The organism is Sanguibacter biliveldensis, from assembly GCF_033798665.1.
Classification (GTDB): domain Bacteria; phylum Actinomycetota; class Actinomycetes; order Actinomycetales; family Cellulomonadaceae; genus Sanguibacter; species Sanguibacter inulinus.
Genome location: NZ_CP138359.1, coordinates 2349969 through 2464268, shown reverse-complemented (window position 1 = coordinate 2464268; position 114300 = coordinate 2349969). Strand labels below are relative to the sequence as shown.

The window sequence follows — 114300 nt, the reverse complement described above, 5'->3', positions numbered from 1 at the left end:
TGTCTCGCGCACGCCGGCCCCGAGGGCGCTCGCGAGCGAGAGCGTCTCGAGCCCGGCCGTCGTGGCGAAGGTGAGACCGCCGCCGGACCCGGTGACGAGCTCGGCAGGGGCGCCCTCGGCGATCACCTGCCCGTGGTCCACGATCACGACACGGTCGGCGAGCTCTTCGGCCTCGTCCATGAGGTGCGTGGTGAGGACGATGCTCACGCCCTGGTCACGCAGCGCGCGGACGAGCTCCCAGACGGCGTGCCGGCTCTGCGGGTCCATGCCGGCGCTCGGCTCGTCGAGGAACACGAGCTCGGGTCGGCCGACGAGCGCAGCCGCGAGGGCCAGCCGCTGGCGCTGACCGCCCGAGAGGCGTCGCACGGTGGTCGTGGCGAAGCTGGCCAGCCCGAGGCGTTCGACGAGGTCGTCGACGTCCCAGGGCTCGGCGTACATCGCGGAGACGTGCCGGAGCATCTCGAGGGCACGGACCGAGGTCGGCAGACCGCCGTCCTGGAGCATGACGCCCACCCTGGGCCGGAGCTCGTGGCTGTCGGCGACAGGGTCGAGGCCGAGGACGCGCACGGTGCCCGCGTCGGGCAGGCGCAGCCCTTCGCAGCACTCGATCGTCGTCGTCTTGCCGGCGCCGTTGGGACCGAGCACGGCGGTCACCTGGCCGTGGTGGGCGGTGAGGTCGAGGCTGCGGACGATCTCTCGGCCGTCGTACCTCTTGACGAGGCCGGTGATCTCGACTGCGGGGTTGGAGGGCACGATCGATGAGTCTAGTGGGCGTCGGTGGCAGCGACCGGCGTCGGCCTGCGGTGCCGGTGTGCTCGCCGTCACGGCTGCATCGGCCCAGGTGAGGCTCTCCTTGCTTGCGGGAATGCATTTAGCCCATAAGTATGTTGTCTAAAGTGCGCGAGCCGACGCGCCCCTGCTCGACACCCGTCGCAGGAACCACGACCAGTCGTCACGACAGGCCGACCCAGCACCGACGAGAGCACGAGGAGGACGAGCATGACCATCACGCCCCGCGCGCCGCACGCCACGTCCGCCCGGCTCCCCGCGCCCCGTCCCGCCGAAGGGGTCGACCACGAGTCGACCACCCGGGCCCGGGTGCTCCAGCACGTCTTGTCCGACGGGCCGGTGACTGCCGCAGCCCTCGCCCGGATGCTCGACCTCAGCGCGGCCGGCATCCGCCGCCACCTGGGCTGTCTCGAGGACGACGGCCTGGTCGCGGTCCACGTCGGTCGTCCGACGGGTGGGCGTGGACGCCCCGCCCGTTCCTACGTCGCGACCGACCGCGCCCACGCCGAGATCTCGGGGGAGTACCCCGACATCGCGAGCCAGGCTCTGCGGTTCCTCGCAGAGATCGCCGGTGACGGCGCTGTCGAGGAGTTCGCCCAGGCCCGGATGCTCGAGCTCGAGGAGCGCTACTCCGCTGTCGTGACGGCCGACGACGTCGACGGCCGGGTCCGCCAGCTCGCGGACGCGCTCTCGGCCGACGGCTTCGCAGCGTCGGTCCGCCCCGTCGAGGGCACCTCGACGGTCCAGCTCTGTCAGGGGCACTGCCCTGTCGCGCACGTCGCGGCCCAGTTCCCCCAGCTGTGCGACGCCGAGGCGCAGGTCTTCTCGCGCCTCCTGGGCTCGCACACCCAGCGCCTCGTGACCCTTGCCAACGGCGGTCACGTCTGCACGACCAACGTGCCCGTGCACGTGCCGATGCCGCGGACGAGATCCGCCCGGCCCGGGGTCCCCGAACCACCGGGCCCCGTGGGCACCGACGCTGCTGGCCCAGCCGGCTCCGAAGACTTCTCCGACACCCCCGAACCCACCGTGATCCGACGGCCCATGGAAGGAACAAGATGAGCGCCCCCACGCAAGACACCGCGAACGCTCCGCAGACGCAGAGCGACGAGGAGATCATCGCCTCGATCGGGTCGTACGGCTACGGCTGGCACGACTCCGACGCCGCTGGCGCACTCGCCCGCCGCGGCGTGGACGAAGACGTCGTCCGCAACATCTCCGCTCTGAAGAACGAGCCCGAGTGGATGCTCAAGCTCCGTCTCAAGTCGCTCAAGCTCTTCGAGAAGAAGCCCATGCCGAACTGGGGCTCTGACCTCTCGGGCATCGACTTCGACAACATCAAGTACTTCGTCCGCTCGACCGAGAAGCAGGCCACCAGCTGGGAAGACCTGCCGGCCGACATCAAGGCGACGTACGACAAGCTCGGCATCCCCGAGGCTGAGAAGCAGCGCCTCGTCTCCGGCGTCGCGGCCCAGTACGAGTCCGAGGTCGTCTACCACCAGATCCGCGAGGACCTGGAGGAGCAGGGTGTCATCTTCCTCGACACCGACACCGGTCTGCGTGAGCACCCGGAGATCTTCGAGCAGTACTTCGGCTCGGTCATCCCCGCGGGCGACAACAAGTTCGCCGCGCTCAACACCGCGGTCTGGTCCGGCGGCTCCTTCGTCTACGTCCCCCCGGGCGTGCACGTCGAGATCCCGCTCCAGGCGTACTTCCGCATCAACACCGAGAACATGGGTCAGTTCGAGCGGACGCTGATCATCGCCGACGAGGGCTCCTACGTGCACTACGTCGAGGGCTGCACGGCGCCGATCTACAAGTCGGACTCGCTGCACTCGGCCGTGGTCGAGATCATCGTCAAGAAGAACGCCCGCGTGCGTTACACGACCATCCAGAACTGGTCGAACAACGTGTACAACCTCGTGACCAAGCGCGCCACGGCCGCCGAGGGCGCGACCATGGAGTGGGTCGACGGCAACATCGGCTCCAAGGTGACCATGAAGTACCCGGCCATCTACCTCATGGGCGAGCACGCCCGTGGCGAGACGCTTTCCATCGCCTTCGCGGGTGAGGGCCAGCACCAGGACGCCGGCGCCAAGATGGTGCACGCCGCCCCCCACACCTCCTCCTCGATCGTCTCGAAGTCTGTCGCCCGCGGTGGCGGCCGGACCTCGTACCGCGGTCTGGTCCAGGTCCTCGAGGGTGCCGAGCACTCGGCCTCGACGGTCCTGTGCGACGCGCTGCTCGTCGACCAGATCTCCCGCTCCGACACCTACCCCTACGTCGACGTCCGCGAGGACGACGTCTCGATGGGTCACGAGGCCACGGTCTCGCGGGTGAGCGAGGACCAGCTGTTCTACCTCATGTCCCGAGGCATGGCCGAGACCGAGGCCATGGCGATGATCGTGCGCGGGTTCGTCGAGCCCATCGCGCGCGAGCTCCCCATGGAGTACGCCCTCGAGCTCAACCGCCTCATCGAGCTGCAGATGGAAGGGTCCGTCGGCTGATGACCACCCAGACAGAGTCCACCACCCCCGACGCCACGGACGCCGGCCTGAGCACGGACCACAGCCGTGCCGCCGTCGAGGGCGCGCACACGCACGGGGTCGGCGGCACACCGCAGGGCTCGCGCGCCGAGCGCGTGACGTCCTTCGACCCCGAGGTCATCACGGTCCCGACGGGCCGCGAGGAGGAGTGGCGCTTCTCGCCGATCTCCCGTCTCGCGCCCCTGTTCGAGACCGGCCTGAGCTCGCGCGGCGTCCGCACGACCGTCGTCGAGGCCCCCGAGGTCGAGGTGCAGATCGTCCCGCGTGACGACGAGCGTCTTGGCCGTGCCGGGGTCCCGGGCGACCGCACCGCGGTCACCGCCTGGGCCTCGGTCGAGGAGGCCACGGTCGTGTCGATCCCGGCACAGGCCGTCGTCTCCGAGGTCACCTCGATCCGCGTCGAGGGCATCGACGACACCCCGAGCGCGAGCCACCTGCTCGTGCACGCCGGAGCGCTCAGCGAGTCCGTGGTCGTCCTCGACCACATCGGCCGCGCGACGCTGACCGAGACCGTCGAGGTCGTCGTCGACGACGGCGCGCACCTCACGCTCGTGAGCGTCCAGGACTGGTCCGAGGGCGCGGTCCACGCGTCGTCGCACCGCATCCGTCTGGGCCGCGACGCCAAGGTCAAGCACATCGTCGTGACCTTCGGCGGCGACGTCGTCAGGGTCACCCCCGACGCCGAGTTCACGGCCGAGGGCGGCGAGGTCGAGATGGTCGGCCTGTACTTCGCCGACGCCGACCAGCACCAGGAGCACCGCCTGTTCGTGGACCACGCGGTCCCGAGCTGCAAGTCGCGGGTCACCTACAAGGGTGCGCTCCAGGGCGCCGGTGCCCACACGGTGTGGGTGGGCGACGTGCTCATCCGTGCCGAGGCCGAGGGCACCGACACCTACGAGCTCAACCGCAACCTCGTGCTCTCCGACGGCGCGCGCGCCGACTCGGTCCCCAACCTCGAGATCGAGACAGGTCTCATCGAGGGTGCCGGCCACGCGAGCGCCACGGGCCGCTTCGACGACGAGCAGCTGTTCTACCTGCAGGCTCGCGGCATCCCCGAGGCCGACGCGCGTCGTCTCGTGGTGCGCGGCTTCTTCGCCGAGCTCATCCAGGCGATCGGTGTCGAGTCGGTCGAGCAGCGTCTGCTCGACTCGATCGAGGCCGAGCTGTCGAAGTCGATGAGCGTGATCGAGGGCGGACAGCCGACGGTGGGCGCATGAGCGCCCAGCTCGCCTGCCTGAGCCAGGACGTGCCCCCCGAGTCGGCCCTCAAGGTCGAGCTCGAGGGGGCGTCCGGCACCGTCGACGTCGCGATCGTCCGCGACTCTGACGGAGAGCTCCACGCCATCTCGGACATCTGCTCCCACGGAGCGGTGTCGCTGTCCGACGGCGAGGTCGAGGGCTGCCTCATCGAGTGCTGGCTCCACGGGTCGACCTTCGACCTGCGGACCGGCGCTCCGACCGCGCTGCCCGCCACCCGCCCCGTGCCCGTGTACCCCGTGACGATCGACGGCGAGCGCGTGCTCGTCGACGTCGACGCACCCCTGACCTTTTCCTAGGAGAACCCGAACATGTCAACGCTCGAGATCAAGGACCTGCACGTCAGCGTCGAGACCAAGGAAGGCCCCAAGCCGATCCTGCGCGGTGTCGACCTCACGATCGACTCCGGCAAGACGCACGCCATCATGGGCCCCAACGGCTCCGGCAAGTCGACCCTCGCCTACTCCCTCGCGGGCCACCCCAAGTACCAGGTGACCTCCGGCTCCGTCTCGCTCGACGGCCACGACGTCCTCGCGATGAGCGTCGACGAGCGCGCCCGTGCCGGCCTCTTCCTGGCCATGCAGTACCCCGTCGAGGTCCCCGGTGTCTCGGTGTCGAACTTCCTGCGGACCGCGAAGACCGCGATCGACGGCGAGGCGCCCGCGCTCCGCACGTGGATCAAGGACGTCAAGGGTGCGATGGAGGCCCTGCGCATGGACCCCGCCTTCGCCGAGCGCAACGTCAACGAGGGCTTCTCCGGTGGTGAGAAGAAGCGCCACGAGATCCTGCAGATGGAGCTCCTCAAGCCGAAGTTCGCGATCCTCGACGAGACCGACTCCGGCCTCGACGTCGACGCGCTGCGCATCGTCTCCGAGGGTGTCAACCGCGTGAAGGGGAACACCGACACCGGGTTCCTGCTCATCACGCACTACACCCGCATCCTGCGCTACATCACGCCGGACTTCGTCCACGTGTTCGTCGACGGACGCATCGCCGAAGAGGGCGGCCCCGAGCTCGCCGACCGCCTCGAGAACGAGGGCTACGACCGCTTCCTCACGAGCGCGACGGCCTGACCCTCGTCTGACCAGACGTCGTCGGGCGACCCTGCGCGGTCGCCCGACGAGCCCCGTGGCGGGCTGCACGGCGCAGCCCACCACCACGACCGAATCGAGGGACCATGACCGCGACAGACCTGTCGGGTGCCACCACCCACGCGTCGCTGACCGCTGCCGAGCTGGCCGCTGTCCGTGCTGACTTCCCGCTGCTGAGCCGCACGCTCCGCGGTGGTCGTCCGCTCGTCTACCTCGACTCGGGGGCGACGTCCCAGAAGCCCGACCCGGTGCTCGACGCCGAGCAGGACTTCTACCTCCAGCGCAACGCCGCCGTGCACCGCGGAGCCCACCAGCTCGCCGAAGAGGCGACGCTGGCCTTCGAGGACGCCCGCGCGCAGGTCGCCGGCTTCGTCGGGGTCGACGAGGACGAGATCGTCTGGACGTCCAACGCGACGGCTGCGATCAACCTCGTCGCCTACGCGATCTCCAACGCGACCGCCGGGCGCGGGGGAGCGGCCGCACGCCGCTTCGCGCTCGCTCCGGGCGACGAGATCGTCGTGACAGAGTCCGAGCACCACGCGAACCTCGTGCCGTGGCAGGAGCTCGCCGCCCGTACGGGCGCCGTGGTCCGCTGGATCGAGGTCGACGACGACGGGCGTCTGCGCCTGGACCAGCTCGCGACGGTGGTCACCGACCGCACCCGGGTGCTGGCCTTCACGCACGCCTCGAACGTCACCGGCGCGATCACGGACGTCTCCGCCTTCGTGGCGCGGGCCCGTGAGGTCGGGGCCCTGACGGTCCTCGACGCCTGCCAGAGCGTCCCGAACCTGCCCGTGGACCTGCACGCCCTCGGCGTGGACTTCGCGGCCTTCTCCGGGCACAAGATGCTCGGGCCGACAGGGGTCGGTGCGCTCTACGGCCGCCGCGAGCTGCTGGCCGACATGCCGCCTGTCACCACGGGTGGCTCGATGGTCGAGGTCGTCACGATGACCGAGACCACCTACGCGCCGCCGCCGCAGCGCTTCGAGGCCGGCACCATGATGGTCGCGCAGGCCGTCGCCATGGGCGCGGCTGCGCAGTACCTCGGCGACCTCGGTATGGGGGCTGTCGCGGCTCACGAGTCCGAGCTCGCCGCCGAGATGCTGAAGATCTCCGAGATCCCTGGTGTCCGCGTGCTCGGTCCGCTCGACACGACCGACAGGCTTGCCGCGGTGTCCTTCGTCGTCGACGGTGTCCACGCCCACGACGTCGGCCAGGTGCTCGACGACGCAGGCATCGCCGTGCGGGTCGGCCACCACTGCGCGCAGCCTCTGCACAGGCGCTTCGGCGTCGCGGCCTCGGCCCGTGCGTCGGCGTCGGTCTACACGACCGTCGACGAGGTCGTGGCCTTCCGGGAATCGTTGGGTACCGTCCGAGCGTTCTTCGGACTATGAGAGGACGTGTGTCATGAGCAGCCCCATGGAGCAGCTGTACCAGCAGGTCATCCTCGACCACTCGAAGAAGCCGCACGGACGGGGTCTGGTCGACCTCACCGCTGCCTTCGCGAGCGAGTCGCACCAGGTGAACCCGACCTGCGGTGACGAGGTCACCCTGCGTGCCCAGTTCACCGAGACCGAGGACGGCCGCCGGGTCGTCGAGTCGATCAGCTGGGAGGGCCAGGGCTGCAGCATCTCGCAGGCCTCGCTGTCGGTGCTGACCGACCTCGTCACCGGCCAGGACGTGGCGACCACCGAGCACCTCGGGTCGGTGTTCCGCGACCTCATGGGCTCGCGCGGCAAGGGCCTCGACGAGGCCCGCGAGGACGAGCTCGGCGACGCAGCCGCCTTCACGGGCGTCTCGCAGTTCCCGGCCCGCATCAAGTGCGCCCTGCTCGGCTGGTCTGCCCTGCGCGACACCCTGGCGACCTCGGGCGTGCTCGAGGATGCACAGACCGCCACAGCGTCGACCACGCACGAGCACGAGCACGTGTGACCACGAACGTCTGCACGACCCACCCGTACCCATCTTCCGAGGAGAGCAGCTGACATGAGCAGCGACACCGCGAACGACACCCCGCAGGGTGCACCGGCCACGGCCGGGGCGCCGGTCAACGTCGCCGACGTCGAAGAGGGGCTCCGGGACGTCATCGACCCCGAGCTCGGCATCAACGTCGTCGACCTCGGCCTGATCTACGGCATCGCCCTGGACCAGAACCACCACGCCGTCATCGACATGACGCTCACGTCAGCGGCTTGCCCCCTGACCGACGTCATCGAGGACCAGGCGGGCCAGGCCCTCGAAGGCCTCGTCGACGGCTTCCGGATCAACTGGGTCTGGATGCCGCCGTGGGGCCCCGAGAAGATCACCCAGGACGGCAAGGACCAGCTCCGCGCCCTCGGCTTCAACGTCTGACCCGGGCGACGCGGCTGCGGCCTGCAGCCTGACTCTGAAGGCCCGGTACCCATCAGGGTGCCGGGCCTTCGTCCGCGCGGGCGCGGGTTGTGGCGGGCTGGGCGAGCTGCGGTCCGGCGGCCTGGCAGAGCGCCGGTCTGGCGGACTGAGGGCGGCCTGCGGTCAGGCGGTCGCCGTGCGCCCGAGGAGGGTCAACCACCTGGTCGGGGTCGCGTCGTCGAAGGGAGCGCAGTGCTCTTCCACCTCGTCTCGCAGCGTGCTCGCGACGGCCTCGAGATGGGTGACGACCTCGGTCGGGTAGCCCCAGAGCGCCGCGTGCTCTTCGAGCTCGTCTTCGTCGTCGACCCAGGTCCCCCGCACCGGGTCGCGGACGACGTCCAGGTCCATGTCGATCCCGACGACGGTCGCCGAACCGTCCGGCGACCACCCGACGGAGTGCCCCAGGTCGATGTAGACCTCCAGGCCGGCGGCGTGGCCCGGAGCGTAGAACGTTGCAGCCCAGTCTCCGCCGGGCGGGACGAGCACGACGGTGGCGGTCTCGGCCTCGAAGCTGCGGCCAGGACGCCACGATCTCGTGCCCGGACGCTGACCGAGCCAGTCGCCGTGCTCGTCCGAGCCGAGCCAGACGCACTCGTGCTCCCAGTGCTCGGTCCCGGGCCACTTGGTCCAGCGGACCGGGACGGGCTCCCCGGGGACCAGCCCAACCCGGACGTCGGTGCCAGCACGGTCTGGATGTCGCGGGGCTGGGGACGGCTCGCGGGTGTGAGGCGTCGCGTCGTCTGTCGGGGGCATCAGCGCAGGATATGCGCCGGGGGAGGTGTGACGTGCCGCGTGCCACTGACGGGGTTGATGGTGGGCCCCGCGCCGCCCGCGCTGCCCATGCCCCCCCACGCCTGTGCGCCCCGTTCCCCCCACCAGGCGACCTGCGCCGGAAGGCTCAGGTCGAGCGCGCCGTCTGCCGATGCTCTCGTCATGGGGGAACATCACGACACCAACCTGCCCGGAGCAGGGGCCGAAGAGCTGGCCTCGCGTGCCTCGAGACGGGCCGCTCGACTGCGCCACGACCAGGCGATGGGCCACGGCGCCGACGCAGCGGTCGACGAGCAGCTCCGGCAGGCAGAGCGGCGGCTGCGCACGTACTCCCAGGGCGCCGAGGGGGAACGGCTCGTCGCGCAGGCCCTCGGGTTCCTCGAGCGGTACGGCTGGGTCGCACTCCACGACGTCCACTGGCCGGGCCGCCCGAAGGCGAACATCGACCACATCGCCGTAGGCCCCGGTGGCATCGTCGTGATCGACGCGAAGAACTGGACGGGTGACGTCGTCGTCCGGGACGGCGTGCTGCGGCAGAACGGCTACTCGCGCGAGCGGGAGACCACCTCGGCTGCCACGGCGACCTCGGCCGTGGCGGCACGCATCGCGGCGATGCACCGCAGCGCCGTCGTCCCTGTGCTGTGCCTCGTCGCGCAAGACGTCGAGCCCGTGGTCCTCGGGCAGACGACGGTGGTCGGACGATCGGGCCTCGCTGCGCACCTCGTCTCCTTGCCCGTGCGCCTGGCGGCCTACGAGGTCGCCGATGTCGCACGGTTCCTCGCGTCTGACCTGGGCGGGCCGAGGTCGCCCGAGGTCCTCACGTCGGCAGACCTTGTCACGCAGACGCTCGCGAGGGCGGGCTTCACGGTGACCACCCCCGTGGCTCCGCGCAGGGTTCATGGTCGCTCACGGGCGACCAGCACTGTGCGTCAGCAGGGGCCGCGCACGAGGACGTCTGCGCCGACGAGCACCCGACGGGGTAAGCGTCAGCGGGTCGGGCCGTTGCTCCTGCGGCTCACGCTCGGGATCGCCCTGGTCCTCTCGCTCCCGTACAGCCTGCCGTGGTTGGCGGAGACCCTCGGACCTGTCCTCGGCTCGATGGTCGTGCCGGAGGTGCCGACCCAGCAGCCCACCGAGCAGCCCTGACCGCCGACCAGCGTGACCACCGAGCAGCCCTGACCGCCGACCAGCGTGACCGCCGAGCAGCCCTGACCGACGGTCAGCGAGGTTCTTCGTCGGGATCCTCGCCGTCGAGTATCCCGCGTGCGGCGAGGGCGTCGCCCGTGCGGTGCGCACGCGCGACGGTCCGCAGCACGAAGGGGACGAGGTAGGCCCTGGGTGAGCGTTCGAGCCCACGGGCGCGCGCGGCGTCGCGCACCTCCCACGCGAGCTCGACGAGCAGCGGGACCGACCGGAGCATCAGTGTGACGGTGAGCCCCACGACCTCGGGGGAGACGCCGACCCGCCGCAGCGGCCCTGCAGCCCTGACGACTGTGTCGAGGACCCTGTCAGCGGGGGACGTCACCGTCACCACTGTGGCCAGCCCGACCAGTGCGAGCAGCGTCCCGGTCACCGCGACGGCTGCCGCGAGGTCGCGAGACCACCACTGGAACACCCCGAGCACCACACCCACGACCACGACGGGGAGCAGCGCGCGGGAGGTCTGGCGCAGGGGAGCGCCCGTGGCGAGCAGCAGGACAACCGCGACGCCCAGGGCGCTGAGACCGACGACGGGGGTCCGCCACACGGTCAGGACGATCGACAGGCCGGCGAGAGCGGTGATCTTGTACCCGGGGCTCAGCCTGTGCAGCCAGGTGCTGCCCGGCGTGTAGAGGCCGAGCGGGCCTGTCCACCGGGCGCGAGCCGGCCGTCGCCGGGGCGGTTGTGTCGACGGGGACAGCGTCGAGGGGGACCGCGCCGAGGGGGACTGCGCTGAGAGGGGCTGCGCCGAGCCCGACTGCTCCGAGGGGGACTGCTCCGAGGTAGACCTCGCCGACCCGAACTCCGCCGTCATGGCTCGTCCGTCGTGCCGACCCGGGTCGCCATGAGCTCGCGGTACGCGGCGACGGAGGCCTCCGGGGCGCCGTCGGCCACGACCCGCCCGTGGTCGACGACCAGCACTCTTTCCGCGAGCAGCGCTGCGTCGAGGTCGTGGGTCACGTGCACCACCTGCTGCTCGAGGCGTCCCAGCAATGCCGTGACGTGGGTACGCCACCGCAGGTCGAGCAGCGTGGTCGGCTCGTCGCAGACGAGGACGCGCGGCTCGGTCGCGAGCACCCCGGCCAGGGCGAGCAGCTGCTTCTGACCGCCGGAGAGCGCGTGCACGCTGACGTCGGCCAGGTGTGCCAGACCGACCGAACCGAGCACCTCTTCGACACGCTCCGCACGGAGAGGACGTTCCACGCCCGTCCGGCGGACCGACAGCGCGACGTCTTCACGGGGGGTCGGCATCACCAGCTGGGCCTCGGCGTCGGAGAACACAAAACCGACCATCCTGCGCACGGCGCGCCCGTCGTCGTGCGTGTCGAGCCCGTGCACCCGCACGTACCCGCGGGTCGGCAGCACCAGCCCGTTGAGGAGGCGCGCGAGCGTCGACTTCCCCGAGCCGTTCGCCCCGATCACCGCGACCGCGCGCTCGGTGAGCGTCAGGGTGGTCGGGTGGAGGATCGTGACCTCCTCTGGGGTCTCACGGCTCGTGCGACCCCAGCGACGCCCTGCGCTCGCGGGTGCCGCACCTGCCGCGGTGGTCGGAGGGGCCGCGCTCGCCGGGACGGCGACCGAGACGGCGTCGAGCTCGATCACGCGCGCGGCGCGCGACGCACGACCAGCGTCGGGAAGGCGCGCAGCACGGCTGTCGCGACGATGCCGACGGCGACGCACTTGACCAGGTCCGCAGGGACGAAGGCCGCGTTGGCCGTGAACGCCGCCCCGAAGGTGAGGTCTGCGCGCCACATCATCCCGGCGATGCCGAGCGGGTAGACCACGAAGGCCGTCGCGACCGCGCAGGCGAGCATGACCAGGCCGCTGCGCAGCGCCTGCCCGGCCCGCACCGGGATCAGGGCGACGAGCAGCCCGACGACCACGGCTGCGAGCGGGAAGGACACCGCGTACCCGGCGGAGACGCCCGTGAAGATCACCAGCCCCGAGGTGCCCATCGAGAACACCGGGACCCCGGCGACCCCCACGAGGAAGTACAGGGCCACGGCGAGGAAGCCTCGCCACGGCCCCAGCACGGCACCGCACAGCAGCACGGCGAAGGTCTGGAGGGTGATGGGGACCGGCACGACGGCCACGCTGACGGCCGGCAAGATCGCACACACGGCGATGAGTGCCGCGAAGGTGGCGACGAGGGCGACGTCGGTCGCCGTGGACGACCGCACGACGTCGCGGCGGGGGCCGGTCACCGGCTGGGCCGGACCGGCCGGGTGGGTCTGCTCGTCGCTCATGGGGTCCTCGGAGACTGTCGGGGGTGCGGGTGAGGTGCGGGGAGGTGCAGCAGGGGAGCGGCAGGTGCGGTGCTCGGTGGCGCGGCGCCTGGTGTGATGCAGCGAACGATCGTCGGCGGCCGAGGTCCAGCATCCGCCCGGTGCCTCACGCAGAGTGGTCGCCAGCGGAGCCGGTCGCTTCCCCGAGCGGCGTGATGGTGAGCCCGCAGCGATATCGGGTGCCCTCGGAAGCCTATCCACCGATAGAATCGGTGGCGTTTGTGCCCGCCCCCAAGTCTGGCCCCAGGTCTTGTGGGCATCCTACGGAGGACTACCTGTGATCTCTGCCCATGCCGTCGAGCTTCGAGTCGGAGCCCGTGTGCTCCTCGAAGAGGCGACCTTCCGCATCGCACCTGGCGACAGGATCGGGCTGGTCGGCCGCAACGGTGCCGGCAAGACGACCCTCACCAAGACCCTCGCGGGAGAGACGCTGCCCTCGGGCGGGCAGATCACCCGCACCGGCGACATCGGCTACCTGCCGCAGGACTCCAAGTCCGGCGACATGGAGATGATCGCGATGGACCGCGTGCTCTCCGCCCGCAGCCTCGACAAGCTCGTCCGTCAGATGCGCGACACCGAGGGCGAGATGGCCTCGGCCGACGAAGAGACCCAGACGGCGGCCATGGACCGCTACCCCGGCCTCGAGGAGCGCTTCACAGCAGCCGGCGGGTACGCCGCCGAGAGCGAGGCCGAGCGGATCGCCTCGAATCTCGGTCTGTCCGAGCGTGTCCTCGAGCAGAAGCTCGGCACGCTCTCGGGTGGTCAGCGACGCCGCGTCGAGCTCGCGCGCATCCTCTTCTCGGGTGTCGGGACGCTCCTGCTCGACGAGCCCACCAACCACCTCGACGCCGACTCGATCATGTGGCTGCGCGACTACCTCAAGTCCTACGCCGGCGGGTTCATCGTCATCAGCCACGACACCGAGCTCATGCGGGCCACCGTCAACAAGGTGTTCCACCTGGACGCCAACCGCGGCGAGATGGACCAGTACAGCCTCGGCTGGGACGCCTACCTCGAGCAGCGCGAGACCGACGAGCGTCGCCGCCGTCGCGAGCGCGCCAACGCCGAGAAGAAGGCCGGAGTGCTGCTCGTCCAGGCCGAGAAGATGCGCGCCAAGGCCACCAAGGCCGTCGCCGCGCAGAACATGATCCGCCGCGCCGAGCGCATGCTGTCCTCACTCGAGGGCGAGCGCGTGAGCGACCGCGTGGCCAAGCTCCGCTTCCCGACCCCTGCACCGTGCGGCAAGACGCCGCTCACGGCGTCGGGCCTCAGCAAGGCCTACGGCTCGCAGGAGGTCTTCACAGGGGTCGACCTCGCGATCGACCGCGGCTCGCGCGTCGTGATCCTCGGCCTCAACGGTGCCGGCAAGACGACGCTGCTGCGCATCCTCGCGGGGGTCGAGCAGTCCGACAGCGGCGCGGTCCACCCGGGTCACGGCCTCAAGCTCGGGTACTACGCGCAGGAGCACGACACCCTCGACCTCGACGCGACAGTCCTGGAGAACCTGCGCCACAGCGCCCCGAACCTCAGCGACACCGAGGTCCGCTCCGTGCTCGGCTCGTTCCTGTTCTCCGGGGACGACGCCGACAAGCGCACCAACGTGCTCTCCGGTGGTGAGAAGACGCGTCTCGCGCTCGCGACGATCGTCGTCTCGGGTGCTAACGTGCTTCTGCTCGACGAGCCCACCAACAACCTCGACCCTGCGTCCCGCGCCGAGATCCTCGGAGCCCTCAAGACGTACGAGGGAGCCGTCGTCATGGTCACCCACGACCACGGCGCCGTCGAGGCGCTCTCGCCCGAGCGGGTCTTGCTGCTGCCCGACGGCGACGAAGACCACTGGAACGACTCCTACGCGGAGCTCATCGAGCTCGCGTAGCGGTCCGCACGTCCGTGCTCACGCCGCGCCGCAGCTGGTGTGCGGCGACCGAGAAGGAGTAGAAGTGGCAGGACAAGGCCAGAGACGATCTGGGCGTGCGCAAGACGCGAAGGGCACCTCAGGCTCGAAGGGCGGCCAGGGAGCCTCCGGCGGCCAGGGTGCCAAGAGCTCCCGAGGGGCGAAGAGCCCCCGGGGCGCGAAGGCGGCTCAGGGGGCGTCCGGTGCTCAGCGCCGCCGTGCCCCGCGCCGGACCCCGCAGGGGATCGTCGAGGTGCTCGTCGAGGTCGCCCGCGACGTCGACGCCGCTGTGAAGCGACCGCCGTCGAGCCCGGCGGTGCGCACCAAGTTCCAGGTCGTCGCCCTCCTCGTGCGTGAAGAGCGCGCCAGGGTCAAGGCGGACGACAGCCTGACGACGTCCAAGCGCGCCGAGGAGCTCAAGCGCCTCGACGGTGTCGCGACGATGCTCGCGAAGACAGCTGCTCGGGACACCTCGTTGCTCGCCCTGCTCGCCGATGACGCGAGGGTCTCCGACGCGGCACGGGCGCTCAAGGCGAAGGTGATGCGTGCGGGTGGTCTTGAGCCACCGGAGCCGTCCGAGGACCCGACGCCCGTGGCTCCCACGACGCCGACCTTCAGCTCGTCGCCCCAGGTGGTGCCCCGGTCTGTCGTCTCCCGCCAGATGGCGAACCCCTTCTTGGCCCCGGACTTCGAGGCGGCTGCCCAGCGCGCCGCGCCGCGTGCCCGCAGGCTCGCCGGCTGGGAGCTGCTCGAGCCGCTCTTCAGGTCCTTCGAGAAGGCAGCCACCGGCGCGCCGGCCTGCATGGCGCTGCCCGACCCGCGTCCGGTGCCGGTCCCGAGCGGCCGCGACCTCATGCCGCACCAGGCGCAGGTCGTCACCGCTGCGGCTCGCGGCCACCGGACCTTCTTGCTCGCCGACGAGCCCGGGCTCGGCAAGACGGCCCAGGCCCTGCTCGCCGCCCAGGCCGCTGACGCCTACCCGCTCCTGGTCGTGGTGCCCAACGTCGTCAAGGCGAACTGGGCGCGCGAGGTGGCCCTGTGGACGCCGTCGCGCCGCTCCACGGTGGTCCACGGAGACGGCGACCAGATGGACGGCTTCGCCGACGTGGTGATCGTCAACTACGAGATCTTGGACAGGCACGTCGGGTGGCTCGGCGACCTGGGGTTCCGCGGGATGGTCGTCGACGAGGCCCACCTCATCAAGAACAAGACCTCCCAGCGGTCCCAGCACGTGCTCGCGCTCTCCGACAGGATCCGGACCCGCGTCGCCAGGCCGCTGCTCATGGCGCTGACCGGGACACCACTGATCAACGACATCGAAGACTTCCGGGCGATCTGGCAGCTCCTCGGCTGGATCGACGCCAAAGGACCGCTCGGCGCGCTCGCAGACGCTCTCGAGGACACCGGGCTCACCCCGGCCGACCCCGGGTTCTCGGCCGCCGCGCGTGCCAGCGTCATCGACATGGGGATCGTGCGCCGCCGCAAGATCGACGTCGTGGCCGACATCCCGGCCCGCCGAGTCGCTGACCTGCCCGTCGAGCTCGACGGGGCAGCGGGACGGTCGATCCGCGCGGCCGAGGCGGCCCTGACCGCCCGGCTCGTCCAGCGCTACACCACTGCCCTGGAGCTGCGGACCGGGGGCTCGGTCGTCGACGAGATCGACGGGATCGACCACGAGCTCGTCCGCCGGGTCGCGGCGGCCGAGCTCAAGGACTCGACCTCGAAGGCCGGCGGCGAGAACGTCTTCACGATGGTCCGGCGGATCGGCCAGGCCAAGGCGGGCCCGGCGGCCGACTACGCCGCGCAGCTCGCCCGCAACGTGGGCAAGGTGGTGTTCTTCGCCAAGCACGTCGACGTCATGGACCAGGCCGAGCAGCTCTTCGCCGAGCGCGGCATCCGCTACGCCTCGATCCGTGGAGACCAGACGACGAAGGTGCGGGAGAAGAACATCACCGCCTTCGTCGAGGACCCCGACGTGCAGATCGTCGTCTGCTCCCTGACAGCCGCAGGCGTGGGCCTCAACCTCCAGGTGGCCTCGAACCTCGTGCTGGCCGAGCTCTCGTGGACCTACGCCGAGCAGACGCAGGCCATCGACCGCATCCACCGCATCGGGCAGGCGGAGCCTGTCACGGCGTGGCGGATCATCGCGGCGCAGACCGTCGACTCGAGGATCGCCGAGCTCATCGACAGCAAGTCCGGGCTGGCCGCCCGCGCCCTCGACGGGGCGAGCGAGGAGGACGTCACTTCGGCGACGTCCGTCCAGCTCGAGACGCTCGTCGGCCAGCTGACCGACGCGCTCCGGCCGCCTGAGCTGGTCTGATCTCGCAGCAGGTAGCAGGTAGCAGGTAGCAGGTAGCAGGCAGCAGGTAGCAGCCCGGCGACTCGTGAGGTCAGCGGCTCAGCCGCTCAGCGGCCCGCCAGGGCACGCGGCTCAGCGCGTCGAGCTCGAGTCGATGAGAGCATCTTCGATCTCTTCGGCGCTCTGGCGCCCGCGACGTCGCCCTGGTGTCCCTGAGGGTCCAGGTCGGTGCGGCCCGCCGGTCGACTGCGGTCCGCCGAGCGGGCCATCGCCGTCGCGCGCCCCGCCGGCATCGCCGAGCGCGGCGAAGGGGTGCGGGAGGTCGCCGAGGGCCTCGATGGTCGCGTCTCGGCGCTCGCGTCGGATCAGCACGACGAAGCCTGCGACGCCGCCCACGGCGAAGACCCACCACTGGAAGGCGTACGACAGGTGGGACCGCGGGTCTGTGTCGGGGACGGGCAGGGTCGCGAGCCCTTCGGCGGGCTGGCCGTCCTCGGCCGCGAGGGCCCCGTAGCCCCCGTAGGTGCGTCCGTCGGCCCATGCCGCTCCGTCAGGCCCGGCAGCGAGCACCTGGGCCGTGTTGATGGCCTGCACCTGACCTGGAGGCGCGCCGTTGTCCGCTGCGGGCTCGTCGGCGCGCAGGCGGAGCGTCAGCTCGACCTCGCCTCCCGGGGGAGCGGGCAGCGCGTCAGGGGTCGAGCTGTTCGAGCCGTAGGGGATCCACCCGCGGTTCACCACGATGACAGTGCCCTCGTCGGTGACGAAGGGCACCAGCACGTGGAAGGCTGCCTGGCTCTCGACGGGGCGGTTGCGGAGCAGGACGGTCTTGTCGGCCTCGTAGGTCCCCGAGACCGTGACACGTCGCCAGACGTCGGAGGCCGGCACCACGTCGCCGGGGCCGTCGAGCAGCTCGTCGATCGGCACGGGGTCGGAGGCGTAGTTGGCCTCGATGACAGCGATCTGCGCGTCGCGGTCGACGTGCCGGTTCCACTGCCACCGGCCGGCGAGCACACACCCTGTGAACAGGACGGCGACGCCGAGGGCGAGGGCGACCCACTGCCGAGGGGTCCGCAGCTGGACGCGCGGCGCTGCGGCCTCGGGTGCTGGTGCCTCCGCGGTGCGCTGCGCAGCGGTCGCCTCGGCGCGCTGCGCGGCGGTCGCCTCCGCGCCCTGCGCGGCAGTCGGCTCGACGGGCGTCTGCGTCTCGCGGGGCGCCCCGGGGGCAGGGGACGGTGCGTCGGTCACTGTGCCGGCTGCTGCTCGAGATCGGTGACCGGGACCGTGCCGTGGCGGAACCCGCGTGCGTCGAGGAAGGTCTCGAGGTGCTCGCGGTGGTCGTCGCACGCGAGCCACACCTTCCGGCGCTCAGGGGTGTGGATCTTCGGGTTGTTCCACAGCAGACCCCACCGGGCCTCGGCGCGGCAGCCCTTGCCGCTGCACACGAGGTCGTCGGAGATGGGGTCGGCGAGGCCGAGCAGGTCGATCATGGGTGCCTCTCGTCGTGCTGGGCTGCCGGGGGAGCGTCGTCGGCCGGCGGGGTGGTCGACCCTCCATCTTGGCCCGAACCTGACGTCGGGCGTGACTGCGGGCCGTCGCCCGGCCCCTCGGGGTCCATCACGTGGACGTAGACGGGCGGGTCCTCGGTCGTCGGCCGAGCAGACGCCGGACCGAAGGGCCCTGTCGCGCCCTCGGCAGACGGCAGCTGGTGGTACTCCATGAGCGGACCCTGGGTCTCCTGCCCCTTGACCCTCGTCTCGTTGGCGCTGACGACAGCCACGTAGGGGAGCAGGACCGCGCCGGCCAGCAGAGCCCACATGAGCCACCCGTCGGCGAAGAACGCACCGGCGAAGCACGCGAGGCGGATGCCCATCTGGAGCAGGTACCGCTTGGCGCGTCGGGACTGGTCTTGCCTGAGGGAGTCGGCGGCGTTCGTGATCCGGTGCACCTCGTCGCGGTGCTCGGAGCGCCCGCGGGTGCCAGGAGTCTTCACGCCCTCGAGTTTACGCGCGGAGGGCTCGTGACGCCCCTCACGATCTTTGTCGGTGACGCACAGTGGAAGCCTTGTCCGACCAGCACAGGACCCCCACACTCTGTAGGGTTCCCACTAGTGCTGACCCGCCGACCTGAGGATTCCTGCGCGCCTGGGCGACCTCGTGTCGGCTACCGTTCTGACGCGGGGTCTGCATCGTGCGGACCCAGAGACCGGCTCACCGCAACCGCGGCCCGGCCGGCACGACCCACCAGACGAACGATCTCCAGGAGGACCTGTGGCAGCGGCTGAGACAGCGACGGCTGAGACGACGGGACGCACGCCACGGGTGGTCCTGGTGACCGGCGCGAACCGCGGCATCGGCCGCGCGATCGCGGAGCGCTTCGTCGCCGAGGGCGATCGCGTGGCGACCATCTACCGCAGCGGAGACCTGCCCGAGGGTGTGTTCGGAGCCGTCGCCGACATCAGCGACACTGCCGCGGTCGACGCAGCCTTCACGGCCATCGAGGCCGAGCTCGGCCCCGTCGAGGTGCTCGTGGCGAACGCGGGCATCACCCGCGACCAGCTGCTCATGCGCATGACCGACGAGGAGTTCGAGAGCGTCGTCGACGTCAACCTCACGGGGACGTTCCGCTGCGTGCGCCGGGCGTCCAAGGGCATGATCAAGATGCGCCGAGGGCGCATCGTCCTGGTCTCCTCGGTCATCGGCCTCTTCGGCGGCGCCGGTCAGGTCAACTACGCGGCGTCCAAGGCTGCCCTCGTCGGCATGGCCCGCTCGATCACCCGCGAGATCGGCTCGCGCAACATCACCGCGAACGTCGTCGCCCCGGGCTTCATCAACACCGCGATGACCGCCGAGCTCCCCGAAGAACGCCAGAAGACCTACAAGGCGTCCATCCCGGCCGGCCGCTTCGCCGAGCCGTCCGAGGTCGCCGGTGCCGTCTTCTTCCTCGCCTCACCCGACGCCGGCTACATCAGCGGCGCCGTCATCCCCGTCGACGGTGGCCTCGGCATGGGTCACTGACCCACCCGCGACCACCATCTCCCTGCATCACCACCCCTCCGTCGGAAGGAACAGGCATATGGGCCTGCTCGAAGGTAAGAAGCTGCTCGTCACAGGCGTCCTCACGGACCACTCGATCGCGTTCCACGTCGCGCGCCTCGCGCAGCAGGAAGGCGCGCAGGTCGTCCTGACGTCCTTCGGCCGCCAGTTCCGCCTTACCCAGGCGATCGCCAAGCGCCTCCCCGAGGCCGCGCCTGTCGTCGAGCTCGACGTCACCGACGACGAGCACCTCGCAGCGCTCGAGGCCAACGTGCGTGAGCACGTCGACCACATCGACGGTGTCGTCCACTCGATCGGCTTCGCACCGCAGTCCGTCATGGGCGGCAACTTCCTCAGCGGTGAGTGGAAGGACGTCGCGACGGCCCTCGAGGTCTCCGCGTTCTCGCTCAAGTCCCTCGCGGTCGCCGCGAAGCCCCTCATGACCAACGGTGGTGGCTCGATCGTCGGCCTCACCTTCGACGGCAGCTTCGCGTGGCCCGTCTACGACTGGATGGGTGTCGCCAAGGCCGCCTTCGAGTCGACCTCGCGCTACCTGGCCCGCGACCTCGGCGCCGACAACATCCGCGTCAACCTCGTCTCCGCCGGACCGATCCGCACCACAGCGGCCAAGTCGATCCCCGGCTTCGAGAAGATGGAGGGCGGCTGGCCCGAGCGCGCCCCCCTCGGCTGGGACCAGACGAACCCCGAGCCGACGGCCCGCGCCGTCGCCGCCCTGCTCTCCGACTGGTTCCCCGCGACCACCGGTGAGATCGTCCACGTCGACGGTGGCGTGCACGCGATGGGTCTGTGACCTTGTCCACCCCCACGGTCCGCCGCCTGGTCCTGCTGCGCCACGCGAAGGCAGAGCCTGGCGGCACCGTGCCGGACGTCCTGCGGCCCCTCGCCCTCTCGGGCCGGTCGCAGGCGTCTGCGGTCGGGCGCTCCCTCACGGACGCCGAGATCGCCCCCGAGGTCGTGCTGTGCTCGGACGCTGTCCGCACGCGCCAGACCTGGGACCTCGTGCGCTCGGGCCTCGGTGACGTCGAGCTCGACGTCACCGTGACCCCGGACCTCTACACGGCGGACGTCGCGCAGGTCCTCGCGCTCGTCGGAGCCGTCGACGAGCGGGTCCGCACGATCCTCGTGGTCGGCCACGAGCCGATCATGTCCTCGGTCGCCGAGCACCTCGCCGGTCCCGGCTCCGAGTCTGCGGCACTGCGCCAGGTGCAGGTCGGGGTCCCGACAGCCTCGTACTCCGTGCTGGAGTCCGAGCAGCCGTGGGACGCATGGGGTCGCAAGACCAGCACGCTGCTGCGGCTGGTCCGCCCGAAGGACTGAACGCTCGACAGACCGAGCGTTTGATGGTCTGAGGCAGCCCTGGCCGGGCGTCGCTCGCGCGGCGCCCGGCCGAGGCTGTCTGGGCTTGCGGAGCGGGCAGCCCGTACCTGTCCCGGGAGCAAGCGACGGACGGCTCGCAGAGGTGTCGATCCTGCGGTCGGTTCGTCCGGTCACCACCGGGTGTCACGCCTCAGACCGCGTCGATGATCTCCAGCACGGCGTCCAGGCGGGGACCGTCAACCGAGTACGGTGCCTGCTCCCGCACGACAGGCTTGGCCGCGAAGGCGATCCCGATCCCGGCCGCACCGATCATGTCGAGGTCGTTGGCGCCGTCACCGATCGCCACGGTGTCCTCGATCGCGATGCCCTCCTCTGCGGCGAGCTCGCGGAGCGTCTGCGCCTTGTACGCACGGTCGACCACCTGCCCGACGGTCCGGCCGGTGAGCACACCGTCGGTCACCTCGAGGTGGTTCGCCCGGAAGCGCGTGATGCCGAGCTCCGCGGCGAGCGGCGCGACGACCTCGGTGAAGCCGCCCGAGACGAGGGCGACCACCCATCCGCGCCGGTGGCACTCCGCGACGAGCTCGCGGGCCCCGGGCGTGAAGGTGGTCCGTCGACGGACCTCGTCGAGCGCAGACACCGGCACCCCTGCCAGGGTCGCGACACGCTCGCGCAGCGAGTCCGCGAAGTCCAGCTCGCCCCGCATCGCGCGCTCGGTCACCGCGGCGACCTGCGCCTGCGTGCCCGCGTGCGCAGCGATGAGCTCGATGACCTCTTGGGAGATGAGCGTCGAGTCGACGTCCATGACGACGAGGCGGCGGGGGCCCGTGCCTGCACTCTCGGGCTGGGTGGCTGCCGTGGCGGCGGGGACAGCGGGCAGGGCGTCAGGTGCTGGCGTCTCGGTCACCGGACCAGCCTAGGCGCAGCCTCACGAAGCAGAAGGCCGCGCCCGGCCAGCGGACGGATCCACCGTCAGGCTGCGTCGAGGACGACAGCCCGCCCGGACCAGCTGGACCAGAATCGCTGGCTCTCGACGCTGCGGTGCGTCGCACCCCAGCGCGACGGGTCGGCGAAGACCGTGCGGGCCCCGGAGGCAGACCGCCTCTCGCCGAGGAGCACGACGAGGTGACCGCCGCGGCTCCCGTCTTCAGGGAAGGAGATGCTGCACGAGACGATCGACGGGAGGCCTCGCTCGCAGGCGTCCACCAGCTGGTCTCGGCTGTGGGACCCCGTCGGGTGTGCAGGCACGCCCAGTGCGGTGAGCATCTCGGATAGCCCGGAGTGGATCCAGCCGCGTTCGCCGAGCGCACCTGAGTCGATGCCAGCCCGGACCACACCGAGGTAGTCGGGGGCGGCACCTCGGACGAAGCTCGTGATCATGTGGACGCACGCGACCCCGCACAGTGTGTCTCCGAGCTCTGTCCTGTCGTGGTCGGGGAAGGCCGCGTAGAACTCGTCGTCGGTGTACTCGTCAGGATGCTGGCACCTGCGCACGAGGGAGGCCGTCGGGAGGGGTGCTCCGTCGTTGGTCATCGGAGCCCAGGTCGAGTCGCGGTCCACATCCGACTATTGTCGGTTTGTCGATGGTTTGGGTCAACTTGCGGGGCATCGCGCGTTGCGCGAGATCGGCCATGAACCTTCCCCTCTCACGACGCACGAGAGCCGCGCCCGCACAGCGGACGCGGCTCTCAGGTGCCGGGCTCGGGACGAGCCGCGGCGAGGTGTTCTCCGGGACGCAGTCGCCTACTCGACGATCGACCCCTTCGGCACCACCGTGATGCCAGAGTCGGTCACGGTGAAGCCGCGGGCGCGGTCCTCCTCGGCGTTGAGGCCGACGCGGGCGCGTTCCTTGATGATGACGTTCTTGTCGACGATCGCGCGGTGGACCTGCGCGTGCCTGTGCACCTGGACGTCGTCGAGGAGGACGCTGTCCGACACGGCGGCCCAGGAGTGCAGGTGGACACCGGGGGAGAGCACCGAGCCGACGACTGTCGCCCCGGAGATGAGCACACCTGGGGAGACGATCGAGTCGGCTGCGTGGCCGAGGCGGCCTGCACCAGCGTGCACGAACTTGGCGGGCGGGAGCCCGACGTAGCCCGTGTGCAGCGGCCACTCGTGGTTGTACAGGTTGAACACCGGGGTGACGGCGATGAGGTCTTTGTTGGCCTCGTAGTAGGACTCGATGGTGCCGACGTCGCGCCAGTAGTCGCGGTCGCGGTCGGTCGAGCCGGGCACGTCGTTGCGGATGAAGTCGTAGACGCCGGCGGTCCCGCGGTCGACGAAGTACGGGACGATGTCGCCGCCCATGTCGTGGCGCGACTCGAGGTTGTCGGCGTCCTTGGTGACGGCCTCGACGAGGGCGTCGGCGTTGACGACGTAGTTGCCCATCGACGCGAGGATCTCGCCGGGGGAGTCGGCGAGACCGACGGGGTCGGTCGGCTTCTCGAGGAAGGCGCGGATCTTGTCGGGGGAGGCAGGGTCGGTGTCGATCACGCCGAACTCGGTCGCGAGTGCGATCGGCTGGCGGATGCCGGCGACCGTGAGCTCGGCGCCCGAGGCGATGTGCGCGTCCACCATCTGGGAGAAGTCCATGCGGTAGACGTGGTCTGCTCCGACCACGACGACGATGTCAGGACGCTCGTCCTCGATGATGTTGAGGCACTGGTAGATCGCGTCGGCCGAGCCGAGGTACCAGTGCTTGCCCACACGCTGCTGCGCGGGGACCGGTGCGACGTAGTTGCCCAGCAGCGCTGACATCCGCCACGTCTTGGAGATGTGACGGTCCAGGCTGTGGGACTTGTACTGCGTGAGCACGACGATGTGCAGGTAGTGCGAGTTGACGAGGTTCGAGAGCGCGAAGTCGACCAGCCTGTAGATCCCGCCGAAGGGGACAGCTGGCTTGGCGCGGTGCGCCGTCAGCGGCTTGAGTCGGTTGCCTTCGCCGCCGGCCAGGACGATCGCGAGAACTTTAGGGGCTGCCATGCCATGACCTTAGAGCCGCGCGCCCCCAGATGCACCCAGAAGCGCTACCGTGTCGACCGTGAGAATCGACCTGTTGACCCGTGAGTACCCTCCGTTCGTCTATGGCGGGGCTGGTGTTCACGTCGCCGAGCTGTCGGCCGTGCTGCGCAGCCGCGTCGACGTGCGCGTCCGCTGCTTCGACGGCCCCCGGACCGCCCCCGACACCCCGGAAGGAGTGACCGGCTACGGCGTCCCCGGCGGTCTCGACGACGTCAACCCTGCGCTGGCGACCTTCGGCGTGGACCTCGCGATGGCTGGCGACGTCGCCGGAGCCGACCTCGTGCACTCCCACACCTGGTACGCGAACCTCGCCGGGCACCTCGCGGGTCTGCTGCACGGGGTGCCGCACGTGCTCTCCGCGCACTCCCTCGAGCCGTTGCGCCCGTGGAAGGCCGAGCAGCTCGGCGGGGGCTACGCGCTCTCCGGCTGGGCCGAGAAGACCGCCTACGAGGGCGCCGCCGGGATCATCGCGGTGAGCGCCGGCATGCGCGAGGACATCTTGCGTTCTTACCCTGACGTCGACCCCGCCAAGGTGCACGTGGTCCACAACGGCATCGACCTCGACGGATGGGTCCGACCCACGGGTGACGAGGCGGTCCGTGCCGACTCTGTCGTCCGTGCGCTCGGCATCGACCCCGACAGGCCCGCCGTGGTGTTCGTCGGCCGCATCACCCGCCAGAAGGGCCTGCCGTACCTGCTGCAGGCTGCCGCGCGTCTCCCGGAGGACGTCCAGCTGATCCTCTGCGCCGGTGCGCCCGACACGCCCGAGATCGCCGAAGAGGTGTCCTCGGCCGTCGCCGAGCTCTCGACGCGCCGCAGCGGGGTTGTCTGGATCGAGGAGATGCTCTCCCGCCCCGACCTCGTCGCAGTGCTCGCGGCATCGACGGTCTTCGTCTGCCCGTCGGTCTACGAGCCGCTGGGCATCGTGAACCTCGAGGCGATGGCCGTCGGGCTCCCGGTGGTCGGCAGCGCGACAGGCGGCATCCCCGAGGTCGTCGACGACGGCGTCACCGGGCTGCTCGTGCCGATCGACCAGGTGCAGGACGGCACCGGGACCCCGACCGACCCGGAGACCTTCGTCAGCGACCTCGCCCGCGCGCTCACTGACGTGGTGACCGACCCCGAGCGTGCCGCGGCGATGGGTGTCGCCGCCCGCCGCCGGGTCGAAGCCCACTTCGCGTGGGACGCGATCGCCGACCGTACCCTCGCGGTCTACGAGACCGTCCTCGAGCAGTGGGCGGCGCGGTAGGTCAGAGCAGGATCAGTCGTCGGCGGGGACGTGGAGCGTCGCCGCCGACATGGCGCGGCGGGCGGCGCGGTAGGTCAGAGCAGGATCAGTCGTCGGCGGGGACGTGGAGCGTCGCCGCCGACATGGCGCGGCGGGCGGCGCGGTCGACCTCGCGCAGGGCTGTCGACCGCTGGTCGGCCTGCCACAGGTTGACGGCTCCGCCGTCGTCCATGGTCGCGAGGTCGACGATGGCCCGCAGCCGGGCCGCCGACTGGAACACCTCGGCGCGGCGCGCGTCGACCCCGCGCGGCAGGACCGACCTCAGGTCGACGGGCTCACGCAGCGACGCGATGATCCCGGCAGCGTCTTCGCGCCACCTCGACACGTCGAGCTCCATGAGTGCCTCGGTCGCCTCCCGCAGGCCCAGGCGGAGCTGGCGCTGTGCGTCGTCGAGCGTCCCCACGGCGCCGACGGTCCGCAGCTCCCAGGGGTCGACCCGCACCCCGTGCCACGTCACGAGGTGACCGGGCTCGAGGTCAGACCCGAACCTCTCGACCTCGGGGGCGAAGGCCCAGTGCTCGAGGACCTCGGGGGCGTCCGGCCCCGCAGGCACGAGCGGCGCAGGTGGCGCATCAGCCACGACGGTCACCAGGACGCACTCCTCGGCGTCGACGGCCCGCGCGCTCACCGGGGCGGGTACGCCCATCGCGTCGCCGGGCCCGGGGAAGACGGCAGCGACCGAGCGCACCCGACCGGCCCACGCCGAGAACAGGCTGCCCACGGTCGGGGTGTCGAGGCCCGGCGGCACGTCGCCGGCGAGCTGGTGCGGCTCGTCGTCGTCGACGACGGTGCGGGCCGCCGCGGCAGCCTCCTCGGTCGACGAGACGGCCCACAGCCACAGGGCGAGCGAAGCGGATCGGGGCACGATCGCCCCCGGGTCTGGACGCGCCGACGAGCGCGGAGAGAGCGAAGTCACGACGACCAAACTACGCCGCTCACGGCCAGACGTGGCGTGCCACGGTCGGCGACCGTCACCGGATGCGGATAGGGTCGGTGACCATGACCTGGGTGCTTGACCTCGAGAACGTCTCTGTCCGCCGCGGTGAGAAGAACATCCTCGACGACGTGTCGTGGCAGATCGCCGAAGGCGAACGGTGGGTGATCCTCGGCCGCAACGGAGCCGGGAAGACGACCCTCCTGCAGATCGCCTCCGCGCGCATGCACCCGACGAAGGGTGTCGCCAAGATCCTCGACACCCAGCTCGGCAAGGTCGACGTCTTCGAGCTCCGCCCGCGTATCGGCCTGGCCAGCGCAGCGCTCGCCGACCGCATCCCCGCCTCCGAGACCGTCTCCGACGTCGTCCTCACCGCCGCCTACGCCGTGACCGGCCGCTGGCGCGAGTCCTACGAAGACCTCGACGTGGCGCGGGCGGGCGACCTGCTCGCCGTGTTCGGCGTCGACCACCTCGCCGACCGCCGCTTCGGCACGCTGAGCGAGGGCGAGCGCAAGCGTGTCCAGATCGCCCGCGCGCTCATGACCGACCCCGAGCTGCTGCTCCTCGACGAGCCGGCCGCCGGACTCGACCTCGGTGGCCGCGAAGAGCTGGTCGGAGCGCTGTCGGAGCTCGCCGCGTACCCGCAGTCACCCGTCCTCGTGCTTGTGACGCACCACGTCGAAGAGATCCCGCCGGGCTTCACCCACGTCATGCTCATGCGTGACGGCGGCGTGCACATCGCCGGGCCGATCGAGGAGGTCCTCACCGACGAGCACCTGAGCGAGGCCTTCGGTCTGCCGCTCGAGGTGACGCGCTCGGGTGACCGTTGGGCCGCCCGTGCAGCCCAGGTCGAGGCCGTGCGCACCGGGGGCCACGCCGACTGAGCAGGGGACTTCTCCCCGCTGCGAGGCCGACCCAGCACATGCCAGACCGCCCCGGATAGGGTAAAGTTTAGGCAAAGCCGGGTTTGGCTTTCTCAGAGCGGAGGCACCCATGGACTGGTACTGGTGGATCGGAGCAGCGCTGCTCCTCGTGGTCGTCGAGATGGTCTCTCTCGATCTCGTGCTCATCATGTTCGCCGGGGGTGCGATCGCCGCCGGGATCGCCAGCGCCCTCGGCCTCGGCCTGGTCGGCCAGATCGTCGTCTTCGGCGTCGTGTCGACCCTGCTGCTCCTCGCCCTGCGGCCGTGGCTGCTCAAGTACCTGCGGCAGCGCACACCCCTCGTCGAGACAGGCGTCGCGGCGCTCGCAGGCCGGACGGGGACCGTCGTCTCTGAGGTCAGCGACGAGTCTGGCCGCATCAAGCTCCTCGGCGAGGTGTGGACCGCCCGGTCTCTCGGTGACGTCACCTTCCCTGTCGGCGCGGACGTCCGCGTCGTGAAGATCGACGGGGCGACGGCGGTCGTCGACGCCGTCGAGGCCCCCTACAGCTCACCCGGCGCGCCGCCAGTCCTCTGAGGTCTGGGCCCAGAGCCCAGCACCTTCGACGGCAGCGCCTCATCGACCGACCACCCACCGCACCCCGAGAGGACCCTCATGAACGATGGCAACAGCGGCCAGGTCATCGGCCTGGTCATCGCAGCGCTCATCGCGCTGTTCTTCATCATCGCCCTGGCGCGTGCCGTCCGGGTCGTCCCGCAGACCGCCTCGCTCATCGTCGAGCGGCTCGGTCGCTACTCCCGCACGATGGACGCCGGTCTGCACTTCCTCATCCCCTTCGTCGACAGGGTCCGCGCCGGCGTCGACCTGCGCGAGCAGGTCGTGTCCTTCCCGCCGCAGCCGGTGATCACCTCGGACAACCTCGTGGTGAGCATCGACACCGTCCTGTACTTCCAGGTGACCGACCCCAAGTCGGCCGTTTACGAGATCGCCAACTACATCACCGCGATCGAGCAGCTCACCGTCACGACGCTGCGTAACGTCATCGGGTCCATGGACCTCGAGCAGACCCTCACCAGCCGCGACCAGATCAACGGTCAGCTGCGTGGCGTGCTCGACGAGGCCACCGGGCGCTGGGGGATCCGCGTCAACCGTGTCGAGCTCAAGTCGATCGACCCGCCGCAGTCCATCCAGGGCTCGATGGAGCAGCAGATGCGCGCCGAGCGTGACCGTCGTGCCGCGATCCTCACGGCCGAGGGCTTCAAGCAGTCGCAGATCCTCACGGCCGAGGGTGAGAAGCAGGCCGCGATCCTGCGCGCCGAGGGTGGCGCCCAGGCGGCGATCCTCACGGCCGAGGGTGAAGCACGAGCCATCCTCCAGGTCTTCGACGCCATCCACGAAGGTGACGCGTCACCGGAGCTGCTGGCCTACCAGTACCTGCAGATGCTCCCGCAGATCGCCAACGGCACCTCGTCGAAGATGTGGATCGTCCCGACAGAGTTCACGGCAGCTCTCGGCTCGATCAGCAAGGGCTTCGGCGGCGACGGCGGGGACTCCGGCAACGGAGGCGGTCGGGGTGGGGACGACGGCGACAGCCCGCGTCCCCGTCGCGACAGGACCGCCAGCCCTCTGCAGTCTGCTCTCGAAGACCCGACCCAGGCCCTCGCGGAGGCTCGCCGCCTCGCCGAGGCCGCGACGGCCGACGCGACGAGCGCCGGCACGCACTCGGGTGCCCCGACGGACCCGTCGCGGACCGCCGGCCAGCAGCCTGCCGGGTCGCACGGCGCACCGCAGCAGGCACCCCGGACGCTCGGGACCGAGGGTGGGGGAGCGCGCTTCGCGCCGCCCGTCCCGGACTCGCTCGAGAAGCCGGCGACCCCGCCTGCTCCGCCGACACCTCCGACGGCGCCCGGACAGGCACCGCAGCAGTGACGCGTCCAGCCCGCGCGCACCTCAGGGACCGCGCGCGGGCAGCGCACGACGCCTCGCAGACTCCTCCGCCCTGAGCGGACCGGGACCTTCTGCGAGGCACACCGAGGGCCACGCACCGTAGGCTGACAGACGGTCAGCACACTGACCGTCTGTCAGTCCGGGGCGTGGCCCTCGGGCGTTCCGCGGGAAAGTCGAGGATGTCTGTGCTCCTCCAGCTGCTCAAGGCCCACCTGAGGCCCTACAGGTCTGCGCTCGTGCTCGTGATGGTGCTCCAGCTGGTGCAGACCATCGCCTCGCTCTACCTGCCGAGCCTCAACGCCGACATCATCGACAAGGGCGTGACGACCGGCGACACCAGCTACATCATCCGCATCGGCGCGCTGATGCTCGTGGTGAGCCTCGGGCAGATCGTCTGCGCGGTGACGGCCGTGTACTTCGGCGCCCGCGCGGCGATGGGCTTCGGGCGCGACGTGCGCGCCTCGCTCTTCTCCACGGTCCAGAGCTTCTCCGGGCAGGACGTCGGCCGCTTCGGGGCGCCGTCGCTCATCACCCGGACCACCAACGACGTCCAGCAGGTCCAGATGGTCGTCATGCTCGGCCTGACCATCATGGTCATGGCACCGATCATGCTCGTCGGCGGCATCATCATGGCGCTGCGCGAAGACGTCGGGCTGTCGGCCCTGCTTGTGGTGATCGTCCCGGTGCTCGGCGTGACCGTGGGCATCATCATCTCGCGGATGGTCCCGTACTTCCGGCAGATGCAGAAGCGCATCGACCGGATCAACTCGGTCCTGCGCGAGCAGATCACCGGCATCCGGGTGATCCGCGCCTTCGTGCGCGAGCGTCACGAGGAGGAGCGCTTCGAGGTCGCCAACACCGAGCTCTACGACACGTCGCTGCGCGTCGGAAAGCTCATGGCGCTGATGTTCCCCGTCGTCATGCTCGTGATGAACCTGTCGAGCGTCTCGGTCATGTGGTTCGGCGCGCAGCGCATCGACTCCGGAGAGATGCAGATCGGCGCCCTGACGGCGTACCTCAGCTACATCATGTACATCCTCATGGCCGTGATGATGTCGACGATGATCTTCATGATGGTCCCGCGTGCCGCGGTCTCGGCCGAGCGCATCAAGGAGGTGCTCGACACCGACTCGAGCGTCGTCGAGCCGGCCCACCCGGTCGCGATCGGCCAGGTGTCCGGGCGCGTCGAGCTCGATCACGTCGAGTTCCGCTACCCGGGCGCGCAGGACCCTGTGCTGAGCGACATCACCTTCACCGCCGAGCCTGGGCAGACCACGGCCATCATCGGCTCGACGGGCTCGGGCAAGACGACGTTGATCAACCTCGTGCCGAGGCTCTTCGACGCCACGGGCGGCACCGTCAGGATCGACGGCGTCGACGTCCGCGAGGCCGCCGGGCAGGACGTCTGGGCGCACATCGGCATGGTGCCGCAGAAGCCGTACCTGTTCTCGGGGACCATCGCCTCGAACCTCGCCTACGGCCTGCCCGGCGCAAGCGAGGAGCAGATGTGGGACGCCCTCGAGGTCGCCCAGGCGGCGACCTTCGTCCGTGACCTCGCGCAGGGCCTCGAGACGCCCGTCGCCCAGGGCGGCACGAACTTCTCGGGAGGTCAGCGGCAGCGCCTCGCGATCGCCCGGGCCGTGATCCGCGACCCGAAGATCTACCTCTTCGACGACTCCTTCTCGGCCCTCGACTACGCGACCGACGCCGCCCTGAGACGGGCGCTGGTCCCACGGACACGAGGGGCGACGACCTTGCTCGTCGCCCAGCGAGTCGCGACCATCCGCACCGCCGAGAAGATCATCGTGCTCGACAACGGGCGCATCGTCGGCCAGGGCACCCACGACGAGCTCCTCGAGAGCTGCCAGACCTACCAGGAGATCGTCTTCTCCCAGCTCTCCGCGGAGGAAGCAGCATGAGCGCGAACACCGAGGGGACCCCGGCCCGCAAGAGCATGGAAGAGCCCGTGGCCGACGCCGCCGCGACGGCGCCCAAGACCCCCCGTGCAGGTCGTGGCCGTCCCGGTGGTCCGATGGGCGGTATGGGGATGCCGACCGAGAAGGCTATGAACTTCACGGGGTCGCTCAAGCGCTTCGCTGGGTACCTGCGCGTCGAGCGCCTGCGCGTCGTCGTGGTGACGGTCCTCGCCGTCGTCTCCGTGACGCTGTCGGTGCTCGGGCCCAAGCTGCTCGGCAACGCGACCAACCTCATCTTCGAAGGGGTCATCGGGCGTCAGCTGCCTGCGGGTGCCACCCAGGCCGAGGTCGTGGCCGGGCTGCGCGCGGAGGGGAACGACACCTTCGCCGACCTCGTCTCGGGCATGACCGTGACCCCCGGGCAGGGGCTCGACACCACGGCGCTGCGCAACGTGCTGATCGGTGTGATCGCCGTGTATGTCGGGGCGTTCCTCTTCGGGTGGCTGCAGGGCCGGACCACCGCTGTCGTCGTGCAGAACACCGTGCTGCGCCTGCGCGCCGAGGTCGAGGCTAAGATCAACCGGCTGCCGCTCGGGTACTTCGACAAGCAGCAGCGCGGCGAGGTGCTCTCCCGCGTCACCAACGACATCGACAACGTCGCCCAGACGCTCCAGCAGACGCTGTCCCAGCTCGTCACGTCGGTGCTGACCATCATCGGTGTGCTCGCCATGATGTTCTGGATCTCGCCGCTGCTGGCTGTCGTCGCGCTCGTCACCGTTCCGCTGTCGGTGCTGGTGACCGCGATGATCGCGAAGCGCTCGCAGCCGCAGTTCATCAAGCAGTGGGCCGCGACAGGCACGATCAACGCGCACATCGAGGAGATGTACTCCGGGCACGCGCTCGTCAAGGTCTTCGGCCACCAGCAGGCGGCGATCGAGACCTTCGAGGAGGAGAACGCGGGCCTCTACGAGTCGAGCTTCAAGGCGCAGTTCATCTCCGGGATCATCCAGCCCGCGATGGGGTTCATCGCCAACCTCAACTACGTGATCGTCGCCGTGGTCGGCGGGCTCAGGGTCGCCTCGGGGACCATGACCCTCGGTGATGTGCAGGCCTTCATCCAGTACTCGCGCCAGTTCACGCAGCCCATCACGCAGGTCGCGTCGATGATGAACCTGCTGCAGTCGGGTGTCGCGTCGGTCGAGCGGGTCTTCGACCTGCTGGATGCCGAGGAGCAGACGCCTGACCCTGCCGAGCCCGCACGGCTCGATCACGTCGAGGGGCGTGTCGCCTTCGAGCACGTGAAGTTCAGCTATTCGCCCGACGTGCCGCTCATCACCGACCTGTCGATCGTCGCCGAGCCCGGCCAGACTGTCGCGATCGTCGGCCCTACAGGTGCTGGCAAGACGACCCTGGTCAACCTCATCATGCGGTTCTACGAGGTCGACGGCGGGCGGATCACCCTCGACGGCGTCGACACCTCGACGATGACCCGCGACGAGCTGCGGTCCAGCATCGGCATGGTGCTCCAGGACACCTGGCTGTTCAAGGGCACCATCGCCGACAACATCCGCTACGGCGCGACAGGCGAGGTCTCCCAGGAGCGTCTGCTCGAGGCGTCGGTGGCCACGCACGTCGACTCCTTCGTCAGGTCGTTGCCCGACGGGTACGAGACCGTGCTCGACGACGAGGGCGGCAGCGTCAGCGCCGGCGAGAAGCAGCTGCTGACCATCGCACGGGCGTTCCTGGCCGACCCGCCGATCCTCATCCTCGACGAGGCCACCAGCTCGGTCGACACCCGCACCGAGGTGCTCGTGCAGAAGGCCATGAACGCCCTGCGCCAGGGCCGGACCAGCTTTGTCATCGCGCACAGGCTGTCGACCATCCGCGATGCCGACGTGATCCTCGTGATGGAAGACGGGGACATCGTCGAGCAGGGGACGCACGACGGGCTGCTCGAGGCTGGTGGGGCGTACGCGCGGCTGTACCAGAGCCAGTTCGCTGTGGCGGAGGACTGAGGGCGGGCGGTGGTCGGGGAGAATGGTCTCGTGCCTCTCATCCCGATCACCGACTCGACCGACCCGCGCCTCGACGACTACACGAACCTCACGGATATCGTGCTGCGCTCCAAGCACGAGCCTGAGAAGGGGCTCTTCATCGCGGAGAGCTCCAACGTCATCCGCCGGGCGCTGGCTGCCGGGCTGCGACCGCGGTCCTTCTTCATGGCGGAGAAGTGGGTCGAGTCGATGGCCGACGTCGTCGCGGAGTGGCCTGAGGTTCCGGTGTTCGTCGGGGAGCCGAAGCTGCTGGAGGACATCACCGGGTTCCACCTGCACCGCGGGGCGCTCGCGGCGATGCACAGGCCTGTTGAGCCGACTGTGGCCGAGCTGCTGGCTGGTGCGCGGGGCGGTGCTGTGGCCCGGCGTGTGGCGATCTTCGAGGACGTCGTCGACCACACGAACCTCGGTGCTGCGTTCCGAAGTGCTGCTGCGCTCGGCGTCGACGCCGTGCTGGTGACCCCGCGCTGCTCTGATCCGCTGTACCGCCGAAGCGTGCGGGTGAGCATGGGGACGGTGTTCCAGGTGCCGTGGACGCGGATCCCGTGGCCCTCGGGGATCGGTGAGCTGCAGGCTGCTGGGTTCAGGGTCGCGGCGTTGGCACTGTCGGACGACTCGATCACCCTCGACGAGTTCGTCGAGCAGAAGAACGAGAAGACGGCGTTCATCTTCGGGACCGAGGGCCACGGTCTGGCGCAGGAGACGTTGGAGGCTGTGGACTCGGTAGTGAAGATCCCGATGGCCGGGGGAGTGGACTCACTCAACGTGGCGGCGAGTGCGGCTGTGGTGTTCTACGCGACGCGGTAGCGTGACGGGACGCCTCGTTCCTCGTCGTCCCACCATCTCCAGAGAGTGAGCCCTCAGTGAAGCGCCAGACCGCCGCAGCATCCCTGCTCGCCCTCGTCCTCACCGTCTCGGGCTGTTCCTCCTCGGAGCCCAAGGACGCGGCCCCTGTCGCCATGACCACCTCGACACCGACGGCCACAGCAACCCCCTCAGCCACACCTGAGCCCACCCCGGCAGAGACGTCGAGCGAGCCGACCGCTGTCCCTGACGTCGTGGAGCCGCCCGCCTCCGACACCCCCGACGACAGCGCCTCGGACGTCCCGGACGACCTCGAAGACATGCTCGTCCCCGACGACCTCAAGGACGTCACGGCTGATGACATGTACGGCAGCGGCATCGACGACCTCATGGCGGCCTTCGACGCTGGGGACAAGAACCGGAAGGTCGGCGTCTGCCGGACCGGGGCGGTCATCGTTTCCGAGCTGACCCGCACGGAGATCGACGAACGCCGGGCGTCGATGACCCCAGACCAGGTCGAGACCTTGGAAGACTTCATCGAGCAGTGCGGGCGTGTCCTCGCCAGCTAGCGCCCCACCATCCCCGGCGGACAGCGTGACCGGCCTAGACTCCGTCGTGTGACCGACCGACCTCGTAGCCCGCGCACCGTCGACGCGTGGGTCGCGGGCTGTGGCTGGCTCTTCGCAGCCCTCGCCCTCGTGGCCCTCCCGCTGCTCGACACCGGCGACGACGGGGTGGTCCTCGTGCTGCCGGGCAGCATCGGGTGGTGGCTCGTCCTCGTCACAGTCACCGCCCAAGCACTCGTGCTCTCCCGAGCCCGGTCGGCGCCCCGCACTGCGCTCCTCACCGTGGCGGCGATCCCGGTGCTGCTCGCCGTCGCCGGGCCCGGGGCGGTCTACGGCCTCACCGGGATCGCGACCATCCTCGCGGTCTTCCTCGTGACCCTCACCCTCCCGCTGCCCGACCTGCGCACGCTCCTCCCGGTCGTCGCGGGCTCCGTGGTGCTGGGGGAGATGATCAACGCCGTCCGCAGCACCTCGACCGAGATCCCTGCGGCGCTCGGCGCGGCGGTCCTGCAGGCTGTCGGTGTCGTCGGACTGCCCTTCGTCATCGCCCTGGCCGTCGCGGCCCGGCGCGAGGCTCGCACGGCGCACCGCGGGGAGGAGCAGGCCCTCGTGCGTGAGCGCGACGCCCTCGTCCAGGCTGCGGTCGCCGACGAACGCACCGCGATGGCGCGCGAGCTGCACGACATCGCTGCGCACCACATGTCCGGCATCGCGATCATGTCGGTGGCCATCGCGCGGCAGATCGACACCGACCCCGAGGCTGCGAAGCGCTCGGTGCAGCAGGTGCGCGAGCAGAGCACCGCGGTGCTTGACGACCTGCGACGGCTCGTCGGGCTGCTACGGTCCGACGACGGGGAGGCCACGCGCTCGGTCGAGACGCTCTCCGCGCTCCGCGAGCTCGTCGCGAGCCGCCGCGAGGCGGGCCTGACGGTTGAGCTGCGCCTGCCCGTGGAGTCAGGACCCCACGGGCGACGGCTGACCGACGACGTCGGACCGCTCGCCCAGCTCGTGGCGTACCGCATGGTCCAAGAAGCCCTCGCGAACGCCGTGATGCACGCTCCCGGCGCCACCTGCCTCGTCGAGATCGCCGGCTCAGGCGACCGCGCGATCCTGGTCCGTGTCGTCAACGGTCCGCCCCAGCAACCTGTCGACCGCGAACGCTCGACCTCAGGTTTCGGCCTCCTCGGCATGCGTGAGCGCGCTGCCCTCGTCGGCGCCGACCTCGCCTACGGCAGCACCGTCGACGGCGGCTGGGAGGTGCGGCTGACCCTGCCCACCGAGACGGGCCGCCCGTCACGCACGACGACCGATCACCACCCTGGAGACCTTGCATGATCCGCGTCCTCGTCGCCGACGACCAGCCCCTCGTCCGCGCCGGCCTCTCCGCGCTCCTGTCGGCCGAGCCCGACATCGACCTCGTCGGGGTGGCCTCCGACGGCGTCGAGGCCCTCGAGATGGCGCTCGCGCTGCGCCCGGACGTCGCCTGCCTGGACATCCGCATGCCCGGCCTCGACGGCATCGAGGTGACCCGCCGCCTCAACGGCCCCGACTCCGACACCCCGGTCCCGGTGCTCGTGCTCACCACCTTCGACATCGACGACTACGTCTTCGGCGCCCTCGAGGCCGGGGCCTCAGGGTTCCTCCTCAAGGACGCCGACCCCGACGTGATCATCCACGCCGTCCGCCAGGTCGCAGCCGGTCACGGGACCATCGACCAGACGCTCACCCGGCGGATCCTGCGCGAGTTCGTCGACAGGCGCAGCCTGCGGCCCGTCTCCGTGGACCGCGCAGACGGTGTGCTCACCGACCGCGAGCGGGAGATCCTGCTGCTGCTCGCCCAGGGCATGTCCAACGAGGAGATCGCCCGGGAGCTTGTCGTCGAGGTGTCGACGGTCAAGTCTCACCTCGCGCGCATGCTGCCCAAGCTGGGTGTGCGGTCCAGGCTGCAGGCCGTCGTGTGGGCGTACCAGAACAGGGTCGTGGCGCTGCCCGACGTCTGAGGCCGGCCGGGCCTGCATCGAAAGTTGCAAGCCTCCAGGTCCCGCCGGAAGCATCTAGGTCCGCCACCACCCGCTCCGTAGCGTCGAGAGCATCACCTCAGAGCCCTCGACACCAGGAGCATCGTCATGCCACTCCGCCCTCAGAATGCGCGTCCTCAGGATGCGCGCCCTCAGACCTCCCACCCGCACACCGCCCACCCGCAGGCGTCGCTGCCGACCCTCTCGACCGACACGGCCGTCCGCCTCGTCCAGGTCACCAAGACCTACCCCGACGGCCCAGACGTCGTGACCGCGCTGCGGTCTGTCTCCCTCGCCATCCCGCGCGGGTCCTTCACAGCGATCATGGGTCCTTCCGGCTCAGGTAAGTCGACCTTCCTCAGCTGTGCGGCCGGGCTGGACTCGCCGACCAGCGGTCAGGTGATCGTCGGTGACGTGGACATCACCGCGCTCTCGCCCGACGCCGTCACCAGGTTCCGCCGTGACCACATCGGCTTCGTCTTCCAGGCCTACAACCTCGTCGGTCACCTGACGGTCGCCGAGAACATCCAGCTGCCGATGCTCCTGGGCGGCACCCGGCCCGACCCGGGGTGGCAGGCCTCGCTCGTCGACGCCGTCGGGCTCACCGGGATGGAAGACCACCTGCCCGGCGAGCTCTCCGGTGGCCAGGCGCAGCGCGTCGCGATCGCCCGCGCCCTCGTGACCCGTCCTGCCGTGGTCTTCGCCGACGAACCCACGGGTGCCCTCGACACCCGCACCGGTCAGCAGGTCCTCGGGCTCCTGCGGCGGATGTCCGACGAGCTCGACCAGACCCTCGTGGTCGTCACCCACGACCCCGGCGTCGCCGCCACAGCCGACCAGGTGCTGTTCCTCGCCGACGGCAGCGTCGTCGGCGACCTCGTCTCGCCGACGGCCGCAGACGTCTCCGCCCGCCTCGCAGAGCTGGGGCGGTGAGCCGGATGTGGTCCTTCGCCCGCTCAGCACTGCGTGCCCACGCCTCGAGCGTCGCCGGCAGCTTTGTCATGGTCGCCCTCGCCTCAGCCCTCCTCACAGCGACAGGCGCCTGGATGGAGGCCGGGATCCGCGGCACGTCCTCGGGGGAGGACCTGTCGATGCTCTCCGCCGCGACAGGCTCCTTCGCCGGGACCACGATCCTCGTGGTCGTGCTCGTCGTCGCCTCCGCCTACGCCGCTGCCCTGCGCGAGCGGCGCTCGCAGTTCGCGCTGCTGCGCGCGGTCGGTGCGACACCGACCCAGGTGCGCAGGATGGTCGCGACCGAGGTTGCGATCGTCTTCGCTGCCGCGACGCTCGTCGGCGCTGTCCCCGGTCTGCTGCTCGCCCGCTCGGCGACGTCCGTGCTCGTGTCGGGGGAGATCGTCCCCGACGGCTTCGTCCTCCAGCTCTCGCCCTGGCCGGTCCTCGCGACAGCCGTGCTACTCGGCGGGACCGGCGCGCTGACCGCCCGCCTCGCGGCACGGGAGACGGCGCGGCTCAGCCCCACGGCGGCCGTCAGACTCAGCGCGACCGAGCCGTCGACGCTCTCACCCGTGCGGCGCGCGGCCGCCTGGTGCTGCGCCGTGCTGGGGCTCGGGGTCGCGGTGGTCCCCTTCGTCGTCCCCGGTCTCATCGGGAGCGCGTCGGGTGCGTCGTCGGCCTTCCTGCTCATCACGTCGGCGGCGCTGGCTGGCCCGGCGATCGTCGCGGCACTGGCTCGCCGTGGTCTTGCGGCCGCGCAGCGCACGGGCAGCGCGAGCCTCACGCTCGCCCTGACCAACGCCCGCGGCTTCTCTCGCCGGCTCACCGCGGCGATCGTGCCGCTCGCCCTGCTCCTGTCCCTCGGTACGGTCCAGCTCGGCGTCAACCGGGCGGTCTCGACAGCAGCCGGTGTCCAGCTGGGCGACGGCATCACGGCTGACCTCGTGGTCCAGAAGACCGGGGGACTGGATGCGACCGACCTCGAGGCCGTCCGCTCGACGCCGGGTGTCGAGGCCCTCACGACCCTCAGGTCGCAGGAGGCGCAGGTGCGCACCGACGACGAGATGGACGACGTGGCCTTCCTCTCAGGCCTCGCCTGGGAGCCGACCGCCCTCCAGGTCCTGTCCGGCGAGGACATGCTCGTCGACCCCGACGTGAGGTCTGGGACGCTCGACGACCTCGCAGACCCCGGCACCGTGGCGGTCGGCCGGGACTCGCTGCTCGGCACGGGCACGGGGCTCGGCGAGACCCTCACCGTCCGGCTCGACGACCAGGAGCGAGAGCTGACCATCGTCGCGGTCTACGACAGGACGCTCGGCTTTGGCGACTACCTCGTCGGCGAGGCGACGCTCGCCTCGGACGACACGCAGACGGGCGCCGGGCCCGCTGCCGACGCGGTCTTGCTCCGCACCGCACCTGGGCAGGCCGACGCTGTGGAGACCGCGATCGTCGCAGCAGGGCTCGACGTGCTGACGCCCGCCGAGTACGCCGACGCTGCGACCGACGCCGCCGCAGGCCAGCAACAGCTCTCCGCCATCCTGGTGCTCGCGCTCCTGGTCTTCGTCGCCGCCGCAGCCGCCAACACGCTCGCGATGCTCGCCTCATCCCGCCTCCCCGAGCACGCCCTCCTGCGCCGGACCGGCGCGACCCGTCGCCAGCTCGTGACGACAGCAGCCGTCGAGGCTGGGGTCGTGGCACTGGCAGCGCTGGTCATCGGGACAGCCTCGGTGCTGCCCGCGCTGATCGGTGTCGGCTACGGGCTCGTCGGGTCGGTCTTTGCCGGGATCGACGTCATGGCCTTCGGGGTGCTCGCGCTCGCGGTCGTGCTGGTCGCCGGTGCCACGACGGTGATCGGTGCCGTCAGGGCGACCGCGGTGCGACGGGTCGTCCAGGTGGGGTGATGTGCGGTCGTGGTCCTCAGATGAGAGGGTCGATGGTTCGACACGAGGTCATGGCACCGTGCGGTGGCCGTCGACGCAGGGGGAGATCATCGATGACACCATCGAGCACGACGACCGTCCGGGGCCTGGTGGCTGGAGCGCTCGCCATGGCCGTGCTGGCAGGGTGCAGCAGCCCAGACCAGGAGTCTGCTCCGCAGGAGGTCGCGGACATGATCCCGATCCTCGGGGCAGAGCCGCAGCCGCGCGACACCTTGCCTGAGAGCATGGTCACGAACCTCGTCGAGTCTGACGACCTCGTTCAGAGTTCGGCGCGGCTCCTGCGGGAGAGTGACATCGACCGTCAGTGGGTGGCGCTCGACTCAGCAGGCAACGTCTGCCTCATGAACGAGTACGCCGCCGAGGGTGACCTGACGGCCGGGCAGAACGCTGTGGGGTCGTCGTGCGTCGCGCCGGCGGTCTTCCAGCGGCAGGGTGCGTGGATGGCGAGCAGTGGGCTCGACTACCCGACGAAGGTCGTCTATCTCGTGCCCGCCGACGTCGACGCGGCTGCTGTCACCGACGCCGGTGTGCAGCAGGTCGAGGGTGGGACGAGCTTCGTCCCCGAGCTCTTCGTGGTGAACCCCGGCGATGCCGACGAGGCCGAGGGTGTGGCCGTCGAGCGCGAGTCGGGTGGGAAGTTCTTCATCGCGCGGATGCGCTGATCCAGACCCCGACCCAGACCCAGGTGCAGGCGTGGTCCGGACCTGACCGGACCACGCCTGCTCGAGGCGACGAGGCTGCGCTGTCCCGATCGCCTCGGTCTCACCCCTCGGCGACGTACCGCACGAGGGCGCTCATGTTCTCGATGTACCGGCCTGTCGAGATGCCGACGACGGGGTCGTCGGTCGTGAACGGCGACGTGTCGGTCGAGTCGCCCACCTCGGTCTGGGAGTAGTCGCCCTCGGCGGGTGTCGGCGAGCCATCTCCTGCATAGGGGTTGCTCGTCGAGACGAGCTCCGTCGGCCAGTAGCCCTCGTCGTCGAGCCCGGCGACGAGCTCGCCGACCTCCGTGTCGCTCGGACGCTCGTCGGCCGGGCTCAGCGTGCCGACGTTGAGGTCCGACACGGAGATCTCGCCGGTCGTGAAGTACTCCGGGATGGTCGCGCCCTGGTGGAGCAACGGCGACCCGGCTGTGACCTCGTCGACAGGTGCGGCCCGCAGCTCCTCGTACCGCGCACGCAGCCCGAGGACGTCGATCTTCCGGAACGAGCTGTAGTGCACGATCGTGCCGGCAGGGTCCTTGTCGACCACGTACTCACCGTTGACGACGTTCGACCCCGTGCGGTGCACGTACAGCGGGTCGTTCGTCCCGAGCTCGACGAAGGTCGGGTACTGCCGACCGTCGTCGGTCCACAGGTCCTCGGGCAGCCGGACCGAGTCCAGCCAGTCGAGCGCTGCGGGAACACCGTCGAGGTAGGACGTGTCACCGGTCAGCTCGTAGAAGCCCAGCAGCTTCTCGACGTTGCTCGCCGTCGTGTGGGTCGCAAGGGACACCGGCTCGTAGCTCCGCGCACCAGCAGGCGCGAGGTCGTCGACGGTGTGCTGGAGCGACCAGCCCGCCTGCGGTGCCGGCTGCTGGGTCACGGTGAAGGCATCCATCGCCGCCCGCACGGCAGGCAGGACCGAATCGTCGCCCAGGGCCTGGTAGGCCATGAGCAAGATCTCGATGTTCTCCGCCGCGACGTCGTCGTTGAAGGTGACGTGCCCTGTGTAGTCGGGCGCCCCGTCCTTCTCGAAGCCCTCGGCAGGTGCTGGGTAGCGCTGCGGCCAGCCGCCCATCGGGTACTGGCTCTCGAGCACGAAGGCGACGGCCTGGTCGAGCGCAGGTTTGAAGGTCTCGTCGTCCTTCTCGGTGTAGAGCCGCAGCAGCAGCTGTGTGCTCTCCGCGGTGCCGGCGTCGTCGAAGGTCGCGTTGCCGTAGTAGTGCTGGAACTCTTCGAGACGCCACCCGTTCGCACCGATCGTGTCGTACCACTCCTGCGTCGACTCTTCCCCGGCGAAGTCGTACATGTAGTTCCAGCCGCCCGTCGGCAGCTGAGCCTCGGCGAGTGCCTGACCGACCTTCGTCGCGGCCTCGTAGTAGATCTCGTCGCCTGTCGCGTGGTACGCGTCCAGGTACAGGTGGCCCATGGTCGCCGTGCCGGGCGGCTGGATCCAGATCTGCGTCGGGTACGCCTCCATCTCGCCGAACTGGCGGGACCTGTCCGGCAGGTACGACCACACGTAGCCGCCCTCGTAGGCGAGGTCCTCGGTCATGAACTGGGTGGCGCGCCGCATGGTGTCGAGGGCGGCCTCACGTGTCGCGGCCCCCGTCCCGCCATCCGGGCCGGAGGGCTGTGCGCCCTCCGGCCCGCACGCGACGACGCCCAGTGCCAGAGCCACGACGATCGGACCCGCGAACCTGTGGTGCCCAGCCCTGCGCCAGGGCGTCATCGCGTTCTTCACGGCGGCCCGATCAGCGGATCTGCTCGACGGGGACGGCGTCCATGTCGTCGAAGGCCTGGTTCTCACCGGCCATCGCCCACACGAAGGAGTACGCCGCGGTGCCGACCCCCGAGTGCAAGGACCAGGACGGCGAGATGACCGCCTGACGGTCCGCGACCACGAGGTGCCGCGTCTGCGTCGGCTGCCCGCAGAGATGGATCACCCGGGCGTCCTCGGGCAGGTCGAAGTACAGGTAGCACTCGGTCCGGCGCTCGTGGGTGTGCGCCGGCATGGTGTTCCACATCGAGCCCGGGTGCAGCGACGTCACTCCCATGACCACCTGGCAGGACTGGATGCCACCAGGGTGGATGAGCTGCTCGAGAGAGCGACGGTTGCTCGTGAGCTGGTCACCGAGCTCCCGTGTGGTCCCCTCGCCCGGCAGCACGAGCTGGGTCGGGTAGGTGGTGTGCGCGGGGGCGGAGAACAGGTAGAGCTGGGCGCCGCCTGCCGGGTGCTCTGCCGCGCCAGGACCGTCGGCGAGGACGACGTCCCGCACCCCGCGCCCGAGGTAGAGGCAGGCTCCCGTCGGCAGCGTGAAGGTCTCCCCGTCGGCGGTCACCGTGCCGGTCCCGCCGACGTTGACGATCCCGATCTCACGGTTCTCGAGGAAGTACTCGGCGCGGATCTCGTCCGAGGGCAGCAGCGCGAGCTCCTGACCGGCAGGCTGCGCGCCGCCGACGACCACCCTGTCGTGGTGGGTGTAGACGAGCGTGATCTCGCCCGGGACGAACACGGCCTCGACGAGGAAATGCTCGCGCAGCTCGTCGGTCCCCATGGCGGGGATGTGGTCGGGGTTCGTGGCGTATCGCTGTTCCATGAAGTTCTCCTTGTGGTGCGGTCAGTCAGAGGGGGAGCGCTGATCGGCACGGATCGGTGCCGATCAGCGCTTGTCGCGTCGGTCAGGGCCGGTGAGAGCGGCTCAGCGCACGAGCCAGCCGCCGTCGACAGGGATGATCGCCCCGTTGAGGTAGTCCGAGGCTGACGAGGCGAGGAACACGAAGGGTCCTGCAAGGTCGTCGGGGGTGCCCCACCGCCCTGCGGGGATGCGGTCCAGGATGCTGCGCTCGCGGGCCGCGTCGGCGCGGATGGGTGCGGTGTTCTCCGTCGCCATGTAGCCCGGCGCGATGGCGTTCACGCAGACGCCGTGGACGGCGAGCTCGTTGGCGAAGGACTTGGTGATCCCCGCGACGGCGTGCTTGGACGCCGCGTACCCGGGCACGAAGACGCCGCCCTGGAACGAGAGCATCGACGCGATGTTGACGATCTTGCCCGAGCCCTGCGCGACGAACCTGTGGCCGACCCGCTGCGAGAGGTGGAAGACGGCGTCGAGGTTGATCGCCAGGACGTCGTCCCAGTCTTTCGCGGAGTGCTCGAGCACGGGTGCGCGCCGGATGATCCCGGCGTTGTTGACGAGGACGTCGATCCGTCCGAGCGTCATGACCACCTCGGACACTGCAGCCTCGAGGTCGTCTGCAGTGGCCTGGACGAGGTCGAGCCGGATGCTGTGCGCGCGGCGGCCCAGCGCCTCGACCTGGGTGACGGTGTCGGTCGCCTCGGCGTAGTCGATCACGGCGATGTCTGCGCCGGCCTCGGCGAGGGCGAGCGCAGCGCTCTGCCCGAGCCCTTGGCTGGCGCCGGTGACGAGGGCGACGCGTCCGTCGAGCCTGAAGGATGGGAGTGTCATGGGTGTCCTTGTGTGTCGTGGTGCCGGGTCCGGCACTCGGGTGAGTCGGGTGAGCCGGTGGCCCCGGCAGCGGTCGTGCAGTCGTGGGGTGGTCGTCGTCGCAGCCCTGCGGCGCAGCCCGGGGTCACACCGTGGTGGTCGAGGGCTCGATGATGACCCTGTCCATGCGGGGCATGAGGAGATGGATGACCGTGAGCGCGATGAGGTAGGCGAAGGCGCACACCATGAAGATCGGGGTGTAGTTGCCGACCCTGTCGAGGATGTAGCCGGCGTACTGGGCCATGAACATGCCGCCGATGCCGCCGAGCATCCCGCCGAGCCCGACGACCGTGCCCACGGCGCCGCGTGGGAACACGTCGCTGGGGAGCGTGTAGAGGTTGGCGGAGAAGCCCTGGTGCGCGGCTGTCGCGATGCCGATGATCGCCACGGCGACCCACAGGTTGCTCAGCTGCCCGGCGAAGACCATCGGGAGGGCGAGGAGCCCGCAGAGGAACATGGTCGTCTTGCGGGAGCGGTTGATGCTCCAGCCACGGTTCATGAACTTGCCCGAGAGCCAGCCGCCGGAGACGCTGCCGACGTCGGAGATGAGGTAGATCGCGATGAGCGGGGGACCGAAGGACTTGAGGTCGAGCCCGTGCTGCTTGCCGAGGAAGTCGGGGAGCCAGAAGAGGAACATCCACCAGATCGGGTCGGTGAGGAACTTGCCGATCGCGAAGGCCCAGGTCTCGCGACGGCGCAGGATGAGCCTCCAGTCGACCTTCTCCTCGGGCTCCTCAGGGTCCTGGGTGATGTGCGCCAGCTCGGCCTCGGAGACGTGCTTGTTCTCCTGCGGACGTCGGTAGAGCAGGAACCAGACCGGGAGCCAGATGAGACCGCCGAGACCCGTCACGATGAACGCGGCCTGCCACCCCCAGGCGAGGACGATCGCGGGGACGACCAGGGGTGTGACGATCGCGCCGATGTTGGTCCCGGCGTTGAACAGACCTGTCGCGAAGGCGCGCTCCTTCTTCGGGAACCACTCGGCGACTGCCTTGATGCTCCCGGGGAACCCGCCTCCCTCACCGACGCCGAGTGCTGCGCGGGCGATGATGAAGCCCGTCAGGCTGCGCATCCCCGCGTGGGCGATGTGCGCGATCTGCCAGATGGCGAAGGCCATGCCCAGGCCCCACCGGACGCCGATCCGGTCCATGACGCGACCCCACACGAGGTAGGACGCGGCGTAGGCCGCCTGGAACCAGAAGATCGCGTTGGCGTAGTCCTGCTCGGACCAGCTGAACTCCTCGGAGAGGTCTGCCTTCATCAGCCCGAGCGTCTGCCGGTCGATGTAGTTGATGACCATCGCGGTGAACAGCAGGGCGACGATCACCCACCGGTACTTCGTGATCCGATCCGTGGCCGAGGCCACGTACCTCTTCTTATCTGCGCTGCTGAGCTCGGGGAACAGCTCCTTGCCGTCCCCGCTCGTCTTCTGCTCGCTCATGTGTCTCCAACTCACGTCTTCGGGATGGACTTGCGACTGGTGTCAGGCCTCGACGACATCGAGGTCGACCTGGAAGATCTCTCCGAACCTGATCCGGGCGTGCTGCCCGGGGACCACGTCGTGGATCCCTGTGACCGCACCTGTGGCGATGTGGGTGCCTGCGGGGATGTCGCGACCGCGGCCGCTGACCGTGGCCAGCGCGAACCTGAAGGCCTCGAGGGCGCCTCCGGCGATCGAGGTCGCGTCGGCCCTGCCCACGAGCCGGCCGGCGATCCAGGTGCTGGCCTCGAGCTGCTCCCACGCGCCCGAGCGCCACTCCGGGACCTGTGGGCCGAGCACGAGCCCGGCGTTGTTGCCGAGGTCTGAGGCGACGGCCATGGGACCGAGGCCGTTGATCTCCGGGACCGGGCTGCCGGCGAGCTCGACGGCGACGTGGACGCTGCCGAGGAGCTGTCGCGCGTCGTCGAGGGTCTGGACGGCTGTGCCGGCTGGTACGTCGACGCCGACGGTCATGACGATCTCGGCCTCGACGCACGAGGTCCCGCCGACGATCGCGGGGAGCGGCATGACGACGCCTGGCTGAGCAGGCCACAGGTTCGTGGCGAAGACCGGCCCGACGAGGCGCTCAGCACCCGCCCGCTCTCGCAGTGCGGGAGCGATGAGCCCGACCTTCCATCCCACGACGGTGTCGTCGGTGAGGGCGATCACCTCGTCCTGGATCGTGTAGGCCTCGTCGACGGTCGGAGGGATCTTGCCGGGAAACCCCGTGAGGGCCCTCCTGCTGGCTCGGGCTCGTACGAGGAGCTCGGCCGTCCTGGTGGTGTCGTGCTGGGTCACGGTCTTCTCCATCTCCTTAGTAAGCGGTTACGCTAGACCCGGAGTAACCGCTTACGCAAGGCTCGATGGGAGGGCAGGAGGGAGGCAGGCGGCCTGACGACGCGAGGGGAGGAACGCCGCGAGAGGTCGCGAACCTCGCCGGTTCCTCCGGCCCTCCGGCGTGCCCTCAGGGCCTGGGTGGACACTCCGGTCGCGTACTGTGGTCGCGTACTTCTGCGCGCTCTGGACGCGTCGTCTCGAGGAGGGCAGCACCCCATGGCACACGACCGTGAGGCACCGGCGTCGGTCGACCGACGCCAGGGGAGCCTGACCATGCGGGACATCGCCAGGCTCGCGAACGTCTCGAGCAAGTCGGTCTCGCTGGTCGTCAACGGGCTGCCCGGTGTCGGCGACGAGACACGTGCCAGGATCGAGGCGCTGATCGCCGAGCACGGCTACGTCCCGCAGGCGCGTGCCCAGGGGCTCGCGACAGGTCGCGCCTTCCTGGTGGGGCACGTGTACAACAACCCCAACCCCGAGTACCTGATCACCATGCAGCAGGGGTTGCTCGACGGGCTCGAGGGCACGGGCTACGCCCTCGTCACCTTCCCGCTCGACCGCGCCCACCCGCAGTTCACCGAGCGTCTGCGGGAGTTCGTCAGCCGGCACCGCCTCGACGGCGTCGTCTTCTCGTCCTCGGTCGCCGAGGACGAACGGCTGGACCCCCTCCTGGCGGACCTGCGGGTCCCGTACGTCAGGGTGGCATCGACAGCCGTCGACGTCCCCGAGCGCAGCGTCGTGGGAGTCGACAGGGACGGGGCCGTCCTCGCGGGGGAGCACCTCGTCGAGCTCGGTCACGTGCGCATCGGGATGGTCTCCGGGCCGATGTCCTTCTTGTCGGCGAGAGAGCGCCGGAACGGGTTCGAGCAGGCTCTCACCGCCGCTGGCTCGCCGCTGGACGACACTCTGGTCGTCGAGGGTGACTACACCTTCGAGGCTGGTCTGCAGGCAGGTCAGGCGTTGCTCGACCTCGACGACCGTCCGACGGCTGTGTTCGCTGCGAACGACGAGATGGCAGCCGGTGTGCTCCAGGCGGCCCAGCGCGCAGGCCTCGAGGTGCCGCGCGAGCTGACTGTCGTGGGCTTCGACGACTTCAGCATCGCCAGCCACGTGCAGCCACGTCTGACGACGGTGCGGATACCGACCCGTGCCATGGGACACCTGGCGATCCTCACCCTCCTCGAGACGCAGACCGGCGCGACGGACCGCGGCCAGGCGCGGGACACCCCGAGCCCTGAGCTCGTGGTCCGTGAGACGTCAGCACCCGCCGTGAGCCCCGAGGGCCCGCGATGAGGGCCACGGGAGCACGCGCCGGCCTGGTCGCTCTCCTGATCGCGGCTGCAGCGACAGGGTGCTCGCCGACGGCGCCGAAGGACGCGTCTCCTGTGCTGACGGCACCGAGCCAGCCGAGCTCCTCTGCGCCGGCCGAGACCTCACCACCGGAGAGCAGTCCACCCGACGACCCCACGACCCCGGTCCCGTCCGAGGAGCCCACGTTCACCGAGCCCTCTGCCGAGCCCACGGTCACCGCTGACCCCGACGGGTCGACAGGGCAGGACGACTTCCTCATCCCTGACGAGGAGGTGCTCTTCACCGCGGACGAGCTGTACAGCAGCGAGGTGCAGACGCTGTACGCCGACGTCGAGGCTGCCGACAGGCCCAACCGGATCGGCATCTGCCGCTCGGCCGCGATCGTCGTCGGCAAGCTCACCTCCGCCGAGATCGAAGAGCGCCGCGAGGCGATGGCACCCGAGGACGTCGAGGTCCTCGAAGACTTCGTCTCCCTATGCCAGCGGGTCCTCGCGAGCTGAGCCACCTCTTGACCTGGGTCACCGCAGAACCAGACCTGCACGACTCACCGGTCCGAGAAGTATCGGAAGAGGTGCCTCTCGCGCACCAGCGCCGTTGCCGCCACGGCCCCCACGACAAGACCGGCTGCACCGAGGACCGCCGTCCGCGCTCCGATCACCCCGAGCGTGAGCGCAGCCTCGACAGGTGCTCGCGCGATCACGACGGTCATCGGCACCGCCATGACGCCAGCCGCCGTGACCCCGATCGCGGTGGCCTCGAGCAGGACCTGGAGCAGCTGAGCGTGCGGGCTGACCTTGCTGTGTCGGGCTGAGGCGAGCTCGAGCCGACGGAGTGCGACCAGCACGACTCCGAGGAGAGCCCCGACACCCAGGGCGACCCACGGTAGTGCTCGGGTCGGTCTGAGGTCGAACAGGCTGGCGGCGTCCATGGCCGCACCGAGGCGACCGTTGAGCTGGGACAGGACAGGTGCCTCGTCTCGGCCTGACGGGTCGGCCGGCTGGTGGGTGAGCACGGTGGCCAGCAGACCCGTCGAGTCGGGAGACTGCGGCCACTGGCTGAGCCAGCACTCGTCGTAGGTGCCAGAGCCTGTGACGATCACCACGGCGTACCCCAGGCCGCTGCGGCGGCCGTCGTCGGGATAGGTGTACGTCGCGTCGACGGGGGCGTCACCGTCGCTGGTCTGCAGCAGGTCTCCAGCAGTGATGCCGAGTGCCTCGGCGGCGGCGTCGGAGACGAGCAGTCCTGCATCCGTCATGGAGCCTGTGAGCAGGGCGGCGAAGCCCGGCGTGACCTCGTAGGTGGGGATGGGTGAGGCTGGCATGGTCAGCGCGACGAGGTCAGCAGGGGCTCGCCGCATGGCCCCGGCGTGCTCGGCGTCGGGGAGCCCGACGAGCGCTTCGCACGCGCCGCCGTCCACACGTCCGGTGGAGCTGAGCGTCGAGACTGCAGAACCCGCAGCCCGGTAGCCTGCGGCGTCGTCCACGAGCGACACGACGGCCGAGCCGTCTGCCACCGAGAGACCGGCGAGCGCCGAACCCAGCACTGCTGCGGCGATGACGAGCCTCGACGTCCCGGTCGCCAGGTTGCGGAGCGCCTCGGACCAGACCGCACTCAGCCGCATTCCAGCCGGCACCCTCGCGGGAGGTCGGCTGCGATCCTCGTCCCGGCTTGTGCTTGGAGGTTCGGGGCTCATGGGACTGGTGCCAGGTCGATCACGACGTCGCAGGCTTCCCGGGCCCGATGATCGTGCGTGGCGACGACCACGATCATCCCTTCGCGGGAGAGCGCTCCGAGAGACGCGGTGATCGTCGCGGCGGCGTGCGGGTCGAGCTGCGCTGTCGGCTCGTCGACGAGCAAGAGGTCGGGGGACCCGGCGATCGCGCGGGCCAGCATGAGCCGCTGCGCCTCTCCGCCCGAGAGCGAGCGGAACGGGTTGTCGGCGATGCTCGTGAGACCGAAGTCGCCGAGCAGCCGCATGGCCTCGTCGTGAGCCTCGTCCCGGTGGTGCCCCGCCGCGAGGACGGGCAGTGCCACGTGGTCGACAGCGGTGCGACCTGGGGTGCCGTGCGGATTCTGGAAGACGCGGCCGACCTGTTGGATACCGTCACGGACGACAGCTCCTGCGGTCGGGGTGATCCACCCAGCCATGATGCCCAGGAGCGTCGACTTCCCTGAACCGGACGGGCCTGTGAGCGCGTAGACAGTCTTGGGCACCAGCGCGAGCGTCAGATCGCTGAAGAGGTCATGGCCGCCCGGGAAGTGATGCCCCACAGCGTCCAGGGTCAGCTGCACGTCATGGCGGGGTCGGGCAGCAGGTCGACCTGGTGCGGCACGGCGTCGTCGGGGAAGGCGACCAGCGAGCGCCCCAGCTCGGACCCGACCACGGTCACCGGGAGTCCCGTGCCGTCCGCACTGACGCACGCCGACTGGTCCGGGGCAGCGGCGACCAGGGCGCGAGCCGGGACCGCGACGACGACACGAGGATCAGCGAGCCTGTACACGCCGGTCAGCAAGGTCGTCTGGTCCGAAGCCCTGTGCGCGACGACCGACGGGAGCTCGCCGACCGTCTTGAGGGCGGCTGGGTCGGTGATGCGCGCATCGGGTCCGAGGTCGAAGGTGGCGTCGTCGACGACCAAGATCCGGTCGTCGGCAGTCGTCCCCTCCGGGAGCGTCGAGAGTGAGAGGCCCTGCAGCGGCGGAGGTGCCGTCGCGAAGACCGCACCGGTCTCGACGTTCTGCCCGGTCACCAGGTCGCACGTGTCGAGGGGCGTGCTCTGCGCGGGCAACCAGACGATCCTCTCTCGTGCCACGACTGCTGGACCGTCGGTCAGCCCGAGTGCGGCGGCGACAGCCTGGGTCGCGTCGTCGACGGTGCCTGTGGGCGATGTCGGGTGCCCCAACCGCACAAGCTCCTCCTGGAGTGCCAGGACGTCGTTCCCGCTGTCCCCGGCCGCGAGGTCTCTCCACAACGGTCGTGACGTCGCGAGGTCGACGATCGTGACTCCGTCGACCTCGATGGTGCTGCCCCCAGAGACGGCGCCCATCCCGGGGCGGCACCGCGACGACGTGATCGTACCGGCCTTCTGGGAGACGAGAGCGAGGGGTGTCCCGAGCTCGAGCTCGAGGTCGACGACGCGCTCGTCGGTGAACTCCTGTTCTGAGGTGTCGAAGGTCGTCGCCGACTCTGGGGCCTCGAGTGAGTCTGGACGTGGAGCCCTCACGAAGAGTGCGGTCACGGAGACGGAGAGGATGATGAGAAGGAGGCACCCGAGCGCGACACGTGTCGTGGAGATCTGCTTCATCGGTGAGGGGGACGCGCTGTCCGTAGAGCCACGAGGGCGCGGTGCGCTGTCATGACAGCAGCCCGAGAGGGTCGAACTCGCAGAGCGTCGCGTCGGTGTCGGTCTCGGAGTAGGGAAGTGTCCCGTGCTCCCAGTCGAGCGAGTACTGCGCTGCTGTGTAGCTGTCCGGGACGAGACCGGCCCGGACGAGACAGGCGACCATGATCGTCGGTTCGTCGAGGTTCTCAGGATTGCGTTGCATGGACTCGTAGACCCAGTCGACCCCGCTCTTGGTCTGGCTGGAGCACCCGATGTAGGCCTCTTCGAAGGCCTCTCCCTCCGGAGCGCCTTCTGCGGACTCGGAGGTCATCGTCCCGTAGCTACCGAAGGTGAACTCGATACCAAGATCTGCCATGCAGGCCGCGAACTGGTTCCGGACCTCGGTGTACTCAGCCTCGGTGACGACTCCGTCGGCGAGGATCGAGCGCTGTGCGTCGGTCTGCGAGGTGAGATAGACCTCCGTGAGCGCGTCGGCCCACGGCCCTGTGAACTCGGGAGCTTCTCTGTCTGTCGAGCTGAGAGATCCATCCTGCGCAGAGGTTCCGCATCCGGCGATCAGGAAGAGGAGCGCCAAGCACGCCGCGGCAATGCCGCGGCGTGCTTGGTCGAGATTCTCAGACACGGTGCAGAACGCCATAGTTGGTGATCCCTGCCATGCATGTCATCTGAGTGGACTTCTTGCCCTTCCCAGCGGCATTCCCGTAGACCGTCGACTTACCAGCTGTAGAGAAGCTCATGATGCGGTAGTCGCAGGACGAGTTCGTGGCCGAGAACGTCGAGTACTGGCCGCAGATTCCACTGAGCGCTTCTGCGTCGGACGCGGTCACGATCGTGGAACCGATGGATCCGAAGACCCCTAGGCCTGCAGTCAGTCCCAGTGCGAGAATTCTGTTCTTCATGTGTTTTCGCTCCCCCTGGAGAGATGCGCGCCGGGAGTTCGACGCATAGTCGAGGCTAGGGGCGAATGTCTGATTTGCAGCGCACGTGAGCGTGATGCGGGTGAGTGCTCTTGCAGTCTTAGGTGGAACACTGGAGAAGTTTGGCGGTGACCTCTTCGCGGGTCGGTGGCGACTCACCCCGCCTGGGCGGCCTCGGCCTCGGCCAGGTCGGCGTACCCGACGAGCAGCACGGTCCACCGCAGCGTCTGCTCGGTGAGGTTGCCGCCGGAGGCCGCGGTCTCCTCGACGAGGCGGGCGTAGCCCTGGAAGGTCCGGTCGGAGTAGGAGCCCAGCTCGCCGCGCAGGTAGGTCTCGAAGGACGTGTCGACGAAGGTGTCCTGCGTCGTGCGCAGCGTCCGCATGGCCCGGCCGAGCCGCGGGTACCGGGCGCAGAAGTCGACTGCCCAGGCGACTTGGGTCGCGACGACGTGCTCTTGCTCGGAGACCCGGCTCGGGTCCAGGGCGGGCAGCTGTGGGGCGATCTCGCGCGCGTAGCGATCGGGTTCTGTCGATGCCATCATGCGGGCGTACTTCTCGGTGAGCAGGTTCCTCCCAGTCGACCCCGCCTCGTCGAGATCGGCCGCATAGCTGCGGAGCAGGTCGGTCGGCCAGGTGAGGAACTGGCTCAGGCGCATCTGGTGGAAGGTCGACAGGTCGTCCTGGCACGCTGCAGGTCCGCCCTCGTTGGCGACCTGCGTGAACTGCGCCCACTCTCGCTCGACGACGCTCTCGGCCACCTCCAGCCGTTCCTGCATCGTGCTGGTGTCCTCCGTCGGGGTGGTGCTCATCGCTGGTCCTCCGTCGTCTCTCACAGTGCCTTCAACCAGGGGTCGGTGATGTGCGCGGCGACGTGCTCGCGCTGTCGCTCGAGGAAGGTCTCGCTGCTGCTGCTCAGACCTCGGGACTGGAGCTCGGCGGCGATCGTGGCGCAGAGCCTCTCGATCCGCTCTTCCAGCCGTGCTCGCGCGTCGGGAGAACCCGGTCCGAAGCACGCTGCCGACGCGAGCCTGAGGATCTCGGAGAGGTCGTCGACAGCGCCGGGCAGGCTCGAGCCCATGCGACGGCTCAGACGGCGCAGCGCCGCGAAGTGCCACTTGTAGTACGGCAGGTACCCGGCCGACGAGGGACCGGTGAGCAGGAAGACGAGGGAGGCGACGGCCCGGGTGAGCTCGCCGACCGACAACCACGCCGCCTCCCCGTCGCCGCGGTCGAGCATCCTGGGGACGTTGTACTGACCTGCCTGCGAGATCATCCCGAGCCTCCGCGAGACGAGAGCCCACCTGACGTCGCGGGGCATCCTCGTGAAGGACCCCCGGACCGCGCTGAAGGCGCCGTGCGGGTCGGCGAAGACCGCGCCGTCGGTCGCCGCGGCGAGCGTCGCCTCGTCGAGCATCAGCCATTCGTGAGCGGTGGTGGGCGCCTGCCTGTAGCCGGTGATCTGCTCGTAGAAGTCGCCGATCTCGAAGACACCGACGCGGCGACCTGCACCGTGCGCACGAGGGGTCGTGGGCGTGCGGTCCACGCCGCGGAAGGTGCGGGGCAGCGCGTCGTAGTCGGCCTGGAGCGCGGCACCGATCTCGGCGTGGTCCTCGGCGGTGAGCCACAGGCAGAATCCTGGGCCCGTGTCGTGGTCGCGGGAGATCGCGTCGTCGAAGCCGTAGCACTCGGAGCCGTGGCCGACGAGACCCGCGGCGATCCGACCGCGGTACGCCGGGTACCGGAACTCGAGCATCGGGCGTCCGTGCTCTTCCCAGTAGGCACGGGCGAGATCGAGGCCAGAGTCGGGCGTGCGCGTCGTCGGGACCGCGGCGGCCGGTCCTGACGGGGCCGTGGCGGGGACAGGGGTGGGGGTGCTCGGACGGTCTGACGGGCCGGTCCCGGGCGCGGCCCCCGCCGCAGCCGCAGCCTCAGCCTCGGCGAGGTTCTCCGCCGTCACCACGTAGTAGTCGTTGTCCGTGCCGTAGCACTCGGTAATGATCGCGAGCGCCTGCCGGTACATCGTCACGGCGTCGGCGTAGCGCCCAACCCTGAAGCACACCTCGGCGTGCCCTGCGACGGCTGACGCGTAGTGGGGGTCGTCTTCGTGCCCGCCGTCCTGGTAGATCGCGAGAGACCTGTCGACGTACCGGGCGGCGTCCTCGTGCTGCCCGAGCGTGAAGCTCACGAGCGCCAGGTTGGTGCAGGTGGTCGCGATGTCGAGGTCGCGCTCGGGGTCGACCGACGAGGCCTCGAGGATCGACATCGCCGCTCGCAGCTCCGCCAGCGCCTGGGCGTGGTCCTGCCGCTCGCTGCAGAGGATCGAGAGGTTGTTGTGCAGACCGGCGAGACGCCGGTCAGTCGGTCCGAATGCGGTGTCGGCGGCGGACAGAGCCCGGCTGTAGAGCGTGCGGGCGTCGTCGGGTCGGCCCGCCGCACGCATCGCCGTGGCCCCGTTGATGAGCGTGGTCGCGTGGGCGTCGGTGCCCGTGAGGCCCATGCTCTCGACGAGGGTGAGGGCAGTCCGGCTCGCCGTGACGGCGTCGTCGTGCAGGCTCTGCGAGCGGTACAGGCCGACGAGCTCGTTGAGGAGGGTCAGCCGGGCTCCGTCGTCGCCCTGACGCTCGGCATCGGCGAGCGCCGCCCGCAGGTAGGGCGCGGCCCGGGTGGGACCGTCGTGGGCCGCGAAGATCGCGTCGAGACCGTGGAGCACGGTGGCCACGTCGACGGGCTGCGGAGGAGCTGCTGGGCGGGCGTCCGGTGTGCGTGACGTCATGGTGCCGGTCGAGTCGCGCGGTCGGTGTGCATCTGTCCACCGTGCCATGCTGCACGGCCTGAGATGTGGGGCTTTGGTCGGTCGCGCCAGCGAGGACACGTGGCGTGGAGCAGGCGTTCCCAGCGGCGAGGCATCCCGCTACGGTGGTCCGATGGCAACCGTCAGAGAGCTCCAGGTGACCTTCGACTGCGCGGAGCCCGTGCGGCTCGCCAGGTTCTGGTGCGAGGTGCTCGGGTACGTCGTCCCGCCCGGCCAGGACGAGGCGGCCGTCGAGGGCGGCGGAGACGACGCGCCGGAGGACCAGCCCGGGGGAGCGGTCTGCGTCGACCCGACGGGTGCCGGACCGCGGCTGTACTTCCAGCGAGTCCCCGAGGGCAAGGTCGTCAAGAACCGGGTGCACCTCGACGTCCGGGCTGGCACCGGCCTGGTGGGGGCAGAGCGTCTCGCGACGCTCGAGGCCGAGGGGGCGCGGCTGGTCGCGCTCGGTGCCACCCGCGTCAGGCTGCTGCCCGCCGACGACGAGGAAGAGTCGTGCCTCGTGATGCAGGACGTCGAGGGGAACGAGTTCTGCCTCGACTGACCCGTTCGACGGACCCGCTCAGCTGATCCTTCGGCGGTAGACGGCCACGGCCGAGGCGTAGGCGACCGCGATGACGCCCACGAGCCAGGCGAGCGCGACCCAGATGTCGTCGCCGACGGGGCTCTGGGAGAACAGCGCCCGGAGGGTGTCCACGACGGCCGTCACCGGTTGGTGCTCGGCGAACCAGGCGACGGGACCGGGCATCGTCTCTGTGGGGACGAAGGCCGAGCTGATGAACGGCAAGAAGATGAGCGGGTAGCTGAAGGCGCTCGCGCCGTCGACAGTCGTCGCCGAGAGCCCGGCGATCACGGCGACCCAGGTCAGCGCCAGGGTGAACAGCACGACGATCCCGGCCACAGCGAGCCAGGCGCCCGCCGACGCCCCGGTCCGGAACCCCAGGAGCAGCGCGACGACGACGACCACGGCGACCGAGACGAGGTTCGCGACCAGCGACGTGAGCACGTGCGCCCAGAGGATGCTGGACCGTGCGATCGGCATGGACTGGAACCGCTCGAAGATGCCGCTCTGCAGGTCGAGGAACAACCTGTACGCCGTGTAGGCGACGCCCGAGGCGACGGTGATGAGCAGCACGCCCGGGAGCATGTAGTCGACGTACGAGCCGTCGGCCCCGGTGTCGATCGCGCCCCCCAGCACGTAGACGAACAGGAGCATCAGCGCGACGGGTGTGACTACCGTGGTGAGGATCGTGTCGGGGCTGCGCAGGATGTGGCGCAGCGAGCGACCCGTGAGGGTCCAGGTGTCACCGAGCGGTCGGGGGAGCATCAGGAGTCCTCTCGTGTGGTGCCGTCACGGTCCGGGTCGCCTGCGGGCGGTCCGTCGTCGCCGACGAGCGCGAGGAAGACGTCTTCGAGGGAGGGCTTCTTCTCGACGTACTCGATCTCGGCGGGTGGGAGGAGGGCTCTCAGCTCGTCGAGGGTGCCATCCTGGATGATCGTGCCCTGGTGCAGGATCGCGATGCGGTCCGCGAGCTGCTCGGCCTCGTCGAGATACTGCGTGGTCAGCAGCACTGTCGTGCCCCGCCCGGCGAGGTCACGGATGGTCTGCCACACCTCGAGTCGGGCCTGGGGGTCGAGGCCCGTCGTGGGTTCGTCGATGACGACCACGGGCGGGTCGCCGATGAGGCTCATCGCGATGTCGAGCCGGCGGCGCATCCTGCCTGAGAACGTCGCCGCCTTGCGGTCCCCGGCCTCGGTGAGCGAGAAGCGCTCGAGCAGCCTGTCGGCGATCACGCCTGGAGCGTCCAGGTGACGCAGCCTGGCGACGAGCACGAGGTTCTCCCGCCCGGTGAGGACGTCGTCGACCGCGGCGAACTGGCCCGTCAGGCTGATGGACTCGCGGACCTTCTCCGGGTGGGTCGCGACGTCATGTCCGTGGACCGTCGCTGTGCCGGTGTCGGCCTTCAGCAGCGTCGAGAGGATGCGCACGAGGGTGGTCTTGCCGGCGCCGTTCGAGCCGAGCAGCGCGACGATGCTGCCTGCTGCGACGTCGAGGTCGACGCCGCGCAGCACGTGCACGGCCTTGAACGACCTGGTGACGCCGCGGACGCTGATCGCCGGTGCAGGCGTCGGCGCAGCGGACGTGCCCGCGGTCATGGTCGTGGTCCGTCCCCGGTGGTACCCGGGCCGATGTCGTCAGGGGTGGTGCTGCCGGTCGCAGGGCCGGACGCAGCGCTGGTCGCCGTGTCGATCGCCGCGACGAGGCGGTCGCGCTCCTTGTCGAGCCACTGCTTCCCGGCGTAGGCCTGCGCGAAGGTCTCGGCGAACTCGACGGGGTCGTCGCCGACGATGTCTCGCACGGGCGTGTCGTCGACGGCCGCGCGGTCCCAGAGGTCGGCCAGGTCGCCGAGCATGGTGACGAGGGTGTCGCCGTCGGTGACCCCGGCGAAGTAGGTGATGTACCTGTGCATGGCCTTCGCCGCGGACCCGTACGGGTCGGGCAGGGCGTTGATGCGGGCCGTGTCCTGCCGGTACTGCTTCTTCTGCGAGAGCGGTCCCGTGAGGGTCTCGAACCAGTGTGCCGCCATGATCATGCCTCTCTGCTGCTGGGGTGCGAGCGGGTGGTGTGCGCGCTGTCGTCCGAGAGTGCGCTGTCTCCCGGGCGGACGGTGCCGTCCAGGTGGTCGGAGCCGCCGGGGAGGTCGGTGCCGTGCAGCTCGGCGATGCGGCCCGCGAGGAAGGTCCAGGTGGTCCAGAACTCCTCCAGGTACTCGCCCCCGGCCGAGTTGAGCGAGTAGACCTTGCGTGGCGGGCCCTTCTCGGAGGGGACCTTCTCGACGTCGACCAGCCCGCGCCGCTCGATCCTCACGAGCAGCGCGTACACGGTGCCCTCGACGATGTCGGAGAACCCCTGCTCGCGCAGCCGCGCGGTGATCTCGTAGCCGTAGGCCGGCTGCGTCGCCAGGATCGCCAGGACGATCCCTTCGAGGGTGCCCTTGAGCATCTCGGTCATCTGCTTGCCCATGCGAGTCCTCGTCTCGGTACTCGGTGATGCTATCTACCACTAGATAGTGCCACTGAGTACCGAGTGCACAAGGGGCTCTTCCGCGGCCGGGCGAGGCTTCGGGGAGCGCAGGTGAGGTGCGGGGACAGGGCTGGTGCGGTTGCCGCGGGCGGCGGCCACGCCACCGCCCGCCCGGCTCGCGACGAGGCGGGGATGCTGAACATCCCGAGCAGCTCGACCTTGTGGGCGTTCGCAGTCAGGTCCTCTTCTAAGGTGGAGCCAGATCAGGTCCGCCCACGTGGCTTTGGACCCGAAGAGCGCTCTGTCGTCGCGTCGCCACGTAGGCCCTTTTCGCGTGATTGCAAGTCAGGTAGTGAGAATTACCATGTTGGCAACAGACTTGTCTGCGGGCGTACTGAGCGAGACTAGCCCTTGTACATACATTGCCGCTACTTGATGGGTCAGACCGTTCGAAAGCCGCTCGAACTCTATCCTTAAGGCGTGCTCAAGCGGGTCTTCAAGATCGCGTTCGCCAATCGCCTGCCTTATACCGTCCAGGACAAACGGGAGGGCCGTCTGAGTGAGCCAATCCTCGTCTAGTATTCGCGTCAGCAGCCAATTAACGTTATTCTGGGCAGATTCGCCGCTGGTGCGTGCAACCCACTCGGCCAAAGCGTGCACCCATGCAGAAATGGCCGCCGGGTTAGCCGCACAGTGGCCCGCAAATTCGAGCGCGGCGCCTACCAGAGATGTGGGATTTGTTGAATCTGGAGCCCAGGCAATCTGGAGGGAGCCTCCCTTAGGCAACCAGGAATCGATCTCAACTGCCACCCTCAACCAATCTTCTCGAAAGACGCCTCCGACGCAACCGGCTCGAATTAAGGATGCTTGCATGAGAATAGCTTCGTCTTTATCAAGATGGCCATCTCTCAATGCGGCTTCGATCACGGCAGAGGTCGATATCGAAGCCGAGCCCTTGTCTGACGCAATCTTCCTCAGAACCGCATCGTCTGACATGTACCCCACCGAGTGGCCGTTAATGGACAGACTCAATGCGGAAAGCCACACGGGCGCAACACCATTATCGCTCAATGTATCAAAAATCCCTGCCGCCTCGGAGTGTTCGCCGTGTGTGCCTAGAATAAGGCGAGAGACGTTTTTTGCCCGATCTAGGAGAGCACGGGCCTCCTCTTCCGATATGGTGTGTACTCGCGCCGACCCGTCACCACCTCGTCCGACGGTCATAGTCGAAAGAGGGCGAAAACTGTCGACGGCGCTAGCTGCATCAATCGCCTGCGCCAACGATCGGACCGGCGCATCGAAGTAGCCCAGCAGTTTGTCTGCGGACATCTTATCGAGTTGTGCCAGTGACAAGAAACTGGATGTATCAATCGCAACTCTTTGGGATCGTAATTCTCGGGCTTGCTGAACCTCCCTTTCGAAAGAGTTCGGATTTCCCGAGAAGCGCGGACCGGCCCATGCCACCAAAGTTTCGGCGTAACCGCGGCCGTGGACCGACGAAGCCAAACCTAAAGGGTAGGTTCCGAGAAAGACTTCACGGTCAATCTCGGAGGTGTCCGGCGAGGAAGCCACGATGGCATCAAGAGTTGCCATCGGATCCTCGAGATTAACCGGCACCGACTCGAAGACGTGAGGTACCTGAGCAAGCAAGACCGCAACCCGTTCTTGCGCGTCTGGTGCAGGTGAAACTGCTTCCGGGCCTCGCATGAGTATAGAATAGACCGCCGCAGCTTTGACAGTTTCTGAAGCTGACTCACTTTCCGCTAAAAGAAGAATCCGCTCAACAGAATCAAGGCTCTTCTCCTCATGTCGAGATAGATGTATCAACGCAAGAGTTTCGCGCTCGCTTCTAGGTGCTGGACTATTCCCAAGTTTTTGGTATGTATTCCAGGCCTCTTCGTAACGCGTGAGTTCCATCAGGCATATGGTTAGACACCAGATTGCGTCGGGCGAGTCTGGTGTGAGTGCCATCAATTCTGCTGAAGCGCTGGCCGCATTCTTCCAGTCGCGGATCGACGAGTACGACTCGATCTGCAGATGGAGCAGGTGAATATTGTGGCTTTTCGGCCTGGAGCTAGAAAGCCATGCGGTTCGAGCGCAACTTGCGGCGAGCGCAGGATTCGAAGACCGGTCATACTCTCGGGCGGCTATTTCCCACATGACTGAGTCGTTCCAATACTGGGCTGATTCCGCCATCGCTTTTGCGGCCTCTTCGTGCTTGCCTCCATGCTGGCATATCGCCAGGAAAGCGAAAGTGAGGTTACGGTCTCTCCGCGCCTCGTTTCTTAACTGCTGGAATGCTCCCGTGACCTCTCTCGCCGCTTGCGAAATTAGGTTCAGGTTACGAAGTTCGGCGTGGTCTACTAGCCGCAGCTCGGAACCAGATATCTCCCCACCTAGAATAGAAATTTGTTGCGCGAATCTGTACTCTTCTTCTTCAGAGGTTGCGTACTCTATGGCCGCTCTCCAGAGTCCTTCGGCCTCTGTTAATTCACCTCTTCTCATTGCCAAAAGGGCCTCCGCTTCACTGCTCTTTAGGGGGTCTCGAATCCCAAGAACTTGCAGAGTGGCCTCTTCTAGCGGCCGAATTTCAATGGCGATTAGGGCTGCATATTCTTGAATCCTGGAATCGTTGTGCTCTTCAAATGTCGCAGTGCCATCCGGCGTGAGCTGAGTGAGCGTCCAGGCTGTCTGGGTGTCGCCCGCGTATATTGCAGATTCGATGGCTAGCAGCGTGGACATCACCGATGGCTGGCCCCAACGTCGTTCCGTGTCACGGGAACGAACAGAGAGGGTTTGCGCGCGCCGGAGGTTTGCAAGGTGGACCTGATTTTGACGCGGCCTACCGTTATCTAGGAGCGCATTGACGGCTACAATTGCGTTTCGAGTCAGCCCCTCGTTTTCCAAGGAGTTCATTGCCAGCTCTTCGGTTTTGCCGAGATCGCCTTTCGCTGCAAACACCTGGCATTCTATGAAGTTGCGATAGGAGCTCTCAGACTCATCCAGACTTGTCCAATCGCACAGACTGGATTGAGCCTCGATGAAGTTGCCCTGTAGAAAATGGATGATTGTACCCATTAGGGCGTGTTTGCCGGCAAGTGGGAGAAGATTTGCAAGTTGCTCCTCGCCCGTGTTCCCGGATCGGAGGACAGCGGCCCTGGCTTCCCAATAGTCCACACGCGTGGCGCCGTCGGCTATCGCTTCTTCTATTAGGTCCGCCGAAATTGTCGGCAAAGCAGCATCGCCCGCGATTTCGGCGATCCAGAGAGTGACATTTGTGGGAGCGTCCTTCCACCACGGTGGCCTTCGAGAGTTCCATGCCTTTAGGGCTTCCTGGTTTGAGGAGGCAGTGCTAAGTTCACCCAAAAATCTCGGAAACGCGTGCCAAGTCTCAAGAAGAGTTTCGAGCTGGCGTCTTCTCAAAGGTGCTACTTGGAGAGAATAGTCGTCTGCCTCTTGGGGGCTTGCTTGCCGAATGGCTAGTTTGAGTTCGGCGACGGCTGTGCGAACTTGTGTTTCAAGCGCTTGGTGCGCCGGGAGCATTTGTGTATGAATCGATATCAGCGCTCCAACAAGTAATTTCGCCTCTTCGGCAGAAGAGATGACCGGGCCGGCTCCCAGATCAGCTTGTAGGTCGCTCGCTAGTTGCTCGATGTCCTTCGGGGAGCCTGATCTAAATGCCCTAACGAAGTCAATCTTCTGACACTGCTTCCGCAGTGTCCAGTACTTCGAAAGCTCGATGAACTCCGCGCTCGATGCTTTTCTGAGTTTCAACGGAAGTGTCCATGAGTAGGCGATTCGCTTCCAGGTTGAAATGGATAGTTTGCCTACCGCGGGTCCGACGGCTTTTGCTGCAAGCAATGTCCAATCGACTGCCATGCTGACCCTCTCGTCGGCTCCGAGTATCACTTTTGTCGGGATTCCACTGAGCGCTTATTGTGGCGTCATTTCTGAAAAGGATGGCCTGAGATGCTAATGCGCCCACTGTTAATCTAGACGACACAAGCGCGACAGCGCCACCGCCCGCCCGGCCCGCAACGACGCAGGCACGTCGAGGACGCGCTGGTTCCGGCTGCCGCGGAAGGGCAGCGTGAGGTCGCGCTCGGCCAGCGTGAACGGACCGTCGACGAGCACGTCGAGCATGCCGAGCAGCTCGACCTTGTCCGCGCTCGCGGCGAGCAGCTCTTCGAAGGTGTAGCCCGACCACGCCCAGACGTCTCGGGCGTGGCCGAGCTCGGCGCGGAGGCGGCGCGTCACCTGCAGGCACACTCCCGTGTTGAGGAAGGGCTCGCCTCCGAGCAGGCTGAGGCCCTGCACAGACTCGTGCGCGAGGTCGGTGAGGATCCGGTCCTCGAGCGCACCCGTGTACGGCGTGCCGTACCGGAAGCTCCACGCCGCCTCGTTGAAGCAGCCCTCGCACGCGAAGAGGCAGCCGCTCACGTAGAGGCTGCACCGCACGCCCTCGCCGTCGACGAAGACGAACGGCTTGTAGTCGGCGACGAAGTCCTTGCTGAGCCTCGACGACAGCCAGTCCGGCTGCGGCTCGCGCACGGCTCAGCCCTCGGCGACGGCCCGGCGGTCGGCCGCCGAGGTCCCGGTGCTGCCGGGCATGTTCTTGACCCGCGAGGAGATCTCGACGTGCCGGCCGTGCACCATCGGGCGTGCCTGCGGGTTGCCGAGGTAGCCGCAGGTCCGCTTGACGACGTCGCAGGTGCGGGGGTCGTCGTTGTCGCACTCGGGGCACGCGAAGCCGCGCGCGGTCGGCGTGAAGTCGCCCTGGAAGCCGCAGGCGTAGCAGTGGTCGATCGGCGTGTTCGTGCCCAGGTAGCCGACCCTGTCGTAGGCGTAGTCCCACACGGCCTCGAGGGCCTTCGGGTTCTGCTGGAGGACCGGGTACTCGCAGTAGTGGATGAAGCCGCCCGCGGCGTACGCCGGGTAGTCCTTCTCGAAGTCGAGCTTCTCGAAGGGGGTCGGGTTCTTGCGCACGTCGTAGTGGAAGCTGTTCGTGTAGTAGTCCTTGTCGGTGATGTCCGCGACCTCGCCGAACTTCGCCGTGTCGAGACGGCAGAACCTGTCGGTGAGGCTCTCCGACGGCGTCGAGTACACCGAGAACTTGTAGGAGTACGTGTCGGTCCACGCCTGCGCGCTCGCGGACAGGGTCTTGAGGATGTCGAGCGTGAAGGCCTTCGCGTCGGCGTCACCCTCCCAGGCGCCGCCGAAGAACGCTGCTGCCGTCTCGTAGAGGCCGATGTACCCGAGGGAGACGGTCGCCCGCCCGTCGCGGAACAGCTGGTCGACGGAGTCCTCCGGGTCGAGGCGCTGGCCGAAGGCGCCGTAGCGGTAGAGGATCGGCGCGTTGCCGGGGGTCGCCTCGCGGCAGCGCTCGACACGGAAGAGCAGCGCGTCCTTGACGGTCTCGAGGCGCTCGGCGAGCAGGGACCAGAAGTGGTCCTGGCTGCCCTCGGACTCGAGGGCGATGCGCGGCAGGTTGAGCGTGACGACGCCGAGGTTCATGCGCCCCTCGACGACGTCGTTCCCGTCCGCGTCCTCCCAGCCCTGGAGGAAGGACCGGCATCCCATCGGGGCCTTGAAGCTGCCGGTGAGCTCGACGATCTTGTCGTAGCTCAGCACGTCCGGGTACATGCGCTTCGTCGAGCACTCGAGGGCGGTCTGCTTGATGTCGTAGTTCGAGTCGCCCGGCTCGAGGTTGAGGCCACGCCGCAGGGTGAAGATGAGCTTGGGGAAGATGGCCGTCCGGTGCTCGCCGCCGAGCCCTTCGATGCGGATCTGCAGGATGGCGTTCTGGATCTCCCGCTCGAACCACCCGGTGCCGAGGCCGAAGCCGAGGGACGTGAACGGCGTCTGCCCGTTGGACGTGAACAGCGTGTTGATCTCGTACTCGAGGGACTGCATCGCGTCATGGATGTCCTTGCGGGTCTTCGCCTCCGCGTAGCCCTGACGGCGCTCCGGCTCGCTCACCCACTCCTGCGCGTCGGCGAGGTGCTTGGCGAAGTTGCGCTTGGCGTAGGGGGCGAGCAGCTCGTCGATGCGGTTGACGGTGCAGCCGCCGTACTGGCTCGACGACACGTTGGCGATGATCTGCGTGATCTGGGCCGTGGCGGTCTGGATGGACCGGGGCGGCTCGACCTCCGCGTTGCCGATGCGGAAGCCTTCACTGAGCATCGACCGGAAGTCGATGAGGCAGCAGTTCGTCATCGGCGAGTAGGGGTGGTAGTCGAGGTCGTGGTAGTGGATCTCGCCCTTCTGGTGGGCGTTCGCGACGTGCGGCGGGAGCATCGTCAGTCCCAGGGCCTTGCCGACAGCACCGGCGGTGAGGTCGCGCTGGGTGTTGAAGACGTCGCTGTCCTTGTTGGCGTTCTCGTTGACGACGGTGCTCGCCTTGCTGAGCAGCTCGCCGATCGAGTGGTTGACGTCCGTCGACCGGTTGCGGGCGATGTCGCGGCGCACGCGGTACCCGATGTACGCCTCGGCGACGTCGTAGTGCCGGCTCTCCAGGAGTACGTGCTCGACGACGTTCTGGATCTCGTAGATCTGCACCGTGTCGGTGAAGCGGCGTGTGATCTCGGTGCCGACCTGCCGGGTGAGGTCGAGGATCGCCGGGCGGACGAGCTGGGCGGGTCCTTCGTGGACGTCGGCGAAGGCCGAGGTGAGCGCACGCTCGACGCGGGCCGGGTCGTACTCGGCGACCCGGCCGTCCCGCTTGAGGACCGCGGGAACCTGAGGGGTTCCGGGGGCCGAGAGGGTCGTGGACGCTGTGCGCTCCGACCCGGTCTCTGCTCGTGCTGCCTGGTCTCCCTCGACGACTGTCACTGCGGGTCCTGCTCCCTCTGGTCACGGCTGCTGGTCCGACGCCCACCGTCGTCGCGCTGCCGAGGATCATCGATCCTCAGGCTTCGCAGACACTACATACGGGGTTCGTGCGTCTAGAAGAGACTAGATCTTGTGTCTCTCGTGCAGCGGGCCCTAGGTCCCGGGTGAGGTCGTCAGGCCAGTCGTCAGGCCGCGCGGACCTCCACGACCCGGGGCGCGTCGGCCGGCGCAGCCCAGGCCGTGCCGGCCGCGCCGACTCAGGCCGTGCCGACCTCGACCTCGCCCGAGCCGGACGCCCCGAAGACGATCCGGCGCGTCGCGATCTTTTCGGTGAAGAACCTGTCGTGGCTCACGACGACCACGGCGCCGGGGAAGTGCACGAGGGCGCGCTCCATCACCTGCGTGCTCGACAGGTCGAGGTGGTTGGTCGGCTCGTCGAGGACCAGCACCGAGGCGCCCGACAGCAGGCACTGCGCCATGGCGACACGCGACCGCTGACCACCAGAGAGGTTGCCGATCTTCTGCTTGAGGTCGGCGTCGGAGAACTGGAACATCGCGAGGAAGCGGTTGACCGACTTGCGGGTCGCGGTGAGCGCGAGGCTGCCCGGCATGGCGTTGACGGCGTGGCTCACCGTGTCGGCGTCGTCGAGCTCGTCGAGCACCTGGTTGTAGGAGATCACCGAGGTGCCCTTGGTCCACGCGGCCTGCCCGGAGTCGGCGTCCTCGGCGCCGGTGAGCACCCGCAGCAGCGTGGACTTGCCGGAGCCGTTCGCGCCGAGCACCACGATCCTGTTGCCGCGGCGGATCTCGAAGGTGAGGTCGTCGAACAGACGCTTCTCGCCGTAGGCCTTGCTCAGACCCTCGACCCGGCACATGACGTCCTTGACGTGCAGACCGCCGTAGATCTCCGTGATGATCTGGTCGACCGGGCGGGGAGCACGCGACTTCTTGATCTTCGCGAGCTGGTTGCCCAGGCCCTTGCTCGCGGCCTTGGCGGCCTCGCGCCTGTCGGCGATGCCCTCCGACTCGAAGGCCAGCAGCTCGGACTCGTGGACGAACTGCGACTCGAGGGTCTTGAGGCGGAACTGCTTCTGCACCACGTACTCCTCGAAGTTCCCGGAGTACTCGTGCAGGTGGAAGTTCTCGACCTCGATGGTGCGGGTGATGACGGCGTCGAGGAACTTGCGGTCGTGCGACACGACGATGGCCGCGCCGCGGAAGTCGCGGAACCACGCCTCGAGCCATTCGACACCGGCGACGTCGAGGAAGTTGGTGGGCTCGTCGAGCAGCAGCACGTCAGGGCGCTCGAGGACGATCTTGGCGAGGGCTGCGCGGTTGCGCCAGCCGCCCGACAGCTCGTCGATCGAGCAGGTGCGGTGCGCCTCGTCGAAGCCGAGGGTGGTCAGCGCCGTGTCGATGTGGCGGGAGTAGTCCCAGCCGTCGAGGTGGTCCATCTTCTCGAAGAGGTCTGCCTGGCGCTGCACGAGGGCGTCGAGCGCGGGACCGTCGGTCGGGTCTGCGGCGATCGCGGTGTCGATCGACGCGAGCTCGGCCTCGACGTCCTTGATCTCGACGAAGAGCCCGTCGAGCACCTCGGAGATGGTCGCGGTGCCGTCGAGCTCGGAGAACTGCGAGAAGTACCCGATCTTCAGGCCCTGGTCGAGGGTGACCGTCCCGCTGTCCGGCTCGACCTGTCCGAGCACGAGCTTGAGGAGCGTCGACTTGCCCGACCCGTTCTTGCCGATGAGCCCGACGCGGTCGCCGGCCTCCAGGCGGAAGAAGGCCTCGCGGAGGATCTGGGAGGAGTCGAAGCGCACGTGGACGTCGTGCAGCCGGATCAGGCTCATCAGGGGGTGACCTCTCGGGTGGGGCGCACAGCTCGGAGAAGTCCGGCCTGGGGCGGGGTCGATCTTACCGAGTCGGGCGCGGACCCGAGGCGGCGGCCTTCAAGTCAGCTGGACGGGCGGATCGGCACCAGGCAGTCCACCTCGCCCTCGCGACGGTAGTGCTCGATGTGCGGTCTGCTCGCGTCGTGGTCGGCGCGGCTGAAGAGCACGTCGAAGGCCTCGCCGATCTGCTCGTAGACGGCCGGTGCCGTCCCGCGCAGCCGGAGCCGCAGGTAGTTGCCGCCGGGGATCACGGTCTCGTCCAGGGCGAGCGGGTTGTCGGCGTCCCGGTCGAGACGCACGGTCGACAGGCGGTACACGCCGTCGTAGACCAGTCCCATCATCGAGCGGCCGCTGAGGGAGTCGAACGCTCCTTCGAAGTCCGGCCAGGCGGCCTGCACCGTCGCGAGGTCGTCGGCCACGTCGCGGCTCAGGGCTGGTCTCTCGTCGAGCGTCACGACGTCGATCCGGCCGGGGTCGTGGGCCGCGGGATGGTTCGTCATGGGGACAAGGTACCGAGGTCGTCCGTCCATCGCGCCTGGTCTTCGCCTCGAGACGAGCGTCCAGCGCGCGGGGTCCCCGCCGTCCCGGCCACGAGACCCGGTGGCCTGTCAGGTGTCCGCGAACCCCGCGATGCGCTGGGCTGCCTCGTGAGGGGTGAGGTGCGTGGTGTCGACGACCTCGGCCTCGTCGCGGAGCCAGGACTCGTAGGCGTCGGCGTAGGGCTCCAGGTGTCGCATGCGGAACGTCGAGAAGCCCATCTCCGTGTCGTTCTCGATGCGACCTCGGAGCGTGTCCTGGTCGGCGTGGAGCAGGACGTGCCGGACCGGGATCGCGTGGGCGGTGAGTCCGTCGTGGATCTCCCGCCAGTAGGGCTCGACGAGCACGGTCATCGGGATCACGAGCGTCCCACCCGTGTACTCGAGCACGCGTCGCGCGGTCTCTACCACGAGCGGACGCCACGGCGGCCAGTGCTGGAAGTTGTCCGTGGCGGGCAGCCCAGGCGTGATGTCCATCAAGGTCTCGCCGACCTTCTCGGCGTCGAAGACCCGAGAGTCCGGGACCAGCGCCTGGACGAGCTCACTGGTCGTCGTCTTGCCTGCGCCGTGGGTGCCGTTGAGCCAGATGATCACGCCACGAGGCTACCGCTGCCCCAGAGACGAGCAGCTCAGGGGTATTCGTGGTCCTGGGTGACTACTCCTCGATGGTGCGGACCACCCGGGCCGGGGAGCCGACGGCGAGGGTCCGGGCCGGTACGTCCTTGGTGACGATGGACCCTGCCCCGACGACGGCGTCGTCGCCGATGGTGACGCCGGGGAGCACGGTGACGTTCGCGCCGAGCCAGACGTTGTTGCCGATGACGACGGGTGAGGGGATGAGGTCGCCGCGCCGGGAGGGGGCGATGTCGTGCTGGAGCGTCGCGATGACGGCGTTGTGGCCGATGAGGCAGTCGTCGCCGATGGTGATGCCTCCTTGGTCCTGGAACCTGCAGCCGGCGTTGATGAACACGCGGCGCCCGAGCCGGATGTTCTTGCCGAAGTCTGAGGTGAAGGGTGGGAAGAGGGTCACGGACTCGTCGACGGTGGATCCGGTGAGCTGGGAGAGCAGCTCGCGGACCCGCGCCGGCTCGTGGTAGCCGGAGTTGAGGTCGCCGGTGATCCGCAGAGCCTCCTGGCTCGTCTCGTGCATGATCGCGTGCGCGGGGGAGCCGGCGGTGATGGTCTCGCCCGTCGCGAGTGCGTCGAGCAGGTCGGTGAGTGTCATGGTGCTCCGTTCTCGATGGGACTGGCGGAGATCGTCGACGAGGTCTGACCCTCGCTGGCGTGGCATCAGACCCACCCGCGGTCGTGGGCTGTCGCGGCGGCGGTGACCCTGGAGTCGGCGTGCAGCTTGGCCATCGCCGAGGAGAGGTGGTTGCGGACCGTGCCGTGCGCGAGGCCGAGCGTCTTCGCGATGTGCTTGGTCGGCAGCCCCTCGCGAGTGAGGCGCAGCACGTCGGTCTCGCGTGCGGTGAGCGGGCTCTCCTCCTCGGTGAGGGCTGCTGCTGCGAGCGTCGCGTCCACGTACCTCTCGCCCGAGGCGACCGACCGGATGATGGCGGCGAGGCCGGACGCCGGGGTCGACTTCGGGACGAAGCCGCGGACCTTCGCGGCCAGCGCCCGACGCAAGGTTCCGGGGCGAGCGTGCCGGGTGACGATGATGGTCTGCGAGGTGGGGTGGGACCTCAGCTCGTGCGCGACCTCGATCCCGTCGAGCCCGGGCATCTCGAGGTCGAGCAGCACGACGTCGGGGTCGTGCTCGAGGACGGCGGCGACGGCGGCGTGACCGTCGTCGACGTCGGCGACCACCTCGATGTCGGGTTCGAGGGAGAGCAGGGCGACGAGTGCGCCGCGGATGAGCCCTTCGTCGTCGGCGATGACGATCCGGATCATCGGGCGACCTCAGACTGCAGCGCCGCGGTGCGCGCGGGGATGCGCACGACCAGGGTGAAGGTGTCGCCGCGCCGGCTCGTCGACACGGTCCCGTCCCACGAGGCGACCCGTTCGGTCAGGCCAGAGAGACCGGTACCCCCTGTGCGGACCGGACCGGACCCGTCGTTGGTCACCGTGAGGCGGTAGTCCTGCTCAGGGGTCAGGACCAGCTCGAGGGACGCCTCGGTCGCCCGGCTGTGACGGAGGATGTTGGTCGCCGCCTCACGGATCGCCACCGCGAAGACCGCACCAGCGAGCGCCGGGAGATCGGGGACGTCGATCAGGGCCTCGCAGCGGATGTCCGCCGACCGCAGGACCGCCGCGGCGTTCCGGGCCTCGACGGCCACCGTGACGGTGCGGTAGTCGTTGACCACGGCGCGCGTGTCGTCGAGGGCCGCCTGGGCGATCGCCCGGATGTCCGCGAGCTCGGCCGCCGCGAGATCTGGCTGGTCGGCGAGCAGACGACGTTCGGCGAGCTCTCCCTTGAGGGCGATCACCTGCAGGTGGTGGCCCTGGATGTCGTGGAGGTCGGTCGCGAACCGCAGCCGCTCGGTCGCGACGGCGAGGTCGGAGGCGGTCCGGCGGGCCTCGTCGAGGCGGAGCACGACGCGCAGGACCCAGACTGCGCTGAGCGGCATGGTGGTGATCACCACGAGCGTGCTGACCACCACGAGGGTCGTGCCGTCGTCGACAGGGGTGCTGACCACGGGTGTCGGGTCGGCCTGCGTGGCGAGGGCACCTCCCACGGTGAGCACCGCGAGGGTGCCCAGGATCGCGGCGAGGCTCCACCAGCGGGGCACGATGCAGCTGAGCATCCCGCCCGCGGTGACGAGCAGGAAACCCCATCCCCACCCGCTGAAGTGTGGCAGCAGGGCGACGCCCCAGGTCGCGGTCGCCACCACCAGGAGCAGGACGACCCACAGGTTCCGCTCCGAGACGCCTCCGGTCGTCCGCAGCAGCGACGGGACCGCGGCGAGAGCGAGCACCACCGAGACGACCGTCAGGACCACGAGGAGGACCTGCCGCGGGCCGTCTGCCCCTCCGCCCGGCCCGAGGACCAGCTGGAGGAAGGCGGCGGTGACCACGAGGACCCAGAGGGTCACGGCCGTCGACGCGCGCATCCACCGCAGGTCGGCCGCGCGTCGAGAGCTGCCCGGCAGGCCGTCTGTCATGTGCTCAGCGTACCGAGAGGGAGGTGAGGAGCTCGTCGGTGTCGCGCGCGATCTGCGGCGACTGCGTGTGGTGCAGGTAGTGCTCACCGTCGAGGGGGACGACCTCGCCGTGGTCGACGCTCGCCGCCTGGTCCTCGTGCAGCTCGAGCCAGCCGTCGACGTCCGAGTCGTCCTGCACGACGAAGAGCAGGACCGGCAGCATCGACGGGAAGGTCAGACCGCTGACCGAGGCGAAGTTCTCGGGCGTGCGGTCCATCTCGTCGAGCAGGGTCGGAGCCGTCGAGTTCTTCGTGGTGAGGAAGCGCATCTGCTCCTTCGTGTCCTCGTCGTAGGGCAGGCCGGCGTAGGTGTCCCCGCCGATCGCGGACAGCACCCGCAGCAGGCCGAGGGTGCGCAGCTGGGCGAGACCAGCGGTCGGTACCGGGTCGTCCCAGCCGGGCTGGTCCGGCACGCTGCTGTCGATCCCGACGAAGGCGACGAGCTCGTCCGGGTACAGCTCGCTGTACTCGAGGGCGTAGATGCCGGCGATCGAGTGCCCCATGAGCACGTAGCGGTCGACACCGAGCTGCTGCAGCGCCTCGTGCACCTCTGCGGCGATGTTCGCCGCCGTGCGCGGCGAGTCGGTCTGGTCGCTCAGACCTGTGCCGAAGGGCTCGACGGCGATCACCCGGTGGGTGTCGTCGAGCTCGGCGATCAGCGGCTCGAAGTCGAGCCCCGGGGCGGCGGTGCCGAGCCCCGGGAGGAGGACGATGGTCTCGTCGCCGGTGCCGCTGACGACGACGTTCATCTGCTTGCCGTCGACGGGGACGAGCTCGCCGTAGGACGTGATCGCGGCCAGGTCCGACTTCGTCGCGACCACGTTGACGATGGAGGTGGTCGTCAGAGCCAGGACGGGGAGCGCGACGACGACGCCGGCGGTCCACAGTGTGATCTTCAGGGGCTTGCGCATGAAATCCTCGTCTTCAGGGAGGCGGCTCGAGGGCCGCTGTGCAGTTCCTCAAGGACACCGGAGATCGGGATCGCGCAGAAGTGCCGTGATGTCACCCGAGACCCATGACTGATGTCATGGGTGCAGGGCATCCGGGGTCGCTCTACCGGCGACCGCCTTGCTCGCCGCGCGCCTGCTCGCCCATACTTCGGGCGTGAACCAGCAGCCCCAGCAGACTGTCCTCGTCGGAGCCCCGGGGAGCGGGAAGTCGACCGTCGGCGAGATCCTCGCGGCGGCCACGGGTCGTCCCCACGTCGATGCCGACGCGGCGAGCGCAGACTTCTACGGAGAGGTCGGCTGGTCGGTCGAGCGACTCGGTGCCAGGGCGTCCGAGGTCGGGTTCTCCCTCGCGCACGAGGAGTGGGAGGTCGCGCTCGCGCACGCCGTCGAGCGCCTCGTCGAGACATCACCCGGTGCCGTCATCTCTCTGGGTGCCGGGCACTCGCACGTCACCGACGACGCGCTCTTCGAGCGTGTGGTTCGTGCTCTCGGGGCGGCGGACCAGGTGGTCCTGCTGCGGCCCTCGGACGACCTCCAGGTCTCGCTCGAGGTCCTGCGGCAGCGGTGCCTCGACGACAAGGGGACTGCGTGGAAGGTCGACGGCGAGGACTGGCTCGAGCGGTGGCTCACGGACGGGCGCGACGAGCGGGTCGCGACGCACTGCGTGCTCACCTCCGGGCTGACCCCGGATCAGACGGCCAGCGTGGTGGCAGGGTTGGACCTGGGTGCTCGGCGCTAGCCTCGGGGCTATGAAGATCGTGCGACAGAACCCGTGGCAGGCGGCAGGCATCATCGGCATCGTGCTCGTGGCGGTCGGTGCGCTGCTGGTCGTCCGCGGCTCCGCCCCGCGGACCTTCGGATGGTTCGCCTACGCGCCGCTCTCGGAGACCACGTTCTCGCCCGGCATCCAGGTGCTCTCCACCCAGATGCTCTGGGGTCTGGGGCTCGGGGCGGCCGGACTGGTCGTGCTGGCCGCGTCTGTCGCGTACTCGCTCGGGCTGCGCCACGGGAGAGGCGAGGGTCTAGCGGGTCGCGTCCCGTCCTCCGGCCGAGACTGACGGCTCTGGTGCGCGAGCCTCCGCGCGGTCGCGGATACCCCGCAACATCTTCTGGGTCATGAGCAGGCTCACCCACTCGACGGGCTCGACGAGCAGCGCGACCCAGGGAGCCGTGTAGCCGTAGCGCTCGCGGACCACCAGACGGCAGGACCTGTCGTCGACGGGGACGAGCACGAAGGCCCAGGAGAACTCGTAGGGCATCGCCGGTCGAGCGGCCGGGGTCGGGTCCGTCGAGACCTGCGGCCCGGTCGAGGTCGCCGACAGCACGAGCGCTGTCCCGGCATCGACCGTCGTCGCGACCAGGGGGACCTGCTCGGCGAGGTGGACGGTGTCGCCGACCACGAGGTGCTGGTGCTCGGGCATGATCCTGTCTGCGCTGCGGATCCCGAGGCGTGCGAGGTCTTCGAGCCTGTCGTAGCTGTAGAAGCCGCCCCGGCCCTGACCGATCTGCACCACCCACGGCCACACCTGCGAGCACTTGGCGTCGATGGTGATCCCACGGGTCGCGACGAGGTCGGGGTAGCGCACGACCTCGTCGCCAGGGAGGGGGCGGCTGCGTTCGTCGGGCAGCGAGCCCCAACCGAGCGAGGCACGACGGGCAGCCGCTCCGGCGCACGCGGCGACCGAGGCCAGCAGGGCGAGGGGGACCGCGCGACGACTCATCTCTCTACCCCACAGGTCTGAGCCGTCCGCCGCGACGGACCATCGTCCTGGGCGCCCCTGCGTCCCGGACGATCACTGTCCAGTTGCCCGGGCAACATCTTCCTCAGGATCGCGGTCGGGAGCATACTCAGCCGTGTGGGCTCGGTGCGGTGCTCTCGCCGTGACGTGCCGACACCTCATCCGCGCGACGATCGGGACGATCATGACCACCCTGAACCCGTACCTCAACTTCCCCGGCACGGCCCGCGACGCCATCACCTTCTACGCCAGGGTGTTCGGCGGAGAACCGACGATCTCGACCTTCGGCGAGTTCGGGATGGCTCAGGACCCTGCGCAGGCTGACCTCGTCATGCACTCCCAGCTGACGAGCCCGTCCGGTCTCGTGCTCATGGCCTCTGACTCCCCGGACAGCGCGGACCTCGTCGTCGGGTCGAACGTCTCGGTCTCGCTCAGCGGAGACGACGAGGCAGAGCTGCGCGGGTACTGGGACGCGCTGGTCGACGGCGGGCAGGTCACCGTACCCATGGAGGCGTCTCCATGGGGCGACGTCTTCGGCATGCTCGTCGACAAGTTCGGGATCAACTGGCTGGTCAACGTCGCGGTGACCCCGCCCGAGGGCTGAACCCGGAGAGCGGCCGGACGGGGCCTGTGCTGGTGCGCGCGTGTGGACAATCCGCTCGTCGCGTGCCAGCCTCGACCTCGTCCCACCCCGCACCGACGAGAGTAGTTCGATGGTTCCCCTCGCGTATGTCATCGCCGGATCCGAGGCCACTGGTGGCGCCGGGATCCAGGTCGACCTCAAGACCTTCCAGCAGCTCGGCGTCTACGGCGTCGGCACGCTCACCTGCATCGTCTCCTTCGACCCCAAGAACGACTGGGGACACAGGTTCGTCCCGGTCGCGCCCGAGGTGATCGCCGACCAGTTCGAGGCCGCGACGAGCTGCTACGACCTCGACGTCGTGAAGATCGGCATGCTCGGGACCCCTGCAACCATCGACGTGGTGGCCCGCTCGCTCGCGAGCCAGCCGTGGCGGCACGTGGTCCTCGATCCTGTGCTGATCTGCAAGGGCCAGGAGGCCGGCGCCGCGCTCGACACCGACACCGCGCTGCGCGAGCAGATCCTCCCGCTCGCCACGGTCATCACCCCGAACGTCTTCGAGGCGAAGACCCTCGCCGGGATGGAGTCGATCACGACAGTCACCGACCTCGAGGAGGCGGCCCGCCGCATCTACGCGCTCGGCCCGCGCTACGTGGTCGTCAAGGGCGGGGTCGAGCTCGACGGGCCCGACGCCGTCGACGTGCTCTTCGACGGTGAGGAGGTCACCGTGTACTCCACGCCGAAGATCGGCCAGGAGCGTGTGAGCGGGGCCGGTTGCACCTTCGCGGCGGCGATCACCGCCGAGCTCGCGAAGGGCACAGACGTGCCCGAGGCCGTCGCCGTCGCGAAGCGGCTCGTGACGGCGGGCATCACCGAGCGGGTCAGCTCGCACGCGCCCTTCGACACCGTGTGGCAGGGTGCGGCGGTCTGACCGCCCCGTCTGGGTGACGGGCTCAACCCGCCGCCCGGACCACCTCGCACCGTGGTGTGAGGGATGATGGACCCGACCGATCGACGAACGAGGGCTGCTGTGAGCGAGAAGACCGAAGAAGAGCTGACCATCTGGATCAAGGAGCAGATCGACGCGTACGACGCCGGGACCATCGACCCCGACCTCGCTGCGCACCTCGATGCCGAGATCCCCGGCTGGAACGACGCCGGTGCCCGCGCCCGCGTGACGCCCGAGCCGGCTGTCGAGGACGCCGAGGCCATGGCCGCCTGGATCGAGATCAACAGGGTGGCACACGTGGCCGGCTCGCTCCCCGAGGGGCGTGCGGAGTACCTCGACTCGATCGCGCCCGGCTGGTCTGAGGCACCGGCGGCTGACGCCGACGAGGTCGAGGCTGCGTCTGACGTGCCGGTCACCGAGCCGACAGACTGACTCCTCTGGATCTGTCCGTCACGTGTGCGGACAGACGAACGATGCCCTCGCCCGGGTCTCCGGGGCGAGGGCATCGTTCGTCTGAGGGGTGATCCTGGGGATGGCGGCACGGCACGGCACGGCCGAGGCTGCGTGGCGGAGCGAGGGTGACGGACCCGGTGCTGACGCGAGCTGGTCCAGTGCCAGCACCAGCACCACCAGGAGCGCCAGCCTTGCCGCTGCTCAGCGTCGCGCGCGGCGCACGAGCGCCCAGGTTGTCGGCAAGACACCCGCGATCAGCAGCGCCTTCACGGTGTCACCGACCAGGAACGGGGCGACGCCGAGACGCAGCGCCGTCGCGAGGTCCACGTCGAGGAAGGCCATGAGCCACGGGACGCCGCCCGCGTAGACCACGACAGAGGCGAGCAGGACGAGCCCGACCGAGCGCAGCGGGGTCTTGTCCTGCCCGCGGCGGGCGAGGTGACCGGCAAGAGCAGCGGCCGGCAGGTACGCCAGGATGTAGCCGAAGGACGCGAAGGCCCAGCCGCTGCCGCCGTCGCCGTAGACAGGGGCACCGAGCATCCCGACGAGCACGTAGAGCGCCACGCTCAGGCTGCCGCGAGCGGTGCCGAGGGCGGCTCCGGTGAGCAGCACGCCGAGGGTCGCCAGGCTGATCGGCACGGGGGTGAAGGGCAGCGGGACGGCGACCTGGGCGAGGACAATCACCACGAGGGTCCCTGCGAGCACGAGGAGCGTGTCGACCGCGGTGCGCGAGAGTGCGACGGGGCGGGGGAGCAGGTCGGCGAGCACCAGGCTGTCGACGGGCGACCGGCCGGGGCCGAGCGGGAGAGCGGTGGACATGGAGACTCCTGACATGAACGGTGTTCAAGTTGTTGAACGGCGTTCAAGGTATCTGGCCTGTGAGGTAGCGTCAAGCACCGCGAGCGACGCCGCGACCGCCCGTGGTGCGAGAGGATCGGCCTCGGGGTGACGGCGCTGCCGAACTCCTACCAGACCGTCGAGCCAGAAGGGCCAGGACCCAGACTGTGGCACTGACCAGGACCGACGTCGTCGACGCGGCGATCAGGATCCTCGACGAGTACGGTCTCGGCGACCTCACCATGCGGCGCCTCGCGGCGTCGCTCGGGGTCCAGCCCGGCGCCCTCTACTGGCACGTCGCGAACAAGCAGGCGCTGCTCGGCGCCGTCGCCGACAGGATCCTCGAGCACCTCGACGACGACATGCCCACGGGCGACTGGGACCTGAGGTTCAACGAGCTGGCGCACAGGCTGCGGGCGGCGCTGCTCGCGCACAGGGACGGGGCCGAGGTGGTCGCCGCTGCGCACTCCCTGCGGACTGGGCAGGGCGGGACGCTCGCCCTGCTCTCGCAGGTCCTCGCGGACGCCGGCTTCACCCCGGCCGAGGCGGAGCTCGCCGCGCTCGCCGTCCTGCACTACGTGCTGGGCCACACCGCCGACGAGCAGGGGCACGCGCAGTCCGAGACCCTCGCACGGACCGCGGGCACACCAGCCGCGGGCGACACCGCGTCTTCGGCGGACCTGGCGACGCCGGGGACGGCGACCCCGGGCACAGCAGAGGGGGCTGCCGGTGGTCCGCAGACCTCCGACAGCCCCCTCGCGGGCGAGACCGCCCGTTTCGGCTTCGGTCTCAGCGTGTTCGTCGACGGGCTCCGCGCCCGGCTGACCTGACGCTGCAGACCAGCAGGCGTCAGGACGACAGGCGGCAGAGCAGCAGGCGGTAGACCGGCAGGAGACGCCTCAGGAGACGCCGAGGTCCGAGATGATCTGGACCCGCGGCATGGTCGCGAGCAGCACGCCCGGGAGCGTGATCTTGGAGCGCCGCACCCCCGAGCCGATGACGATCCAGCCAGCCTTGGCGCCGTCGTCGAGGAGCACGGGCCACTGCTTGCCCAGGCCGATGGGGCTGATGCCGCCGTACTCCATGCTCGACTCGTTCACCGCGCGGTCGACAGGCACGAAAGACGCCTTGCGCACGTTGAGCAGCGACTTCACGGTCCCGTTAATGTCGGCCCGCGACGACGCCCTGACGGCTGCGGCGGCCGTGCGCTCGACACCCTCACGCTTGCCGGCGACGAGCACGCAGTTGACCGACTGCGTCATCGTGATGTCGTACGCCTCGCACATCGCGGCCGTGTCCGACACCTCGGGGTCGATCTCCGCGACGAACACCTTGTCGGCGACCGTCGGGTCCGAGGCCGCCCACTCGAGGAGCGCCGCGTGCGTGACGTCGGCGAGCAGCTCGGGGTGGTCGACCGCCCTCAGCCACGTGAGCGTCCCGATGGTCGGGGCTGCAGGCTGAGGGGTTCCGGTGCCGGACGAGGGGGTCTCTGGAGAGTGTCGGTCAGGCATGCGTGCAGGCTATCCCAGCTGGAACGTGGCGGTGAGCGTAGCCCGGGCGACCGTGTGGAACACGGCAGTGAAGTGCACCACAGCGGGGCTGACCTCGGGGTCGAGGTCGAGGGTGTCGACGTCGAGGGCGTGCACCGCGAAGACGTAGCGGTGCGGGCGGTCACCCTTCGGCGGGGCGGCGCCGAGGTAGTCGAACTCTCCGCCGTCGTTGCGGACGTGGAACGCGGCGCCGGGGAGCATGAGGTCGCTCGACCCGTCACCCTGCTCGAGCTCGGTGACCTCGAGCGGGACGTCGACGACGTTCCAGTGCCACCAGCCCGAGGGCACCGGGGCGTCGGGGTCGAACATGCTCACGAGGAAGGACTGCGTGGTGTCGGGGAAGCCCGACCAGGCGAGGTGCGGCGAGGTGCTGCCACCCTCGGCGGAGAACTCGGCTCCGAGGGGTGCGCCCTCGGTGAGGTCGTCGCTGGTCAGCGTGAACGACGGCACTGCGGGGAGGAGGGAATAGGGCTCGGGTGCGACGGGGCGGCTCAGGTCCATGCCTCCATCATGGACTCTGGGCAGGGTGCCCCGCACGCCCGGACCGCGACGACGCCCGCACCACGAGCCACGGGTCGAGGGAGACGGTGCGCCGGGGACGGCGGCGCCCTTCGCCGAGGCGGGCGGTGAGCAGCTCGACAGCAGCCCGGCCCACCTCGCTCTTCGGCGGACGGACCGCTGTGAGCGCGGGCTCGGCCATGCTGGCCACCTCGTCGTCGTAGGCGACCACCGCCAGGTCACCCGGGACCCTGATGCCGCGGTCTGCGCACAGCTGGAGCAGCGCGATCGCCTCGGGGTCGGAGTGGACGAGCAGCGCCGTCGTCCCCGTCTGCTGGACCTGGGCCATGCGCTCGTCGAGCACCTGCTCCCAGGCCTCGTCGCCGAAGCCGACAGCCCGGCCGACGAGGTCGTCACCCGAGGGCATGCCGAGCTCGTCGCAGGCCTCGCGCCAGCCGGCCCGGATGAGGTCGGCGTGCGGGCTGGTCGCCGTGACGAGCCCGACACGACGGTGACCCTGCCCGTGCAGGTGGCGCACGGCGAGCCCGGCCCCGTAGGCGTGGTCTGTACGCACCCACTCCACCCGCTGGGTGTGGACCCCTGCGGGTGGTTGCCGCTCGACCAGGACCACCGGGACGTCGAGGGTGTCGAGCCAGCGCACGAGGTCGCGCCCCTCCTCGCCCTCGACCTGCGGGGCGAGCAGCAGACCGTCGACCTCCCCGGAGTCGAGCAGCCTGCGGATGTTCGACCTGTCGTCGCTCACGCTGTACGACGACCCGCGCACGACGACGCGGTCCCGGCCGAGGGTCGCCGCGGCCCTCGCCCCGTGGACCACCTGCGGCCAGTAGAAGCTGAGCGAGGGGACGACCATGCCGATCGTGAAGCGGGTGGTGCCCGTCCCGCGCGGCCTGCTCGTGGCGCTCGTGCCGACGTCGAGCGTGCTGCGCAGGGTCGCACCGCCGTGCACCCGGGTCACGAGGCCCTCGTCGGCCAGGGCGGTGATGTCGCGCCGCACGGTGATCTCGCTGACCCCGATCTCGGCGGCGAGGCGGCTGACCCGCACCGAGCCGTCGCGGCGGAGCTCGTCCATGATCCGCTCACGCCGCTGGAGCCCGAAGGTGTGCGGGGTGGTGACGGTGCGCGGGGCGGTCATGCGGCCTGCTCGTCGGACGGTCCGGGGGTGGTTCCGAGAGGTGCGCCTGCGGAGATCACGACCGTCGTGGTCCGACCCCGGGCCGTCTCGTCCTGCTCGCCTGTCTCTGAGCCCTCTGAGCCCTCTGACCTGTGCCCCTCTGCGTCGTTCGCCTCAGTCAGGACGAGGTCGAGCCTGGTGAGGTGGTCACCCCACACGTCGGTGAGCAGCGGGTCGTCGAGGGTGCGGACCGTGAGGCGGGCCGTCGCTGCGGCGGGGTCCCAGCGCAGCAGCGCAGCGCGGGCGGCGCGCGGTGCGCGGACCTCGGCCTCGCCCGGTGCGGGGAGGGTGACCTCGCCGTGCAGCAGGAACCGGATCTCGTCCGCAGGAGTCGGCTCAGGAGCGGCCGGGGCTGCCGTGCGCGAGACCGGGACTGGGAGCGATGCAGGGGAGCGTCGGGCAGACCGCCGGTCGCAGACGACCACCTCGCCGTGCTCGCGGTCGAGGGTCACGGTGCGTCGCCACGTCTCAGGGGGCAGGCCGGGATAGGCGGCCGACAGGTCGAGCGACAGCGACGAGCGAGAGGGACGGGTCTGGCCCTCGGCCGCGACCTGCTGGGCAGCCTCATGTGCCCGCTCACCAGGACCGGGACCCTCGCCGTCGGCGGTGCCGACCGCTGCGTGCTCGACGTGCTCGGCGAGCTCGACCCGCACACCGGCTGCGGCAGACGCACACCCCGGCGGCTGCTCGGTCCCCGCCACGACCGGGACGTTGTGCCAGCCGCTCTGCATGGTCCAGATGTCGTACCTTCCGGGGCCGAAGGTCTGCGCCGTGTACGTCGGCTGACCGGCGTCGACGACCACGGGGACCCCGTCGATGGCGACGATCACGCTGCCGACGTCGTCGTGGTTGTGGTGCTCGTCGTTGTGCCCACCCTTGACGGCGAGCGTCAGGCCCGCGGGGCTACCGGCCTGCTCGCGGGCGACGAGCAGCTCGACGGAGGGCAACCACGTCTCGAGCGGCAGGGGAGCGTGCGGTGTCGCCCCAGAGCGCCCGGCAGCGGCCCACGACGGGTCGGTCAGACCGCGCAGCGCCCTGCCCAGGCCTGCGTGCTCGGTGACGAGCGGACGCCCGGGGTCCGCGTGCGAGGCCGCGTGGGCGGTGACCGCGTCGTCACCGAGCAGCCGCCCCCAGCGGTGCAGCACGTGCCAGGGCTGGTCGGGAGTGGGGCGCGCCGGTCCGTCGGCGACGTTGACGTACCAGGGGCCGGCCACCTGCATGCGGTGCGGGAAGCGTGCCGTCTCCCGGACGGCGGGCACGCGGGTCGCGTCGAGGGTGCCCGCCGTCGCGTGGTGCAGCAGCTCGAGGGCCTCGAGAGCCCGTCCTGCGCCGTTCCACCAATAGCTGTACCCCTCGTCGATCGCCCCGTCGGCCGGGATCGACGCGACGAACCTGTCCAGGCCCTCGATCACCAGGCCCACGAGGCGCGCCGCCTCGGCAGGGTCCTCGACGAGCCCGAGGACCGCCACCAGGACGTTGCCGTGGATCCACGGGTTCCAGTTGTGGACGTCGCCGTCGAGACCGAGCCAGTGCCAGTCGCGCCGCCGGGAGAAGGGCTCGAAGACCCTCTCCTGCGCCTCGTGGCGGACCCGGGTCCGCACGCCCGGTGCCCGTGCGTCGAGGGCGTCCCCGAGCAGCGCGTCGACCCACGCGAGCTGCGCGACGACCTCCCCGGCACCGAGGTCGAGATACGGGTCGGTGACAGTCGGTGTCACCGCACCGTGGGCGGAGAAGGTGTCGTCGTGCGCGGCCCACGACCACCCGCTCTGCTCGCACAGCAGCACGAGACCGTCGACGGTCTCGTCGAGCCACGCCTCGTCACCCGTCCACGCCGCCATGACCGCGGCGCGGCTCAGGCGGTGCTGGCGCTCGCGGACGCGGTCTTCGTAGGCCGTCCGGTCTCCGTCGCGGAAGAACCTCGCGTAGTCGCTCGCGAGCGGGACGGGCCAGGGCTGGGTGCGGTCCGCCTCCGCACGGGCCGCGAGCGCGGTCAGCGTGGGCAGGTCTGCCTGCGCCCAGACGTCGCGCTCGCCCGAGGAGGGCACAGGCAGACCGAGGGTCAGCCTGCGCGGCCGGGCACCGGGTCCCAGGTGGTCGCGCCAGGTGGACAGCAGGGGCCCCACGGATCCTGCTGCGTCGTCCTGCGCGCCGCGTGCGACGGGGTGGTACTCGGGTGCGGGGGTCATGCGTGCCTCGCTGACTCTCGAACGTCGGTGTTCGAGCCTGATCGAGTGTGTCGGTCTCTGATCGACCTGGTTGCCGGTCATCGTAGCGCCGGTCTTGACTGAGAGCGCAGCCCGCCGCCCGACGACGCTCGACGATGCTCACCGAGGAGACCCATGCCCCCCGCCGGACCCGTCCCGCCCCAGCGGCGCCCCCGCGCGCTCGCGCTCATGGCCGACGACGTCTTCGACCAGCAGATGGACGGGCCCAGGCTCGACAGGTTCGCCCGGCTCGCCACGCTCACCGACCTGGTCCACACCGACACCCTCGACAGCCCGCAGGTCCGCGAGGCGGCCCGCGACGTCGAGGTGCTCCTCACCTCCTGGGGTGCCCCGCGCCTCACCGCCGCTCGGCTCGAGCACCTGCCGGCCCTGCGCGCTGTGCTGCACTGCGCCGGGAGCGTGCGACCCCACGTGAGCGACGCGCTCTGGGAGCGGGGCATCCAGGTGACCACCGCCGCCGACGTCAACGCCGTCCCCGTCGCCGAGTTCACCGTCGCCGCGATCGTCCTGGCCAGCAAGAAGGTGTTCACCCTCGGTGCCCTCGCCCGCCAGCACCGCGGCGCCCAGTCCCGCCGCGACACTCTGGGGCCGCTGAGCACCTTCGGGCTGACCGTCGGCATCGTCGGGTTCTCCCGCGTCGGGCGCCGCGTCGTCGAGAGGCTCCAGGTGCTCGACGAGTGCACCTGCCTGGTCGTCGATCCCTACGCCGACCCGGCCGAGGTCGCCGCTGCCGGCGGGGCGCTGGTCAGCCTCGAGCAGATGCTCGGGCGCGTCGATGTCCTCTCGCTCCACGCCCCGTCGGTCCCGGCGACAGACCGGATGATCGGCGCCGTCGAGCTCGCCGCCCTGCCCGACCACGCGACCCTGGTCAACACCGCCCGCGGCAGCCTCGTCGACCACGACGCGCTCGCGGCCGAGTGCCTCACCGGTCGCCTGCACGCCGTCCTCGACGTCACCGACCCGGAGCCGCTGCCCGCGACGTCACTGCTGCACGGGCTCCCGAACGTCATGCTCACCCCGCACGTGGCCGGGTCGCTCGGCTCCGAGACGCTGCGCATGACCACGAGCGCCCTCGACCAGCTCGAGCTCTACGCCGCCGGGTTGGCGCTGACCGCCACCATGACGCGCGAGCTGCTGGAGGTCAGCGCATGAGCACCCGCGAGGCTCCCCGCCGTCTGACCTTCCTCGACGTCCCCGCCGACCACGAGCTCTCGCCGTGCACAGGGTGGACCCGCGCCCACTGGGCCGCGCTCGCCGACGACCTGCTCGTCGCGACCCGGCCGTGGACCTCGCCCGACTGCTCGCACGTCGACCTGCCCGGTCGCACAGGCGGCTACGGGCACGACATCGACGGCCTCGAAGGATTTGCGCGCAGCTTCATGCTCGCGGCCTTCAGGCTCGCGGGGGAGCGCGGCCGCGACCCGCTCGACCTCGCCGGGCGCTACGCCGCAGGTTTCGCGGCCGGCACCGACCCGGCCAACCCGCGTCGCTGGACGCGCCCCGACGAGCACGGGCAGGCGAAGGTCGAGGCCGCGGCGCTGGTCATCGGCCTCGACATGACCCGGCCGTGGATCTGGGACCGCATGGCCCCACAGGTCCAGCAGCAGGTGGTCGACTATCTCGCGACTGTCGTGGGTGGGGAGTACCCGCAGAACAACTGGGTGTGGTTCAGGATCGTCGTCGAGACCTTCCTGAGGTCCGTCGGCGGTCCGTGGTCGGCCGAGGACATCGAGTCCGACCTCGCCACGCACGACACCTTCGTGCGCGAGGGCGGCTGGTACGCCGACGGGCCCGAGCGCAGCTTCGACTACTACACGGGGTGGGCGCTGCACCTCTACCCGGTGCTCTGGGCACGCATGGCCCCCGACGACCCCCTGGTGCTGTCGAGGCGTGCGCGCCTCGACGCGCACCTCGACGACTACCTGGGCCAGGCGGCGACCCTCGTCGGGGCAGACGGGGCCCCGCTCTTCGAGGGACGCAGCCTGGTCTACAGGTTCGCGGCGGCGGCGCCCTTCTGGGCGGGTGCGCTCTCCGGGTCGACGGCTCTCACACCCGGTCAGACGCGCCGGGCAGCCTCGGGGATCGTCAGGCACTTCACCGAGCACGGCGTGCCCGACGAGCGTGGTCTGCTGACGCTCGGCTGGCACGGGGAGTGGCCCCACCTCGCCCAGCACTACTCAGGCACGGGGTCGCCCTACTGGGCGTCGAAGGGGATGCTCGGGCTCGCGCTGCCGGCCGAGCACCCTGTGTGGACAGCGACCGAAGAACCGCTCCCGGTCGAGCGTGGCGACGTGCTCACCGTGGCGCGGGCGCCAGGGTGGCTGGTCTCGGGGACCCGCGCAGACGGGCTCGTCAGGGTGGTCAACCACGGGACGGACCACGCGCTGCCCGGCGACGCGGTGACCGACTCCCCGGTCTACGCGCGGCTCGGGTACTCGACGGCCACGTCGCCCGTGATGGGTTCCCGTGGCGCGGCAGACCCCCTCGACCAGTCCGCCGCTGTCGTCGGCCCGGACGGACGGCTGAGCCACCGCTCCGGGCTCGAGACGGTGAGCGTCGGGGTCGTCGCGCTCGAGGGTGCTGGGGTTGCTGGCAGTCCTGAGGGTGCCGGAGGTGGCGGGGATCCCGCGGGCACGGGCGGTGCTGTCGCGCAGGCCGGGGTGGCGTTCTCCCGCAGCAGGGCGCACTGGGTGCGACCGGCCGACGACGCACGCGACTACGGCTCGGGGCTCGCCGGCGAGGTCACCTGGGGACCGTGGGTGACCACGGGGTCTGTGGTCCGCGGGGCCTGGGAGGTGCGGCTCGTCATGGTCGACGCCGTGCCCGGGGCGACGAGCGGCCGGTTGCGGGTCGCCGGCTGGGCGCTGTCGGACACGGTGCCGCCAGCCGTGGTGGTCGAGGGAGCTCGCGGTACGGGTACAGGTGCGAGCGAGGGGGCGGAGGTCGCTGCCCGGCCGATGGTGCGTGCGACGACCATGACGCTCGTCTCGTCCGTGCAGGCGATGGTCGGGGACCTGGTCGCGGGCGCAGACGTCGAGGAGGACGTCACCCCGTTGGGCCCGTGCACAGCGGTGCCGTGGCTCGAGACACCGGGGGAGCCCGGTGCCGGGTGGTACGCGGTGGCCGTGCGGCTCGCGGGGGCCGCCGTCCCCGAGGAGACGCCGCCGAAGGTCGTGGGTGCCGGTGCTGCCAGTGCTGTCGGCGCTGTCGGTGGCGGCGGTGATGCTGGGCGCACAGGCAGCACCGTGCGGGTCGTGTGGTCCGACGGGGCGTCGTGCCAGGTCGAGCTGCCTGTCGGGGGTCTCATGACCTGACGGGTGGTCTGGCTGCGGGCCGTCGGGACGGGTGAGGTCGGCGTCCGGGGCTGCTCGGTGTCGGTGACGTGACGTATCGTTGTTCGAACAGGTGTTCGACACGGACGCCTGCCGAGCAGACCTCCGGCGCTCGGGACGACGACCACTGGCAGGTGACCCCCGATGCACGCACTCACCTCGTCGGACGACCCTGCTCCGCGGGCCGACGCCACCCCGGAGGACGCGACAGGTCCTGCTCCGGCACCGGCCCTGAGCACCGCTGCCGAGCGTGTGGCCCGGGCCCGCGAGGCGCTGCGCGCCGCCGAAGAGCGGACCGGAGCCAGGTCGCTCAGCGTGGTGCCCGCCGCAGAGGTCGCCACCCGGCTCGGCTCCGTCGACGCAGGCCGACGGTCGGCACGGCCCACCTCGGTGCCGGTGACGACCCCACCCGCCGCGCTGTCACCTACGGCGTCCTCGCACACCGCGTCCTCACGCACAGCCCCCTCACCCACAGTCCCCTCGCACGCGACGCTCTCGTCCGTGGTGCCCCCCGCGGTGGGGCGCACCGAGCAGGGCGAGCCGGCCGTGCCCGCAGACGCCCCCGCACCCCTGCACGCTGTCGACACCATCATCAGCACCGAACGGCCACCACTGCCGGTCCCCGACGAGCTCCTGCCGCTGCTGCCCGCAGGTCTGCGCCGAGGCATCACCGTCCAGGTCGACGGCTCGACCTCGGTGCTCCTCGCGCTGCTCTCCGAGGCCTCGCGCGCCGGATCCTGGGCGGCCGTCGTCGGTGCACCCAGCATCGGGCTGCTCGCCGTCGCCCAGGCGGGCATCGACCTCAGCAGGCTCGTGCTGGTCCCTGCGCCCGGGGCCCAGGCCGCACCGGCGCTCGCGGCCCTGCTCGACGGCATGGACATCGTCGTCGTCGGGCCCGAGGTCTCGCTCCTGCGCGCCGACCGTCGTCGGCTCGTGGCCCGCGCCCGGGAGCGGGCGAGCGTCATCGTCTCGCTGCGCCCCTGGGAGGGGGCCCACATGACCCTCGCCGCAGAGCGCACCCGGTGGTCCGGCCTCGGTGCCGGCAGCGGGAGGCTGAGCAGCCGTGAGCTCACCGTCACCCGCACCGACAGGGCGCAGGGGATCACCTACCGCCACACCGTGACGCTGCCCTTCGCACGACCAGCGAGCACGACTTCAGGTGTGTTCGCACCTGGGCCGGTCACTGCACCGCTCGCTGAGCCTGCCACCGCCCCCGACATCGCACCCGTGGTCGTCCCCGAAACCACCACGGCCCCGGCAGCCGTCGCCGCTGCCCGCCACGACGCCGTCCAGCCGTCCTTCGCGCAGGTCGGCTGATGACCACCGTCCCGACCGTGCCGCCGGCCGACGTCCGAGCAGCCGACGCCAGCCCGGCCGACGCCAGCCCGGCCGGTGCCAGCCCGGCCGACGCCAGCCCGGCCGACGCCCGACCGACCGGTGCTCATCCGGCAGGCACCCACCCGGCAGGCACCCACCCGGCAGGCACCCACCCTGCAGGTACTCAGCCGACAGGCGCTCACCCGACCGCTGCCACGTCGACCAGCGCGGCAGCCACCCGGCACGTCCCGGGGGCCTCAGCCCACCGCACCGCCGTGGTGTGGGTGCCCGACTGGCCCGTCGTCGCAGCGATGCGTGCAGCCGAGGTCCCGGCCCAGCAGCCCGCGGCCGTGCACGACGGACGACGGATCGTCGCGAGCTCGGCGCCAGCCCGCAGCCAGGGCGTCCGCCGCGGCATGCGCCTGCGCACGGCGCAGGAGTGCTGCCCCGAGCTCGAGCTGCTGCCCGTCGACGACGCCCGCGACACGCGCGACTTCGAGCCCGTCGCCGTCGCCGTCGAGACCCTGGTCGCCGGGCTGGAGATCGCACGGCCGGGCCTGATCCTGCTGCCTGCCCTCGGCGCCAGCCGCTACCACGGCTCGGAGGAGGAGCTCGCGCGGCGTCTCGTCGAGACCGTGGCCGAGCGCACAGGGCACGAGAGCCAGGTCGGCATCGCAGACGGGATCCTCGCCTCCCTGCTCGCCGCACGCACGGCCCTGCTGCTCCCACCCGGTCAGACGGCGCAGTTCCTCGCGACGCACCCGCTCGACGCGCTGCTGCACGCCGCGACCAGCCCGGACGCCGTGGACGAGACGCGTGAGCTCGTGCACCTGTGGACCAGGCTCGGTCTGCGCACCCTCGCCGACCTCAGCGCCCTCGCCGAGGCCGACGTCCACACCCGTTTTGGCGAGCGCGGGCGCTGGGCGCACCGCATGGCGCGCGGCGCCGACCTGCGCCCGCCGGCCCGCCGCCGGCTCGAGCCCGACATCGGCGTCGAGACAGCCCTCGACCCGCCTGTCGAGCGCGTCGACACCGCGGCCTTCGTCGCGCGCTCGCTCGCCGAAGACCTCTACGCCCTCGTCCTCGAGCGCTCTGTCACCTGCTCCCGGCTGCGCATCAGCGCCCACACGGAGTCCGGGCTCGCGCTCTCGCGCACCTGGCGCACCGACGACGGCGCGCTCGGCGGGCTGTCCGCCGCACGCATCACCGACAGGGTGCGCTGGCAGCTCGAGGGCTGGCTGTCGGCCACCGGGGTCCGCGGCGAGGGCGACCCCGAGCCGTCTCCGCTGGTGCGCCTCGCGATCACCGCCGAGGGTGTGGTCGCCGCCGGTGCCCAGCAGGGCCGGCTGTGGGGCGCGGCGAGCGGCGACGAGCTCCGCGCCCGGCGCGTCACCGAGCGTGTCCAGGGCATCCTCGGCGGTGACGGCGTGCTCAGCGCCACCCTCCAGGGCGGACGCAGCGCCCGCGACCAGGTGCACCTCGTGCCGTGGGGAGACACCCACCCCGCGCCCCGCGCCCTCGACAGACCCTGGCCCGGGCAGCTGCCGCAGCCCGCCCCTGCCACGGTGCCCGCCGAGCCCGCCGACGTCACCCTGCTCGACGCCCAGGGGGAGCCGGTGCTGGTGAACGTGCGGCTCGCGACGAGCGGCGAGCCCGCCGTGCTCGTCACCGCGTCCGGACGGCACAGGGTCACCGGGTGGGCTGGTCCCTGGCCGCTCGCCGAACGGTGGTGGGGCGAGACCGCCCAGCGCCGTGTGTACGTGCAGGTCGTCCTCGACGACGACACAGCCCTGCTGCTCGCCTGCACAGGTGGGCAGTGGACCTGCGAAGCCCTCTACGACTGAAGCCGTGACATGACCCACCGCACCCGCCCGTCAGCCCGGCCCGAGTACGCCGAGCTCCACGCCCACAGCGCCTTCAGCTTCCTCGACGGGGCCAACCAGCCCGAAGAGCTGGCCGCCGAGGCTCACCGCCTCGGTCTCACAGCCCTCGCGCTCACCGACCACGACGGTCTCTACGGCGTCGTGCGCTTCGCCGAGGCCGCTCGCCAGCTCGGCCTGCCGACGATCTTCGGGGCCGAGCTGCACCTGCCCGACGCTGCAGGCACCCTCGACGCGCCGACAGGTGTCCCCGACCCGCGCTCGGAGCACCTGCTGGTCCTCGCCCGGGGACCCCAGGGATACCGCAACCTGTCGTCCGCGATCGCCGAGGGGCACCTCTCGACGGGCCGCAAGGGCGCCGCCGACCACACCCTCGACGAGCTCGGTGCGCGCGCCGACGGCCAGTGGCTCGTGCTGACAGGGTGCCGCAAGGGGGCCGTGCGCAGCGCCCTGGGGCCAGGCCCGGACTGGGACCCCCGCGGCGCGGCGACCGAGCTCGACCGTCTGGTCGCCACCTTCGGCCGGGACAACGTCGCCGTCGAGATCACCAGCACCGGCGACCCCTACGACGACGAGCGCAACAACCACCTCGCCGCGCTCGCCAATGCCGCCCGTGTCGACCTGGTCGCCACGACGGCTGCGCACTACGCCCACCCGCGCGACGCCGACCTCGCCGCGGCCCTCGCCGCCGTCCGGGCCCGCTCGAGCCTCGACGACATGGACGGGTGGCTGCCCGGTGCGCCGTCGGCGCACCTGCGCTCGGCGAGCGAGATGCTCGTCCGCCACAGCGCCCACCCCGAGGCCGTGACCGCAGCAGCCAGGCTCGGTGCCGAGTGCGCCTTCGACCTCGCGCTCGTCGCCCCGAACCTGCCGCCCTACCCCGTGCCGGCCGGTCACACCGAGGCCACCTGGCTGCGTGAGCTCGTCCGGCGCGGAGCCCTCGCCAGGTACGGACCGCGCGAGTCCGAGCGGGTCCCCGGGGCCTACGCGCAGATCGACCACGAGCTGCGGATCATCGAAGACCTCACCTTCCCCGGCTACTTCCTCGTCGTCTACGACCTCGTCGAGTTCTGCAGGGTCAACGGGATCCTCGCCCAGGGGCGTGGCTCCGCGGCCAACTCGGCCGTCTGCTACGCGCTCGGGATCACCGCTGTCGACGCCGTCACCCACGGGCTGCTCTTCGAGCGCTTCCTCGCGCCCGAGCGTGACGGGCCGCCCGACATCGACGTCGACATCGAGTCTCAGCGACGCGAAGAGGTCATCCAGCACGTCTTCGACACCTTCGGGCGCCGGCACGCCGCCCAGGTCGCCAACGTCATCTCGTACAGGCCGAGGTCTGCTGTGCGCGACGCCGCCCGCGCGCTCGGCTACGACACCGGCCAGCAGGACGCGTGGAGCAAGCAGATCGAGCGCTGGGGGTCGTTGCGACCCGCGCCGCCGTCGCCCGAGGCCGTCGCGGCAGGCATGCCCGAGGGCAAGCCCTACGGGGCGCTCGAGCAGCGCGAGCGCATCCGGGACCCGCTCGTGGAGCCGACAGCCCGCGACGACAGGGCGATGGCGCGCGAGGGCATGTGGGTCAAGGGCGGCTACGCCCCCCAGCGCGACACCGAAGACATCCCGGACGCCGTCGTCGCCCTCGCCGAGAGGCTCTTGAGGCTGCCGCGGCACCTCGGCATCCACTCGGGCGGCATGGTCATGTGCGACCGCCCGGTGATCGAGGTGTGCCCTGTCGAGTGGGCGCGCATGCCCGGCCGCACGGTCCTGCAGTGGGACAAGGAGGACTGCGCCGACGCCGGTCTGGTCAAGTTCGACCTGCTGGGCCTCGGCATGCTCACAGCGCTGCGCATCGCCTTCGAGCAGGTGAGCACCCACGAGGGTGTCGAGCTCACGCTGCACGGCCTGCCGCAGGAAGACCCCGGGGTGTACAGGTTGTTGTGCGCGGCCGACACGATCGGGGTGTTCCAGGTGGAGTCGCGCGCGCAGATCTCGACCCTGCCGCGCCTGCAGCCGGACTGCTTCTACGACATCGTCATCGAGGTCGCCCTCATCCGCCCCGGGCCCATCCAGGGCAACTCCGTGCACCCCTACATCAACCGCAAGCGCGGGCGCGAGAAGGTGACGTACCTGCACCCGCTCCTCGAGAAGTCCCTCGGCAAGACCCTCGGAGTCCCGCTGTTCCAGGAACAGCTCATGCAGATGTCGATCGACCTGGCGGACTTCAGCGCGACCGAGGCCGACGCGCTGCGCCGCGCGATGGGCTCCAAGCGCTCGACCGAGAAGATGGAGGCGCTGCACGAGCGCCTGCTGAGCGGCATGGAGAAGAAGGGCATCGACCGCGTCGCGGGCGAGGAGATCTTCGACAAGCTCAAGGGTTTTGCCGACTTCGGCTTCCCCGAGTCCCACGCCTACTCCTTCGCGTACCTGGTCTACGCGAGCGCCTGGCTCAAGGTGCACCACCCCGAGGCCTTCTACGCGGGCCTGCTGGCCGCCCAGCCGATGGGCTTCTACTCCCCGCAGTCCCTCGTCGCCGACGCCCGCCGCCACGACGTCGAGGTGCTGCGCCCCGACCTGCTGGCCTCGCAGGTCCAGGCGGCGGTCGAGCAGTCCCCGGGGAGCGGGACCCGCGGACTGGCGGTCCGGATGGGGCTCTCGTCGGTGCGCACGGTGACCGCAGAGGTCGCCGAGAAGATCGTGGCCGAGCGCACCGAGCACGGTGACTTCGTCGACCTGCGCGACCTCGCCCGGCGGGTGCGCCTGAGCACGGCCCAGCTCGAGGCCCTCGCGACCGCCGGGGCGCTCGACTGCCTCGGGGTCGAGCGCCGCGAGGCGCTCTGGGCTGCCGGCGCCCTCGCGCAGGAGCGGCCCGACACCTTGCCGGGGGTCTCTGTCGGGGTGGCTGCCCCGATGCTCCCGGGCATGAGCGAGGTCGAGACTGCCGTCGCCGACACGTGGGCGACAGGGGTGACGACCGAGTCGTACCCCACGCAGTACGCACGCCCGGCGCTCCTGCGGATCGGTGCGATCACCGTCGCGGAGTGCACCACGGCCGACGAAGGACGGCGTGTCGCCGTCGGTGGCGTGGTCACGCACAGGCAGCGACCCGGCACCGCGAGAGGTGTGACCTTCCTCTCACTGGAGGACGAGACCGGCCAGCTGAACGTCATCTGCTCGCCGGGCCTGTGGCAGCGGTTCAGGCGTGTGGCGCGAACTTCTGCGGCTCTCGTGGTGCGGGGGCGGCTGGAACGCAACGACGGGGCCACCAACCTGGTCGCCGAGCACCTCTCGGCCCTGTCCTTGCAGGTCACGACAACTTCACGAGACTTCCAATGAACGCAGGGGTTTTCATCCGCACGCGAGCCGAGCAATATCGCTACTCTGAATCGATGCCCACGATCGGACCACTCGTCGCGTACCCGCTGACCCCCCGTGGGGAGGACGGGCGTCTGCTGACCTCGTCCTTCGAGCAGCTGGTCGACTCGGCGATCAGCGCAGGCGCGAACGCCGTCGGTGTGCTGGGCAGCACGGGTGGCTTCGCCTACATGCCGCGCTCGGCCCGCAAGCGCATCACCCGCAGCGCCGTCGAGGTCGCCGACGGGCGTGCCCCGGTGATCGTCGGTGTCGGAGCCCTGAGCACCGCCGAGGTCCTGGCGAACCTCGCCGAGGCGCACAGCGTCGGTGCGAGCGGCGCGCTCCTCCAGCCGATGGCCTACCAGCCGCTGACCTTCGACGAGATCTACGGCCTGTACAAGGACGCCTCGGCAGCCACCGAGATCCCGCTCTGGGTCTACAACAACCCCTCGACCACGGGTCACAGGTTCTCCGTCGAGCAGCTGACCAAGATCGGCCGCCTCAGCGCCGTCGCCGGGTTCAAGGACCGCGCCGCGAACGCGACCGACGCCAAGGACCGCATGGACCGCATCGCTGCGGCGATGCCCCCGCGCACGGCCCGTCAGATCGACTGGGGCTTCAGTGGCGACGGTCACGGTGCCCAGGTGCTCCTCGCCGGCGCGACGGCCTGGCACTCCGGCCTGGCCGGTGTGCTCCCCGAGATCTGCGTCGCCATCGCCCAGGCTGCGACCTCCGGGCACGCGCCCCACGCACGTGTCCTCCAGCGCCAGCTGACACCGCTGTCGATCATCGTGCGCCAGTACGGCGGCATCCGGACGGCCCACAGCATCGCGCAGATGCTCGGTCTCGACGTCGGAGAGCTCCCTCGTCCGCTCGCCCCGCTGCCTGCCGACGCCCGCACCCTCGTCCGGATGGCCCTCGAGGGCATCTCCGTCCCCGACGCGCCGGCAACCGACGAGACGACGCCCGACGAGACAGCACCCGACCAGACGACGCCCGACGAGACGGCTGCGCGCCAGGCCAGGTCCGACGCTGCTGAGCCCGACGGCGTGGACGCGGCTGCGGCCGCAGAGGAGATCGTCCTCGGGGCCCGTGCTGCCGCCGGTCCCACGGCTGCCACCGGTCCCACGGCTGCCACCGGTCCCACAGGTGCCGCTGGTCCCACGGGTGCTACCAGGACCGAAGATCCTGCCGAGCCCGCAGACTCCGCCGGGCTGGTCGAAGAGCCTCCGGCAGAGCAGGAGAGCGCGGCGGTCGATGCCGAGGAGGGGACCGGCGCCGGCACGGGCGTCGGCAACGGCACCGGTACCGGTACCGACGAGGTCGCCGAAGCTGCGCCTGGCACGAGGGCCCCTGAGCCGACGATCGTGGAGCCCGAGCCCGAGCCCGAGCCCGAGCCCGAGCCCGAGCCCGAGCCCGAGCCCGAGCCCGAGCCGGCCGAGGTGGACCCGGACGCGTCGGTCGACCCGGACGTCGCTCCTGACGAGCAAGCCGCCGTCGCCCCCGCAGGACCGGCACCTGTCGCGCGTCGTGCTGCCCCGGCGAGGACGAGGACCGCAGCACGCGCAGCGTCCGACAAGTCTCCGGCACCGTCGGTGCCCTCGGCCGTGTCCCCAGGAACGCAAGTCACCGCTGACAAGCCCGTCGCTGCCCCGGCCGCGCAGCCACTCGCGCAGCCTCAGGCCGAGGCTCAGCCGCCGGCTCGGCCTCAGACCCCGCCGAAGTCCTCGGTCGAGTCCGTGCCCGTGCCCGCCGCGAAGCGCCCGGAGCCGACCAAGACAGGTGCCGTCTCGGTGACACCCGACCCCGGGCAGCAGGCACGTCCAGCCCCTGTCCGCTCCGACGCGGGCGTCAGCGTCCCGCCGCCGGTCTCCCTGGGCAGGAGCCGGACCGAGCAGCCCCGCCGGGTCCGCACCCCGCCCACGCCTGTCACCGACGACGACGTCGTCCTGCCCGACGAGGGCACCTCGGGGCAGTCTGGGCGTCACTCGGGCTGACCCAGGCACGGGTCTGCAGAGTCTCCGGCGACCCTGGAGTGCCGGGTCGGCTGCCCGCTGGTTCGAAACCCTCGTGCGGGTGTTCTAGGGTCGTGTGATGCGAAGCGTCGAACTCATCGAGTCCTGGCCGGTCGAGCACGCGGGGACGGCTGTCGTCTCTGCGGACGGCGAGGTCCTCGCCTCCCACGGCGACCTCGACAGGGTCTTCCCGCTCGCCTCGGTCTCCAAGCTCCTCACCGCCTACGCGGCGCTCGTCGCGGTCGAGGAGGGCGCCGTCGAGCTCGATGACCCTGCGGGTCCTGAGGGGGCCACCATCCGTCATCTGCTCGCGCACACCGCGGGCTACGACTTCTCCGAGCGTACGGTCCGGGCCGCACCGGGAGAACGACGCATCTACTCCAACGTCGGGTTCGAGGTGCTGGCCGAGACCATCGCCGAGCGCGCGGGGATCGACTTCGCGACCTACGCCCGCGAGGCCGTCCTGGCGCCGCTGAGCATGGCGTCGACAGACGTCTCAGGCTCTCCGGCGGCCGGTGCTCGCTCGACCGTCACGGACCTGGCACGCTTCGCCGCCGAGCTGCAGCGGCCGACTCTGCTGCACCCCGAGACCGTCGCGGAGGCGACCTCGGTCGTCTTCCCGGGGCTCGACGGTGTGGTCCCAGGCTTTGGCCGCCAGCGCCCCAACGACTGGGGGCTGGGCTTCGAGATCCGTGACGGCAAGAGCCCGCACTGGACGGGCGCGCAGAGCTCACCGCGGACCTTCGGCCACTTCGGGCAGTCCGGCACCTTCCTGTGGGTCGACCCTGCCGCGGGGATCGCCTGCGTCGCCCTGACCGACCGCGACTTCGGACCGTGGGCCGCCGAGGTCTGGCCTGTCTTCACCGACGCCGTCCTGGCAGAGCACGGGCGCGCTGGCGCCTGACGTCTAGTCTCTGAGACCCGGCGCAGGCTTGCAGCCTGCCAGCCAGCCGTCCCAGGCCGGGTGGCGGCACCAGGGACCTGCAGACACAGAACGACCCCCGTGTGTGGACACGGGGGTCGCGCTGCCTGCTGTCTCAACAGTCTGGTACCGAACCGCTCAGGGCCGGAAGTCTGGGACCAGCATACGCCCTGAGCCGGCGTGCCCGGGGCGCAGGCCCGTTCATCGCAGATGCCGAGCAGCAGCCTCGTGGACGGCCGCCGACACCCTGTCGAGGGCTGCGGTCCGCAACGACCACTGCTGCCAGTACAGCGTGACCTCGGTACGTCGACCAGGGTCGAGCTCGACCAGCGCACCGCTCTCGAGCCCATAGAGGCACTGCGGCTCGGTGAGCAGCCCCCACCCCATGCCGAGCCGGACGGCGTCGGCGTAGTCCGCTGACGAGGGCACGTAGTGGCGTGGGGGAGTGCCCGGCTCCACGCTCCGGGCGCGCAGATAGGCGTCCTGGAGGTCGTCCTTGCGGTCGAAGACGACCACGGGCGCCTCGGCGAGGGCTGCCGTCGTCGCCCCGCCAGAGAACCACCTGTCGGCGAAGCTGCGCGCCGCGCAGACGCGGTACGTCATGATCCCGAGCCGCCGGACCGTGCAGCCCTGGACCGGGGCCTGAGAGGTGGTGATCGCGGCCATGACGCTGCCGTCCCGCAGGAGCGCTGCAGAGTGCGCCTCGTCCTCCCGGTGGAGGTCGAAGGCGATCTCCGCGGCGAGCGGGGCCAGCGCAGGGAGCACCCAGCTGCCGAGAGAGTCGCTGTTCACGGCGATCGGCAGGACGACAGACCGCCCCGAGGTGCCCGACCCCGCGGCCTCTCGGCGGGCGTCGTCGGTGAGGACAGAGACCTGCCGCGCGAGGCGCAGATAGCTGCGACCGGCCTCGGTGACGGTGACAGGCCGTGTCCGCCGGACGAGGATCTGCCCGACCGAGGACTCGAGGGCCTTGATCCGTTGGCTGACTGCCGGCTGGGTCAGGTGCAGCATGTCGGCCGCGGCCTCGAAGGAGCCCTCGTCGACGACGGCGGCCAGAGCGGCGAGCTGCGGGGAGTCGATCGACGTCATCAGCAGATCTTATGCTCGATCACTTCTAGTTGTTCGACTACTGGCCCTCTGCTCTCTACGGTGACGCCATGACCTCCTCCGCGCTCACGGTGCTGACTGGCGCCGCCTTCGGGCTCTCGCTCATCGTCGCGATCGGCGCCCAGAACCTCTTCGTCCTGCGAGCCGGCCTGCGCGGGGTCCACGTGCTTCCGGTGGTGCTGGTCTGCGCGCTCTCTGACGTGGTGCTCATCGCCGCAGGGGTCGGAGGGCTGGGCAGCATCATCGAGGCCCACCCAGGGCTCGTCGTGTGGGCCCGCGTCGGCGGGGCGGCCTTCCTCACCGTGTACGCGGTGCTGGCCGCGCGCAGGGCGCTGCGGCCGACGCCCGACACCGAGGAGACCGTTGCTCGCGGCGGGACTCTTGTCGCCGCCGTCTCGACGGCTCTGGCTCTCACCTGGCTCAACCCGCACGTCTACCTCGACACCGTCGTCCTGCTCGGCTCGATCGCGACGACGCACGGGGACGCCCGCTGGTGGTTCGGTCTCGGTGCCGCCCTCGCCAGCCTCGTGTGGTTCTCGCTCCTGGGCTTCGGGGCCCGGTTCCTCCAGCCGCTCTTCTCGCGGCCGGCCGCGTGGCGCTGGCTCGACGCCGCTGTCGCGGTCGTCATGCTCGTCATCGCCGCGACCTTGCTGGCGGGGATCTGAGCAGGATGCGCAGGGACACGGTGGGTTGCGGGCACTCGTCGCGGGTGGGCATGCGCTCTGACCTGGGCGCTCCTGCACCAGGTCGGTCTCTGCCTGGACGCGGCGCCCCGTAGCGGACCCGCCTGTGCCGCGCGCATGATGGGCCTCAGGGCGGGGGAGTGCCGACGTCTCGGCGCTGCACGCTCACGGCCGGCCTCCACCGGCCCGGACTGTCGACCGAGGAGCACCCATGCCTGGAGTCTCGCACCAGATCGCCCTGGTGGCCCACGACAACAAGAAGGTCGAGATGCTCCGCTGGGCGGAGTTCAACCGCGGCACGCTCTCCCACCACGACCTCTTCGCGACGGGGACCACGGGGACGATGCTCGAGTACGAGCTCGGGCTCCCTGTGACCCGCCTGCTCTCCGGGCCCGTGGGAGGAGACCAGCAGATCGGCGCGAAGATCGCGGAGGGGGTCATCGACATGCTCGTGTTCTTCTGGGACCCGCTCGAGCCCCAGCCGCACGACCCCGACGTCAAGGCCCTGCTGCGCATCGGTGCGGTCTGGAACGTCCCCATGGCGTGCAACGTGGCGACGGCCGACATGCTGATCTCCTCGCCGATGCTCGCCGACAGCTGGACAGGGCGGCCCGAGATGACCTCGCGCGACTGGGTCGGGCGAGACGCGGGTCTCTGAGCCTCGTGGAGCGGGGGTCTGCGCCTGCCCAGGCTGCCGCGCTCGAGGGGGGACGGCGAGGCGTCAGCCCTGCGTGCCGGACAGTGACGCCGTGACGATCGCGAGCGCCGTCGCAGGGTCGATGCCGAGCTCTTCGGTCCGCGCCCTGTAGGCCTCGGCGGCGACCTGGGCGAGCCGTTCTCCGGGGTCGCCGTGCGGAGACACCGTCGTCCCGTTGCGCCCGCGGGTCTCGACCACCTCGTCCTTCTCGAGCTCGCGGTAGGCCTTGGCAACGGTGTTGACCGCGACGCCGAGCTCGGCCGCCAGCGTGCGGACGGTGGGGAGCCTGGCGCCCGGTGCCAGCGCCCCGGAGCGCACGGCCGCGAGCACCTGGGCCCGGATCTGCTCGGACGGGGGTGCGGAGTCGTCGGGGTCGATCGCGATCATGGTGCTCAGGTCCTCTGCTCGGGGCCCCTGAGCCTATCGGTCAGCCCTGCGGCACGATCTGCTGGATCGCCCAGGTGTTGCCGTCGGGGTCGGTGAAGGACGTGAACCGTCCCTACGGCAGGTCCTGGACCTCGGGTGCGTCGACACCGTGGGCCAGCAGGTGCTCGCGCGCGGCGTCGGCGTCGTCGACGACCACCTGGAGGCCCTGGAGCGACCCCGGGGCCATGTCGGTCATGGTGAGGTCGAGGACGATCGAGCACGCCGAGCCGGGCGGCGTGAGCTGGACGAACCGCAGCTCGTCGGAGACCGTGACGTCGTGGTCGGCGACGAAGCCCACCTGGTCCACGTAGAAGTCCTTGGCGCGGTCGATGTCGCTGACGGGAACCTGCACGAGCTCGAGCCTGAAGTCCATGGGAAGGATCCCTCTGAGAGGTCGGTGCTGACCTCCTGATCATCGTCCTCTGGTGTGACGAGCGCCATAGGCCTCTTCGGCCCTCTCTGAGGCTGTGCGACCCCGGGGACGACGAAGCGGCCCCGGGATGATCCCGAGGCCGCTCTGTCTTCTCTGCGTCGTGCTGTCCTGCGCTGTGTCCGGAGGGGGACTTGAACCCCCACGCCCGTTAGGGCACTAGCACCTCAAGCTAGCGCGTCTGCCATTCCGCCACCCGGACGGGTGAGCCTCCGTCGGACGTTTCCGTCCTCTGGCTGCGACGGAAAATCTAGCACGGATCTGAGGGGGTCCTCGACCACCTCCGTGCGCAGCGGCAGCCTCGGCCACGCCCGACGTGACCAGACTCCAGCGCGCTGACCTGGCACATCTCACCACCAGTGGCGCATCTCGGGCGTCCTGCAAGGCTGGGGGAACCATCTCGAAGACCGGTACCGCGAAGACAGGAGAAGCTCATGACTGCTCAGCCAGACGTCGAGACCGACCCAGCGCTCGTCGACCTCTACAAGGACCTCCACAGGCACCCAGAGCTCGGGTTCCAGGAGCACCGGACGGCCGGGATCGTGGCCGAGCGCCTCGGTGCGCTCGGCTACGAGGTCACCACCGGGGTCGGCAGCACGGGGGTGGTGGGCCTGCTGAAGAACGGCGACGGGCCGACAGCGCTGCTCCGCGCTGACATGGACGCCCTGCCCGTCCTGGAGGGCACGGGGCTCGACTACGCCAGCACGGCGACGGCCACGGACCAGGACGGCGCTGTGGTCCCCGTCGACCACGCGTGCGGCCACGACCTGCACACCACGTGCCTCCTCGGCGCGGCTGCGGTCCTCGCCGGCAGCACCGACACCTGGGCAGGCACCCTGCTCCTGGTGTTCCAGCCGGCCGAAGAGCTCGGCGCCGGAGCCCAGGCGCTCGTCGACGACAGGCTCTTCGAGAGGTTCCCCAGGCCTGACGTCGTGCTCGGGCAGCACGTGGCGCCCCTGCCTGCCGGGAAGATCGCCGGTCACGCGGGGGCCTCCTACGCGGGATCGGACTCCTTGCGCGTCACGATCGTCGGCAAGGGCGCGCACGGCTCGATGCCCCAGTCCTCGATCGACCCCGTGGTGATCGCTGCGGCGACAGTCCTGCGGCTGCAGACGGTGATCTCGCGCGAGATCCCGAGCACAGCCGTCGCCGTGCTCACCGTGGGATCCGTCCACGCCGGCAGCGCGGCCAACGTCATCCCGGGGGAGGCCGAGCTCCAGCTGAACATCCGCAGCTACGACGAGGGGGTGCGCGAGCACGTCCTGGCGAGCGTCGAGCGGATCGTCCGGGGTGAGATGGCCACGGCCGGAGCGCCCGGCGAGCCGGAGATCACCTCGATCGAGCGCTTCCCGGTGGTCGTGAACGACGCTGGCGCGCTCGGCAAGACCCTCGACGTCTTCAGGGGGTGGCTCGGGCCGGAGAACGTCCTCGACCCCGGTGCCGGGGCTGGGAGCGAAGACGTGGGCGTGCTGGCGACAGCCTCGGGCGCGCTGCTGTCGTACTGGCTCCTCGGCGGGACAGACCCTGCGCTCTTCACCACGGGGAACATGACCGACCCGGCCCTGCTCACGGTGCCCTCGAACCACTCGCCCCACTACGCGCCGGTGATCGAGCCGACCCTGGGCATCGGGGTCTCGGCGCTCGTCAGGGCTACCCGGGCGTGGTTGCCGGTCGCCTGAGAGCTGCGGGGGTGACGGACAGACCCGGGGACGACGAAGCGGCCCCGGGATGATCCCGGGGCCGCTCTGTCTTCTCTGCGTCGTGCTGTCCTGCGCTGTGTCCGGAGGGGGACTTGAACCCCCACGCCCGTTAGGGCACTAGCACCTCAAGCTAGCGCGTCTGCCATTCCGCCACCCGGACAGGTGGACCGTCGAGGAGCGTTTCCGTCCTCTTGGGTGCGTCGGAAAATCTAGCACGTCCTGGGCCCAGGTGTGGAACCCGTCGCCCCCGATGTGACGGGAACCACCTCTGACCAGGGCCTGGACGGTTCTCGTCAGCCGGTGATCCGCCGCAGCAGGGACCGCCGGGCGTGCGGCAGGTCCGGGAGCTCGAGCCCCGTCAGCCATGCCGTGAACAGCTCGAGGAGGTCGGTCCCGGCCACCTGGGACGCGAGCGCGACGAAGTCCGCCGAGGTCACCGACCCGTGCCTGTGCTCGGCCACCCACGTCCGCAGGATCTGCCAGAACACGTCGTCGCCGACAGTCCCGCGCAAGGCCTGCAGGGTGAGCGCACCGCGCTTGTAGACCCTGTCGTCGAACATGTCGTCGGTCCCCGGGTCGCCGAGGACGAGGTCCTGGGGGAGCTCGGCGAGCCGTGCGTGCTGCTCTGCGGCGTGATCGGCAGCAGACCGCCCGCCCGAGGCCTCGGACCATACCCACTCGGCGTAGCAGGCGAAGCCCTCGTGCAACCAGATGTCCTGCCAGCGTGCGGCGGTCACCGAGTTGCCGAACCACTGGTGCGAGAGCTCGTGCGCGATGAGCCGCTGCGACTCCCACCCGGTGCTGAGGAACCCCTGGCTGAAGACCGAGAGCCCCTGCGCCTCGAGGGGGATCTCGAGCGTGTCCTCGGTCACGACGACCGTGTACGCGGCGAAGGGGTAGGGGCCGAAGGCATGGACGAAGACGTCGAGCATCTCGCCCTGGCGGGCGAAGGCGCGCTCGACGGCGCTCGTCGCCGTCGGCGGGAACACGGCGTGGATCGGGACGGCGCCACGGGTGGCAGCAGCGTCAGAGCTGTCGGCACCCGGAGCGCGCCCGGTGCTGTCGGTGCCCGCAGCGCCCGCAGCGCCCGTAGTGCCCTCGCGCAACGTCCTGCGGACGTACCGGCCGATCTGCACCGTCGCGAGGTACGCGGCCATCGGCTCGGGCTGCTCGTACACCCAGGTCGTGGTGCTGGCGCGGCGTCTGCTGCTGGTCAGCGTGCCGTTCGCGACCACGTGGTACTCGGACGGCACCGTGAGGGAGATCCTGTAGGGCGCCTTGTCGGAGGGGCGGTCGTTGCACGGGTACCAGGACGGCGCACCGTGCGGCTGGGAGGCGACGATCACGCCGTCGGCCAGCTCTTCCCACCCGGCCTCGCCGTCCGGCCCGGGCATCGGGCGCGGCGTGCCGGCGTAGGTGACCACGACCACGAGCTCTTGGCCCGGCTGCACCTCGCGGCGCGTCTTGACGACCAGTCGCCCGGGGCGCTGGGAGTACCGACCCGGCTGGGCGCCGTCGACGGTGACCTTCGACACGCGCAGCGCGTAGAGGTCGAGGGTCAGGCGGTCGAGGGCCTCGCGGGCGACGACCCGCAGGGTCGCGGTCCCGGAGAGCTTGTTGGTCTCGACGGAGTAGTCGAGCGCGAGGTCGTAGGAGAGCACGTCGTACGAGGGGTCGCCATGACCCGGCACGTAGGGGTCGGCCGTCGTCTCGGCCGTCACAGAGCGGCCAGCGGGGCTGCCGCAGGGGTCTCGTCGGGGTCGGTCTCGTCGACCCACGGGCCGATCGGGTTGCCGACCCAGCGGGTCTTGTCGGGCACTGACTCACCTCTCATGACCAGGGACACCGGGCCCACAGTAGCGTGCCTGCCGAGGGTCGACGCGGGGAGCACGACGCTCCCGGGGCCGAGGGTCGCGCCCTCCTTGAGGACCACGCGGTCGAGGCTGAGCACACGGTCGTGGAACAGGTGGGTCTGCACGACGCAGCCGCGGTTGACGGTCGCCCCGTCGTGCAGCTCGACGAGGTCCGCCTCGGGCAGCCAGTACGTGTCGCACCAGACGCCGCGGCCGATGGTCGCCCCGAGCGAGCGCAACCACACGGCGAGCACCGGGGTGCCGAGCGTCCCGCGGGCGAACCACGGGGCGGCGACCACCTCGACGAAGGTGTCCGCGAGCTCGTTGCGCCACACGAAGGAGCTCCAGAGCGCGTGGTCCGTCGCCGTGACCCGGCCGACGAGGGCCCACTTGGCGAGGGTCGTCACCGCGGCGGCGAGCGCCCCGGCCACGAGCAGGGTGAGCCCGGACACGAGCGCGGCGACCCACCATCCTGACGAGCCGGCGACAGCGACGAGCAGGGTGACGACTGCGAGGCTGAGCGACGCGGCGACCACCACGGGGACGATCCTGCACACCTCGACGAGGGCGCGGGCCACCCGCAGGCGTGTCGGCGGGTGGTAGGTGAGGCTCTGGTCGACCTCGCTCGCGGTCCTGCGCAGCCGGGTCGGCGGGCTGCCGAGCCACGACGTGCCGCCCTTGGCCTTGGTGCGTCGTGGTGCCGCGGAGAGCACGGCCACGAGCCCGCCCTTGGGGACCTTGCGGCCCGGCGCCGCCATCCCGGAGTTGCCGACGAAGGCGTGCTTGCCGATCTTCACGCGCTCGACTCGCAACCATCCGCTGCCGAGCTCGTACATGCCGAGCATCGTGTCGTCGGCCAAGAACGCCCCGTCGTTGACCGTCGTCAGGCTCGGGATCAGCAGGACCGTGGACGCCTCGACGTCGTCGCCGATCTCGGCCCCGAGGAGCCGCAGCCAGCCGGGGGTCAGGGAGCTGGAGTAGAGCGGGAACAGCCACGTGCGCGTCTCGTCGAGGATCCTCAGCACAGCCCACGCCCGCCACGCCTGGGGTCCGTGGACGGCGTGGATGCCGTTGGTCAGCCCGCGGGACAGGGCCCGGACCGAGGCCCATACCAGGGCCGCGAGGACCACCGGACCGACGAGGCAGGCGACGGGCAGGAGCCCGAGTGCGCGCACGGCCGCCTCGGCCGGTGACGACGCCCCGGTCACAGGCCCCAGGACGACCGCCACAGCGGTCGCGATCGCGACGACAGGCAGCGCGCTGATCCCGACGGCTGTCGCGGCGTACCCCCACACCCACCGACGACGACGCGGGGGGCGCTCTTCGGCCCACGGGCCACGGGCGGCACCTGTGCGCTGGGCGGGTGCGCCCGCCCATGCCGCGTCGGCCGGCACCGATCCGACCACCGCAGAGCCGGGGGCGATCTCGGCACGTGCACCGACGTCCGCGCCTCCGACCAGCGTGGTCCGCGCACCGATCCGAGCGCGCTCGCCGACGGTGATGGCACCCACGTGCAGCATGTCGCCGTCGAGCCAGTGCCCGACGAGGTCGACCTCGGGCTCGATCGAGCAGCCGTCGCCGAGGGTGAGCATCCCGGTGACCGGGGGCAGCGTGTGCAGGTCGACGTCTGCGCCGACCGTCGCACCGAGCATCCGGGCGTAGGTGGGCATCCAGGTGGCTCCCGCGAGCGATGTCGCGCCGAGCTCGTCGGCCAGCCGCTCGGCGAGCCACAGGCGCAGGTGCACCCGACCGCCGCGCGGATAGCGCCCGGGCGTGACACCCAGCAGCAGCAGCCGCGCCCCGAGGGCTGCGAGCGTCATCCGTCCCGCGGGCAGCACGAAGAGCAGCGCCCCGAGCCCCGTCCACCACCACGACGCCTGCGGCAGCCAGGGGACCGAGAAGAGGTCTCCCACGACTGTGCTCGCCGCCGCGACCCAGACCAGCCAGCGCAGCCCGGCGACCGTGCGCAGCGGGACCGAGGCGAGGACCTGGGCCACCTGGGTGGCGGCCGGGACCGGGTTGACCTCGGCGTTGCGCAGACCGGTCGGAGCGGACATGGCGTCGAGGGCGTCGGCGAGGGCGCCGACAGTCGGACGCTCGTAGACGTCCGCCACGGTCACCTCGGGGAACTGCCCGCGGAGCTGGGAGACCAGCTGCGCGGCGGTGAGGCTGCCACCGCCGAGCGCGAAGAAGTCGTCGTCGCGGGAGGTCACCACGGCCCCGAGGATCTCCAGCCAGAGCTCTTGGACCCATCCTGCGGTCCCGCCGAGCGTCTCGGCCTCGGGGGCGGACCCCGTGCTGGGCAGCGGCCAGGGCAGCGCGTCGCGGTCGATCTTGCCGGAGGTGCGGGTGGGCAGCGTCGCCAGCTGGGCGATGCGTGGCACGAGGGCCGAGGGCATCGTCTCGCGCAGTGTCGCCATGGAGGCCTCGAGGTCGAATCCCGGACCCGGGGTGAGGTACCCGACGAGGATGGTGTTGCCCGAGCCGGTCTTCCGGACGGCTGCTGCGGCCGCCTCCACGCCGGGGAGCGCGAGCAGCGCGCTGTCCACCTCGCCGAGCTCGACGCGCCGCCCGCCGATCTTGATCTGGTCGTCTGCCCGCCCCACGAACAGCAGGCCCTCCGGGTCGGAGACCACGAGGTCGCCCGACCTGTACGCGCGGTCCCAGCCGAGCGTCGGCATCGGGGCGTACTTCTCGGCGTCCTTCGCAGGGTCGAGGTACCGGGCCAGTCCCACCCCTCCGATGATCAGCTCGCCGGTCTCGCCGTCCGCGACCTGCACGCCCTGGGCGTCGACCACGGCGAGGTCCCAGCCGTCGAGAGCCGTACCGATGCGCACAGGCGGCTCGGTCGTCAGGCGCGCCGCGCACGCCACGACTGTCGCCTCGGTCGGCCCGTAGGTGTTCCACAGCTCGCGGTCCTCGGTCGCCAGGCGGGCACCGATCTCCGGCGGGCACGCCTCGCCGCCGAGGATGAGCAGCCGCACCCCGTCGAGGGCGGCAGGCGGCCAGAGCGCCACGAGCGTCGGGACGGTCGAGACGACGGTCACGTCGTTGGCCGTCATCCACGGACCGAGGTCCATGCCGCTCTTGACGAGCGAGCGGGGTGCGGGCACCAGGCACGCACCGTGCCGCCAGGCGAGCCACATCTCCTCGCACGACGCGTCGAAGGCGACCGAGAGGCCTGCCATCACGCGGTCGCCCGGGCCGAGCGGGTCGCCCTGCAAGAACAGTCGTGCCTCGGCGTCGACGAAGGCGGCTGCTGACCTGTGCGAGACCGCGACCCCCTTCGGCGTGCCCGTCGAGCCAGAGGTGAAGATGATCCAGGCGTCGTCGGTCGTCGCCGGCCCGTCCCATGTCGAGGCGTCGTCGTCTGCGGTGCCGGCCGCGTCGGACCGGGGCGCCGAAGGGACCGAAGGCATCGGAGGGACCGGAGGCACCGACGGCACCGAAGCGACCGGAGGCACCGACGGCTGGGGGAGAGCCCGCGCCTGCGGATCCTGCGCTGCCCCACCTGCAGGGCCGCCCACGACGGGGCGCGGCGCGACCACGAGCCTGTCCCCGACCACCGCGGCGACGCCAGCCTCGTCGAAGACCGTCCGGGCGCGCTCGTCGGGGTCGTCCTTGTCGACAGGCACGTAGGCCGCGCCGGCCTTGAGGATCGCGATGATCGCCACGTACAGGTCTGTCGTCCCCGAGCTGATCCGCACACCGACCCTGTCGCCGCGTTCTACGCCCACCCCCGCGAGCTCGGCCGCGAGCTCGTCGGCAGCCTCGTCGAGCGCAGCGTAGGTGAGCACGTCCACGGCGTTGTCGAGGGCGGGGGAGTCGGGGTACCTGTCCACGGTGTCGGCGAAGATGTCGACCAGCGTGCGGGGAGGCGGCGCGAGGGCGCCCCGCAGCAAGGACGACCCTGCCGGGTTCGCGCCCGGCTGCGAGCCGGGGGTGCCCTGTGCGGGCTGCGAGGCGGGCTGCGAGCCGGGCGTGCTCGGTGCGGTCATGGTCGGACGATCCCTCGCTCAGGTGAACGATGCATGAATGCCCGGCGACACGGACACGTCACCGCCGGGCGAGCACGAGCGCGCTGCGCCAGACTTGTCGCAGGTCCGCGAGGACCGCGAGGCGCGGCGGCGACAGGCGCGTCGTACAGAACGGTTAGTGTCGCAGGTGAGCGACCCGCAGCCTCCGGCGGGTCCACGAGCAGAGAGCAGGGGACCACCATGTCGGGCCAGCGGGTACGGAGCGCAGCAGTGCGACGGAGCACAGGGTCGATCCGTCCACCGGTGCCGGCAGCCCCGCAGGACTCGGTCCCGCTGTGGCTCAGGTCCTCCGCCGGGTGGGCCTGGCGGCTCATCATCGTCGCGATCGCCGTCGGGCTCGTCGTCTTCGCCACCGCCAAGGTGCAGCTCGTCTTCATCGCGCTCTTCGTGGCCCTGGTGTTCTCGGCCGTGCTCCGCCCCGTCGTCAACATCTACACCAAGATCATGCCGCGAGCCCTCGCGACGGCGCTCGCCCTGCTGAGCGGCGTCCTCGTCATCGGCGGGCTGCTCACCTACGTCGTCGCCTCCGTCGCCGGGCAGTGGCAGAAGCTCTCCGAGCAGTTCGCGACAGGCACCGACCAGATCTTCGAGTTCCTGGAGAACGGCCCGCTGCCCTTCTCCATCACCGTCGACGACATGCGCGGCTGGATCGAGGACGGCCAGCAGTGGGTCCAGGACCACGCAGGCGACATCGCCGGCACGGCCTTCGAGCAGGCCGGGACCGTCGTCGAGGTCTTCACGGCCCTCGCGCTCGCCATCTTCTGCACCATCTTCTTCCTCGCCCGCGGCGACAGCATGTGGTCCTGGTTCCTCAACCAGCTCCCCAGCCGCATGCGCGACACGTGGAAGGTCGTCGGAGGAGCCGGCTGGTACACCTTCTCCGGCTACACCCGCGGCACCGTCATCATCGCGGTGACCGACGGCATCCTGGCCGGCGTCTTCCTCACCATCCTCGGTGTCCCCCTCGCAGCACCCCTCGCCGTGCTCGTCCTCATCGGTGCCTTCATCCCGCTCATCGGGGCCCCGGCGGCCATGGTCATCGCGATGGTCGTGGCGCTCGCGGCCGACGGCATCTGGAAGGCCGCGATCGTGGGTGTCGGCATCGCGCTCATCGGGCAGTTCGAGGGGCACGTGCTCCAGCCGCTCGTCATGGGCAAGCAGGTGTCGCTGCACCCCATCGTCGTCGCCGTCTCGGTGACCTCGGGGACGCTCCTGTCCGGGATCCTCGGCGCCGTCATCGCCGTCCCGCTCGTCGCCGTCGCGTGGGCCGTCTACTCCCAGCTGCGCACCCTCGACCCGCCGATGCTCGATCCCGTGGACGAGGACGACGAGGAGGAGCACGACGACGAGGAGGAGCACGAGGACGGTGACCACGAGGACGAGACCCCGGTGTCCGTCACAGCCCCTGTCGTCCCGGCAGCCTCGACCCCCCGCCCGACGTCCAGGAGCACCACGCAGGAACCACCGACCAGCACGGCGTGACCCGCCGGGCGCGAAGGAGACCCATGCGCATCGCAGTCCCGACCGAGACCAAGACCGACGAGCTCCGGGTGGCCCTCACTGCCGACGGCGCCCACCATCTGGTGTCGGCCGGGCACGAGGTGGTCGTCCAGGCCGGGGCCGGGCTCGGCTCGGCGGTGACAGACGCCGACTACGAGGCAGCGGGCGCGCGGGTGGTCCCCGGTGCTGAGGAGGTCTGGGCCGAGGCCGAGCTCGTCGTCAAGGTCAAGGAGCCGCAGCCGTCCGAGCACCGCTACCTGCGCCCTGGTCTGACCCTCTTCACCTACCTGCACCTCGCGGCAGACCGTGCGTGCACGCAGGCGCTGCTGGACACCGGGACCACGTCCTTCGCCTACGAGACGGTCCGCCTCGCCGACGGCAGGCTCCCGCTGCTCGCACCGATGAGCGAGGTCGCCGGACGGCTCGCCACCCAGGTCGGCGCGTACCACCTGACGAGCCCTGTCGGGGGAGCGGGTCTGCTCATGGGCGGCGTGCCCGGCACCCGACCGGCCAGGGTCGTGGTCCTCGGGGGCGGCACGGCCGGCCGCAACGCCGCGCAGGTCGCCGCAGGGATGCGCGCCGACGTGACGGTCCTCGACCTCGAGGCCTCGGTCCTCGCCTCGATCGACCGCGAGCACAGCGGGGCCGTGCGCACCGTGACCTCGACGGCTGCCGCCGTCGACCGCGAGGTCGCGGGCGCAGACCTCGTCGTCGGAGCCGTGCTCGTGCCGGGCGCGCTCGCCCCACGCCTGGTCTCCGACGAGCTCGTCTCGCGCATGCGCCCAGGGTCGGTCCTGGTCGACGTCGCGGTCGACCAGGGCGGCTGCTTCGAGGGAACCCGTCCCACGACGCACAGCGCGCCGACCTACACGGTGCACGGGAGCATCTTCTACGCCGTCGCGAACATGCCCGGCGCCGTCCCGGTGACCAGCACCCAGGCGCTCACCAACGCGACGTTGCCGTACGTCTCTCGCCTGGCGGCCCTGGGAGGAGCCCGAGACCTGCACGCCCTCGCGGGCGACCCGGCGCTGGCCGCAGGTCTGGCGACCTACGACGGCACGCTCGCGCACCGCGAGGTCGCGCAGGCGCACGGTCTCGACTGGGTCGACAGGTTCGCACCGGCCCGGTGAGCAGCACGGCTGCGGGCTGCGACGACCTGCACCGACGTGCCTGGTCGACCTCTGACGCCTCGTGACGTATGAATGGAGTCATGTCTGACTCTCCTGTCGAGCTCGATGCGAGCAACCCCTTCGCCAGCCGGTCCACCCTTCCCTACGCGCTGCCCGACTTCGCGGCGATCCGCGACGAGCACTACATCCCGGCCGTGCGTGCCGGGATGGCAGCGGAGCTCGCCGAGATCGAGGCGATCGTCACCGACCCGAACCCGCCGACCGTCGAGAACACCCTCGAGGCCCTCGAGCTGAGCGGCGAGGTCCTCGACCGCGCGCTCACGGTCCTCTACAACGTGGCGAGCTCCGACTCGAGCCCTGCCCTCGAAGACATCGAGGAGACCCTCGCCCCCGAGCTCTCCGCGCACCACGACACGATCTACATGGATGCTCGCCTGTACTCCCGCGTCGTCGCGCTCGACGCGGCGGTCCGCGCGGGAGAGGTCGAGGCCGACGCCGACACGCGGTGGCTCCTCGAGAACCTGCTCCAGGACTTCCGCCGCTCCGGCATCGACCTCTCGCCCGAGGACCAGGCGACGCTGCGCGACCTCAACGCCCGCACGACGTCCCTCGAGGCTGCCTTCGGCCGCCGCCTCCTCGCGGGGGCCAACGCGGCGAGCGTCTTCGTCGACGACGTCGCCGATCTCGAAGGGCTCGCCGACGACGCGATCGCCGCCGCCGCGCAGGGTGCGACCGACCGCGGCGAAGAGGGTCGCTACCTGCTCGAGATGCAGCTGCCGACCCAGCAGACCGTGCTCGCCTCGCTCGCCCGCCGCGACGTCCGCCGCCGCGTGCACGAGGCCTCGGTCACCCGTGGCGCGACAGGTGACGACACCGACACCCGCGAGATCGTCATCGAGCTCGCCAGGCTGCGCGCCGAGCACGCCCGTCTGCTCGGCTACGACCACCACGCTGCGTACATCGCCGAAGACGCGACGGCCAAGACGACCGAGGCCGTCAACGCCATGCTCGCGCCCCTCGCCCCTGCTGCGGCCGCCAACGCCCGCAAGGAGGCGCTCGACCTCACCGAGGCGCTCGTCGCCGACCTGGGCGACCCGGGCGCCACGCTCGAGGCCTGGGACTGGGCCTACTACGCCGAGCGGGTCCGCAAGCAGCGCTACTCCCTCGACGACGGTCTCCTGCGCCCGTACCTCGAGCTCGAGAAGGTCGTCCAGGACGGCGTCTTCAAGGCGGCGACCGAGCTCTACGGCATCACCTTCGCCGAGCGCGCCGACCTGGTCGGCTACCACCCCGACGTCCGGGTCTTCGAGGTCTTCGACACCGACGGCTCCGGCATGGGGCTCTTCCTCGCCGACTACTACACGCGCGAGTCCAAGCGCGGCGGTGCGTGGATGAACAACCTCGTCGACCAGAGCTACCTCACGGGTGAGCTGCCCGTCGTGGTCAACAACCTCAACATCGTCAAGCCGCCGGCGGGGGAGCCGACGCTCTTGGTCTTCGACGAGGTCATCACGCTGTTCCACGAGTTCGGCCACGCGCTGCACGGCCTGTTCTCGGCCGTGAGGTACCCCTCGCACTCCGGGACCGAGGTGCCCCGCGACTTCGTCGAGTACCCGTCGCAGGTCAACGAGATGTGGGCCTGGGACGAGGAGATCCTCCGGTCCTACGCCGTCCACCACGTCACGGGTGAGCCGCTGCCCGAGCAGTGGGTCCGCACGATGCTCGACTCCCGCCTGTTCAACGAGGGCTTCGCGACGACCGAGTACCTCGCTGCGACGCTGCTCGACCAGGCGTGGCACCAGATCACCCCCGAGCAGGTGCCCGGCACCGTCGACGAGGTCCTGCCCTTCGAGGCAGCAGCCCTCGAGGCCGCGGGCGTCGCTCTGCGCGAGGTCCCTGCGCGGTACAGGACCACGTACTTCAACCACGTGTTCGGCGGCGGCTACTCGGCCGGCTACTACTCCTACATCTGGTCCGAGGTCCTCGACGCCGAGACCGTCGAGTGGTTCCGGGAGAACGCCGACGCCGACGGCCGGGTCCTCAACCGCGCCTCGGGCGACCGCTTCCGCGCGGCTCTCCTCTCGCGCGGCGGGTCGACCGACCCGATGCTCGCCTTCGGCGAGCTCCGCGGGCGCGGGCCCGAGATCGCCCCGCTGCTCGCGCGCCGCGGGCTGGTCTGACCTCGGTTGCCGGGGCGACCGCTGCTCGGTCGCCCCGGCCCCGGCCCACGCCGAGGCAGGTAGCGTGGGGGGATGACCTCACAGAACACTGCACAGACCCCAGTCCCGAGCGCCCAGGACGAGGTCGTCGGGATCTGTCAGGACCTGCTCCGGATCGATACGTCGAACTTCGGTGACGGGTCCGGGCCCGGCGAGCGCGCTGCGGCCGAGTACGTCATGACCTCCCTCCACGAGGTCGGCCTCGAGCCCGAGCTCTTCGAGTCCGAGCGGGGCCGCGCGAGCGTCGTGGTCCGTCTCCCGGGGCTCGACCCGACCCGGCCTGCCCTCGTGCTGCACGGGCACCTCGACGTCGTGCCGGCGCAGGCCGACGACTGGCAGGTGGACCCCTTCGGCGGAGAAGAGATCGACGGTCTTCTCTGGGGTCGTGGCGCAGTCGACATGAAGGACATGGACGCGATGATGCTCGCGGTCGTCCGCCAGATGGTCCGCGAGGGCCGCAAGCCTGCCCGCGACGTGGTGCTCGCGTTCTTCGCCGACGAAGAGGCCGGCGGAGCGCTCGGCGCACGGTGGGCTGTCGACCACCGCCCGGAGCTCTTCGAGGGCGCGACCGAGGCCATCAGCGAGGTCGGCGGGTTCTCCACGCAGATCAACGGGCAGCGCGCGTACCTGCTCCAGACCGCCGAGAAGGGCATCGGCTGGTTGCGTCTGATCGCCGACGGTCGGGCCGGTCACGGCTCGCAGGTGCAGACGGACAACGCCGTCGTGCATCTCGCGGCAGCCGTCGCACGCATCGGTCAGCATCGATGGCCCTACGTGATGACGCCGACCGTCGAGGCGCTCCTGCGAGGCGTCGGCGAGCTCACAGGACTGCCCTTCGACCCTGAAGACCCCGCAGGGGTCGACGCGCTCATCGCGGCGATGGGCTCGGCTGCCCGGTTCGTCGGCGCGACCGTGCAGAACACCTCCAACCCCTCCCAGCTCGCGGCAGGCTACAAGGCCAACGTGATCCCCGGGCGTGCCGAGGCGACCATCGACGCGAGGTTCCTGCCCGGCCACGAAGAGTCGGCGATGGCCACGCTCCGCGAGCTCGCGGGGGAGCACGTGCGCATCGAGCCCATCCACCAGGACATCGCCCTCGAGGTGCCTTTCAGCGGCAACCTCGTCGACGCGATGACGGCGTCGCTGCTCGCGGAAGACCCCGAGGCCGTCGTGCTCCCGTACGCGCTCTCGGGTGGGACGGACAACAAGTCGCTCGCGAGGCTCGGCATCACCGGGTACGGCTTCGCGCCGCTGCTGCTGCCCGAGACTCTCGACTTCCCGGGCATGTTCCACGGTGTCGACGAGCGCGTCCCGACAGACTCGCTCACGTTCGGGACCCGCGTCCTCGACAGGCTGCTCGCGACCTGCTGACCCCACGTCTGCCGGATGGCAGCGTGCGCTGACCGGCTCAGCGCGTGCTGGACGATGCAGGGGGCGCCCGGGCGGGAGAGGGCTGCCAGGGTCAGAGGGTGCTGCGCACCCGGATGATCTTGCGTCGCAGCCAGACCCTGCGCAGCCCGCCCATGTAGAGCACCGACCTGGCCAGCTCCCAGCGTCCGTACTCGGCCTCGTCGGTGAGCATGCGGCGGGTCTCCTCGGGCCTGTCACGGTCGCGGGGGATCGTGATGACCCTGTACTCGTACTGCCCGCCGGTGTCGGCCCACATGGTCGGGCGCACGCGCGGCGGGACGGGCGGCTGGGTGTCGTCGTGCGTGCGTCGTTCCATGTCTGGCACCACCTTCTCGCCTGTCGCCGGGCGCTGCCTGCGGCGCCTGGATCGCTCCGGCGAACCTACCAAACACCGCTGACACAGGCCCTGCGGAGACCACCTCGTGACCCTCGACGCACCCGCGGACAGCCCGCCGACTGCCCGCGCAGGGCGCGTCGGCAGCCCTCGGTAGGCCTGCGGGGACGTCGCACCAGCCCGGCACCGCGTCGCTGCTGGCCGAGCAGCGGCGGTGCGCGTGGAACTCGGAGCGCCTGCGTGGTGCCATTCAGGCTGGTGGGGCGCTACGGTCAGGGGTATGACCGTCGACCCTCGCGCAGCCCTTGATCGTCTCGTCGCCGCCCTCGAAGCCCACCACGCGGCCGTGAGCAGCCGGCGCGGTGACGAGGACTCCTCGGTCGACGACGCCTACGACATCCTCGCGGACGCCTTCGACGTCTACGACGAGGCCGTCGGCAACACCTACGGCGAGGCTCTCCCCTTCGTCCTCGCCGACGACGACGATGACGACGACGACGAGGGTGACCACGACGACGACATCGACGAGGACGACCTCGACGACGACGAGATCGACGGGGCGGACCTCGACGACGCCGACGACCAGGGCTACGCCTCGGACGGCGACCGCTGACCTGCTGACCTCGCCCAGACAGATGCGTCAAGCCTGGTGAGGCGGTCGACCCGGGTCAGGCGCGGGCTGACTCCCGATCTCCTGCGCTGACGTCGTCGAGCGCAAGGCTCACCGCGGGCGGCAGCACGAGGTCGACAGCCCCGAGCGCGGCCCGGAGCTGACCCGGTGTGCGCGCTCCGACGACGGCTGACGCCAGGTAGTCCCGGTCGAGCAACCACGCCAGGGCCACCTCGAGAGGCTCCCGCCCGAGGCCTGCCGCTGCCGTGCACACGGCGTCGACGACCGACGACGCCGCCTCGCCCAGGTACGGCTCCACGAAGCCGGCCAGCTGAGCCGACGCACCGCGCGACCCCGCGGGGACACCACCGCGATACTTGCCGGTGAGGACCCCGCGGCCCAGGGCCGACCACCCGATCACGCCGACACCCAGCGCCTGTGCTGCGGGCACGATGTCGTCCTCGAGGGCGCGGGCGAGCAGCGAGTGCTCGACCTCGACGGCGGCGAGAGTGACCCCGTCGGCCTGCGAGAACCGCCCGGCGACGTACCCGGTGTGCCACGCGCTGTGGTTCGAGAGCCCGACGTACAGCGCCCGGCCTGAGGTGACGGCGTGGGAGAGCGCGTCGACGGTCTCGTCGAGGGGTGTGCCGAGGTCGGGCGCCTGCACGAGGAACATGTCCACGTGGTCGGTCCCGAGCCGCGCGAGAGACGCGTCGAGGTCGGTCAGCAGAGCCCTGCGCGAGGAGTCGACGACGGTCCCGCGCGCTGTCTGGCGCAGCCCGCCCTTGGTGCACAGGACGAGGTCGTCGCGGTGGACGGCCGAGCCGAGGAGAGCCCCGAGGATCTCCTCGCTGGCGCCGTCGGCGTAGGAGCCTGCGGTGTCGACGAGGGTCCCACCGGCGTCGGTGAAGTCGCGGAGCTGCACTGCGGCGTCCTGGGCGTCGGTCTCACGCCCCCAGGTCATCGTGCCCAGTCCGAGGGCGGACACGTGCAGGCCTGTGCGACCGAGGCGGCGGTTCTCCATCCCCGCAGACTACGTGGCCGGGCACCTCGCAGGGCCAGGGTGCGGGTAACGTGTCTCGACGTGAACGCGATCGAAGCACTCGTCCTCGGACTCGTCCAGGGCCTCACCGAGTTCCTGCCCGTCTCCTCGAGCGCGCACCTGCGCATCGTCGGCGACCTCATCGGCTCCAACGACCCGGGGGCGGCCTTCACGGCGATCACCCAGATCGGCACGGAGTCCGCGGTCCTGCTGTACTTCAGGCGCGATATCGTCACCATCTGCACTGCCTGGTGGAAGGCGTTGCGCGGGGCGGACGGCACGGGCTGGCGCGAGCGCATGGGGTCGCAGAACCACGACGCACGGATGGGCTGGTTCATCGGCCTGGGGTCGATCCCCATCGTGGTCCTCGGTCTGCTGCTCGAGAGCGCGATCGACCAGAACTTCCGCAACCTCTACCTCATCGCACTGATGCTCGTGGTCTTCGGTGTGATCCTCGGCTGGGCCGACAAGGTCGGCCGCAAGACGCGGACCCTTGACGAGCTGACCCCGCGCCACGCGCTGTACTTCGGTCTCGCGCAGGCGATGGCCCTCGTCCCGGGTGTCTCGAGGTCCGGTGGCACCATCACCGCCGGGCTCCTCATGGGCTACTCCCGCGAGGCCGCTGCCCGGTACTCCTTCTTGCTCGCCATCCCGGCGGTCCTCGGTTCGGGGCTCTACAAGCTCTTCAGCTCCTCGGGCGAGATCGGCTCGGCCGGCGCCCCGGGAGCGGGGGCGACGCTGCTCGCGACGCTGGTCGCCTTCGTCGTCGGCTACCTGGTGATCATCGTGTTCCTCAAGATCGTCTCGACCTTCAGCTACAAGCCCTTCGTGTACTACCGCATCGGGCTCGCCGTGGTGGTCGTCGTGCTGCTCCTCGCCGGTGTGCTGACCGCCCAGGGCGGCGTCTGAGCCTGAAGGTGAGCGTGGGGGTCAGAGCCACCCGTTGTGCTTGAAGGCGCGGTGCAGGCCGACGCAGATCCCGACCATGCCGACGAGCACACCCGGATAGCCCCACGTCCACGCGAGCTCGGGCATGTGCTCGAAGTTCATGCCGTAGATCCCGGCTACCAGGGTGGGGACCGCGGCGATGGCGGCCCACGCGGAGATCTTGCGCATGTCTTCGTTCTGCCGCACGGACACGAGCGACAGCCGGACTGTGAGCATGTCCGAGAGCAGGCTGTCGTGGCTCTCGAGGTGCTGGTCGATCCGCTCCGCGTGCGCCGTGAGTCGCTCGAGCAGCTGGCGGTCGAGGCGCAGCGGCTCGGTCGACACCGTCGTGCGGTCGTCCCCGAGGTCCGGCAGCTCGACCGAGAGCGGGAGCAGAGCTCGACGCGCCTCGGAGATCTCGCGCTTGAGGTTGTAGAGCCGGGGGAGCGGGTCCTCGTCCAGACGGAAGGCCACCTGCTCGAGGTGCGCGACGGCGTCGCCGAGCGCGAGCTCGACGTCTGACGCACCGGCCACCAGCTCGACGAGCATCGCTGCCAGCACCGGGAGAGCACCGCGACCCTTGAGGGCGCGCTGCTCTCCGAGCCGCTCGACGACCTTGTCCGTGACCCCTGCAGAGCCTGACTCGGCCGAGTAGAGCACGGTGCCTGTGGCGAAGAGCACGAGACGGCCTGTGGTCACCTGCTCGTCGTCGTAGGCGGCTGTCGGGACCACGACGTAGAGGGCGTGGTCGTTCACCCGGACGACCCGGGGTGCCACGCTCGACGGACCACGGCCGATCCGTGCGAGGCGCGCCCGGATCTCGGAGACGTCCAGACCGTGCTCCTCGGCAGCGTCGAGCACGTCGGC

101 protein-coding genes, 2 tRNA genes and 3 pseudogenes (2 of these 106 running past the window's edge) are annotated in these 114300 nt (G+C 70.3%); 52 read left to right on the top strand and 54 right to left on the bottom strand.

All coding sequences use genetic code 11. The features are described 5' to 3' along the window. On the bottom strand, nucleotides 1-753 hold the 5' portion of the coding sequence (locus tag SANBI_RS10775) for an ABC transporter ATP-binding protein (RefSeq protein ID WP_179913095.1). Its footprint begins 162 nt before the window's first position; the window shows 753 of its 915 coding nt (coding positions 1-753); it begins with the start codon at nucleotides 751-753; the stop codon falls past the left edge of the window. Nucleotides 754-999: 246 nt separating this feature from the next. Here SANBI_RS10775 and SANBI_RS10770 point away from each other — a divergent pair, with 246 nt between their 5' ends. From SANBI_RS10770 to SANBI_RS10735, 8 genes are all read left to right on the top strand, one after another. Next, entirely contained in the window at nucleotides 1000-1851 is an 852-nt protein-coding gene (locus SANBI_RS10770; protein WP_319154892.1) for a helix-turn-helix transcriptional regulator, read from the top strand. Beyond that, entirely contained in the window at nucleotides 1848-3296 is a 1449-nt protein-coding gene (gene sufB, locus SANBI_RS10765) for a Fe-S cluster assembly protein SufB (protein WP_012867183.1), read from the top strand. Before SANBI_RS10770 ends, sufB begins: the two co-directional genes overlap by 4 nt. Further along, nucleotides 3296-4552, top strand: coding sequence for a Fe-S cluster assembly protein SufD (gene sufD / locus SANBI_RS10760; RefSeq protein WP_319154889.1), 1257 nt, complete (start codon nucleotides 3296-3298; stop codon nucleotides 4550-4552). The genes sufB and sufD overlap by 1 nt, the downstream gene beginning before the upstream one ends. Further along, on the top strand, nucleotides 4549-4890 hold the full coding sequence (locus tag SANBI_RS10755) for a non-heme iron oxygenase ferredoxin subunit (RefSeq protein ID WP_056133796.1): 342 nt from the start codon (nucleotides 4549-4551) through the stop codon (nucleotides 4888-4890). Before sufD ends, SANBI_RS10755 begins: the two co-directional genes overlap by 4 nt. Nucleotides 4891-4902: 12 nt before the next feature. Then, a complete protein-coding gene (gene sufC / locus SANBI_RS10750) occupies nucleotides 4903-5664 on the top strand; it encodes a Fe-S cluster assembly ATPase SufC (protein WP_056133792.1) in 762 nt (253 codons plus the stop codon). A gap of 104 nt (nucleotides 5665-5768) precedes the next feature. Further along, entirely contained in the window at nucleotides 5769-7076 is a 1308-nt protein-coding gene (locus tag SANBI_RS10745) for a SufS family cysteine desulfurase (protein WP_319154886.1), read from the top strand. A gap of 13 nt (nucleotides 7077-7089) precedes the next feature. Next, nucleotides 7090-7614, top strand: a complete 525-nt coding sequence (gene sufU, locus SANBI_RS10740) for a Fe-S cluster assembly sulfur transfer protein SufU (RefSeq protein WP_179913091.1) — start codon at nucleotides 7090-7092, stop codon at nucleotides 7612-7614. Between the two features lie 54 nt (nucleotides 7615-7668). Beyond that, nucleotides 7669-8034: a metal-sulfur cluster assembly factor gene (locus SANBI_RS10735; protein WP_012867177.1), complete on the top strand. Its 366-nt coding sequence runs from the start codon at nucleotides 7669-7671 to the stop codon at nucleotides 8032-8034. A gap of 162 nt (nucleotides 8035-8196) precedes the next feature. Here the strand turns inward: SANBI_RS10735 and SANBI_RS10730 are convergent, their stop codons facing one another. Then, nucleotides 8197-8826: a DUF402 domain-containing protein gene (locus SANBI_RS10730; RefSeq protein ID WP_319154880.1), complete on the bottom strand. Its 630-nt coding sequence runs from the start codon at nucleotides 8824-8826 to the stop codon at nucleotides 8197-8199. A gap of 180 nt (nucleotides 8827-9006) precedes the next feature. Here SANBI_RS10730 and SANBI_RS10725 point away from each other — a divergent pair, with 180 nt between their 5' ends. Continuing rightward, a complete protein-coding gene (locus SANBI_RS10725; RefSeq protein WP_319154877.1) occupies nucleotides 9007-9990 on the top strand; it encodes a nuclease-related domain-containing protein in 984 nt (327 codons plus the stop codon). A 73-nt stretch (nucleotides 9991-10063) separates the two neighbouring features. Here SANBI_RS10725 and SANBI_RS10720 read toward each other — a convergent pair whose 3' ends face one another. From SANBI_RS10720 to SANBI_RS10710, 3 genes are read right to left on the bottom strand one after another with little or no spacing between them, the layout of a single operon-like run. After that, the gene (locus tag SANBI_RS10720) at nucleotides 10064-10858 is read right to left on the bottom strand and encodes an energy-coupling factor transporter transmembrane component T family protein (RefSeq protein ID WP_319154875.1); all 795 of its coding nucleotides are present in this window, start codon (nucleotides 10856-10858) and stop codon (nucleotides 10064-10066) included. After that, a complete protein-coding gene (locus SANBI_RS10715; RefSeq protein WP_319154874.1) occupies nucleotides 10855-11646 on the bottom strand; it encodes an energy-coupling factor ABC transporter ATP-binding protein in 792 nt (263 codons plus the stop codon). Before SANBI_RS10715 ends, SANBI_RS10720 begins: the two co-directional genes overlap by 4 nt. Continuing rightward, nucleotides 11643-12290 (bottom strand): biotin transporter BioY, encoded by a 648-nt coding sequence (locus tag SANBI_RS10710; protein ID WP_319154873.1) that lies wholly within the window; start codon nucleotides 12288-12290, stop codon nucleotides 11643-11645. The genes SANBI_RS10715 and SANBI_RS10710 overlap by 4 nt, the downstream gene beginning before the upstream one ends. Nucleotides 12291-12606: 316 nt before the next feature. Between SANBI_RS10710 and SANBI_RS10705 the strand changes: the two genes are divergently transcribed. Beyond that, a complete protein-coding gene (locus tag SANBI_RS10705) occupies nucleotides 12607-14205 on the top strand; it encodes an ABC-F family ATP-binding cassette domain-containing protein (RefSeq protein WP_319154872.1) in 1599 nt (532 codons plus the stop codon). 271 nt (nucleotides 14206-14476) lie between these two features. Beyond that, entirely contained in the window at nucleotides 14477-16543 is a 2067-nt protein-coding gene (locus tag SANBI_RS10700) for a DEAD/DEAH box helicase (RefSeq protein WP_319161262.1), read from the top strand. A gap of 111 nt (nucleotides 16544-16654) precedes the next feature. Here SANBI_RS10700 and SANBI_RS10695 read toward each other — a convergent pair whose 3' ends face one another. Genes SANBI_RS10695 through SANBI_RS10685 form a run of 3 tightly spaced genes read right to left on the bottom strand, consistent with a single transcriptional unit; the run spans nucleotide 16655 to nucleotide 18512 of the window. Then, the gene (locus SANBI_RS10695; RefSeq protein WP_319154870.1) at nucleotides 16655-17767 is read right to left on the bottom strand and encodes an SURF1 family cytochrome oxidase biogenesis protein; all 1113 of its coding nucleotides are present in this window, start codon (nucleotides 17765-17767) and stop codon (nucleotides 16655-16657) included. Then, nucleotides 17764-18009, bottom strand: a complete 246-nt coding sequence (locus SANBI_RS10690; RefSeq protein WP_179913086.1) for a hypothetical protein — start codon at nucleotides 18007-18009, stop codon at nucleotides 17764-17766. Before SANBI_RS10690 ends, SANBI_RS10695 begins: the two co-directional genes overlap by 4 nt. Beyond that, the gene (locus tag SANBI_RS10685) at nucleotides 18006-18512 is read right to left on the bottom strand and encodes a DUF3099 domain-containing protein (protein WP_319154868.1); all 507 of its coding nucleotides are present in this window, start codon (nucleotides 18510-18512) and stop codon (nucleotides 18006-18008) included. The genes SANBI_RS10690 and SANBI_RS10685 overlap by 4 nt, the downstream gene beginning before the upstream one ends. Nucleotides 18513-18789: 277 nt before the next feature. On the opposite strand from SANBI_RS10685, the gene fabG reads away from it, so the two are divergent. Genes fabG through SANBI_RS10670 form a run of 3 tightly spaced genes read left to right on the top strand, consistent with a single transcriptional unit; the run spans nucleotide 18790 to nucleotide 20892 of the window. Further along, a complete protein-coding gene (fabG, locus tag SANBI_RS10680) occupies nucleotides 18790-19536 on the top strand; it encodes a 3-oxoacyl-ACP reductase FabG (protein WP_319154866.1) in 747 nt (248 codons plus the stop codon). Between the two features lie 58 nt (nucleotides 19537-19594). Beyond that, complete coding sequence (gene fabI, locus SANBI_RS10675; protein WP_179913083.1) at nucleotides 19595-20365, top strand: enoyl-ACP reductase FabI; 771 nt, start codon at nucleotides 19595-19597, stop codon at nucleotides 20363-20365. Then, nucleotides 20362-20892 (top strand): SixA phosphatase family protein, encoded by a 531-nt coding sequence (locus SANBI_RS10670; RefSeq protein ID WP_319154863.1) that lies wholly within the window; start codon nucleotides 20362-20364, stop codon nucleotides 20890-20892. Before fabI ends, SANBI_RS10670 begins: the two co-directional genes overlap by 4 nt. A 190-nt stretch (nucleotides 20893-21082) precedes the next feature. On the opposite strand, the gene serB is transcribed toward SANBI_RS10670, so the two are convergent. The 3 genes from serB to SANBI_RS10655 form a co-directional block, all read right to left on the bottom strand. Further along, a complete protein-coding gene (serB, locus tag SANBI_RS10665; protein ID WP_408669701.1) occupies nucleotides 21083-21799 on the bottom strand; it encodes a phosphoserine phosphatase SerB in 717 nt (238 codons plus the stop codon). Nucleotides 21800-21864: 65 nt separating this feature from the next. Then, nucleotides 21865-22425, bottom strand: coding sequence for a papain-like cysteine protease family protein (locus tag SANBI_RS10660; RefSeq protein ID WP_319154860.1), 561 nt, complete (start codon nucleotides 22423-22425; stop codon nucleotides 21865-21867). 210 nt (nucleotides 22426-22635) lie between these two features. Beyond that, nucleotides 22636-23874: a glucose-1-phosphate adenylyltransferase gene (locus tag SANBI_RS10655; RefSeq protein WP_056133761.1), complete on the bottom strand. Its 1239-nt coding sequence runs from the start codon at nucleotides 23872-23874 to the stop codon at nucleotides 22636-22638. A 58-nt stretch (nucleotides 23875-23932) separates the two neighbouring features. Between SANBI_RS10655 and glgA the strand changes: the two genes are divergently transcribed. Beyond that, nucleotides 23933-25162: a glycogen synthase gene (glgA, locus tag SANBI_RS10650; protein ID WP_319154857.1), complete on the top strand. Its 1230-nt coding sequence runs from the start codon at nucleotides 23933-23935 to the stop codon at nucleotides 25160-25162. A gap of 85 nt (nucleotides 25163-25247) precedes the next feature. Here glgA and SANBI_RS10645 read toward each other — a convergent pair whose 3' ends face one another. Beyond that, nucleotides 25248-26066 (bottom strand): hypothetical protein, encoded by an 819-nt coding sequence (locus SANBI_RS10645; RefSeq protein WP_319154855.1) that lies wholly within the window; start codon nucleotides 26064-26066, stop codon nucleotides 25248-25250. A 134-nt stretch (nucleotides 26067-26200) separates the two neighbouring features. Here SANBI_RS10645 and SANBI_RS10640 point away from each other — a divergent pair, with 134 nt between their 5' ends. The 12 genes from SANBI_RS10640 (at nucleotide 26201) to SANBI_RS10585 (ending at nucleotide 39878) form a co-directional block, all read left to right on the top strand. Beyond that, complete coding sequence (locus SANBI_RS10640; protein ID WP_319154853.1) at nucleotides 26201-27019, top strand: ABC transporter ATP-binding protein; 819 nt, start codon at nucleotides 26201-26203, stop codon at nucleotides 27017-27019. A gap of 109 nt (nucleotides 27020-27128) precedes the next feature. Continuing rightward, nucleotides 27129-27593: an NfeD family protein gene (locus SANBI_RS10635; RefSeq protein WP_056133755.1), complete on the top strand. Its 465-nt coding sequence runs from the start codon at nucleotides 27129-27131 to the stop codon at nucleotides 27591-27593. A 78-nt stretch (nucleotides 27594-27671) separates the two neighbouring features. Further along, the gene (locus tag SANBI_RS10630) at nucleotides 27672-28946 is read left to right on the top strand and encodes an SPFH domain-containing protein (protein WP_056133752.1); all 1275 of its coding nucleotides are present in this window, start codon (nucleotides 27672-27674) and stop codon (nucleotides 28944-28946) included. Between the two features lie 203 nt (nucleotides 28947-29149). After that, nucleotides 29150-30883: an ABC transporter ATP-binding protein gene (locus tag SANBI_RS10625; protein ID WP_319154847.1), complete on the top strand. Its 1734-nt coding sequence runs from the start codon at nucleotides 29150-29152 to the stop codon at nucleotides 30881-30883. Further along, nucleotides 30880-32895 carry an ABC transporter ATP-binding protein gene (locus tag SANBI_RS10620; protein ID WP_408669700.1) on the top strand — a complete coding sequence of 672 codons (2016 nt, stop codon included), beginning with the start codon at nucleotides 30880-30882 and terminating at the stop codon, nucleotides 32893-32895. Before SANBI_RS10625 ends, SANBI_RS10620 begins: the two co-directional genes overlap by 4 nt. A 30-nt stretch (nucleotides 32896-32925) precedes the next feature. Next, nucleotides 32926-33741 carry a TrmH family RNA methyltransferase gene (locus SANBI_RS10615; protein ID WP_319154845.1) on the top strand — a complete coding sequence of 272 codons (816 nt, stop codon included), beginning with the start codon at nucleotides 32926-32928 and terminating at the stop codon, nucleotides 33739-33741. Nucleotides 33742-33797: 56 nt separating this feature from the next. After that, complete coding sequence (locus SANBI_RS10610) at nucleotides 33798-34307, top strand: hypothetical protein (RefSeq protein WP_319154843.1); 510 nt, start codon at nucleotides 33798-33800, stop codon at nucleotides 34305-34307. Nucleotides 34308-34355: 48 nt separating this feature from the next. Beyond that, entirely contained in the window at nucleotides 34356-35639 is a 1284-nt protein-coding gene (locus SANBI_RS10605) for a sensor histidine kinase (protein ID WP_319154841.1), read from the top strand. Then, nucleotides 35636-36304: a response regulator transcription factor gene (locus SANBI_RS10600; protein ID WP_319154839.1), complete on the top strand. Its 669-nt coding sequence runs from the start codon at nucleotides 35636-35638 to the stop codon at nucleotides 36302-36304. Before SANBI_RS10605 ends, SANBI_RS10600 begins: the two co-directional genes overlap by 4 nt. A gap of 126 nt (nucleotides 36305-36430) precedes the next feature. Then, nucleotides 36431-37255, top strand: a complete 825-nt coding sequence (locus SANBI_RS10595) for an ABC transporter ATP-binding protein (RefSeq protein WP_319154837.1) — start codon at nucleotides 36431-36433, stop codon at nucleotides 37253-37255. A 5-nt stretch (nucleotides 37256-37260) separates the two neighbouring features. After that, entirely contained in the window at nucleotides 37261-39177 is a 1917-nt protein-coding gene (locus SANBI_RS10590; protein WP_319161256.1) for an ABC transporter permease, read from the top strand. 92 nt (nucleotides 39178-39269) lie between these two features. Then, nucleotides 39270-39878, top strand: coding sequence for a hypothetical protein (locus SANBI_RS10585; protein WP_319154834.1), 609 nt, complete (start codon nucleotides 39270-39272; stop codon nucleotides 39876-39878). A 100-nt stretch (nucleotides 39879-39978) separates the two neighbouring features. On the opposite strand, the gene SANBI_RS10580 is transcribed toward SANBI_RS10585, so the two are convergent. The 5 genes from SANBI_RS10580 to SANBI_RS10560 all read right to left on the bottom strand — a co-directional run bounded on the left by SANBI_RS10580 (nucleotide 39979) and on the right by SANBI_RS10560 (nucleotide 45701). Next, the gene (locus SANBI_RS10580) at nucleotides 39979-41661 is read right to left on the bottom strand and encodes a pectate lyase (RefSeq protein ID WP_319154832.1); all 1683 of its coding nucleotides are present in this window, start codon (nucleotides 41659-41661) and stop codon (nucleotides 39979-39981) included. Nucleotides 41662-41671: 10 nt separating this feature from the next. Further along, nucleotides 41672-42517, bottom strand: coding sequence for a 5-dehydro-4-deoxy-D-glucuronate isomerase (gene kduI / locus SANBI_RS10575; RefSeq protein ID WP_319154830.1), 846 nt, complete (start codon nucleotides 42515-42517; stop codon nucleotides 41672-41674). A 102-nt stretch (nucleotides 42518-42619) separates the two neighbouring features. Next, nucleotides 42620-43384, bottom strand: a complete 765-nt coding sequence (kduD, locus tag SANBI_RS10570) for a 2-dehydro-3-deoxy-D-gluconate 5-dehydrogenase KduD (RefSeq protein ID WP_319154827.1) — start codon at nucleotides 43382-43384, stop codon at nucleotides 42620-42622. A gap of 124 nt (nucleotides 43385-43508) precedes the next feature. Continuing rightward, nucleotides 43509-44864: an MFS transporter gene (locus tag SANBI_RS10565; protein ID WP_319154825.1), complete on the bottom strand. Its 1356-nt coding sequence runs from the start codon at nucleotides 44862-44864 to the stop codon at nucleotides 43509-43511. A gap of 42 nt (nucleotides 44865-44906) precedes the next feature. Beyond that, nucleotides 44907-45701 (bottom strand): 2-keto-4-pentenoate hydratase, encoded by a 795-nt coding sequence (locus tag SANBI_RS10560; RefSeq protein ID WP_319154823.1) that lies wholly within the window; start codon nucleotides 45699-45701, stop codon nucleotides 44907-44909. Between the two features lie 255 nt (nucleotides 45702-45956). On the opposite strand from SANBI_RS10560, the gene SANBI_RS10555 reads away from it, so the two are divergent. Both SANBI_RS10555 and SANBI_RS10550 read left to right on the top strand, forming a co-directional pair. Continuing rightward, nucleotides 45957-47033, top strand: a complete 1077-nt coding sequence (locus SANBI_RS10555) for a LacI family DNA-binding transcriptional regulator (protein ID WP_319154820.1) — start codon at nucleotides 45957-45959, stop codon at nucleotides 47031-47033. Further along, nucleotides 47030-47551 (top strand): hypothetical protein, encoded by a 522-nt coding sequence (locus tag SANBI_RS10550; RefSeq protein WP_056133716.1) that lies wholly within the window; start codon nucleotides 47030-47032, stop codon nucleotides 47549-47551. Before SANBI_RS10555 ends, SANBI_RS10550 begins: the two co-directional genes overlap by 4 nt. Before the next feature lie 44 nt (nucleotides 47552-47595). On the opposite strand, the gene SANBI_RS10545 is transcribed toward SANBI_RS10550, so the two are convergent. From SANBI_RS10545 to SANBI_RS10515, 7 genes are all read right to left on the bottom strand, one after another. Continuing rightward, nucleotides 47596-48672, bottom strand: coding sequence for a hypothetical protein (locus SANBI_RS10545; protein ID WP_319154817.1), 1077 nt, complete (start codon nucleotides 48670-48672; stop codon nucleotides 47596-47598). 68 nt (nucleotides 48673-48740) lie between these two features. Continuing rightward, nucleotides 48741-49322, bottom strand: a complete 582-nt coding sequence (locus tag SANBI_RS10540; RefSeq protein ID WP_319154815.1) for an ATP-binding cassette domain-containing protein — start codon at nucleotides 49320-49322, stop codon at nucleotides 48741-48743. An 11-nt stretch (nucleotides 49323-49333) separates the two neighbouring features. Beyond that, on the bottom strand, nucleotides 49334-50287 hold the full coding sequence (locus SANBI_RS10535; protein ID WP_319154812.1) for a hypothetical protein: 954 nt from the start codon (nucleotides 50285-50287) through the stop codon (nucleotides 49334-49336). Between the two features lie 115 nt (nucleotides 50288-50402). Beyond that, nucleotides 50403-51029, bottom strand: coding sequence for a hypothetical protein (locus SANBI_RS10530; RefSeq protein ID WP_319154810.1), 627 nt, complete (start codon nucleotides 51027-51029; stop codon nucleotides 50403-50405). Continuing rightward, nucleotides 51007-51291: a hypothetical protein gene (locus SANBI_RS10525; RefSeq protein WP_319154808.1), complete on the bottom strand. Its 285-nt coding sequence runs from the start codon at nucleotides 51289-51291 to the stop codon at nucleotides 51007-51009. Before SANBI_RS10525 ends, SANBI_RS10530 begins: the two co-directional genes overlap by 23 nt. A gap of 173 nt (nucleotides 51292-51464) precedes the next feature. Then, nucleotides 51465-52118 (bottom strand): DUF4125 family protein, encoded by a 654-nt coding sequence (locus SANBI_RS10520; RefSeq protein WP_319154806.1) that lies wholly within the window; start codon nucleotides 52116-52118, stop codon nucleotides 51465-51467. A gap of 20 nt (nucleotides 52119-52138) precedes the next feature. Further along, nucleotides 52139-54082, bottom strand: a complete 1944-nt coding sequence (locus tag SANBI_RS10515; protein WP_319154803.1) for a DUF4037 domain-containing protein — start codon at nucleotides 54080-54082, stop codon at nucleotides 52139-52141. 151 nt (nucleotides 54083-54233) lie between these two features. Between SANBI_RS10515 and SANBI_RS10510 the strand changes: the two genes are divergently transcribed. Then, entirely contained in the window at nucleotides 54234-54662 is a 429-nt protein-coding gene (locus SANBI_RS10510; protein WP_179913063.1) for a VOC family protein, read from the top strand. 18 nt (nucleotides 54663-54680) lie between these two features. On the opposite strand, the gene SANBI_RS10505 is transcribed toward SANBI_RS10510, so the two are convergent. From SANBI_RS10505 to SANBI_RS10440, 14 genes and pseudogenes are all read right to left on the bottom strand, one after another. After that, nucleotides 54681-55445 carry an ABC transporter permease gene (locus SANBI_RS10505; RefSeq protein ID WP_319154799.1) on the bottom strand — a complete coding sequence of 255 codons (765 nt, stop codon included), beginning with the start codon at nucleotides 55443-55445 and terminating at the stop codon, nucleotides 54681-54683. Then, nucleotides 55445-56275 carry an ABC transporter ATP-binding protein gene (locus SANBI_RS10500; RefSeq protein WP_319154797.1) on the bottom strand — a complete coding sequence of 277 codons (831 nt, stop codon included), beginning with the start codon at nucleotides 56273-56275 and terminating at the stop codon, nucleotides 55445-55447. Before SANBI_RS10500 ends, SANBI_RS10505 begins: the two co-directional genes overlap by 1 nt. Before the next feature lie 74 nt (nucleotides 56276-56349). After that, nucleotides 56350-56706: pseudogene (locus SANBI_RS10495) on the bottom strand (DUF1048 domain-containing protein); the annotation flags it as partial. Nucleotides 56707-56822: 116 nt separating this feature from the next. Next, nucleotides 56823-57143: pseudogene (locus SANBI_RS10490) on the bottom strand (PadR family transcriptional regulator); the annotation flags it as partial. A gap of 345 nt (nucleotides 57144-57488) precedes the next feature. Further along, on the bottom strand, nucleotides 57489-61022 hold the full coding sequence (locus SANBI_RS10485) for a tetratricopeptide repeat protein (RefSeq protein ID WP_319154795.1): 3534 nt from the start codon (nucleotides 61020-61022) through the stop codon (nucleotides 57489-57491). 108 nt (nucleotides 61023-61130) lie between these two features. After that, the gene (gene nrdG, locus SANBI_RS10480; RefSeq protein WP_319154793.1) at nucleotides 61131-61694 is read right to left on the bottom strand and encodes an anaerobic ribonucleoside-triphosphate reductase activating protein; all 564 of its coding nucleotides are present in this window, start codon (nucleotides 61692-61694) and stop codon (nucleotides 61131-61133) included. Between the two features lie 3 nt (nucleotides 61695-61697). After that, a complete protein-coding gene (nrdD, locus tag SANBI_RS10475) occupies nucleotides 61698-63974 on the bottom strand; it encodes an anaerobic ribonucleoside-triphosphate reductase (RefSeq protein WP_319154791.1) in 2277 nt (758 codons plus the stop codon). Nucleotides 63975-64231: 257 nt separating this feature from the next. Beyond that, nucleotides 64232-65821: an ABC-F family ATP-binding cassette domain-containing protein gene (locus SANBI_RS10470; RefSeq protein ID WP_319154789.1), complete on the bottom strand. Its 1590-nt coding sequence runs from the start codon at nucleotides 65819-65821 to the stop codon at nucleotides 64232-64234. Between the two features lie 104 nt (nucleotides 65822-65925). Then, entirely contained in the window at nucleotides 65926-66363 is a 438-nt protein-coding gene (locus SANBI_RS10465; RefSeq protein WP_319154787.1) for a GyrI-like domain-containing protein, read from the bottom strand. Between the two features lie 108 nt (nucleotides 66364-66471). After that, on the bottom strand, nucleotides 66472-66993 hold the full coding sequence (locus tag SANBI_RS10460) for an AAA family ATPase (protein WP_319154785.1): 522 nt from the start codon (nucleotides 66991-66993) through the stop codon (nucleotides 66472-66474). Nucleotides 66994-67054: 61 nt separating this feature from the next. After that, the gene (locus SANBI_RS10455) at nucleotides 67055-67624 is read right to left on the bottom strand and encodes a sugar O-acetyltransferase (RefSeq protein WP_319154783.1); all 570 of its coding nucleotides are present in this window, start codon (nucleotides 67622-67624) and stop codon (nucleotides 67055-67057) included. A gap of 65 nt (nucleotides 67625-67689) precedes the next feature. After that, on the bottom strand, nucleotides 67690-68292 hold the full coding sequence (locus SANBI_RS10450; protein ID WP_319154780.1) for a response regulator transcription factor: 603 nt from the start codon (nucleotides 68290-68292) through the stop codon (nucleotides 67690-67692). Further along, nucleotides 68289-69503, bottom strand: a complete 1215-nt coding sequence (locus SANBI_RS10445) for a sensor histidine kinase (RefSeq protein ID WP_319154778.1) — start codon at nucleotides 69501-69503, stop codon at nucleotides 68289-68291. Before SANBI_RS10445 ends, SANBI_RS10450 begins: the two co-directional genes overlap by 4 nt. Nucleotides 69504-69507: 4 nt before the next feature. After that, nucleotides 69508-70452 (bottom strand): alpha/beta fold hydrolase, encoded by a 945-nt coding sequence (locus SANBI_RS10440; RefSeq protein ID WP_319154776.1) that lies wholly within the window; start codon nucleotides 70450-70452, stop codon nucleotides 69508-69510. Between the two features lie 193 nt (nucleotides 70453-70645). Between SANBI_RS10440 and SANBI_RS10435 the strand changes: the two genes are divergently transcribed. Continuing rightward, complete coding sequence (locus SANBI_RS10435; protein WP_319154774.1) at nucleotides 70646-71230, top strand: shikimate kinase; 585 nt, start codon at nucleotides 70646-70648, stop codon at nucleotides 71228-71230. 10 nt (nucleotides 71231-71240) lie between these two features. Beyond that, entirely contained in the window at nucleotides 71241-71549 is a 309-nt protein-coding gene (locus SANBI_RS10430; RefSeq protein ID WP_319161376.1) for a hypothetical protein, read from the top strand. On the opposite strand, the gene SANBI_RS10425 is transcribed toward SANBI_RS10430, so the two are convergent. Beyond that, on the bottom strand, nucleotides 71514-72212 hold the full coding sequence (locus SANBI_RS10425) for an SRPBCC family protein (protein WP_319154772.1): 699 nt from the start codon (nucleotides 72210-72212) through the stop codon (nucleotides 71514-71516). The genes SANBI_RS10430 and SANBI_RS10425 overlap by 36 nt on opposite strands. A gap of 199 nt (nucleotides 72213-72411) precedes the next feature. Between SANBI_RS10425 and SANBI_RS10420 the strand changes: the two genes are divergently transcribed. The 3 genes from SANBI_RS10420 to SANBI_RS10410 all read left to right on the top strand — a co-directional run bounded on the left by SANBI_RS10420 (nucleotide 72412) and on the right by SANBI_RS10410 (nucleotide 74191). Next, nucleotides 72412-72834 (top strand): VOC family protein, encoded by a 423-nt coding sequence (locus SANBI_RS10420; protein WP_319161254.1) that lies wholly within the window; start codon nucleotides 72412-72414, stop codon nucleotides 72832-72834. 109 nt (nucleotides 72835-72943) lie between these two features. Then, nucleotides 72944-73741, top strand: a complete 798-nt coding sequence (thiD, locus tag SANBI_RS10415) for a bifunctional hydroxymethylpyrimidine kinase/phosphomethylpyrimidine kinase (protein WP_319154770.1) — start codon at nucleotides 72944-72946, stop codon at nucleotides 73739-73741. Nucleotides 73742-73840: 99 nt separating this feature from the next. Beyond that, complete coding sequence (locus SANBI_RS10410) at nucleotides 73841-74191, top strand: hypothetical protein (protein WP_319154767.1); 351 nt, start codon at nucleotides 73841-73843, stop codon at nucleotides 74189-74191. Between the two features lie 222 nt (nucleotides 74192-74413). Here SANBI_RS10410 and SANBI_RS10405 read toward each other — a convergent pair whose 3' ends face one another. Continuing rightward, nucleotides 74414-75031 carry a biotin transporter BioY gene (locus SANBI_RS10405; RefSeq protein ID WP_319154765.1) on the bottom strand — a complete coding sequence of 206 codons (618 nt, stop codon included), beginning with the start codon at nucleotides 75029-75031 and terminating at the stop codon, nucleotides 74414-74416. 185 nt (nucleotides 75032-75216) lie between these two features. On the opposite strand from SANBI_RS10405, the gene SANBI_RS10400 reads away from it, so the two are divergent. Further along, a complete protein-coding gene (locus tag SANBI_RS10400; protein WP_319154763.1) occupies nucleotides 75217-75879 on the top strand; it encodes a TetR/AcrR family transcriptional regulator C-terminal domain-containing protein in 663 nt (220 codons plus the stop codon). Between the two features lie 69 nt (nucleotides 75880-75948). On the opposite strand, the gene SANBI_RS10395 is transcribed toward SANBI_RS10400, so the two are convergent. The 4 genes from SANBI_RS10395 to SANBI_RS10380 are packed head-to-tail and all read right to left on the bottom strand — an operon-like array spanning nucleotide 75949 to nucleotide 80475. Continuing rightward, complete coding sequence (locus SANBI_RS10395) at nucleotides 75949-76560, bottom strand: YbaK/EbsC family protein (protein WP_319154761.1); 612 nt, start codon at nucleotides 76558-76560, stop codon at nucleotides 75949-75951. A gap of 9 nt (nucleotides 76561-76569) precedes the next feature. Beyond that, on the bottom strand, nucleotides 76570-77100 hold the full coding sequence (locus tag SANBI_RS10390; protein ID WP_179914261.1) for a YbhB/YbcL family Raf kinase inhibitor-like protein: 531 nt from the start codon (nucleotides 77098-77100) through the stop codon (nucleotides 76570-76572). A gap of 7 nt (nucleotides 77101-77107) precedes the next feature. Continuing rightward, the gene (locus SANBI_RS10385) at nucleotides 77108-78250 is read right to left on the bottom strand and encodes a substrate-binding domain-containing protein (protein ID WP_319154757.1); all 1143 of its coding nucleotides are present in this window, start codon (nucleotides 78248-78250) and stop codon (nucleotides 77108-77110) included. Beyond that, entirely contained in the window at nucleotides 78247-80475 is a 2229-nt protein-coding gene (locus SANBI_RS10380; RefSeq protein ID WP_319154754.1) for a heparinase II/III family protein, read from the bottom strand. The genes SANBI_RS10385 and SANBI_RS10380 overlap by 4 nt, the downstream gene beginning before the upstream one ends. Before the next feature lie 153 nt (nucleotides 80476-80628). Here SANBI_RS10380 and SANBI_RS10375 point away from each other — a divergent pair, with 153 nt between their 5' ends. From SANBI_RS10375 to SANBI_RS10345, 7 genes are all read left to right on the top strand, one after another. Beyond that, complete coding sequence (locus SANBI_RS10375; protein WP_319154751.1) at nucleotides 80629-81666, top strand: hydroxyacid dehydrogenase; 1038 nt, start codon at nucleotides 80629-80631, stop codon at nucleotides 81664-81666. Further along, a complete protein-coding gene (locus tag SANBI_RS10370; RefSeq protein ID WP_319154749.1) occupies nucleotides 81663-83828 on the top strand; it encodes a DUF2264 domain-containing protein in 2166 nt (721 codons plus the stop codon). The genes SANBI_RS10375 and SANBI_RS10370 overlap by 4 nt, the downstream gene beginning before the upstream one ends. A gap of 162 nt (nucleotides 83829-83990) precedes the next feature. Then, nucleotides 83991-85163: a hypothetical protein gene (locus SANBI_RS10365; protein ID WP_319154747.1), complete on the top strand. Its 1173-nt coding sequence runs from the start codon at nucleotides 83991-83993 to the stop codon at nucleotides 85161-85163. After that, complete coding sequence (locus tag SANBI_RS10360; protein ID WP_319154745.1) at nucleotides 85163-87007, top strand: DNA polymerase Y family protein; 1845 nt, start codon at nucleotides 85163-85165, stop codon at nucleotides 87005-87007. Before SANBI_RS10365 ends, SANBI_RS10360 begins: the two co-directional genes overlap by 1 nt. Nucleotides 87008-87016: 9 nt before the next feature. After that, nucleotides 87017-90373 carry an error-prone DNA polymerase gene (locus tag SANBI_RS10355; protein WP_319154744.1) on the top strand — a complete coding sequence of 1119 codons (3357 nt, stop codon included), beginning with the start codon at nucleotides 87017-87019 and terminating at the stop codon, nucleotides 90371-90373. A gap of 53 nt (nucleotides 90374-90426) precedes the next feature. Further along, the gene (locus SANBI_RS10350; RefSeq protein ID WP_319154742.1) at nucleotides 90427-92388 is read left to right on the top strand and encodes a dihydrodipicolinate synthase family protein; all 1962 of its coding nucleotides are present in this window, start codon (nucleotides 90427-90429) and stop codon (nucleotides 92386-92388) included. Between the two features lie 97 nt (nucleotides 92389-92485). Further along, nucleotides 92486-93310, top strand: coding sequence for a serine hydrolase domain-containing protein (locus SANBI_RS10345; RefSeq protein WP_319154740.1), 825 nt, complete (start codon nucleotides 92486-92488; stop codon nucleotides 93308-93310). Nucleotides 93311-93529: 219 nt separating this feature from the next. Here the strand turns inward: SANBI_RS10345 and SANBI_RS10340 are convergent, their stop codons facing one another. Beyond that, nucleotides 93530-94417, bottom strand: coding sequence for a LysR family transcriptional regulator ArgP (locus SANBI_RS10340; protein ID WP_319154738.1), 888 nt, complete (start codon nucleotides 94415-94417; stop codon nucleotides 93530-93532). 68 nt (nucleotides 94418-94485) lie between these two features. On the opposite strand from SANBI_RS10340, the gene SANBI_RS10335 reads away from it, so the two are divergent. Both SANBI_RS10335 and SANBI_RS10330 read left to right on the top strand, forming a co-directional pair. Next, nucleotides 94486-95100 (top strand): LysE/ArgO family amino acid transporter, encoded by a 615-nt coding sequence (locus SANBI_RS10335; RefSeq protein ID WP_319154736.1) that lies wholly within the window; start codon nucleotides 94486-94488, stop codon nucleotides 95098-95100. Nucleotides 95101-95329: 229 nt separating this feature from the next. Continuing rightward, complete coding sequence (locus SANBI_RS10330; RefSeq protein WP_056133621.1) at nucleotides 95330-95776, top strand: methylglyoxal synthase; 447 nt, start codon at nucleotides 95330-95332, stop codon at nucleotides 95774-95776. A gap of 63 nt (nucleotides 95777-95839) precedes the next feature. On the opposite strand, the gene SANBI_RS10325 is transcribed toward SANBI_RS10330, so the two are convergent. The 3 genes and pseudogenes from SANBI_RS10325 to SANBI_RS10315 form a co-directional block, all read right to left on the bottom strand. Then, complete coding sequence (locus SANBI_RS10325; protein ID WP_319154733.1) at nucleotides 95840-96202, bottom strand: GntR family transcriptional regulator; 363 nt, start codon at nucleotides 96200-96202, stop codon at nucleotides 95840-95842. Between the two features lie 115 nt (nucleotides 96203-96317). Next, a pseudogene (locus SANBI_RS10320) lies at nucleotides 96318-96614 on the bottom strand (VOC family protein); the annotation flags it as partial. Nucleotides 96615-96790: 176 nt separating this feature from the next. Then, nucleotides 96791-96873, bottom strand: a tRNA-Leu gene (locus tag SANBI_RS10315). A gap of 232 nt (nucleotides 96874-97105) precedes the next feature. Here SANBI_RS10315 and SANBI_RS10310 point away from each other — a divergent pair. Then, the gene (locus tag SANBI_RS10310; RefSeq protein WP_319154731.1) at nucleotides 97106-98350 is read left to right on the top strand and encodes an amidohydrolase; all 1245 of its coding nucleotides are present in this window, start codon (nucleotides 97106-97108) and stop codon (nucleotides 98348-98350) included. Nucleotides 98351-98448: 98 nt separating this feature from the next. Here SANBI_RS10310 and SANBI_RS10305 read toward each other — a convergent pair. The 3 genes from SANBI_RS10305 to SANBI_RS10295 form a co-directional block, all read right to left on the bottom strand. Further along, nucleotides 98449-98531, bottom strand: a tRNA-Leu gene (locus SANBI_RS10305). 133 nt (nucleotides 98532-98664) lie between these two features. After that, nucleotides 98665-100092 carry a M1 family metallopeptidase gene (locus SANBI_RS10300; protein WP_319154729.1) on the bottom strand — a complete coding sequence of 476 codons (1428 nt, stop codon included), beginning with the start codon at nucleotides 100090-100092 and terminating at the stop codon, nucleotides 98665-98667. Further along, a complete protein-coding gene (locus SANBI_RS10295; protein WP_319154727.1) occupies nucleotides 100089-104222 on the bottom strand; it encodes a Pls/PosA family non-ribosomal peptide synthetase in 4134 nt (1377 codons plus the stop codon). Before SANBI_RS10295 ends, SANBI_RS10300 begins: the two co-directional genes overlap by 4 nt. Before the next feature lie 219 nt (nucleotides 104223-104441). On the opposite strand from SANBI_RS10295, the gene SANBI_RS10290 reads away from it, so the two are divergent. The 4 genes from SANBI_RS10290 (at nucleotide 104442) to SANBI_RS10275 (ending at nucleotide 110481) form a co-directional block, all read left to right on the top strand. After that, nucleotides 104442-105743 carry an AI-2E family transporter gene (locus tag SANBI_RS10290; protein WP_408669699.1) on the top strand — a complete coding sequence of 434 codons (1302 nt, stop codon included), beginning with the start codon at nucleotides 104442-104444 and terminating at the stop codon, nucleotides 105741-105743. A gap of 23 nt (nucleotides 105744-105766) precedes the next feature. Beyond that, complete coding sequence (ald, locus tag SANBI_RS10285) at nucleotides 105767-106891, top strand: alanine dehydrogenase (RefSeq protein ID WP_319154723.1); 1125 nt, start codon at nucleotides 105767-105769, stop codon at nucleotides 106889-106891. A gap of 80 nt (nucleotides 106892-106971) precedes the next feature. After that, complete coding sequence (locus tag SANBI_RS10280) at nucleotides 106972-109071, top strand: M3 family metallopeptidase (protein WP_319154721.1); 2100 nt, start codon at nucleotides 106972-106974, stop codon at nucleotides 109069-109071. Between the two features lie 72 nt (nucleotides 109072-109143). Continuing rightward, nucleotides 109144-110481, top strand: coding sequence for a M20/M25/M40 family metallo-hydrolase (locus SANBI_RS10275; RefSeq protein WP_319154719.1), 1338 nt, complete (start codon nucleotides 109144-109146; stop codon nucleotides 110479-110481). A gap of 91 nt (nucleotides 110482-110572) precedes the next feature. Here the strand turns inward: SANBI_RS10275 and SANBI_RS10270 are convergent, their stop codons facing one another. Next, nucleotides 110573-110776 (bottom strand): DUF5703 family protein, encoded by a 204-nt coding sequence (locus SANBI_RS10270; protein ID WP_056134290.1) that lies wholly within the window; start codon nucleotides 110774-110776, stop codon nucleotides 110573-110575. A 358-nt stretch (nucleotides 110777-111134) separates the two neighbouring features. On the opposite strand from SANBI_RS10270, the gene SANBI_RS10265 reads away from it, so the two are divergent. Continuing rightward, on the top strand, nucleotides 111135-111467 hold the full coding sequence (locus tag SANBI_RS10265) for a primosomal protein (protein WP_319154717.1): 333 nt from the start codon (nucleotides 111135-111137) through the stop codon (nucleotides 111465-111467). A gap of 55 nt (nucleotides 111468-111522) precedes the next feature. Here the strand turns inward: SANBI_RS10265 and SANBI_RS10260 are convergent, their stop codons facing one another. After that, nucleotides 111523-112488: an aldo/keto reductase gene (locus tag SANBI_RS10260; protein ID WP_319154715.1), complete on the bottom strand. Its 966-nt coding sequence runs from the start codon at nucleotides 112486-112488 to the stop codon at nucleotides 111523-111525. 60 nt (nucleotides 112489-112548) lie between these two features. Between SANBI_RS10260 and SANBI_RS10255 the strand changes: the two genes are divergently transcribed. Continuing rightward, entirely contained in the window at nucleotides 112549-113415 is an 867-nt protein-coding gene (locus SANBI_RS10255) for an undecaprenyl-diphosphate phosphatase (protein ID WP_179912718.1), read from the top strand. Between the two features lie 21 nt (nucleotides 113416-113436). Here SANBI_RS10255 and SANBI_RS10250 read toward each other — a convergent pair whose 3' ends face one another. Further along, a protein-coding gene (locus tag SANBI_RS10250) for a magnesium and cobalt transport protein CorA (RefSeq protein WP_319154711.1) crosses the window boundary here: on the bottom strand, nucleotides 113437-114300 show its 3' portion. It continues 129 nt past the right edge of the window; 864 of the gene's 993 nt are visible here — the last part of the coding sequence; the start codon falls outside the window, past its right edge; the stop codon is at nucleotides 113437-113439.

Bases quoted from the DNA above. Each gene is read 5' to 3' on its own strand.
- SANBI_RS10770 (WP_319154892.1), top strand. From the start codon at position 1,000: ATGACCATCACGCCCCGCGCGCCGCACGCCACGTCCGCCCGGCTCCCC.
- sufB (WP_012867183.1), top strand. From the start codon at position 1,848: ATGAGCGCCCCCACGCAAGACACCGCGAACGCTCCGCAGACGCAGAGC.
- sufD (WP_319154889.1), top strand. From the start codon at position 3,296: ATGACCACCCAGACAGAGTCCACCACCCCCGACGCCACGGACGCCGGC.
- SANBI_RS10755 (WP_056133796.1), top strand. From the start codon at position 4,549: ATGAGCGCCCAGCTCGCCTGCCTGAGCCAGGACGTGCCCCCCGAGTCG.
- sufC (WP_056133792.1), top strand. From the start codon at position 4,903: ATGTCAACGCTCGAGATCAAGGACCTGCACGTCAGCGTCGAGACCAAG.
- SANBI_RS10745 (WP_319154886.1), top strand. From the start codon at position 5,769: ATGACCGCGACAGACCTGTCGGGTGCCACCACCCACGCGTCGCTGACC.
- sufU (WP_179913091.1), top strand. From the start codon at position 7,090: ATGAGCAGCCCCATGGAGCAGCTGTACCAGCAGGTCATCCTCGACCAC.
- SANBI_RS10735 (WP_012867177.1), top strand. From the start codon at position 7,669: ATGAGCAGCGACACCGCGAACGACACCCCGCAGGGTGCACCGGCCACG.
- SANBI_RS10730 (WP_319154880.1), bottom strand. From the start codon at position 8,826: ATGCCCCCGACAGACGACGCGACGCCTCACACCCGCGAGCCGTCCCCA.
- SANBI_RS10725 (WP_319154877.1), top strand. From the start codon at position 9,007: ATGGGGGAACATCACGACACCAACCTGCCCGGAGCAGGGGCCGAAGAG.
- SANBI_RS10720 (WP_319154875.1), bottom strand. From the start codon at position 10,858: ATGACGGCGGAGTTCGGGTCGGCGAGGTCTACCTCGGAGCAGTCCCCC.
- SANBI_RS10710 (WP_319154873.1), bottom strand. From the start codon at position 12,290: ATGAGCGACGAGCAGACCCACCCGGCCGGTCCGGCCCAGCCGGTGACC.
- SANBI_RS10690 (WP_179913086.1), bottom strand. From the start codon at position 18,009: ATGATCGACCTGCTCGGCCTCGCCGACCCCATCTCCGACGACCTCGTG.
- fabI (WP_179913083.1), top strand. From the start codon at position 19,595: ATGGGCCTGCTCGAAGGTAAGAAGCTGCTCGTCACAGGCGTCCTCACG.
- SANBI_RS10660 (WP_319154860.1), bottom strand. From the start codon at position 22,425: ATGACCAACGACGGAGCACCCCTCCCGACGGCCTCCCTCGTGCGCAGG.
- SANBI_RS10655 (WP_056133761.1), bottom strand. From the start codon at position 23,874: ATGGCAGCCCCTAAAGTTCTCGCGATCGTCCTGGCCGGCGGCGAAGGC.
- SANBI_RS10640 (WP_319154853.1), top strand. From the start codon at position 26,201: ATGACCTGGGTGCTTGACCTCGAGAACGTCTCTGTCCGCCGCGGTGAG.
- SANBI_RS10635 (WP_056133755.1), top strand. From the start codon at position 27,129: ATGGACTGGTACTGGTGGATCGGAGCAGCGCTGCTCCTCGTGGTCGTC.
- SANBI_RS10630 (WP_056133752.1), top strand. From the start codon at position 27,672: ATGAACGATGGCAACAGCGGCCAGGTCATCGGCCTGGTCATCGCAGCG.
- SANBI_RS10620 (WP_408669700.1), top strand. From the start codon at position 30,880: ATGAGCGCGAACACCGAGGGGACCCCGGCCCGCAAGAGCATGGAAGAG.
- SANBI_RS10600 (WP_319154839.1), top strand. From the start codon at position 35,636: ATGATCCGCGTCCTCGTCGCCGACGACCAGCCCCTCGTCCGCGCCGGC.
- SANBI_RS10595 (WP_319154837.1), top strand. From the start codon at position 36,431: ATGCCACTCCGCCCTCAGAATGCGCGTCCTCAGGATGCGCGCCCTCAG.
- SANBI_RS10590 (WP_319161256.1), top strand. From the start codon at position 37,261: ATGTGGTCCTTCGCCCGCTCAGCACTGCGTGCCCACGCCTCGAGCGTC.
- SANBI_RS10585 (WP_319154834.1), top strand. From the start codon at position 39,270: ATGACACCATCGAGCACGACGACCGTCCGGGGCCTGGTGGCTGGAGCG.
- kduI (WP_319154830.1), bottom strand. From the start codon at position 42,517: ATGGAACAGCGATACGCCACGAACCCCGACCACATCCCCGCCATGGGG.
- kduD (WP_319154827.1), bottom strand. From the start codon at position 43,384: ATGACACTCCCATCCTTCAGGCTCGACGGACGCGTCGCCCTCGTCACC.
- SANBI_RS10565 (WP_319154825.1), bottom strand. From the start codon at position 44,864: ATGAGCGAGCAGAAGACGAGCGGGGACGGCAAGGAGCTGTTCCCCGAG.
- SANBI_RS10555 (WP_319154820.1), top strand. From the start codon at position 45,957: ATGGCACACGACCGTGAGGCACCGGCGTCGGTCGACCGACGCCAGGGG.
- SANBI_RS10550 (WP_056133716.1), top strand. From the start codon at position 47,030: ATGAGGGCCACGGGAGCACGCGCCGGCCTGGTCGCTCTCCTGATCGCG.
- SANBI_RS10545 (WP_319154817.1), bottom strand. From the start codon at position 48,672: ATGCGGCTGAGTGCGGTCTGGTCCGAGGCGCTCCGCAACCTGGCGACC.
- SANBI_RS10530 (WP_319154810.1), bottom strand. From the start codon at position 51,029: ATGGCGTTCTGCACCGTGTCTGAGAATCTCGACCAAGCACGCCGCGGC.
- SANBI_RS10525 (WP_319154808.1), bottom strand. From the start codon at position 51,291: ATGAAGAACAGAATTCTCGCACTGGGACTGACTGCAGGCCTAGGGGTC.
- SANBI_RS10520 (WP_319154806.1), bottom strand. From the start codon at position 52,118: ATGAGCACCACCCCGACGGAGGACACCAGCACGATGCAGGAACGGCTG.
- SANBI_RS10515 (WP_319154803.1), bottom strand. From the start codon at position 54,082: ATGACGTCACGCACACCGGACGCCCGCCCAGCAGCTCCTCCGCAGCCC.
- SANBI_RS10510 (WP_179913063.1), top strand. From the start codon at position 54,234: ATGGCAACCGTCAGAGAGCTCCAGGTGACCTTCGACTGCGCGGAGCCC.
- SANBI_RS10505 (WP_319154799.1), bottom strand. From the start codon at position 55,445: ATGCTCCCCCGACCGCTCGGTGACACCTGGACCCTCACGGGTCGCTCG.
- SANBI_RS10500 (WP_319154797.1), bottom strand. From the start codon at position 56,275: ATGACCGCGGGCACGTCCGCTGCGCCGACGCCTGCACCGGCGATCAGC.
- SANBI_RS10485 (WP_319154795.1), bottom strand. From the start codon at position 61,022: ATGGCAGTCGATTGGACATTGCTTGCAGCAAAAGCCGTCGGACCCGCG.
- SANBI_RS10470 (WP_319154789.1), bottom strand. From the start codon at position 65,821: ATGAGCCTGATCCGGCTGCACGACGTCCACGTGCGCTTCGACTCCTCC.
- SANBI_RS10465 (WP_319154787.1), bottom strand. From the start codon at position 66,363: ATGACGAACCATCCCGCGGCCCACGACCCCGGCCGGATCGACGTCGTG.
- SANBI_RS10455 (WP_319154783.1), bottom strand. From the start codon at position 67,624: ATGACACTCACCGACCTGCTCGACGCACTCGCGACGGGCGAGACCATC.
- SANBI_RS10450 (WP_319154780.1), bottom strand. From the start codon at position 68,292: ATGATCCGGATCGTCATCGCCGACGACGAAGGGCTCATCCGCGGCGCA.
- SANBI_RS10445 (WP_319154778.1), bottom strand. From the start codon at position 69,503: ATGACAGACGGCCTGCCGGGCAGCTCTCGACGCGCGGCCGACCTGCGG.
- SANBI_RS10440 (WP_319154776.1), bottom strand. From the start codon at position 70,452: ATGCGCAAGCCCCTGAAGATCACACTGTGGACCGCCGGCGTCGTCGTC.
- SANBI_RS10430 (WP_319161376.1), top strand. From the start codon at position 71,241: ATGAAGATCGTGCGACAGAACCCGTGGCAGGCGGCAGGCATCATCGGC.
- SANBI_RS10425 (WP_319154772.1), bottom strand. From the start codon at position 72,212: ATGAGTCGTCGCGCGGTCCCCCTCGCCCTGCTGGCCTCGGTCGCCGCG.
- thiD (WP_319154770.1), top strand. From the start codon at position 72,944: ATGGTTCCCCTCGCGTATGTCATCGCCGGATCCGAGGCCACTGGTGGC.
- SANBI_RS10405 (WP_319154765.1), bottom strand. From the start codon at position 75,031: ATGTCCACCGCTCTCCCGCTCGGCCCCGGCCGGTCGCCCGTCGACAGC.
- SANBI_RS10395 (WP_319154761.1), bottom strand. From the start codon at position 76,560: ATGCCTGACCGACACTCTCCAGAGACCCCCTCGTCCGGCACCGGAACC.
- SANBI_RS10390 (WP_179914261.1), bottom strand. From the start codon at position 77,100: ATGGACCTGAGCCGCCCCGTCGCACCCGAGCCCTATTCCCTCCTCCCC.
- SANBI_RS10385 (WP_319154757.1), bottom strand. From the start codon at position 78,250: ATGACCGCCCCGCGCACCGTCACCACCCCGCACACCTTCGGGCTCCAG.
- SANBI_RS10380 (WP_319154754.1), bottom strand. From the start codon at position 80,475: ATGACCCCCGCACCCGAGTACCACCCCGTCGCACGCGGCGCGCAGGAC.
- SANBI_RS10375 (WP_319154751.1), top strand. From the start codon at position 80,629: ATGCCCCCCGCCGGACCCGTCCCGCCCCAGCGGCGCCCCCGCGCGCTC.
- SANBI_RS10370 (WP_319154749.1), top strand. From the start codon at position 81,663: ATGAGCACCCGCGAGGCTCCCCGCCGTCTGACCTTCCTCGACGTCCCC.
- SANBI_RS10365 (WP_319154747.1), top strand. From the start codon at position 83,991: ATGCACGCACTCACCTCGTCGGACGACCCTGCTCCGCGGGCCGACGCC.
- SANBI_RS10360 (WP_319154745.1), top strand. From the start codon at position 85,163: ATGACCACCGTCCCGACCGTGCCGCCGGCCGACGTCCGAGCAGCCGAC.
- SANBI_RS10355 (WP_319154744.1), top strand. From the start codon at position 87,017: ATGACCCACCGCACCCGCCCGTCAGCCCGGCCCGAGTACGCCGAGCTC.
- SANBI_RS10350 (WP_319154742.1), top strand. From the start codon at position 90,427: ATGCCCACGATCGGACCACTCGTCGCGTACCCGCTGACCCCCCGTGGG.
- SANBI_RS10345 (WP_319154740.1), top strand. From the start codon at position 92,486: ATGCGAAGCGTCGAACTCATCGAGTCCTGGCCGGTCGAGCACGCGGGG.
- SANBI_RS10340 (WP_319154738.1), bottom strand. From the start codon at position 94,417: ATGACGTCGATCGACTCCCCGCAGCTCGCCGCTCTGGCCGCCGTCGTC.
- SANBI_RS10335 (WP_319154736.1), top strand. From the start codon at position 94,486: ATGACCTCCTCCGCGCTCACGGTGCTGACTGGCGCCGCCTTCGGGCTC.
- SANBI_RS10330 (WP_056133621.1), top strand. From the start codon at position 95,330: ATGCCTGGAGTCTCGCACCAGATCGCCCTGGTGGCCCACGACAACAAG.
- SANBI_RS10325 (WP_319154733.1), bottom strand. From the start codon at position 96,202: ATGATCGCGATCGACCCCGACGACTCCGCACCCCCGTCCGAGCAGATC.
- SANBI_RS10310 (WP_319154731.1), top strand. From the start codon at position 97,106: ATGACTGCTCAGCCAGACGTCGAGACCGACCCAGCGCTCGTCGACCTC.
- SANBI_RS10295 (WP_319154727.1), bottom strand. From the start codon at position 104,222: ATGACCGCACCGAGCACGCCCGGCTCGCAGCCCGCCTCGCAGCCCGCA.
- SANBI_RS10290 (WP_408669699.1), top strand. From the start codon at position 104,442: ATGTCGGGCCAGCGGGTACGGAGCGCAGCAGTGCGACGGAGCACAGGG.
- ald (WP_319154723.1), top strand. From the start codon at position 105,767: ATGCGCATCGCAGTCCCGACCGAGACCAAGACCGACGAGCTCCGGGTG.
- SANBI_RS10280 (WP_319154721.1), top strand. From the start codon at position 106,972: ATGTCTGACTCTCCTGTCGAGCTCGATGCGAGCAACCCCTTCGCCAGC.
- SANBI_RS10275 (WP_319154719.1), top strand. From the start codon at position 109,144: ATGACCTCACAGAACACTGCACAGACCCCAGTCCCGAGCGCCCAGGAC.
- SANBI_RS10270 (WP_056134290.1), bottom strand. From the start codon at position 110,776: ATGTGGGCCGACACCGGCGGGCAGTACGAGTACAGGGTCATCACGATC.
- SANBI_RS10265 (WP_319154717.1), top strand. From the start codon at position 111,135: ATGACCGTCGACCCTCGCGCAGCCCTTGATCGTCTCGTCGCCGCCCTC.
- SANBI_RS10260 (WP_319154715.1), bottom strand. From the start codon at position 112,488: ATGGAGAACCGCCGCCTCGGTCGCACAGGCCTGCACGTGTCCGCCCTC.